The organism is Zarconia sp., from assembly GCF_057467645.1.
In genome coordinates, this window is record NZ_JBRJXU010000147.1 from 1 (window position 1) to 115343 (window position 115343).

Annotated in this window: 65 protein-coding genes and 1 tRNA gene (1 of these 66 running past the window's edge); 36 read left to right on the top strand and 30 right to left on the bottom strand. The window is 50.9% G+C overall.

The genetic code is table 11. The annotated features are described in order from the left end of the window. Window positions 1-15 precede the first annotated feature (15 nt). From AC2215_RS22225 to gpmI, 3 genes are all read right to left on the bottom strand, one after another. Entirely contained in the window at window positions 16-978 is a 963-nt protein-coding gene (locus AC2215_RS22225) for a hypothetical protein (RefSeq protein ID WP_486812202.1), read from the bottom strand. After that, the gene (gene secG / locus AC2215_RS22230; protein ID WP_486812203.1) at window positions 966-1196 is read right to left on the bottom strand and encodes a preprotein translocase subunit SecG; all 231 of its coding nucleotides are present in this window, start codon (window positions 1194-1196) and stop codon (window positions 966-968) included. The genes AC2215_RS22225 and secG overlap by 13 nt, the downstream gene beginning before the upstream one ends. Before the next feature lie 127 nt (window positions 1197-1323). Beyond that, entirely contained in the window at window positions 1324-2922 is a 1599-nt protein-coding gene (gpmI, locus tag AC2215_RS22235; protein WP_486812204.1) for a 2,3-bisphosphoglycerate-independent phosphoglycerate mutase, read from the bottom strand. Between the two features lie 349 nt (window positions 2923-3271). Here gpmI and thyX point away from each other — a divergent pair, with 349 nt between their 5' ends. After that, entirely contained in the window at window positions 3272-3991 is a 720-nt protein-coding gene (gene thyX, locus AC2215_RS22240) for an FAD-dependent thymidylate synthase (protein ID WP_486812205.1), read from the top strand. Between the two features lie 133 nt (window positions 3992-4124). On the opposite strand, the gene dcd is transcribed toward thyX, so the two are convergent. After that, a complete protein-coding gene (gene dcd / locus AC2215_RS22245) occupies window positions 4125-4709 on the bottom strand; it encodes a dCTP deaminase (protein ID WP_486812206.1) in 585 nt (194 codons plus the stop codon). A 59-nt stretch (window positions 4710-4768) separates the two neighbouring features. On the opposite strand from dcd, the gene AC2215_RS22250 reads away from it, so the two are divergent. After that, entirely contained in the window at window positions 4769-5815 is a 1047-nt protein-coding gene (locus AC2215_RS22250) for a leucine-rich repeat domain-containing protein (RefSeq protein WP_486812207.1), read from the top strand. Between the two features lie 279 nt (window positions 5816-6094). Continuing rightward, window positions 6095-6811, top strand: coding sequence for a biliverdin-producing heme oxygenase (locus AC2215_RS22255; protein ID WP_486812208.1), 717 nt, complete (start codon window positions 6095-6097; stop codon window positions 6809-6811). Window positions 6812-7264: 453 nt separating this feature from the next. Here AC2215_RS22255 and AC2215_RS22260 read toward each other — a convergent pair whose 3' ends face one another. Continuing rightward, window positions 7265-7594 carry a low molecular weight protein tyrosine phosphatase family protein gene (locus tag AC2215_RS22260; protein ID WP_486812209.1) on the bottom strand — a complete coding sequence of 110 codons (330 nt, stop codon included), beginning with the start codon at window positions 7592-7594 and terminating at the stop codon, window positions 7265-7267. Window positions 7595-7843: 249 nt separating this feature from the next. Between AC2215_RS22260 and AC2215_RS22265 the strand changes: the two genes are divergently transcribed. Then, complete coding sequence (locus tag AC2215_RS22265) at window positions 7844-8893, top strand: hypothetical protein (protein WP_486812210.1); 1050 nt, start codon at window positions 7844-7846, stop codon at window positions 8891-8893. Window positions 8894-9112: 219 nt separating this feature from the next. Here AC2215_RS22265 and AC2215_RS22270 read toward each other — a convergent pair whose 3' ends face one another. From AC2215_RS22270 to AC2215_RS22280, 3 genes are all read right to left on the bottom strand, one after another. Further along, window positions 9113-10171: a class I SAM-dependent methyltransferase gene (locus AC2215_RS22270; protein WP_486812211.1), complete on the bottom strand. Its 1059-nt coding sequence runs from the start codon at window positions 10169-10171 to the stop codon at window positions 9113-9115. A gap of 156 nt (window positions 10172-10327) precedes the next feature. Then, the gene (locus tag AC2215_RS22275; protein WP_486812212.1) at window positions 10328-13264 is read right to left on the bottom strand and encodes a PEP/pyruvate-binding domain-containing protein; all 2937 of its coding nucleotides are present in this window, start codon (window positions 13262-13264) and stop codon (window positions 10328-10330) included. Between the two features lie 211 nt (window positions 13265-13475). Further along, window positions 13476-13931 carry an ATP-binding protein gene (locus AC2215_RS22280; protein WP_486812213.1) on the bottom strand — a complete coding sequence of 152 codons (456 nt, stop codon included), beginning with the start codon at window positions 13929-13931 and terminating at the stop codon, window positions 13476-13478. A gap of 1904 nt (window positions 13932-15835) precedes the next feature. Between AC2215_RS22280 and AC2215_RS22285 the strand changes: the two genes are divergently transcribed. After that, the gene (locus tag AC2215_RS22285; RefSeq protein ID WP_486812214.1) at window positions 15836-16765 is read left to right on the top strand and encodes a calcium-binding protein; all 930 of its coding nucleotides are present in this window, start codon (window positions 15836-15838) and stop codon (window positions 16763-16765) included. Between the two features lie 451 nt (window positions 16766-17216). Continuing rightward, window positions 17217-19946, top strand: coding sequence for a tetratricopeptide repeat protein (locus AC2215_RS22290; RefSeq protein ID WP_486812215.1), 2730 nt, complete (start codon window positions 17217-17219; stop codon window positions 19944-19946). 10 nt (window positions 19947-19956) lie between these two features. On the opposite strand, the gene AC2215_RS22295 is transcribed toward AC2215_RS22290, so the two are convergent. From AC2215_RS22295 to AC2215_RS22305, 3 genes are all read right to left on the bottom strand, one after another. Further along, window positions 19957-20961: an SDR family NAD(P)-dependent oxidoreductase gene (locus tag AC2215_RS22295; protein ID WP_486812216.1), complete on the bottom strand. Its 1005-nt coding sequence runs from the start codon at window positions 20959-20961 to the stop codon at window positions 19957-19959. Between the two features lie 102 nt (window positions 20962-21063). Then, the gene (locus tag AC2215_RS22300) at window positions 21064-21879 is read right to left on the bottom strand and encodes an SDR family oxidoreductase (RefSeq protein WP_486812217.1); all 816 of its coding nucleotides are present in this window, start codon (window positions 21877-21879) and stop codon (window positions 21064-21066) included. Window positions 21880-21898: 19 nt separating this feature from the next. Further along, window positions 21899-22657 (bottom strand): SDR family NAD(P)-dependent oxidoreductase, encoded by a 759-nt coding sequence (locus AC2215_RS22305; protein ID WP_486812218.1) that lies wholly within the window; start codon window positions 22655-22657, stop codon window positions 21899-21901. Between the two features lie 162 nt (window positions 22658-22819). Between AC2215_RS22305 and AC2215_RS22310 the strand changes: the two genes are divergently transcribed. The 3 genes from AC2215_RS22310 (at window position 22820) to AC2215_RS22320 (ending at window position 30411) form a co-directional block, all read left to right on the top strand. Then, a complete protein-coding gene (locus tag AC2215_RS22310) occupies window positions 22820-23719 on the top strand; it encodes an AraC family transcriptional regulator (RefSeq protein WP_486812219.1) in 900 nt (299 codons plus the stop codon). Between the two features lie 399 nt (window positions 23720-24118). After that, window positions 24119-25063 (top strand): alpha/beta hydrolase fold domain-containing protein, encoded by a 945-nt coding sequence (locus tag AC2215_RS22315; protein ID WP_486812220.1) that lies wholly within the window; start codon window positions 24119-24121, stop codon window positions 25061-25063. Between the two features lie 206 nt (window positions 25064-25269). Next, window positions 25270-30411 (top strand): tetratricopeptide repeat protein, encoded by a 5142-nt coding sequence (locus AC2215_RS22320; protein ID WP_486812221.1) that lies wholly within the window; start codon window positions 25270-25272, stop codon window positions 30409-30411. Window positions 30412-30691: 280 nt separating this feature from the next. Here the strand turns inward: AC2215_RS22320 and AC2215_RS22325 are convergent, their stop codons facing one another. The 7 genes from AC2215_RS22325 to AC2215_RS22355 form a co-directional block, all read right to left on the bottom strand. Next, entirely contained in the window at window positions 30692-32158 is a 1467-nt protein-coding gene (locus tag AC2215_RS22325; protein WP_486812222.1) for a sulfotransferase family protein, read from the bottom strand. 121 nt (window positions 32159-32279) lie between these two features. Beyond that, the gene (locus AC2215_RS22330; protein ID WP_486812223.1) at window positions 32280-33875 is read right to left on the bottom strand and encodes a hypothetical protein; all 1596 of its coding nucleotides are present in this window, start codon (window positions 33873-33875) and stop codon (window positions 32280-32282) included. A gap of 21 nt (window positions 33876-33896) precedes the next feature. Then, window positions 33897-34541 (bottom strand): DUF2617 family protein, encoded by a 645-nt coding sequence (locus AC2215_RS22335; RefSeq protein WP_486812224.1) that lies wholly within the window; start codon window positions 34539-34541, stop codon window positions 33897-33899. Window positions 34542-34798: 257 nt separating this feature from the next. Further along, window positions 34799-36511 carry a polyamine aminopropyltransferase gene (locus AC2215_RS22340; protein ID WP_486812225.1) on the bottom strand — a complete coding sequence of 571 codons (1713 nt, stop codon included), beginning with the start codon at window positions 36509-36511 and terminating at the stop codon, window positions 34799-34801. A 159-nt stretch (window positions 36512-36670) separates the two neighbouring features. Next, on the bottom strand, window positions 36671-37711 hold the full coding sequence (locus tag AC2215_RS22345; RefSeq protein ID WP_486812226.1) for a glycosyltransferase family 2 protein: 1041 nt from the start codon (window positions 37709-37711) through the stop codon (window positions 36671-36673). Between the two features lie 869 nt (window positions 37712-38580). Next, complete coding sequence (gene purN / locus AC2215_RS22350) at window positions 38581-39231, bottom strand: phosphoribosylglycinamide formyltransferase (protein WP_486812227.1); 651 nt, start codon at window positions 39229-39231, stop codon at window positions 38581-38583. Beyond that, the gene (locus tag AC2215_RS22355; RefSeq protein WP_486812228.1) at window positions 39224-39958 is read right to left on the bottom strand and encodes a hypothetical protein; all 735 of its coding nucleotides are present in this window, start codon (window positions 39956-39958) and stop codon (window positions 39224-39226) included. Before AC2215_RS22355 ends, purN begins: the two co-directional genes overlap by 8 nt. A gap of 196 nt (window positions 39959-40154) precedes the next feature. Here AC2215_RS22355 and AC2215_RS22360 point away from each other — a divergent pair, with 196 nt between their 5' ends. The 5 genes from AC2215_RS22360 (at window position 40155) to AC2215_RS22380 (ending at window position 55163) form a co-directional block, all read left to right on the top strand. Continuing rightward, window positions 40155-42836 carry a two-partner secretion domain-containing protein gene (locus tag AC2215_RS22360; protein ID WP_486812229.1) on the top strand — a complete coding sequence of 894 codons (2682 nt, stop codon included), beginning with the start codon at window positions 40155-40157 and terminating at the stop codon, window positions 42834-42836. A gap of 216 nt (window positions 42837-43052) precedes the next feature. Then, the gene (locus tag AC2215_RS22365) at window positions 43053-45455 is read left to right on the top strand and encodes a two-partner secretion domain-containing protein (RefSeq protein WP_486812230.1); all 2403 of its coding nucleotides are present in this window, start codon (window positions 43053-43055) and stop codon (window positions 45453-45455) included. Window positions 45456-45668: 213 nt separating this feature from the next. Continuing rightward, window positions 45669-48485, top strand: a complete 2817-nt coding sequence (locus tag AC2215_RS22370; protein WP_486812231.1) for a two-partner secretion domain-containing protein — start codon at window positions 45669-45671, stop codon at window positions 48483-48485. Between the two features lie 369 nt (window positions 48486-48854). Then, window positions 48855-52187 carry a two-partner secretion domain-containing protein gene (locus tag AC2215_RS22375; protein ID WP_486812232.1) on the top strand — a complete coding sequence of 1111 codons (3333 nt, stop codon included), beginning with the start codon at window positions 48855-48857 and terminating at the stop codon, window positions 52185-52187. Further along, window positions 52188-55163, top strand: a complete 2976-nt coding sequence (locus tag AC2215_RS22380) for a CHAT domain-containing protein (RefSeq protein ID WP_486812233.1) — start codon at window positions 52188-52190, stop codon at window positions 55161-55163. A 490-nt stretch (window positions 55164-55653) separates the two neighbouring features. Here AC2215_RS22380 and AC2215_RS22385 read toward each other — a convergent pair whose 3' ends face one another. After that, entirely contained in the window at window positions 55654-56094 is a 441-nt protein-coding gene (locus AC2215_RS22385; protein WP_486812317.1) for a DNA-binding protein, read from the bottom strand. 435 nt (window positions 56095-56529) lie between these two features. Between AC2215_RS22385 and AC2215_RS22390 the strand changes: the two genes are divergently transcribed. After that, window positions 56530-56925 (top strand): IS630 transposase-related protein, encoded by a 396-nt coding sequence (locus AC2215_RS22390; RefSeq protein ID WP_486812234.1) that lies wholly within the window; start codon window positions 56530-56532, stop codon window positions 56923-56925. Between the two features lie 222 nt (window positions 56926-57147). Here AC2215_RS22390 and AC2215_RS22395 read toward each other — a convergent pair whose 3' ends face one another. The 3 genes from AC2215_RS22395 to AC2215_RS22405 form a co-directional block, all read right to left on the bottom strand. Further along, window positions 57148-62787 carry a CHAT domain-containing protein gene (locus AC2215_RS22395; protein ID WP_486812235.1) on the bottom strand — a complete coding sequence of 1880 codons (5640 nt, stop codon included), beginning with the start codon at window positions 62785-62787 and terminating at the stop codon, window positions 57148-57150. Between the two features lie 295 nt (window positions 62788-63082). Then, window positions 63083-63823: a DUF928 domain-containing protein gene (locus AC2215_RS22400; RefSeq protein ID WP_486812236.1), complete on the bottom strand. Its 741-nt coding sequence runs from the start codon at window positions 63821-63823 to the stop codon at window positions 63083-63085. Between the two features lie 395 nt (window positions 63824-64218). After that, the gene (locus tag AC2215_RS22405; RefSeq protein ID WP_486812237.1) at window positions 64219-64857 is read right to left on the bottom strand and encodes a histidine phosphatase family protein; all 639 of its coding nucleotides are present in this window, start codon (window positions 64855-64857) and stop codon (window positions 64219-64221) included. A gap of 825 nt (window positions 64858-65682) precedes the next feature. Between AC2215_RS22405 and AC2215_RS22410 the strand changes: the two genes are divergently transcribed. From AC2215_RS22410 to AC2215_RS22450, 9 genes are all read left to right on the top strand, one after another. After that, a complete protein-coding gene (locus AC2215_RS22410; RefSeq protein WP_486812238.1) occupies window positions 65683-65814 on the top strand; it encodes a hypothetical protein in 132 nt (43 codons plus the stop codon). Continuing rightward, window positions 65811-66092 carry a hypothetical protein gene (locus AC2215_RS22415; RefSeq protein WP_486812239.1) on the top strand — a complete coding sequence of 94 codons (282 nt, stop codon included), beginning with the start codon at window positions 65811-65813 and terminating at the stop codon, window positions 66090-66092. The genes AC2215_RS22410 and AC2215_RS22415 overlap by 4 nt, the downstream gene beginning before the upstream one ends. A 159-nt stretch (window positions 66093-66251) precedes the next feature. Next, window positions 66252-68312 (top strand): adenylate/guanylate cyclase domain-containing protein, encoded by a 2061-nt coding sequence (locus AC2215_RS22420; protein WP_486812240.1) that lies wholly within the window; start codon window positions 66252-66254, stop codon window positions 68310-68312. 449 nt (window positions 68313-68761) lie between these two features. Next, on the top strand, window positions 68762-68914 hold the full coding sequence (locus tag AC2215_RS22425) for a hypothetical protein (RefSeq protein ID WP_486812241.1): 153 nt from the start codon (window positions 68762-68764) through the stop codon (window positions 68912-68914). A 740-nt stretch (window positions 68915-69654) separates the two neighbouring features. Next, entirely contained in the window at window positions 69655-72399 is a 2745-nt protein-coding gene (locus AC2215_RS22430; RefSeq protein WP_486812242.1) for a hypothetical protein, read from the top strand. A 324-nt stretch (window positions 72400-72723) separates the two neighbouring features. Continuing rightward, window positions 72724-76494, top strand: a complete 3771-nt coding sequence (locus tag AC2215_RS22435; RefSeq protein ID WP_486812243.1) for a two-partner secretion domain-containing protein — start codon at window positions 72724-72726, stop codon at window positions 76492-76494. A 357-nt stretch (window positions 76495-76851) separates the two neighbouring features. Further along, window positions 76852-79377 carry a CHAT domain-containing protein gene (locus tag AC2215_RS22440; RefSeq protein WP_486812244.1) on the top strand — a complete coding sequence of 842 codons (2526 nt, stop codon included), beginning with the start codon at window positions 76852-76854 and terminating at the stop codon, window positions 79375-79377. Window positions 79378-80222: 845 nt separating this feature from the next. Further along, window positions 80223-81077, top strand: coding sequence for a DUF928 domain-containing protein (locus tag AC2215_RS22445; RefSeq protein ID WP_486812245.1), 855 nt, complete (start codon window positions 80223-80225; stop codon window positions 81075-81077). A 313-nt stretch (window positions 81078-81390) separates the two neighbouring features. Next, on the top strand, window positions 81391-84717 hold the full coding sequence (locus tag AC2215_RS22450) for a CHASE2 domain-containing protein (protein WP_486812246.1): 3327 nt from the start codon (window positions 81391-81393) through the stop codon (window positions 84715-84717). A 492-nt stretch (window positions 84718-85209) separates the two neighbouring features. Here AC2215_RS22450 and pyrC read toward each other — a convergent pair whose 3' ends face one another. Further along, on the bottom strand, window positions 85210-86250 hold the full coding sequence (gene pyrC / locus AC2215_RS22455; RefSeq protein WP_486812247.1) for a dihydroorotase: 1041 nt from the start codon (window positions 86248-86250) through the stop codon (window positions 85210-85212). Between the two features lie 350 nt (window positions 86251-86600). Here pyrC and AC2215_RS22460 point away from each other — a divergent pair, with 350 nt between their 5' ends. Then, entirely contained in the window at window positions 86601-89024 is a 2424-nt protein-coding gene (locus AC2215_RS22460) for a CHAT domain-containing protein (protein WP_486812248.1), read from the top strand. Between the two features lie 200 nt (window positions 89025-89224). On the opposite strand, the gene AC2215_RS22465 is transcribed toward AC2215_RS22460, so the two are convergent. Then, window positions 89225-90421, bottom strand: coding sequence for a DUF4351 domain-containing protein (locus AC2215_RS22465; RefSeq protein ID WP_486812249.1), 1197 nt, complete (start codon window positions 90419-90421; stop codon window positions 89225-89227). A gap of 281 nt (window positions 90422-90702) precedes the next feature. Between AC2215_RS22465 and AC2215_RS22470 the strand changes: the two genes are divergently transcribed. The 5 genes from AC2215_RS22470 (at window position 90703) to AC2215_RS22490 (ending at window position 97844) form a co-directional block, all read left to right on the top strand. Continuing rightward, window positions 90703-91296 (top strand): Uma2 family endonuclease, encoded by a 594-nt coding sequence (locus AC2215_RS22470; protein WP_486812250.1) that lies wholly within the window; start codon window positions 90703-90705, stop codon window positions 91294-91296. 429 nt (window positions 91297-91725) lie between these two features. Beyond that, window positions 91726-92826 carry a 4-hydroxyphenylpyruvate dioxygenase gene (gene hppD, locus AC2215_RS22475; protein WP_486812251.1) on the top strand — a complete coding sequence of 367 codons (1101 nt, stop codon included), beginning with the start codon at window positions 91726-91728 and terminating at the stop codon, window positions 92824-92826. Window positions 92827-93603: 777 nt separating this feature from the next. Continuing rightward, complete coding sequence (gene cbiD / locus AC2215_RS22480) at window positions 93604-94755, top strand: cobalt-precorrin-5B (C(1))-methyltransferase CbiD (protein ID WP_486812252.1); 1152 nt, start codon at window positions 93604-93606, stop codon at window positions 94753-94755. Window positions 94756-95046: 291 nt separating this feature from the next. Next, window positions 95047-96678 (top strand): glutamine-hydrolyzing GMP synthase, encoded by a 1632-nt coding sequence (gene guaA / locus AC2215_RS22485; protein ID WP_486812253.1) that lies wholly within the window; start codon window positions 95047-95049, stop codon window positions 96676-96678. 353 nt (window positions 96679-97031) lie between these two features. Then, entirely contained in the window at window positions 97032-97844 is an 813-nt protein-coding gene (locus AC2215_RS22490; RefSeq protein ID WP_486812254.1) for an alpha/beta fold hydrolase, read from the top strand. A gap of 625 nt (window positions 97845-98469) precedes the next feature. Here the strand turns inward: AC2215_RS22490 and AC2215_RS22495 are convergent. Then, window positions 98470-103599: a choice-of-anchor I family protein gene (locus AC2215_RS22495; protein WP_486812255.1), complete on the bottom strand. Its 5130-nt coding sequence runs from the start codon at window positions 103597-103599 to the stop codon at window positions 98470-98472. Window positions 103600-103995: 396 nt separating this feature from the next. On the opposite strand from AC2215_RS22495, the gene AC2215_RS22500 reads away from it, so the two are divergent. Together AC2215_RS22500 and AC2215_RS22505 are read left to right on the top strand one after the other, a co-directional pair. Further along, a complete protein-coding gene (locus tag AC2215_RS22500; protein WP_486812256.1) occupies window positions 103996-104166 on the top strand; it encodes a hypothetical protein in 171 nt (56 codons plus the stop codon). After that, window positions 104147-105784 (top strand): tetratricopeptide repeat protein, encoded by a 1638-nt coding sequence (locus tag AC2215_RS22505; RefSeq protein ID WP_486812257.1) that lies wholly within the window; start codon window positions 104147-104149, stop codon window positions 105782-105784. Before AC2215_RS22500 ends, AC2215_RS22505 begins: the two co-directional genes overlap by 20 nt. A gap of 97 nt (window positions 105785-105881) precedes the next feature. Here the strand turns inward: AC2215_RS22505 and AC2215_RS22510 are convergent, their stop codons facing one another. Beyond that, a complete protein-coding gene (locus AC2215_RS22510) occupies window positions 105882-106655 on the bottom strand; it encodes a Uma2 family endonuclease (RefSeq protein WP_486812258.1) in 774 nt (257 codons plus the stop codon). A gap of 178 nt (window positions 106656-106833) precedes the next feature. On the opposite strand from AC2215_RS22510, the gene AC2215_RS22515 reads away from it, so the two are divergent. Beyond that, window positions 106834-108006, top strand: coding sequence for a pyridoxal phosphate-dependent aminotransferase (locus AC2215_RS22515; RefSeq protein ID WP_486812318.1), 1173 nt, complete (start codon window positions 106834-106836; stop codon window positions 108004-108006). 181 nt (window positions 108007-108187) lie between these two features. Here AC2215_RS22515 and AC2215_RS22520 read toward each other — a convergent pair whose 3' ends face one another. Continuing rightward, window positions 108188-111109: a protein kinase domain-containing protein gene (locus AC2215_RS22520; protein WP_486812259.1), complete on the bottom strand. Its 2922-nt coding sequence runs from the start codon at window positions 111107-111109 to the stop codon at window positions 108188-108190. A gap of 18 nt (window positions 111110-111127) precedes the next feature. Next, window positions 111128-111715 (bottom strand): SH3 domain-containing protein, encoded by a 588-nt coding sequence (locus AC2215_RS22525; RefSeq protein ID WP_486812260.1) that lies wholly within the window; start codon window positions 111713-111715, stop codon window positions 111128-111130. A gap of 121 nt (window positions 111716-111836) precedes the next feature. Between AC2215_RS22525 and AC2215_RS22530 the strand changes: the two genes are divergently transcribed. The 3 genes from AC2215_RS22530 to AC2215_RS22540 all read left to right on the top strand — a co-directional run bounded on the left by AC2215_RS22530 (window position 111837) and on the right by AC2215_RS22540 (window position 113387). Next, a tRNA-Arg gene (locus tag AC2215_RS22530) sits at window positions 111837-111909 on the top strand. A 127-nt stretch (window positions 111910-112036) separates the two neighbouring features. Continuing rightward, window positions 112037-112363 carry a hypothetical protein gene (locus AC2215_RS22535; RefSeq protein WP_486812261.1) on the top strand — a complete coding sequence of 109 codons (327 nt, stop codon included), beginning with the start codon at window positions 112037-112039 and terminating at the stop codon, window positions 112361-112363. A 289-nt stretch (window positions 112364-112652) separates the two neighbouring features. Continuing rightward, entirely contained in the window at window positions 112653-113387 is a 735-nt protein-coding gene (locus AC2215_RS22540) for a hypothetical protein (RefSeq protein WP_486812262.1), read from the top strand. An 83-nt stretch (window positions 113388-113470) separates the two neighbouring features. On the opposite strand, the gene AC2215_RS22545 is transcribed toward AC2215_RS22540, so the two are convergent. Beyond that, a complete protein-coding gene (locus AC2215_RS22545; RefSeq protein WP_486812263.1) occupies window positions 113471-113947 on the bottom strand; it encodes a TspO/MBR family protein in 477 nt (158 codons plus the stop codon). Between the two features lie 1088 nt (window positions 113948-115035). Then, window positions 115036-115343 carry the end of a diguanylate cyclase domain-containing protein gene (locus AC2215_RS22550; protein WP_486812264.1) on the bottom strand. The gene runs 718 nt beyond the window's last position, so only the last 308 of its 1026 coding nucleotides appear in the window; the start codon falls outside the window, past its right edge; the stop codon is at window positions 115036-115038.

The window sequence follows — 115343 nt, forward strand, 5'->3', positions numbered from 1 at the left end:
TCTAAAATCTAAAATCTAAAATTCGATCGAAACCCACCATCCCAGGCGCGTCGGTTGTTCGTAAATTCGTTTGAGGGTGTTGAGATCGCGCTCGGAAATCGGTGGGGGCGTACGGGTTTGAGAGAAGTAGAGGGCATCGGTTTCTTGGGGGGAGTGACCCCAAATCCCTAAGGCATGACCGAGTTCGTGACGGACGGCCCCGCGCAGGTAGTCTCCGGATTGGGTGGGATTGATAGTAATTTGAAATTGATGGCGGAGCATTGCCCGCGCGTTTTCTGGGTCCGATCGCACGAAGAGTTGATACTCCACGAGGGCCGATCGAGCGCGAAAGTCACCATCGGGCAGGCGTTGGGGGGGCGGACGTTTGCGTTCTATGGTAATGTCGGCGTCTTCTGGGCGATCGACAATTTCGATCGGGAAATAAGCAGCCCAATCCGCAACGGCTTCAGCGACGGTATTTTCCCAAGTTTGCGAGGATGGGGAAGATGGGGCGCGGGCAGTGATGTAAACGCGAACCGGAAACTCCGACCACGCTAAGACTCCGACGGGGGTGGATTCAATCCGATCGAAATAGTCCTCACTGCCGTTTGGAGTTGCTTCCAAGATGGGGGGTAGGGGATGGGCTTGGAGAGGGGCAATTGCGAGGAGTTCGTCGGGCTGTAAGTCTCGAATTGAAACGCGCTCGTGTAACCCGGTCTGTGCTGTGGCGGGAAATATCTCAGCCCCCCCAAAAATCGAGATGGCGATCGCGATCGCCACTCCGAGAATCAGAAGAACGCCAATTCGATCGCGGAATGGATGTGGGAAGTACGCCTGTGGCGATTTCCCAGACCAATCACACCGATCGAAAACATTCTTCAACCGTCGGAATTTGGGAACGTATTTCTCGATCGGAAAAACCAAAAACAGAGACGATCGAAAACCGATCGCCCCAAACAGTTTTCTGGGTTCTGTTGGATGAGATTTTAACCGACCCATCCGGCGCTCAAAATGACCGTAATTCCCATAAAGATGAGAGTCAGCGTCCAGGTAATCCGGTTGAGGGTGACTTCCGCGCTTTTGGTACTGGTGAACAGTTGGGCTTGTCCGCCGATGGCACCAATTCCATCCCCTTTGGGACTGTGGAGCATAATCAAAATAATTAAACCCGTGGCGGAAACAACCCAGAGAATTTGCAGGAGACTAAGAACGGTCATTGGAATTTTAGAGATGAGATTGAAAGGTTAGATGTGAGAGTTGGGCGATATTTGCCGGTCGATCGAATCTGGCGGTTAGATTGGCACGGTGGTCACAGCGGCTATCGCCAGTTCAAAGCCGATCGACCTACAAACGCAGACCCACTGGGGTGCGGTTGGGACGGGCTTCTTCTTTAACGGGAACGATAATCGATTCACCCGTCATTTCCGGTGGCTGGGGAAGCTGCAAAATCTCCAAAATCGTCGGGGCGATATCGGCGAGGCGACTATTGTCGCGCAGTTGCACTTCCGTACCGTAGCCGGGGATTTTCGCGCCTTCCCCTTCTATTAGAATAAATGGAACGGGGTTCGTGGTGTGAGCCGTCCAGGGATTGCCGTTTTCGTCGCGCATATATTCGGCGTTCCCGTGATCGGCGGTGATCAGCGTCGTTCCGCCCACCCGGCTGACGGCTGCGAGCAAGCGACCCAAACAACCATCGACGGTTTCGATCGCCTCGACAGCCGCATCAATGACCCCCGTATGACCCACCATATCGGGGTTCGCGTAGTTAATCACCACCATAGAGTAGATGCCCTTTTCAATGGCTGCCGTTGCCACGTCGGTCACCTTTTCGGCAGACATGGCGGGGGCCTTATCGTAAGTCGCCACCATCGGACTCATCACCAGTTCTCGATCTTCCCCCTCAAAGGGTTCTTCGAGACCGCCATTAAAGAAGTAGGTGACGTGGGCGTATTTTTCCGTTTCGGCGGTGCGAAATTGCTTCAATCCTCGATTGGAGATGACTTCACCGAGAATATTGCTCAAGTTTTGAGGTTCAAAGGCGACCAACACCGGTAAGGTGGGATCGTATTGGGTGAAGGTCACGAAACTCAGAGGGGAGATCCGTTGGCGATCGAATCCCTCAAACACCTCGTCTACAAAAGCATGAGCGAGTTGCCGGGCCCGGTCGGGACGGAAGTTGAAGAAAATCACTCCATCTCCGGGTTCGATCGCACCGGAAGCGATCCGTACCGGTTCGATAAATTCGTCGAATACCTCTTTTTCGTAGGAATCCTTTAAGATTTCTAGGGCCGAGCGCTCGTCGATGTTCTCGTCTTGGGTCATCACATCGTAAGCTTTTTGAACTCGATCCCAGCGGCGATCGCGATCCATTGCGTAGTATCGACCGCTGAGGGTAACGATTTCGCCGACGCCAATGCGCTCGATATAATCTTGTAACTTGCCAATCGCCTGAATTCCATCCGTGGGCTTGGTATCGCGACCGTCGGTGATGGCATGAACGCACACGCGATCGAAACCTCTGGCTTTGGCTAGATCCAGCAATCCAAACAGGTGATTCAGGTGAGAATGCACTCCTCCTTCCGAACACAGACCGATGAAGTGCAGCTTACCTCCGGAGGTCTGGAGTTCCCCGCAGAGTTTATCGATAGCTAGGTTGCCTCGGATCGAGCCATCTTCCACGGCGTCAGAAATGCGCACTAATTCTTGAGGGACGACGCGACCGGCACCAATATTCAAATGTCCGACTTCCGAGTTTCCCATCTGACCCGCAGGCAGACCGACATCCTTCCCGGAGGTTCGCATCAACGTTCTGGGGTAGGTTTCCCAGAGACTATTCATGACCGGCGTTTTGGCAGTCGCAATGGAGTTAGCGTCCGTTTCTTCGCGGTAGCCCCAGCCGTCCAGAATCACCAATACCACTGGAGAAACAGATGATGACCTCATACTCTCGCTCTATCTCGTTCTGTCGTTTCACGGTCATCATACCATTGCCCTTTCCATTCTTTGGGCAGGGGATATCGAGTCTAAGTTGGAATGTCAGTTCTTTTTGGAGGAGATCGCTCAACTTAAACGTCAAAAATTCCTTGAAAATGGGCGTTTTTTGTTTTAATTACATTTTTGGGATCGAAAATAGACACTAAGCATTTGTATCTAGTTTTCGGTCAATTCTGTTTTTTTTTTCATATTATCTTAATATTTTTTCGGGGCATCTTTACCAGTTTCGATCGATTCTCATCTGCAAAACTTCGATCAAATGGTAGTATCGATCGGTTGTCTCGGTACAGAGTTTTTCATGGATCGATTTCGAGTGGAAACGATCGCCCAAACCCCCAACCCCCAACAAACCATCTATCTTGCTCTGCATCAAGATTACAGCGAGGATTTCGTGTTCGATGGTCGCGACTCTTGTCCGACGGAAACCGAATGCGGCGAAATCGCGGTTCAGCGCCTGCTACTGGGGGGACGAGGTCATTACGGACCCCTCGAACACCCGCAAATCGTGTTCAACTGCGGCTATTTTCCCCACAGCGTCATGCAACAGGCAAGAACCCATCGCATCGCCTCCTTCGACGTTCAATCCCTACGGTACACGGGGAAGCGATTTCTGGATCTGGTTGAGGGGAAGCGAGACATCGAGGAAGTGTTTTATTTGCGACCGGTGGGAGATTATGAAGATCGTCAGGGTAAGAAGTATCATTACTCGCAAGCCCAACGGGACGCCGATTTAGCCTGGTGCTTGGAGGCGGCCAAGCGATACCGCCTCGATCTCAAAGCGGGAATGTCCGAGGAACACGCGCGGGGTAAACTGCCCTTCGACTACCGACAGCATTTTATCGTCAGCTTTAATTTGCGATCGCTGATGCACTTCCTCGATTTGAGAAATAAGAAAAACGCCCAACTTGAAATTCAAAAATTGTGCGATTTGATGTGGGTTCATTTTGAAAAATGGACGCCGGAAATTGCCCAGTGGTATGCAAAAAATCGCTTAGGTAAAGCTAAACTTTCACCTTAAGATTAGCTTTCAGCCGTCAGCATTCAGCCGTCAGTTCTAAACTAGCCTAAATCGCTTAATTTTTTACTAACTTGGGTTAAAAAACGATGAATGGGTGAGAGTTGAATGCTGACCTTAATATGACTCAATGCTTTTAAACTTTCGCTAAAGTAACCACTTCTGACTGGTCTTGATATTTCCCGCGTCGCGTTTCGTAGCTAATTTCGCAGGGATCGCCTTCAAAGAAGAGGAGTTGTACGACCCCTTCATTCGCATAGATTCTTGCGTCGGCGGGGGAGGAATTTGAAAATTCGAGGGTGAGATGTCCGCGCCACGATGCTTCGGCGGGGGAGAGATTGGCAATAATTCCGCAACGACAGTAAGTGCTTTTGCCAATGCACAAAATGGTAATATTCTCGGGAACATTTAGATGTTCGAGGGCGACTCCTAAACCGTAGCTATGACCGGGGAGAATGAAGTATTCTCCATCTTCGTCGCGATGTAACTCGGCGAGTTCTAAGTTATCTGGGTTAAACCGTTTGGGATTGACGATCGAGCCGGGAATGTGGCGAAATGTCCGGAAATCTTTGGGAGAGAGACGAATGTCGTAACCAAAGGAACTCAAACCGTAGGAGATGACTTGCAAATTGTCAACTTGACGGATTAAACTCGGCTCGAAAGGAGAAATCATTCCTTGTTTGGCTCGCTCGCTAATCCATTTATCGTTTTTAATGGTCACAGCTCGTTTATAACACTCGATTTAAAGACAAATCAGATCGTATAACATTACCATTAACGATGGTGTTAAAAAATTTGTTCGTGCGGCATCAATTTCAAACTAGCGCGATCGCCCTGTGCGCGGTGTTTGCTCCCCTGTTGACTCCATTCTCAAGTGGCCGCGTTGCCATCGCCTCATTGCCGAGTTTCGGTCAGTGGTGCGCCGATACGGGTTTGAGTCCGGAGGCGCGACATACCGTCGAGATGCTACTGGAGGTGGCCCAAACGGAAGATTGCGGCCAGGCGAGTGAAATCTTGAGCGAATTGACCGATATCAATCTCAGCGCTAAAGAAATTGTCGATCTCCAACCGCTGACGTCTCTGGGAAGTCTCGCACGTCTCGATTTGAGTATCAATCAAATTTCCGATGTTAGTCCCCTGGCCTCTTTAAGCAATCTCGAACAACTCTATTTGAGTAAAAATCAAATTTCCGATATCAGTCCTCTGGTGGGGCTAAATTTGCTTAAGCTTAATGTCGATCGAAATCAAATTACCGAAATTTCCCACCTGGCCCAGATAAAGAGTTTGAGGGATCTTTCTTTTCGCGATAATCAAGTTGAAAATATCGATTCGATCGCCAAACTGGAAAACTTATATACCCTCTTTGCCGATATCAATCAGATTTCCGATATTTCGCCGCTGGCTGCCCTCAAAAATCTGAGTGGTGCCGATTTGAGCGACAATCAAATTGCCGATATTTCGCCATTGAGTTCGATGCCCCAACTCGAATGGATTGTTTTGCGTAACAATCAAATTTCTGAAATCGAACCCCTAACCTCTTTGACGGGTTTGGTGGAACTCGATTTAAGTGGCAATCAAATTGCGACGGTGGATGCGATCGCGACTCTTGGAAATATGAGCGAACTCTTTTTAGATAACAATCAAATTTCCGATGTTTCGCCGCTTTCAGAGTTAACAAGGCTGAGCGCTTTGTTTATCCGGAACAATCAAATTCGCGATATTAGTTCTTTAGAAACGCTAACTCGTTTATCTCGACTTTCCGTGAGTGAAAACCCCATTACCGAACCCGTTTGTCCCGTGCAACCGGAACGAGTTTGTCAGTTTTAAGTACGGTTGAAGTACTTCGTTTTGTCTCGGCGTCAGGTGGCGATCGCCCTCAAAGACTTTGGGGGTGGCTGTTCGGGTCACCCAATTTCTCGATGTTCTTTCCCCATGTGCCGTAAATCCGGTGCTGGAAACCCCCGGGCTTCGGACACTTCAGAATTCTTAACAGAAATTCTCATCAGATCGGTTTATGCTTACCAATCAGGTGGTTTTTCAGATTTTCTGTAATTATCGATACGCTCTGTAAAATCTTCAGCAACAGTTCAGCAATCGTTATTTAGCATGAGTATTAATCTAGCAACAAAATTGCGTGAGGGAACGAAAACCTCTCACTCGATGGCAGAAAATGTTGGTTTTGTCAAGTGTTTTCTAAAAGGTGTTGTTGAGAAAGCCTCTTATCGGAAATTAGTGGCCAATCTCTACTTCGTCTACTCCGCGATCGAAGAAGAGATGCAGCAACTGCGCAACCATCCGATCGTCTCGAAGATTTACTTCCCCGAGTTGGATCGCAAAGCCAGTTTAGAGCGCGATTTAACTTACTACTACGGTCTCGATTGGCGCGAGAAGATCGCCCCTTCCCCCGCCGCACAAGAATACGTCCAGCGGATTCGGGATATCTCTGCGAATAACCCCGAACTGCTCGCCGCTCACTCCTACACCCGCTACCTGGGAGATCTCTCCGGCGGACAAATCCTCAAAGGCATTGCTCAACGGGGAATGAACCTCACCGATGGCAACGGTACGGCGTTCTACGAGTTTGAGACGATTTCCGACGAGAAAGCCTTCAAAACCAAATACCGTCAATCCTTAGATGAGTTTCCCGTGGATGAAGCGACCGCCGATCGCATCGTCGATGAAGCCAACCATGCTTTTGGTTTGAACATGAAACTGTTCCAAGAACTCGAAGGCAACTTGGTCAAAGCCATCGGTCGGATGTTGTTCAATACCCTCACCCGCCGTCGCACTCGGGGTAGTACGGAACTGGCAACTGCTGAATAAGTTTGGCGTTGTCGTCGGGTTCTCGAACCGAGTTGTTCTGTGCATCTGTAAAGTCAAATAAAGTGCGATCGCCCAATAAGTATTGCTCGTTCGATATTCGCTGAGTATTACCTGTTGAGTCTCGCTCGTTGAGTTGGGATTATTTCCCTGTATTTGCCCCTCGCAGGTAAATATGGTGAAAGAATCCCAACTATTGTTTGGAGGTACAGATTCAGTAACCAGAGATATAGCGCTACGCAAATGTGTTAGGACATCTACAAAATCTACAAGCTATAAATAGCAAGGTTTTGACTGATGGCTGAATGCTTACTGCGATAACATCAGTTTTGGTTGTCGCACTTCGTCATCAGTTTATTTACACCATCAAAGACATCGATTTTTTCCATTCCCCATTCCCCGTTCCCCATTCCCCGTTCCCCAACCTCACCAGATACTTATTATCCAAAACTGACATTAGAGATAGGGTTCGAGTTTTTCTTGCAAGAGTTGGATGAGTTCGGGATCCATGTATCGATATCGATCGCTAATATGTAAACAAATCGGGTTTTTCCCCCGTAGTGCCTCGGGAAACTTGCGCCGCAGACTTTCGGCATGGCGTTTTTCCATCACGAAAATGCGATCGGCCCAACCGAGCAATCCGGCAGTGACGCGCACTCTCGACCCCTTTTGAGTTCCCGCCGATTTCGCCGCGTAATCGGGTAAATCATCGAACAACCGTTCCGCCGTCGGACTCCGCCACTGGTTGCGACTACAAATAAAGAGGAGTTTGACTGGTGGATTCATCGGAACGAGACCTCTACGCAGAATTAAAAATGCGTCTTGAAAAGTTGAACGGGATTCAAACCGACACCGCTCGCGATGCACGCAAAATTTAAAATGCAAAATGCCCAGTCTACATAGCTTTCCCCCATCGAGAGCGGGTCATTGATTTTTGCCGTGCTGTACTCGGGGCGAAAATAGCGCTCGAAACGTGAATGCTAGATTGGATTTAGACTAGGACGTCGATGGGAATGGGGCGAGCGATCGCATCTCATGTTAACCGATTCGAGTGCCCGCCATCCCGAAGGGCGATCGCGCAAATCTAAATTTCCATCGCAAGGCTCGATCGTCCGCACATCCTCCACCAGTTACTTTTCCGATCTACAGATTCCTAAACAACACCCAATGTATAATTACACCGCCTACGGTCTGGGGATTCGCTCGGACTTCAAACTGCCGGGATTAATGGTCGCCCAGAGTGCCGGAAAAAGTGCTGCGGACGCTGTTATCCGACGGGGTGAGGTCGATTCTACCCCATCCCTAACTCAGGTCTCAGAAGACTTGTTAGTGCGCGTCAATCCCACAGAAGTCTGTTACGGCAGCCCCAATTTGGGTGCCGTTTCGGTGCGTGATGGTCGAGAAATTATTGTCGATGCTCGCCCAGATATTCAAGAGCAGGCTTTAAGTCAGTTTATCGTCGGGTTACCCCTACCGATGCTGTTGCACCAACGCAAGTTACTGGTTCTCCACGCCAGTGCGGTTTCGATTGGGGGAAGTGCGATCGCCTTTTTGGGGAAATCCGGTCAGGGAAAATCCACCACAGCCGCAACGTTACACCAGCGCAACCATCCCCTGGTGACCGATGACGCTTTGGTCATCGAGCTAGATGACATAGATGACACATCAGATGCCGTCGTCTTCCCCAGCTATCCGCAACTGCGACTCTGGCCGCAATCGGTGACCTCGTTGGGGGAAACTCCCGAAAATTTGCCGACGGTTTTCCCAGATACAGATAAGCGAGCGCGTTCCGTTGAGGGTGGATTTTGCGATCGGTCTTTACCCCTGAAGCGAATTTATGTTTTAAATGTGGGAGATCGGACTGCGATCGAACCCCTCGAACCCACCGAAGCCTTTCAAGCTGTGATGGGGCAATCCTATCCCAATACGGAAATCTCAAAAGCGATGGGATTGGCCCAGGAAAAGTTCCGGCAGTGTATCGAACTGATTCGTCGCGTGGGTGTGTATCGGTTAACTCGAACCCAAGATTTATCAGCACTGTCGGAATTGGCAAAGGCGATCGAGGATGATGTAGCGGCTGTGTAGTATGGTAACCGCAATCACCCATCGTTCCGGTGATTGCGAGCTTCGGGGGCAAGAGAGAGCATCCGATCTCGAATGGTTTTGAACTTTTGGGTGGATTTGACCTGGGGGAGTCGGGAACGCGGGGGACAAGAAGATCGTTGCAACTGACCCATTGTCCATTCACTCTCCCTGTGCCCCCGAAGCTCCCTTCGCTCCCAAAGCTCCGAATCCGAACTCGACTTAATCGGGTTTGCGGGCAATCCAGTATTTACTCGCGAAGTGGTTTTCCGTGCGAATATCGGTAAACCCGGCACGTTCGAGGCGATCGCTCAAATCGTCAGTGATATAGTGACGGTAGTAGGGTTCGTGGAACATACGATCGAAGTTTTCCATCATCGGCTTCAGTTTCGGAGAGTCGATGCTCTGGATAGAATCGCAAATGACAAAAACACCACCGGGTTGGGTGACGCGATAGCACTGGTCGATGACGTTTTGGCGAGCCTCGGGGGGTAACTCGTGGAAGGTAAACACGCAAGTTACGCCATGGAAATAGTTATCGAGGTAGGGTAAATCCTCAGCATTGGCTTGGCACAACTGGGGGAGTTCTCCAGGTAACTGAGACAGGAGTTGATTGGCCTTGCGCAGGTATGCCGGCGACAAATCGGTACCAAATAGCGAGGCTTGCGGTAACATGGCGCGAATCAGGCGCAGGGTGCGTCCAGTTCCGGTAGCAACATCCAAAACGCGAAGCTGCCGGGGAGAAATACCCTCGAATGCGGCTAAACCTTGCTTGAGGGGAGGGAGAATGCGACGGCGCATGGCATCGGTTGCGCCACTAAAGAGGATATCGACCTGTAAATCGTAGAGATTGGCGGAAAAATCGCTCAGATAGCCGTCGGTTTGATGGTGAAAGTTTTGGACGTAGTAGCTGGGGTAGCCCTCGGTTTCGATCTTGTCGGAAAATTGCTGATATTGCTTGTCAGTGGAGCGTTTCCAGACTTGGGGTAAATCGAACCAAACACTGGGGTAGTAACGCAAGAAATCATCCCAAGGATTGTCGAAGAGCGCACTGGTGGGATAGATTCCCCGTTCGGCATCGTCCCAGTCGAGTTCCAGTAGCTTCTCCAATTTCTGTTGCATTTCGAGTAAGATTTCGGGAGGAAGCCCTTTGGAACGCTTGTTGACTTCGGGGGCAAAAACCTCTGCGAATCGGTTACTGGCCATTTTATGAGCCACGCTAAAGTAGCTTTTACCCTGTTGGAAGGTTTGATAGGCCAATTTAGTAAGCGTATCTGTCATGAGATGTATGTATGATGGGGGTGAGAGCCGATCGAGCTGGCGCGATTGCTCGATCGATCGTTGAATGAATATTAATTAATGTAACGCAGACGATCGACTGCGAAAAGGGGTAACGAGAGCAGAGGAGGCAGCAGTCGAACCCCGCGTCCTCCCCATCTATCCCTCTAGAATCGTCACGATTCCTCGGGTACCATCGAGCTGTACTTGCTGTCCGTCCCGCAATCGACGGGTAGCTCCATCGATATCGATCGCGACTGGAATACCATATTCTCGGGCGACGATCGCACCGTGGGAAAGTTGTCCCCCGGTTTGCGCGATCAGACCGCCAGCTCTAGCAAAGAGGTGCGTCAAACTGGGATCGAGATAGGGGAGAACCCAAATCGTGTCTCGATCGATTCGGGTAATCGATTGCCAACCGCGCAGCACTTGCACCCGTCCCCGAGCAAATCCCGGACTTACTCCAATTCCTGGTACAGTCGTCGTCAGGTTGTTTGTGCGCTCGTCACTCCAAATTACCGTCGGAGTCGCATTGCCATAGATAACATCGGGCACGGTGGCAAGCTGGCAATCTTGTTGAAATTGCGATCGGCGTCCGGCAATAAGCTGGGGCACCAAACGCCTCAAAGCAATATTTTCTCGGGTCATCAGACCGCGGACTTCATAAATGGTTAGAAAAAAAATATCTCCCGGTCTGGCGAGCAAACCTTCAGCTAACCAATATCGTTCTAAGGTGAGAAAATTCCAGCGCAATTGGGCGAATAACTGATGGTAAAGCTTGCGTTCTTTGCTATGAATGTTGATGAGTTTTTGGACTTGTTCTGCTCGCCATCGCTTCGGTGCCATGGGTTTGATTGGGGGCTTTCTTGGGATGGGGAAATTCCAAACCAACTGGGCAAATAATTCGCGAGCTTCGTGAGGGTTTTCTTGCCAAGTCGGCTTGGCTAAATCGATACCGGATTCGTTCCAATAGCCATAGAGAGCGAGCAATCGATCGAATTCTTCTAAAAGATTCCGTCCTTCGTCATTTTCTGAAAGTCCGGCAAACAGCGCGGGGAGATCGCATTCTCCATCAAGTGGTGTATTGAGATCGAGGTCTGGAAGTAGATGTCGCGTAGCAATCGCCAGTTGCAAGATTGCCGCCTTCACCTGCATGTCTGGCATTCGCCTCCGATCGAGTTCTCGGTCTTGAATCCCGAGGCGTTTTTGCCACTTTTGAATGCTGAGAGTAATAAAAAGATGATGACGATAAACTATTTTAAAGCGACTTAAAATATTATCTATATCTTCTTCAATCTCAGAAATCGATCGCAGATCGCCATCCAACCCTCGAAAATCAGGGGGTTGAGATTTCTCGAGCGATCGCCCCAAGACTTTTTTAGAGATTTGAGTAAAGCTATCGTATAAATCGACTCGATATTTTAACCAGTTAAACTCAATCGATAGTTGTCTGATGAGATTGATGATTTGAAAAAAAGGGCGAGATTTTCGAGCTCGAAAATTTCCTGGAGTGTTTTTTGGTCTCCCACCAAGTTGTTGGACGATAAATGCATTAAAATAGACGCGAGAATCGTGCAAACAGGCAATTTCATTAAAGTTAAATTCAGCAGCACGATCGCCCACAAACAGCGAGCTAACCTGCTCCCATGCCTCCACCAAGAGGGGACGATGAACGGACCAGGATAGAGGATGAAGCGTTCCTCGAAACCATTCGAGAGCCATGTCTTGCGTCCAAATGGGTCGCAAGGTAGAAATCGGATAGCACTGCAACACCCACAATCTCCGACCGTCGTAACTCCATTCAATGCTTTGGGGAATCTGTTGGTAGCGCACTTCGAGATGGCGAACTAACCAAGCCACTTGGCGCAATAAGGCCGGTGGTACATCCCCAGCCGACCCCTGGATTTCGGCTTCCATTTCTAATGGAGGAGGGTCGCACATTCCCGGTACGACAGTACTGGTTCGATCGTCGAGAGTTTTGAGAGACGTTTCGATCGCCTCTGGGGGAACGAACACTCGATATCGTTCTGGCGTCACTTCCCCGGAGGTCACTCGTCGCAGTTCTCCCGGTTGCGTTTCCACGATCGCCGCATCCCCATGACGTTGGATGGGATCGCGGCTGAACGCCACCCCCGAGAAAACCTCCCGGACTTGTTCGAGTACGAGAACCGCCATGGCATCTTCTTCGATTTCCAGTTCTTGGCGGTACTCGATCGCACTGGGGCGATCGTAGGATGCCAGGCATTGAGAAATCCCGGCTTCGAGGGCCTCTCGGCTGGTAATTCCCGCGATGGTCGAATATTGTCCCGCAGCAGATGCGTATTCGAGATCGTGACCCAAAGGAGATGCACGCACCATCGAGGGGTTGTCTTGGGACGGGTTTAACGCATCGAGCAGCGGTTCCGGGTCATCTCCCGGTCGCAGAACCCAGCCTGGGGGGACGGGATACCCCCAGCGTTTCAGTTGGGATAGGGTGGCGGCATTTTGCCCCACTCGATCGACCTTGAGGGGTTGTTCCAACGAGACGAGGGATTTATCCGGTCGAAAGAAACCGAACAAGGTGCTCGAATTGACGGGTTCGTCTTCGGGGGGAAGCTGATGATACAACCACAAAAGCAAACCACTTAAGGTGGCCGCTGCCATCCCTCGCGCGCCGTCGCCGTGCAGTAGCCACACCATAACAGGGAATAAAATGAGAATTCCCAACCGTCCTTGCTGGCGTTCGCGCAAGATCGTCAGACCGATCGTACCGACGATAAAGACCAGTGCGGCGACCAGCCAATCGTGAACGACGATCGCGCCGACAACGCCCATGGTGTTGACCCGCCGACGTCCCCAGTAGTTGCCCATCACCAGCGACATCGCTGCGATAATTTCCCACTCCGGTTGGGTGGGGAAAAACTGCCGGGCCAGTAAAACCGCGATCGCCCCTCGAGAGGCTTCGAGGGCAATTTCCACAACCGGCAAGCATCGTTGGGAGGTCTCGGGGTCGAGGAATGCCAAAATTTTCTTCACCCACCGCACGACGGGTAGGGCACCCAACATCGGACAGAGGATAAAAACGAGTAACGAACCAAAAACTTGTGTCAGTGTCATCCTGGGCCCAAACCTGCGGGACTGACGAACTGCTTTATAGATTATCGGTTTTTGGGGGGTTCGAGAAAGATTGCCTTAGATTGCTTTGACATCTTGGAGTCGGAACCGATCTCTATCGCAACCACCAGACGAATTAGGACATTCGTGAAGGTGGGCTTCGCAAGGGGCGACGCGAGCTATAGCGACGACGATACGTCGGTACGAAGGGGTATTAGACGGCTAAATCCCGATCGCGAGACGACTCAAACCGATTTCGATGTCGATGCACGATGAGAATATTGCGATTTCTACCGCGATCGCGTTCGTATTTCAACTCGTCGACCCCCCACAGCGCTAGATGGACTCCCCATCCTCCCACTTGGCGTTCCCCCAGGGGCAGATCTCGCTCGACGCAATCGGTTTTTTCGGTGGGATCGTATGCCACTCCCGTATCTTCGATCGATAGTCTCAAAGCATCTTCATCAATGTTCGCATGCACAGAAATGTGACCTTGCCGTTGAGCTTCCATATAGCCGTGGGTAATGATATTGGTGACAATTTCATCGACGGCTAAACGAAGTTTATAAGTTGCTTTTGGATTCAACCCGGCTGTTTCTGAGACCTGAAGAACATATTGGGCAATGTCCTTTAAAGAAGCGAGCTGGCTAAATACCGTTAGAGATTCCATAGGTCGCTATTCTTCGCATCTACACGTTTGCGCTCTCACATTGCACCCTGATGACTCTCTATCTTTCGGTTTGATGACAATCGAGTCATGAATTTGCCCTCGGCACCCATCGCATTTTTTTCGCTTCGTTTTCGATCGCGAATTCTTGCCTGGCTATTGAGAATCCAGTCGTTTATTGAAGGAGTTTACGGGGTTGCCGTCATCCGCTTGCCTCGATCGGCTGCGGTTGCTATAAAATCTTACCGGACAAAAAACATCAATTCATTTCCAAATACAGACACAATCATCGCGATCGTACAAAAGAGCTCGGTCTGTCCGATCCAAAAATCGATCGAGCTTTTTTGGTCAACTCAATTCCCTGAAGAAGTTAGATGGTAGATGCATTGAGCGGTTCTATCTGGGGAGAGCCAAAGAGACGTTCTCTCCAGTTCGGATTCAGCTCGAGCTGAACTCGAGGAACAATTGACTCGTCTATTTATTCGTACGATTTTCTGAAAGTAGGTTTTGAACGATTGGGATGCTTGTTAGCAAGACGCGAAGGGGTTGAATCGCGCTCTTTCCCATGATGCTCTGGAGTGCCCACTGTCAAAAACATGGATATTGAGTTTGCGATCGCACTCGAGTTGTTTGAGGCTGACAGACTTGGACTTTACTTCTTATTAAACCACAACATTTTAGAGTATTAAATTTTAACTCATATCATCGGTTAATATTTTATATTTTTTAGAGATATATTTCAATAGATATATTTTTTAAATCACTTTTTTTATTGAATTCAAAAAAACAATTTATCCAACAAACTACATTCCAAATGTATTAATTTATAAGATTTTGCACCGATCTTAAATTCTAAAAAACTGTTGACAAGCCTGTGGTCATGGAGGTGACGATCGGGGTGAAGAGTCTCCCTCGAGAGATCCAAATTTACGATCGACCTGGAAGGAAAGGGTTAAAGGTTAAGAGGCAATGGGAGAAGAAAGTCATGGCTGAACCATAGAAACGATCTGAATTTTTGATTTCGACTAGATGTTTATTGCCTCTGGGATGGAGACCGTTGCAATGGAATCGACCGGAATCTCATAAATTCCGGGTTTTCGACCCAATATTGCCGTCTTGACAACGCCGACGCTGACTTTAACCATTGGTAACCGGTTAAGCTTGTATGCCACTGGTCAAAGGGAACGGAGAATCAGGCATGGCAACAGTACGCGGGTTGGGTGGTTTCGGAGGTGGAGTTTCAGTCTGCGATCGGCCAAAGTCTAGATCGAGACAAGGATCGGGTCGACTCAATCTGGGACCAGACAAACCAGAAACTTCCTTAACCTTTCACCCATATCTGAGGGTCGCAAAAGCGATTACAGCCACCGTTCATCAGTGGGTCAGGCTGTTTTAACGTGAAGCGTAGATTGAGCAGAAGACGGGTAATACCCACAAGACTTGACGTCCAGGCTGATTCGGGTCAGTTGGGGGTCGCTCAGATTTGAGAGTGACCCGAGACGAGATGGGTTAATGTGTCTGAACCGGCACCGGTGCTAAATCTCTACGGGTGGTGACTGGGACATTCATTTCCCGTTCCTTACCCTCACCGGAAACTGTCCGATATCGAACTCAGGTTATCTGTAGTATTAAAGATAAATTATAGATTTTTTTTCGTGCAATCTCGCCCTTCTTTCGGTAAACTACTCCTTAAGTTAAAAAACTCATTTGTCTATTCAATTTCCAACGAGTCAGGGTTGTGTATCCTTTGATACATGTAACGGCTTGTTGATGGTAATAGCATTGGCTTTCGCAAGTGAAAGCCGATTGAGTCAATATATATAAAAAAGTTCGACTTTTCTTGCGAGATCGTCACAACTTTGAGGGCGATCGGTTAGAATAAAACCTTTTACGAGGAGTGCGTCAACATGTCTCAAGTTTTAGACCCAACTACACCGGTCAGTTCGACACCTAACCCGGAAGGCGGTTTGGATATTCAAGGTTCCCAGGGGATCGACAACCGACTGAATGGAAGTGCAAGTGACGATCTGATCTCGACAGCGACACTAGAAGAAGTGCTTGCGGGAGTAGCTGCTGGAACGCTACCTGGTGCTTTGGGCACGAATGATGTCATCGATGCTGGAGAAGGCGACGATCTCGTCTTCGGACTCGGTGGCAATGATTCTATCCTGGGTAGCCAAGGTAACGACCTGATTTTGAGCAACCAAGGAGACGACACCGTTGATGGCGGAGAGGGCAGTGATTCTCTCTTTGCCGGTCAAGGAGACGATGTCATTGATGGTGGTGAGGATAACGATCTAATTTCTGGCGATTTGGGTAACGATATCGTTTCCGGTGGTAGCGGCGACGATGTCATATATGGGGGTGAAGGAAATGACAACCTGGCTGGTGGCGAAGGTAACGATCTGATATTGGGCGGTCAAGGCGATGATTTTATCAGCGGAGACGCGGGTAATGACGTGATGGCCGGCGATCGCGGAGACGATACCCTCACTGGTGGTGAAGGGTCCGATCGATTTGTCTTCGGCGGTGTCTTCAATGCAACCGTCGTCGAACTCGGTGTCGATTCGATTACCGATTTCAGCGTCGGCGAAGATAAAATTTCCTTGAGTCAATTTACCTTTACCGAGATCGGCGACTCGCTGACCGCCGCGGAATTCTCGACAACCACTGCATTTGATAGCAATGCGGATGGGGCGAGTGCGGCCAAAATTATCTACGATTCCACAACGGGTTTAATTTACTACAACCCCACAGAAACCGTAGGAGATGAGGTGGCTTTCGCTCAAGTCGATCCGAATTTGGCACTGGATACGGATAGTTTTGAAGTGTTTTAACTGCAGCAAGTTGTTGCTGTTGATGCATCGGGCAATCCAAGTGGGTTTGCCCGTCTTGTTTTGGAGCCTCGGAGTTCGAGGGAGTTGGGTGATGTAACGTCAGTTTTGCGACCGCGACGTCGACGGGATGCCGACTCTGGGTGAGATTCGGGCGGTTGGCAAGCCTCTTGATGAGCGAAGCGATCGCACTGGCTACATCTGTTTGCTGGGGAGCAAAGTACTTCATCCCTATTCCCCGTTCTCCCTTCCCTCTTCTGAACTCCGAACTCCGAACTCCGAATTCCGAATTCCCCTTTGGCTGTGCAAATCTATTCGACATAGGCGCGAAAATAAAAAATCCGATCGATATCTATGGTTCAGTCATGAATTTCTTCCCCCTTTCCCCCTTAACCCTTAACCCTTTTCCACCAGAGGTCTATTTGAGATCCTGACCGCTATTGTGAAAATTGATGTGAGTGGATTCCTTCAAGAGGCTCGATCGCATTTGAGTCGGGGCGAGTCGGCACGGGCAGTTGAGTTGTGTCGGCAAGTGTTGCGGCAGTTGCCGAATTCGGGGGCGGCGTACCAGGTTTTGGGAATGGCACTCGAAGCGGATGGAGATGCCGATGGGGCGATGTTTGCCTACGGGCAAGCGGTGCAGCTTCAGCCGGAGTTGGGAGGATCGTGGGCGTATTTGGGACAGCTGTGCGACGATCGCCAGTGGTGGGATGAAGCAACCCGGTATTACCGGCAGGCATTGCGGTTGCAGCCGGAGTGGGGCGCGCTGCGGGAGAATTTGGCGCGGGTATTGGAAGAAGGGGGAGATTTGGCGGGGGCCGCCGAGTTGTATCGTCAGGGAGTCGATCGAAAACCCCAGGATGCGGTATCTCGCTACAACTTGGGGGTGGTTCTGGCACGGCAAAATCGGTCCGATGAGGCGATCGAGTGTTACGAAGGGGCGATCGCGTTGCGTGCGGGTTATTTGCGAGCGTATAGCAATTTGGGCTGTTTGTGGGTGGGGCGAGAGGAACCGGAACGGGCGATCGCACTCTACGAACGGGGGATTGCGGGGGGGTCGGATTCGGCGACGAATGAGGATCGATCGGCGCTTTACAATAACTTAGGTCAGGCTTGGATGACCCTGGGGAAGCAGCAGGAACGGCAACGCACTCGGGCACGGGCGAAAGCGATCGAATGTTACGAGCAAGCGATCGCCCTCCAGGACGATCGGGTGTTGGCTCACTATAATTTGGGCAAGGTTTGGCAGCAGCAACGGCAGTACGATCGGGCGATCGCCTGTTTCGATCGAGTCATTGCCCTCGATGGCGAGCATCTGGGGGCTTACAGCGATGCGGGAATGGTGCTGATGGCGCGGGGAAGGCTAGAAGAGGCGATGGTGTATTTCCATCGGGCACTGCGGTACGAGAGAGAATTTGTCGAGGCGTATTGTCGGTTGCATCGCCCGTTAAATCGCTCATTACATCCCCAGGAAGGGGAGACAGCACTCGAGCTGGCCCAAGAGGCGTGCGTGCGGTTTTTACAGGGGTTGCTGCAACAGCCCGATGCACCGGAAGTTTTGGAGTATTTGGCCGATACCTACACGCATCTGGGGAAGGTGCTGTGGGAGTACGGGGGATTCGATCGCGCGGGGGATTACTTTCAACGGGCGCTACAAATTCGCGATCGGATTTCGGTCTATCTAGCGCTGGGACGCTGTTTGCTGCGGCAGAAGCGAGTTGATGCGGCACTGGCGGTTTACCATTTAGCCCTGGGGAAATGCGAGGAGGTGGGCGATCGAGTTGCGGTGTGGCGCGCGTTGGGGCAATTGCACGAAGGGCGCGGAGATTGGCAGCGGGCGAGCGATTATTACGAGCGGGTTTTGGGGGGATTGGAGACGGATACTCGGGTATTGCCGGAGTTGTTGGTTTCGGAGGAAGCCTCGAACAACGAACCTGCGACTTTGCCCGATCGCATTTATGCCACGATTTGGGATTGGGTTGCGACGACAAGGGTTGAGGGGTGCGATTACCAGCAGGTTAGTGGTGAGCATTCTGCGGTTCAACCCCCGTTTTCTCCGGCATCTTCTGAGTCTTCTGGAGATTGCGGCGGGCTGACGTGCGGGATGTGTTTGCGGCGGTTGTGCGAGGCGTTTTCCCCGGTTCATTTGGGGTTGGGAGTGTATCGGTGCGAACCGCCGGAGGTGTTGCCGGTGGATGTGCCGCCTCAGTTTGTGGTGACGATTCCCGAGGGGCGGGCTTGGATCGTGCCGCAACGCAATGACTGGCTGGTGTGCAAGGCGATCGCGATCGTCACGCCAGATGGGGGATTGTTGGGAGATGTGTCGCGGGATTTCCCTTGGTATTTACCGGGTTGCCAAAATCGCGATATTGCTAGCCATCAGATATTTGAGGTGGAGGGTTTGCCCCCGGAGGAATACATCGATGGGACGGTGGCAGTGCTGTCGAGTTTGTCGGGGCATATCTACTATCATTGGACGATCGACCTGTTGCCGCGCATCGAGATTTTACGGCAGGGGGGTATCGATTTGGATGCCATCGATGGGTTTTTGGTTAATAATTTGCGGCATCGGTTTCAACGAGAAATGCTGCAACAGCTGGGAATTCCCGAAGCCAAAATTATCGAGAGCGATCGCCATCCTCACGTTCGAGCTAAACGTTTAATCGTCCCCTCTTTTCCCGGACATTTGGATTGGATTCCCCCCTCCACGATCGAGTTTTTGCGGCGAGAATTTTTGCCTCTCGCGAAACAGTACGGGAAATCGCCGGAACGGATTTACATTAGTCGATCGAATGCCAAACATCGCCGGGTGCTAAATGAGGAGGCGGTGGTGGAATTGCTCAGTTCTTTTGGGTTTGTGTCGGTGTGTTTGGAGGAAGTATCGTTGGGGGAGCAGGTAGCTTTGTTCGCTGGGGCAAAGGTAATTATTTCTGCGCACGGTAGCGCTTGGACGAATGCCGTTTTTTGTTCGCCTGAAACTATCATTATTGAACTTTTCTCTCCTAATTATATCCGACCCGATTATTGGATGGTCAGTTCTTATTTAAGACTGAAACATTTCTACATTATTTGCGATAGTTTGTCTTGTTATCCCCTGCGGCAACTGATGTATCAAAATCCATTAACAGAGGATATTTGGGTGAATTTAGATTCGCTGAAGAAAGCCATGGATAATTTAATTTAAAGTCGTATCATCAGGCGTTGAACCGTGCGTTTTGGCCCTGCGAGATGTCAAAAACTTCTCCAGTAATCATCGCCGTAGCTTGACCACAAAACATCTTGACTACTCGTGCAATATCAACAGGTTCGTAAGCTCCCATGGGTAAAGGATGGTAGCTTGCTTCGGCTGCTGCTTCCACAGCATCAAAGTTTGGATTTTCTGGGGACACAGCGTTGAGCATATAATCGTTGTCCGCCAGTTTTGTCCGCACCCATCCTGGGCACACCACATTACACGTCACATTATGTTTGGCCATCGCGAGAGCCGTGCTCTTAGCAAAACCAATTAATCCCCATTTCGTCGAGGCATAGACTGAAAAGTTCTCGTTGCCAAGCCGTCCCAAGATCGAGGAAATCATCACGATGCGGCCAGCGTTCTGCCTACGCACGATCGGTAGTGCTGCCTGAGTGGTTTTGACGGCTCCAGTGAGGTTGATATCGATGACCGTTTGGACCTCTTCGTCAGGAAACTCATCGAGCACGCCAACTTGTGTGACACCCGCATTGACGACTAGTATGTCCAGACGACCGAATTCTCTAACTGTACGTGCAACACTCTCTTTCAGCTTCACGCTGTCGCGAACATCGCCTTTAATCGCGATGCATTTGACGCCAAGGGCTTCGATATTCGATTTTGCCGTTGCCAAGTTTTGCTCGGTTGCCAGTGGATAGTTGACGGTATCGATATTGCCTGCGATGTCGTAGAGAACAATATTTGCACCTGCTTTGGCGAGTTCTTCGGCACAGGCATAGCCGATGCCTCGAGCTCCGCCTGTTATAAAAGCGCACTGACCAGTAAACTCACCACTTCGTTCTGGTGATACTTGTGTGGTCACGTTTGCAGTAGTGTTCTGCGCGGTGGCAGGTGCGCCAAAAACAGCAGCAGTAGTAGCGGCTGCTACCCCAATGGCACCAGTCGAGAGCAGTTTGCGACGGGTTGGATTTGAAGGCGCAGAAGAATGGTGTCGATCGCGAGACATAATTAATTCTCCGTTGTATGTATTATCGACTTTCTGAAAAGCTGATAATTTTGTCTAAACTTCAGTTAGGTGATTAATGCAGAAAAGGATACGTGCTGAAACTTACAGCCCTATCTGTTTTTTCATATTGCCGATAAAGAATTCATCGTCCTGGGCTTTGCGGTTATCCAGCAATTCGACAGCATCGCTGCCAGCCCGATAGCGCAGTGTACTGGTACCGTCGGTCACGGCAGTCCAAATCACCTTTGCCACGACACTGGGATCGGATGCTCTTTCACCCACGCTATTCAAGTGGGCGAAGAGCTTTTGCACGGTATCCTGGTATTCTTCTATCGTTTCGTCATTGACAACATCAAAAGAACGACCGCCAAAATCTGTGCGAATCATGCCGGGCTCGACAATCTTTACCTTTACGCCAAAGGGTTCTAGCTCATAATGCAACGCTTCGGAAAGACCCTCGACCGCAAATTTGGTGCCGTGATAGAGCGTACCTAGGGGAAACGTCATCTGCCCACCAATTGAGCTGACGTTCACAATAGTCCCAGCCTTGTTTGCGCGGAAATGGGGCAGAATAGCTTTTGTAGTTTCCAGGAGGCCAATCACGTTGGTGTTAAACTGGCGGCGGATGTTCTCCATTGGGAAGGCTTCAAGGGGACCATAGGCACCATATCCTGCATTATTCACAAGTACGTCGATGCGTCCGAATTTCTGGATATCCTCGGCCACGGACGCATTGATTGAGCTGCTGTCAGTCACGTCCAAACGAGTAATCAGAATGTTGTCTAGCTGAGTCAACTCTTCTTCCTTTCCCGGTGTGCGCATGGTGGCGATTACGTTCCAGCCTTTAGCCTGGAAGAACTTTGCCGTTTCCTTACCGATACCGCTGGAGGCTCCAGTAATTAAAATTGTCTTGCTCATGTTTTAGCTGCTTCTATCGTTAAAGGTTCATGCCGCCGGAAACTTCGATGCGCTGCGCGGTCATCCACTGATTGTCACCGACCAATAGGCTGGCGATCGCACCACCAATATCATCGGGGAGGCCCACTCTTCCCATTGCTGTGGAAGCGGCCACAAACTGGTTTACCTGGGGATTGTCACGCACCATGCCCCCGCCAAAATCCGTCTCGATCGCGCCTGGTGCGATTGCATTCACTGCAATGCCTCGCGGACCGAGTTCCTGGGCCATATAGCGAGTCAGAACCTCTACTGCACCCTTCATCGTTCCATAGGCGGCGTATCCAGGCAGCGAGAATCGGGCGAGACCGGAGGAGAGATTCACGATCCGGCCGCCATCTTCGAGCAGCGGTAAAAGTCGCTGTGTAAGGAAGAAGACCCCTTTCAAGTGAATATTCATTAGCGTGTCAAATTCGTCTTCTGTGGTCTCGGCAAAGGATGCATTAATGCCGATGCCGGCGTTGTTAACAAGATAGTCGAACGACTGGCGTCCCCATACACGATCGAGAGTATTGGCAAAGCGATCTGTGAAAGACTCAAATTGTGCTGTGTCACCTGTATTGAGCTGGAGTGCAACAGCGCGACCACCGAGGTTTTCAATCTTGGCCACGACCGAATTGGCCTCGTCCGAACGGCTCAGGTAGGTCAGCACTACGCCAACCCCTTTCTCGGCCAGATACAGGGCACTGCTACGGCCCAGACCGCGGCTACCGCCAGTGACAAGAGCGATTTTGTCAGTCATCGTCATTCCTAAACTGGTCATGTTCTAAATTTAGGGTTAATCCATCCAGACTACCTGCCGCATCCTCCGAAAGTTCTGCCTAATCCTCCGATATCTTGGTATTTTTACGAGCCGCGTGCATATCTTGGTCTATGTGACCGATGGACGGAAAAGGAGGCGTTTATGCAGAACCAAGATCTCATTGCCCGTGTTTGTGCTTATGCAGACCGGCACGCAGATAGCCAACAGGCCGACATGGAGTCGTATGCCACTGGCCTTGCCGGACTGACAATTTTGCGAAGCCGCAAGCCCACAGCGTTGGAGGCGGTTCTTTACAATCCCCTGCTCTGCCTAATTCTCCAGGGACGCAAGGAAACCCATTTGGGTATGCGTCGAGTAAGTTTTTCGGCGGGCGAGTCTCTGATTGTCAGCCATCAACTGCCGGTCATCTCGCGGGTGATAGAGGCAACTGAGATGACGCCTTACGTGGCGCTTGTATTGGAACTGGACATGGGTATAGTGCGCAGTCTCTACGACGAGGTGAGCGAAGTTGAGATTGAAGAGGAGCAGGCTCGGGCGCTCAACGTTGGCAAGACAGATGAGGCGCTAATCGATGCGATGGGGCGGCTCGTCGATTTGCTCGATCGACCTTTAGAGGCAAAGGTTATGCTCCCACTTATCCTGCGCGAAATCCATTTCCGACTGCTCCTAGCACGGCACGGCGGTACGCTGCGCCAGCTGCTTCGGCGTGGGAGCCATGCTGACCGCATCGCTCAGGCGATCGCCCACATTAAGCAGAACTACGCCACGCCCCTCACTGTGGCAGAGCTGGCCAGTGTTGCGGGGCTAAGTCCGTCGTCCTTTCACGAGCATTTCAAGGCGCTTACAGCTACGACGCCACTGCAATATCAGAAGGAGCTTAGGCTCCTCGAAGCCCGCCGATTGTTGATGAATGGTACACATAGCGTTTCCAGTGCTGCGTTTGAAGTCGGTTATGAAAGCCCCACACAGTTCAGTCGCGAGTATTCCCGCAAGTTCGGCAACTCACCGCGCAAAGACTTGGCCAAACATACGAGAGGGTAGTGTTGCATCAGATTTCAAAGCCCTCTGCCTATGCGATTGAACAACCTGCTGATGTCGATATCAATGAAATCGTATTTTTAGCGATCGTAGCAGTAATGATTCAGGTGTAGACTAGTCTAATCAGAATTCAATTTAAGACTACTCAAAATATCCAAGAGCAAATTGAGGCAAACTCGAACCCGTTCAACGCTCTCAATAATGGGTTGTAAGTCTCATTAAAAAAAATAAAAAACAGAGAGTAAAATACTCGAATTATAACGACTCCAGCTCAGCCAGTAATTGAAGCAAAAAAAATAAAAATAACGATCGAACGACATAATTTAAAAATCTAAAATTAAATCAAATTTTTCATATCAAAAAACGATATTATTTTCTTTGTAAATACATAGAACTTAAAATATGTTTAATCGCATTAAAATATCTTTAAAGTTTGTATTTCCTCTAATTTCATCTTTGCTCATAAATGACTCGGCGATCGCGCAGCTTTCAGATACAGCCAGATGGACGTCCACTGTCAATATGGATTACAGTATCACTCCAAATATTACTTACCTGAAGGCGAATAATGTGGAATTAAAGCTTGATGTATACGCACCACATAATATTGAAGAACCCGTTCCAACATTAATTTACTTTCATGGTGGTGGTTGGACCGGTCATGTCAAAGAAGATGCCGTCTTATTTCTGTTACCTTATTTAGAAATGGGTTGGGCTGTGGTTAATGTCGAATACCGACTCGCGAATATTTCTCGCGCACCGGCTGCCGTCGAGGATTGCCTTTGTGCTCTTCGATGGGTCATCCAAAACGCACAGCAGTATGGTTTCGATGCGAATAAACTGGTTGTCTCGGGTCATTCGGCTGGTGGTCATCTTGCTTTGACCACAGGAATGCTACCAGCAAGTGCAGGTCTTGACCGTCAATGTCCGGGTAATGAGGAACTTAATGTTGCAGCAATTGTGAATTGGTATGGTATCACTGATGTTGGAGATTTACTTGAAGGAGAAAATCAACAAACCTATGCAATAGAGTGGCTCGGTAGTACGACAGACCGCATGGAAATTGCCGAACGAGTTTCTCCCCTTAATTATGTGCGAAGTGATTTACCACCCATAATTACCATACACGGCGATCCCGATCCTAAAGTTCCATACAGTCATGCCCTTCAGCTTCACCAGGCGCTAGAACGGGCAGGAGTTGCGAACGAACTCATTACCATCCCGGGTGGTGGCCATGGTGATTTTTCGAGGAATGAAATATTGCACATCTACGGCACTATTCAAGAATTTCTCAATACCCATGTAGGGTTCGATCCAGCAGGGGGAAACCAGATAAATTCCCCTTAAATGTCCGAGCATCTGAAGTCAATACTATCTTTAATTATTGTATTTTTTTAGTTTTTTCATAAAGTTTAGAAATTTAAGGAGAATTTATTAAATACTAATTATTTCCAATAAATATATTTTTTTCAATCGGATAGATGATTCATCTATTTTATTTCAAGTATACGAGATTATTATAAAATAAAGAAACAGATCGCACCCTTGATATTATGACAAATGCAATTGATAAAACTCCAGAGCAGAAAATTATCAGACAGTCAGAACTTGAAATATCTAAGGGTAAATTCGATCGAGCCATCGAACGGTGCAAAGTCGCTTTAGAAGCCTACCCACAGTCGGCACAAATTTGTAAAATCTTGGGGAAAGCTTGGCAGGGTAAGCGAAATTTTGAGGAAGCACGACGCTGGTACGTGCGGGCGTTAAAACTGAAGCCCGATTTTGCCGAAGCCTATGCCAATTTGGGAAGCTTGGCGGCGATCGAAAAAGATTGGCAAGGGGCGATCGCCTTCTTTCAAAAAGCCATTGCCATCAATCCAGAATTTGCCGGGGCATATCGAAATTTAGCCAAAGCTTGGGAGAAGTTTGGCAACCCAGTTGCGGCGGCAGATTGTTGGTACGAAGCATTGCGATTACAGCCAGAAACTGGAAATGCCCAACGGTATTTAAAATTAGGTCAGACGTTATTTGAATCGGGGCAGGTTACCCAGGCAATTGATTGTTACCAACAGGCGATTTCTAGGGATGAAACGCTATTAGATGCCTATCAAAATTTGGGAGTTTCCCTGAAAGCCCAAGGAAGATTTGAGGAAGCGACACAATATTTAAAACAGGCGATCGGAGTGCATCTGGAGATGAACGGAAACGGGGCAAAGAAAGATATTGGGGAAACGCAAAATGTAACGCTTGCCGACAATAAAGGGATGTCGACACAAGAGCGATCGCACATATATATAGTAGAAGCCGAAACCGCGATCGAACATCGAAATTGGCAAGGGGCGATCGCCGCGAGTCGGGAAGCGTTGAAAATTCAGCCTCAAGATGCCAAGGCGTGCAAACTGTTGGGCAATGCCTTACAGCGATCGAATCAACTCAAAGAAGCACGGCATTGGTATCTCAAAGCCCTCGAAATCGAGCCAAATTTTGCCGAAGTGCGAGCAAATTTGGGGAGTGTGGCAGCGAGTGGGCAGAATTGGGAAGAGGCGATCGAATATTACCAACAAGCGATCGCCCTCAATCCCAAATTTGCCGGGGCGTATCGGAATTTGGCACGGATTTGGGAACGACGGGGGGATGCTGCCAAAGGGACTCGATGTTGGTATCGGGCGCATACCCTCGAACCCGATGCCGTCACTGCCGAGGATTGGGTGAATTTGGGCAATCGCTTGCTGGGGCAGGGTTGTGTCGAAGAGGCGATCGCCTCCTACCGACAGGCATTGCAGCGAAATGAGAGGTTAGCGGGGGCGTATCGGAATTTGGGGGTTGCCCTCAAGGGGCAGGGGAAGCTAGAAGAGGCGGCGATCTGTTTTGGCAAGTTTGCGAAACTGACGGGGGAGGGGGATACGTTGGCGGTGGTGGAAAATCCGATCGCCCATCCCTCGGATATCTTGCAACCCCAGAAACCATCCCCACAAGAGGATATTGATACCCTCAAACGTCGCGCCCAAAATTCTGGAGATCGAAAACAGTGGGAAAATGCGATCGCCCTTTACCGAGAAATCCTGCAAACCCAGCCGGATGGGGAAACCTACAAACGGTTGGGTAACGCCCTCGAAGCCACGGGGCAGGGAACCGAAGCCAAAACCTGCTACCAAAATGCCATTGCTTGCACCTACGAGGATTTGGGGAATCTTTGTGCTGCCCGGGAAGAGTGGGCGGGGGCGATCGAATATTACCGACAGGCGATCGCGATTCAGCCAAAATTGGCCGCAGTCTACCGGAATTTGGGAATGGCGTTGAAGGCGCAGGGGAAACCAGAAGAAGCGGCTGAGTGTTTTGGCAAGTTTCGGGGGTTAACGGGGGTGGATACCCTCGCGGTAGTGGAAAATTATCCTCCTCAGCCAGCAGAGGTGTTGTTACCCTCCGAGGATATCGATACCCTGAAAATTCTGGCAAATGCCTACTGCACTCAGGAGAAATGGGAAAAAGCGATCGCCACTTGCCAAAAAATCCTGCAAATCCAGCCGGATGCAGAGACTTACAAACTGTTGGGAAATGCCCTGAAAGCGACGGGGAAACTGACAGGGGCGGCAAAATGCTACCAAAACGCGATCTCGCTTCATCCCCAGTTTGCCGAAGCTTATGCCAATTTGGGTAGCTTGGCAGCAAGCCGCAAGCAGTGGCAAGGGGCGATCGAATATTTGCAAAAAGCGATCGAACTGAAGCCCGAATTTGCCGGGGCGTACCGGAATCTGGCGCGGGTGTGGGAAGAAACGGGGAACGAAGCCTTCGCAATCCAGGCGTGGGAAAAGGCGCTGGCATTGGAAGCCGATTGGGCAACCCCTGCCGAACACCTCACTCTGGGCAATCGGCTGGTGGCATCGGGCAAATTGGAAGCGGCGCGAGATTGCTACCGTTGGGTGGTGGCGGTGGAGGCAGACAATGCCCAAGCTTGGCACAATTTGGGGGAAGTGTTGGGGGCACTTGAAGCGTGGGAGGAAGCCGCAGCGGCATACGAACGGGAAATTGCCCTCAACCCTGACAATGCCGGGGCGCATCGGAGTTTGGGGAAAGCGCGGGTGCAGTTGCAAGACTGGGATGGGGCGATTGCAGCGTACCGCGACGCTTGCGAATTGCAATCGGAAAATGGGTTCGGATGGAAGCATCTCGCAGACGTACTGAAAGAAAGAGAAATTTGGGCAGAGGCAGAGGAAGCCTACGAAAAAGCGATCGCACTTTGCCCCGAGGAATTTTGGGCGCACAATAATTTAGGAGAAGTACGGCTGAAGCTGGAAAATTGGCAAGGGGCGATGGCAGCCTACGAAAAGGCGATCGCATTGAACCCGGAATTTTCCTGGGCACACCACAATTTAGGGGATGCGCGGCTGAGGCTAGCAGACTGGGATGGGGCTGCCGAGGCGTATCGAAAGGCGATCGAACTGAACCCGGAATTTGCCTGGAGTTACTACAATCTGGGGGAAGTGCGGATGCAGCAGCAACAGTGGGAGGCGGCGGTGGCGGCGTTGCAACGGGTTGCCCAACTCCAGCCGGAAACCCCCTGGCTGGCGCGAAAACTGGCGGTGGCGCTGCGGGAGAAGGCGCGGGAGGATTTAACAGAAGCCGTGAAATGGTATCGGCTGGCGATTGCCGAGGAACCGGATAATTTGGAACATTACCATCGGGCGCTGGAGTTGCAACCGAACGATACCCAGTTATATCGGGGGTTGGGGGATGCCCTGACGCGCCAGGGCAATACTGCCGGGGCGATCGCGTTTTATCAAATGGGGTTGCAACTCGAACCGGAAAATTCAGCGTTGCAGTTGGGCTTAGGTAACTGTTTGCTGAAAAAAAAAAGAGTCATAACCCCTAAAAGTTCCCCTCAAAATCCTCTTCAAAATCCCCCTCAAAACTTCCTGCAATATCGCATTGCCATCAAAACCTCCGTTCCCAATTTAGAGGTTGCCCGAGAATGGGGAGATTTTCACTTTGCCCATGCCCTGAAACGTGCTTTTGAAAAACGCGGGCATCGGGTGCGAGTGGATTGCCAGGATGCGTGGGAAAATCCAGAATCCGATCGAGATGAAGTGGCGATCGTTCTCCGGGGCAGACACGGCTACCAACCCCAACCCCACTGTCTCAATTTATTATGGCTCATCAGCCATCCCGATCGAGTTTCTCATTCAGAATTAAATCAATTCGATGCCGTTTTCGTCGCGTCAAACCCCTATACCCAGAAGTTATCCTCTCAATTACAAGTGCCGGTGTATTGTTTGCATCAATGTACCGATCCGGCAATCTTTTATCCCGATGCTTCTGGGGAAGATGCCAGACAGCATGATGTCTTATTTGTCGGCAACTCCCGCAATATTTTTCGCCCGATCGTTCGCGATGCCTTAGCTGGGGGAATTGAGGTAGCAGTGTACGGTTCTCGCTGGGAACAATTTATCCCAAAATCAACGATTCGAGGAGAATATATTCCCAACGATTCCTTACATCAAGCGTACTCGAATTGTCAAATTCTCCTTAACGATTCCTGGGAAACCATGCGGAATGAAGGGTTCCTTTCCAACCGCCTATTTGACGCGAGTGCCTGCGAAACGTTTATCATTAGCGATCGCGTGACAGGATGGACGGAGATTTTTGGAGAGGCCATCGAAACTTACACCACCGTAGAGGAGTTGCAAGAGAAAATTAACTATTATTTAACCCATGAAGCGGAACGTCAGAAAAAGGCACGAAAAGCTAAAGAAATTGTTTTAGCCAACCATACCTTCGAGGGACGAGTTGAGTTTATTTTGGAGGTGATGGATCGGCTCAGGAGCAAAGCAAAGCACGAGCCGATCTATCCGGAAAACCCGATATCTCTATACTATCAAAAAGTCGAGCTATTGTGCGATCGAGATGGGAATTTAAAACCTTTTAGAGAAAAATTGGCACGATCGGAAGCCGGATTGAAAACCCTGGCAACTCCAACGAACCCGCCACTGGTTTCGATTATCATGCCGACGTTCAACCGCCGCTACATCATCCCGGAAGCGATTCAAAGTACGATCGAACAAACCTACCCCAACTGGGAACTGTTAATCTGCGATGATGGTAGTACCGATGGGACTCACGACGCCGTTGAAAAGTTTCGCGATACTCGAATTCGGTATTTAAAACTGTCCAAAGCGAACGGTTCCGTTGCCCGAAATACGGGCTTGAAGCGAGCAAATGGGGAATACATTGCCTATCTCGACTCCGATAACATTTGGCATCCCCAACACCTGCAAGTTTGTGTCACTTCGCTGATCGACGAACCTCAATTTAAATGTGCCTATACCTGGGCGATCGATTCAGAATTTGAAGCAGAAAACTGGCACCTGAAAGGGACATATTGTCAACCTTTCAACTACGAAAAACTCATCGAACGAAATTACATCGATCTCAATAGTTTTTGCCACCATAGAAGTGTCTACGAAACCTGTGGTGGATTTGACGAGAATTTACTGCGGTTGCAAGATTGGGATTTAGTACTGCGATACCTGTTTGCCTATGCACCTAAGGCGATTGAATATTTTACGGTGTTCTATCGTCGCAATCTGGCTTGGAAACAGGTTACTAAATTATACGAAAAGACGAATATGCGCGAGATTGTTCGGAAGAAGACAATCGCGAATTTTGGGAAAAATTTCATGGATAAAACCAGACCTTAAAATGGGGTAAAATTGTCAGATGAAAATACGTCAATCAAGTTAAATTTGGCTTAAATTTTAATACTGAAACAAAAAATAACTCAACTTACCCAATAATGCAAAAAATTAATACCGATGAAAGAGAAAAGAAAAGATGAATGACTTAAATTTAGAAACTATCGAACAAGAATTAGCCCGAACTCAATCGACGTTCGAGCGCGCTCAAATCTTTCTAAAATCTAGACAACAGGTCGAACGCAATATATTAATTACGCCAACGCCGAACATTAATAAAAATCGATTAGTTAACCTTCATCAATTCGAGCAATCGCTGCCAGGATTCGGACGAAACGAGGGATTCGACATCAAATGATGTTCCGGCTTCCCGTGCAAAGTCAGTAAAACATTCCAACCAATTTAAAATAAGTTCAGATCGCGAAATCTCAGAATACTCCATAGACTTTTGCAAGCACCGTACCATTTCCTCAAAATTGCGATCGCCGTAGGCATGCCAAGCATCCCAGACCAAAATGCGATATTCAGTTTGGTCGAAATCGTGAGTTTCAAGGGCGATTTTCTCTCTTCGTTCCCATCTTTGTAACGCGAGTGCTTGGTGTTCGATTTTTTCGTGCTTGCGTTTAATTTCGGCTTCGGTATGGGTAATAACGGTCTGCATTTCTTCAAGAACCGTTTCTAGCTTCTGGATTTGCGTTTGAGACTGTTGCAGTAATATCTCCGTTCGATCGAGCTTTTCTTCCGTTGTTTCAAGCGTCTCTTCCAGATTTTGTAAAGTCGCTCTCGACTCGTCCAATTCTCGATCGATTTGTACTTCTCGTGCTTGGGTTTCGGCTAACTCTTTTTCGAGCTGTTTAATTTTGAGCTTTAATTCATGGCGATGCGATCGAAACTGAGTATTTTCAAATTCCAATCCGCGATTCTCCGCCCAGTCTTGTAATGCCCATACTCGGTAGGGTGTCGCTAGCAATTGCTCTTCCCAAACCCGTGGTGGCGCATTTTCGGGATACCATGCTCTCGCGTCGAGTTCTCGATACAGTTGAATCGCTTCGGGGAAATAATGGTTAACAATTGATGCCCGATATTCTGCGGCACTTTGAATCGAGAGTAAACTAGCCTCGTAAAGATTGGTATTAGGCGGATTTAAATTTCGATCGAACTTTTGATTAATCCCCTCGACGTACTCGGATGGATTGCCAGTAATCCCATAAATACTCGCCAGCCAACAGCGTTGGGGAAACCGATTGTAAAAACTGAGAATGAGGCGATTGTAATGCAGCCACAGCTTAATCGCTAAATCGGGATTGCGCTGAAATGGCTTATCTTCCCGCCGACGATAGAGAGAGTCGATCGCTTCCCAAGGCGCGCGATAGATAAACAGAAATTGAGCCTTCGGTAGCAGGTTTCCCCAAAAGTCTAAAAAGAGCGTCGTTCGCGGTTCCTTCCATCCCCAATTTGGGGCAATTGCATTGCGTTCGACAATTTCCTTGGCCACCTCCACAAATCGATCGTCCACCTCGATCGATTCTTGCAACGTCCATCCCTTATCGGTAATTTCATGCGATCGCAATACCGCTTTGTGGAAGTCGAGAAAATCCAAATTCTCGAAATACCCTTTCACGTTACTTTGATTGCCCGCCATCAACTGCCGCCCGACGTGCAACCCCGCACTTTGGAGGAGGGAAGCCGTCAGAGAACTTCCCGATCGATGCATACTGGTAATAATTAAGGGCGAAAAATGTTCGAGTTCCATCGATTCTATGTCGTACAGTTCGTGGGATTGAAAATTCGAGCGGTGACTTGAAACCGCACGCCCGGTCACTCCATACCCCACACCCTACACTCACCCGACACAGTTTTATCCAGAACTGACGTTACTTACCAGACTGAGGGCCATCTTCTCGGGCGGCAATCCCAGCTTTGCGTAAAGAATTGGTCACTCTCTGAATCCCTCCAGACTTACCCAGATGCGACTCGGCAAAAGCATTGCTCGTCAGCACGTTCCTCGACTGGCTGCCATAGGCATAGTTTCCCGCGCTATCCTTGCCTCCGTAATACGCCTTTCCGGATGTGCGATGAGAGCTGTAGTCCGCATACTCCGTTCTGCCGTACCCATAAAAATCACTACCGTAGTATCGGTACCAGTAGTTGTAACGGGGATAGAACCGCCAGTAATAAGACCCACTCGAGTTCTCCTCCCACTCCCCGTAATTGCCATCGTCCACGTAAGCCATGCCCGCCGGAGTCGGTTCTTCAAACCGATCCTCCGCAAAGACACCAAAAGGCTTCGATTCAAGCGTCATGTGGAGATTGGGTAGATTCTCGACATAGAAATCTTCGTCCACTTCTTCCCAGTCCGTCGTGGTAATGTTGCCGTTACGTTCCTCATCATAGCGATGGTAGTACCGGATATTCCAATCGGCGATGTAGTACTCGATTTGGTTACTGCCACTCGACTTATGAAAAACTGCACTCTTCGGTGAGATTCCCAGTTCCTCCAGAACCCGAGCGTCGGCTTGCGCACTCATGCTACAAGCGCCATAACCGCTGCATTTGGCAATGCGATCGTCACCCATCTCCAACGCCTCAAGAAAGACCGCCTCAGACACCTCCACCAGCCCTCCACGACCGGTTTGCTCCCTAGAGTCGGAGTTATCATCCCACTCACTCCAACTTATGGCAACAAAGTATCTGAGCTTCATATCAACCAGGACGCGGGTGTAACTTTCATCGAGAGACTTCAACGCGGTAGCGACGCCCAACTCCTTTGCCTGCCCTTGGGCGTTGAGGGTCTTGAGTTTGTTAAAAGCATCGAGGAGTTGGGCGTAGTCTGCATCTCCCCCATTGTCGTGCTTTTGCAGTTGCGCCTCCAGGGTATTGCGCTGAGTTTGAGCCTCCGTCGCCGCCTTCTGCATGGGGGCAACGCGAGAGGCAATATCTTCGGCGCGTTGGGGATGATTCTCCCGCGCGCGACTGGCCAGGGCGGAAATCTCGTTATTTCGGCCGACGATCGCATCGTAATATTGCCCGTAGGTCGAACCGATGTCCTGCGCCTGCTGGCGAGCCGCAACGATCGCCCGACCGCGAAGAATGGGTTGTGTTGCGGCTGAAGTCGCCACGTTGAGGGTGCGTTGGACGATGGCGATTTCAACGCTGAGAGATTCCGTTGCATTGCGATCGTTCTTTTTCAGCAGCGGTTTCACCGTCTCGTCGTATTGAGTTCTTGCCTGTTCGATCCCCTCGCGGGCAACGGTAAATTGATTCGACCATTGCTCCCGTACTGCAATCGGCTTCAGCCACGGTTCCTCCTGAAGCAGAGTCTCGTATATCTCTTTAGCTTTGTCGACATTCGGCAGCTCGGTTTTTATCTGTTCCTCAAGCTGGCCGGCACGTTGACGGGTCTCGTGGGGGATGCCGCAACCGGTCGCAAGCATCACCATAAAGCCGCAGGCTAGGATAAATTTCTTCATGTTGTCAACCTCAAAACCTTCTCAAAACCGTTCGTACGAACTATGACTGAAGACCACTCTCCCTTCGTTGGGGTAACTGTGAACGGTCTTCAATTCAAATGCTTCCGGGGAGGAGTTCCGAATCCTCAGGAGAACCAACGTGACCGGCTGGCGATCGAGTTGTCTGTCCCCTTCGCTCGCCGGGAACTCAAATGCAAGACCGGCCTCTGTGTTGCCATTGGCTTGTTGAATTTGTGCGGCTAAACGTTCTACTGTCTCCTGGCATCCCATCTCATCCCAATCTTGGCACCAGACTTGGAAACGATAGGTGCCTCGAGCCAATTTTTGGGATACCCGAGTCAAAGAGCCGCTCAAATCGAGAGATCTCAGTCGAGCGAGGGCATCGGCCTCTGGTAACTCCAGGCAAGCGAGCACTTCCGCGATCGCTCGATCGTCGGGAAACCGAATACTCATAAAGTGGCTGGCTCCCAAAATGCCAATGGTCAAACACATAGGTTGACCTTTCGTGGGGACGACCAAATCGATCGTCGAGATCGGTTGGAGCACATCCAAATCTGGAGTTCCACATAGAAGCGAATAACACAATCGGGTCGATGAAACATCTTGGTACGGTATACCAATCTGGGTTGCCGTCTCCATTTTTAGAGTAGTTCGCACCGGTATCATGACAAATTTTCAGTTTTGGGGAATGGGGAATGGGGAATGGGGAATGGAAAAAACCTATTTCTTCAATTCGTATAAATAAACCAGTTTGCATTGCAAATTAATACCCTGAATTCATGAAAAGTCAGTCCTTCCTCGATTGATTCGATCTCGAATCGAGGTAAACACTTATTCGTCGAAAAAGAGGTTACTTTTCCTTTTTTTTAATCTTTATGAATTCCAATCTCACCCAGTCGAGAGCGTATTGTATCGACAACAAACTACTCGACCTTCCATGCAGACTTTAAATACTGCACGATCAGGGTTGGATTGGAGATGGTATTCACCGCCGCCTTATCGGACTCCAGCCCACCTTTCCCAAAGGTCATTGAGGCCCGAAACAGGTCGGGATGAATAAACTCTGTCGAGATTGAGTATTCTTCGATATTAGCAATTTTCTCTTTGATATCTCGGGCGTAGTTTTCATTAGAGCGAGTACACAGGTGCCACCCCCACTCTCCGAAACTGGGAACGTTTTGATGATAGGGTATCGTATCGAAGCCGGAGGCATTGAGGGTTTTTCCAATGGATAAAAAGACGTCTTTCGCGTGAACGGGACTGGTAGATTGAATCGACATCACGCCAAACGGAGCCAGCCGTTCCCGAACTCGATCGAATACCATCGTGCTATACAGCCGAGCCAAGTCAGCCGATGACGGATCGGGAAAATCGATGATAATCACATCAAAGATTTCTTCCACATTTTGTAAGAATTTGCTCGCATCAACGTGCAACACATCAACATGTGCGACTCTCTCAATTTTCGGCTTACCATTCGATCCAAGCTCTTCAGATTCAAATAGAACCGGTGTCGTCGAGAACTTCTCCCGATATACGCTGGGATTGTCGGCGATGGTAATCCGAGCATCCTCAAAAGCACCTTCATTGAGTTTCTTTAAATGGGGATTCTTTTTCGCAAACTCGACAATGGCTGGATCGATATCCACCAACACAATCTTCTTGACACCCGGATATTTTCTCACCTCGCGAAGAGCTAAACCATCCCCTCCACCTAATATCAATACCTTTTCATGTCGCGGTGCCATTTCCATGGCTGGATATACTAAAAACTCGTGATAAATTTTCTCATCGTAGGATGAAAACTGCTTGTGACCGTTGAGCCATAACTCGACAATTCCAGAACTAGAATCTTCCGTCAAGACGATGTGCTGGTACTGGGTCGTCTGTGAGTACACAATCGGGTCGTCGAAAAACTTCTGTTCTAAATGAGTTGCAATTCCCCGGTTCGCACTCATCCCAAGCGAGAGGAGAGAGGCGGTTAGGAGTAATAAAGCACCGGCGGCGATCGACTTGACCTGTTTGCGAAGCGTAAAGTAGATAAACGTAATAAATGCGACCGCCAGATTGACAAATGCGACGAGAAAAGAAAGCTCGGTCAGCGGTCTTCCCGAAGGCATCAAAAATTTAATCCAAACAATCGCTCCTAGAAAGCTGCCGATGTAATCTAAGGAAAATATCCAAGCGGTATTACTGGCTAAATTGGGAACAAATTCCTCGTTAATGCGCATCACCAATGGAATTTCAAACCCGATTAAAAGTCCTAAAAGACCCACTAACAAAATACTCAGAGTCGGGAAGAAATCTCTCAGATGGGCAAACACGGCAAAGAGAGCTAACGGTGCGTAAGAACCGATAATCGCTAACAGGACTTCAACCACAACAAACTTGACAATCAAATTTTTGTTGTTGAACTTGGCTTGGACGATTCCCCCGAGTCCCATGGTGAAAATCATAATTCCCACCGTCAGCTTCAGTTGTACGTGGGTACCTCCGAGGAGGCTGCCGATGGTGGTTCCCATGGCATACTCGGTGACTAACCCCGAAAAGCCGGTGAAAAACATCGATGCCGCCAGAAAAAAGACCGGCCACGAGAATGTTGATTTGTTGGTTGATTGTTTTAAAGTCTCAGTCACGATCGATCGACTCAAACCCAGCACTCTACCAAGCTAACTGTTCTGGGTTGAGAATTGATACCCAAATTCAGATCGAAGCCTGATGCCACGAAGCGTTTCAGAATTTCGACGATCGTTGCTGAACCTGTCAGGAATGGCCGATCGCCGATCGCTAAATGCTTAGGTTCGATCGAGTGGCAAAGGCGGTACGAAAACCTGCCGCACCGTCATCGTTAACTGTTGCCACTGGGGTAAACTCGTCAGGGCGATCGCATCTAAAGATTTTCCGTATTCCGCACCGTATGCCCCCAATCTTTGCACCCAATCCAAAATCGTTTCGCTCATGCCGTGGGGGGAATGGGGTAGGGATTTCTCCAAGCATCGCACCATCCCCGCAGCATCCCCCAAGCTGTAAAACCGCGCCGCACTCCACACCCAACTCTGGTAGCGACTGATTCCCTCCAAGGCGATGATTTCTGGGGGGAGGTGAGGACGGCGAAAAAAGCGATCGAGTACCCCTTGCATCTCCCGCGCCTGTTCCTCGGCATTGCGCGATTCGTTGCGAGCGTGCTGGCGATAGCGTACCGTCGGCTGGCGCACCCACATCCCCCCACAGCCAATCGCCGCCAATCGCAGCACCAAATCCACATCGGAGGTTTGCTGCAAGCCGGTATCGAAACCCCCCGCCTGCGCCAGCCACCGGCGATCGAATAGCATCGCCCCCAGAAATACGGGTTTCTGGCACACCCAACTCGCTAGCGTCAACTCGGGAATCCCCAGCCACGGCGACACTTCTCCCAACACCGTACCGCCATCGCCGGCAATCTGCCAGCCGCTATGAACGATGCCCACATCCGTCTCTTCCGGCAGATTCTGCACCGCAGCCATCTGAGTGGCGAGTTTGTCGGGAAGGAACTCGTCATCTTGATCGAGGAAAGCAACCCACCTGCCGCGACTGAGGGCAATCCCCCGATTTCGCGCGGCGGCAACCCCTTGATTTTCTTGATAGACGTAGCGGATTTTATCCCAATGGGGTTGCAACACCTGGCGGGTGCGATCGGTGGAACCGTCATCGACAACAATCACTTCCGAGTCGGTGAAGGTTTGCTGCAATACGCTCGAAATCGCTCGATCGAGATAGCGATCGCCCTGGTAGGCGGGAACGATAACGCTGACTTGCGGTCTTTGAGAATGGGTTCTCCCAGGTTGATATTCCGGCACGCCTTTTTTTCGTCGGGTTTTGTTAATGACTTTAATGGTATATGTATAAGACTATTCTGGCTGAATTTTTTGGACCCCAGTTGGTTCGATATCTATTGAAGATCCAAAGGTCTGATTGAATTCGGAAAAAATCTTATTGAATGATTGGATATCTAACGATGCCAACCCGTTTGTCCAGTTCTTGTAATTTTTCGTGCGTTCGACGCGCTGATATTTTTCAAAAACGGCAATTCATGAGTTGATTTGAATGTCTAAATAGTCTTAAAATGAAGCAATTCGATTCTCGAAACACTCTTTATATTTAACCGTTAATAAATTTTTGCTTCGATTGAGTTCGATATAAAAAATGATGACACAACAATTCGATCTAAAAACTAAGCAAAAAATTGGTGATTACTGGTCTCAAAAAACCGCACAGATCGCAGATTGGAACTTGCCAGTCAGGTGAGAAAAGGATTTCTCTAAAAGTATTTAGTTCACCCCAGTTCTTCTCCCCAAAAAACTGTACTGGTCGATACTCAATGCCAACGAACCGATCGCGCAAAAGTCATTGCCAAAGACCCTTCAGAAACCGCAGACGCGGAGAATATTTTACCTGCAATCGAGCATATTTTTCCTCAGGCAGAAGTGACTCGAACTGGCGGCATCGTATACTTGATTGCCTTACCTCCGCTTTATGCTAATTTCGATCGCGACAACGAGCTTGACAATACTTTTTTAGATCGCTGTCTTTTTATCGATGAATTATACACGCATCTCTACCCGAACGAAACATTATATGCCACGGCGCTCGCCATCAAAAGCTAACATCCGTTCTCTTACGCGATCGTCTCTAAAAATAGAGCGTTCGAGCAAGACAATCGCGACTTTTATTTTTTTGAATTTTGCATTGCTGCTAATGCAATGGCGCGGGGGAAAATCTTGTGTTCTTGAATTTGAATGCGAGCGTGAAGAGTTTCGGAGGTATCATCGGGTAAAATCGGGACGGCGGCTTGCATGAGTATCGGACCGCTATCGACTTCTAAACAAACAAAATGTACGGTACAGCCGGTAATTTTGACTTTGGCATCCAGAGCCTGTTCGATGGCACGAATGCCGGGAAAACTGGGAAGCAAGCTAGGATGAATGTTAATGATTTTATTCGGAAATGCATCGAGTAAAGCTTCAGTGACTCGACGCATCCAACCGGCCATAATCACCCATTCGACGCCATATTGATGCAGAGTTTGAGCCACTTGAAAATCGAAAGCCGCTCGACTTTGGAAATCGCGATGATTGAGGAGAACGGCAGGGATTCCCCAGCGCTGAGCGCGGGCGGCAACGGCAGCGCCGGGGTTATTATAGATGACGACGGGGACTTCTGCTTTGAGTTCTCCATTGGCGATCGCTTGAATTAACGCTTCAAAGTTCGTGCCGTTTCCCGAAGCGAGAACGCCTAATTTTAGTAAAGGATACTCAACAATTGAGCGATCGGAAATTTCAGGAGAAATAAAGCTAGGTGTCGAGAGGGGATTATTCATCAAGAGGCAGCAGAGAGAATTCTGACGATCGAGCGCTCTGTTCGTCCTTCATTTTCAATTTTTTAGCTCCAAAAAGCAAGACCCCATACAAAATAAAGTTTTCCCCCAGCAGTTCGGCAAACTCTTCAAAGGCAATTTTGGCACTCCCCACGAGTAAAATGAGGGAATCGCTGGGTGCCGATAAGGTTGCCAATATCGGTTTGAGAACGAACTGATTTAAAATATCCGCACCGAACCCACCAAGAATGAAAATTAGCATTCCCAGCAACCCCCAAAATGTTTCGCGACGATATCCCTTCCACAGGGCAATAAAATCTCGAAAAAAGATAACGGGAAGACTCGCCACAATCCCAAAATAAATCCCAAACCAATCTCCTTTCTCTAAGGGTAAGAAAAGATGTAATTTGAGATGAATTTTAAACATCTCATCAATGGAACCGAAAATCAGGAGAAGGCCGATTGTCAACATAAATTGACGAGACGGTCGGGCAGAACTTCGCGGCTCCAAGCAAAACATTACTAAGGCGATCGCACCGATCGCAAACAGATGTAAGGCTTGCAAACAGGAAGAAACTGTCATTTGACCGTTCATGTCAAAGGGAGCCAATGGAATTCCCGAAAAGATAATACTACCGAGATAGATCGCCACGATCGCAATTTCAAAAAAAATTAAGCCCTGAAAAATGCGATTTGTCGTCTTTTCGAGCCGATTTGCGTTGATTTTCATCAAAACAGTTTTAAAAACTTCTACTCAAAACTACTCCTTGCTATTGATAGATTCCGCACAAAACTTGAAGTTTATTGAAGGATTCTAAAATTACTTAAAAAATCCAAAAATCTTTAACACATTCCTATAAAATCCACCGTGTTGCCGATCGCAGCTCGCACGATTTACAGATAAACTTTTTGGAGGTTGCCAGCGGATGAAACCAGCTCACTCATTTTGGAGCGCTGTCAGTCTCTCCTTCATCGGCATGGGGATTGCACCGTCAGCGATCGCCCAAATCATTCCCGATGGCAGCCTTCCGAGCAATTCAACCGTGACTCCCAACGGTAATACCCTCACCATCGACGGGGGAACCGCAGCCGGGGGCAACCTCTTCCACAGTTTTCAAGATTTTAACGTTCCCACCAACGGTACTGCCCATTTCAACAACGGTCTGACTATCGACAACATTATTACCCGCGTCACTGGCGGGAACGTATCTAATATCGACGGACTCATCCGTGCGAATGGGACGGCGAACCTGTTCGTGCTCAATCCAGCGGGTCTGATGTTCGGACCCAATGCCAGTTTAAATATCGGCGGTTCCTTTGTGGGGAGTACAGCAGAAGCGTTGCAGTTTGAAGATGGTAGTTTGTACAGTGCGGTGGATGTGGATGCGCCGCCATTACTGACGGTTAGCGTCCCCGTTGGCTTGCAGTTTGGGACCGAACCTGGTGAGATCGAAGTCAAAGGTGGGGGGCATAATGTCACATTGACTCCTAGAACGGGGGAATTAGCCTTCGACGATCGACCCCCAGGACTGGAAGTGGACTTCGATCGGACATTAGCATTAGTGGGAGGAGAGGTAAACCTCATTGGAGGTCGATTAAAAGCACCACAAGGACGGATCGAGTTGGGAAGCGTTGCGGGTAATAGTACGATCGCCCTAACTCCCATTGAAGCCGGTTGGCAGTTGGGATATGAGGGCGTTGAGCAGTTTGGAGATATCAGTTTATCGGGCGCTGCATCCATCGATACCAGTGGTCCGGGATCGGGGGCAGTGCAAGTGCAAGGGCGATCGCTTTCTCTGACCGGTGGCAGTGCGATCGTTGCCACAACATTAGGGAATGAAGACGGAGAGGGTGTCACGATTCGCACGACGGATTCAATAGAATTTATTGGCACGACTCCCAACGGCGAAATTCAGAGCGGTATCATGGCAGATGTAGAATCGGGCGCGACCGGTCGCGGAAGCCCAGTCAGTATTGAAACAGAACGCTTCCTTGCAGAAGACGGAGGATTAGTTTCAGTGTCAACCCGAGGCGGGGGCCATGCCGGAGATTTGGTACTAGTTGCTGCGGATGTCACCTTAACGGGACGGCGAGTTACAAAGTTGCCCGATGGGATGGATATAGATGCAAGTGCCTTGTTATCTGAAGTTTTGTCAGGTAGCACTGGGAATAGCGGAAATATCGAAATTCGGACAGAACGGTTTCTGATCGATGAGGGAGCAAGAATGTCTACTGGAACCTTCGCTTTCGGAGATGCAGGTAGCATCACGATCCACGCGACCGAATCCGTTGAAATTTTAACCCCACAGTCCGAAGAACCGACTCCTCCATCCACCATACGAGCAGTAACAGGTGAAGTGTCTAGCGGACGTGGCGGTAATGTGATGATTCACACCGATCTCTTGCGCGCGACCAACGGTTCGGAGATTGCTGCGACTACACAAGGAGCGGGAAATGCAGGGAATTTAACGGTCATAGCCCGAGAGATCGAGCTAGAGGGGACTCGACTCAATGACGAGCCAAAGATTGTTCCCAGCCGATTGGAAACTCAAGTTAATCGAACTGGCACTGGAAATGGCGGCACGTTAACCATAGACGCCGATCTCTTGGTCCTACGAGATGGTGCGAGGATATCCGCTGTAACCTTTAGTTCGGGGAATGCGGGGGATGTGAAAATTACCGCAACTCACATCGAACTGAGTGGGGGGCGAGAATTGGCAATGGCCATGAGACCGGGGAAAGAATTTATCGATCCATTACCCAGCGGTGTAGTCGCGGGTGTGTTTGGAGAGGAAGAGGGTACGGGAAATGGAGGCACGTTGACCGTAGAAGCCGATCGACTAACGGTCAGGGATGGCATGCAATTAAGTGTCCGCAGTGAGGGTATGGGGGCAACAGGCGACCTGAATATTAATGCTTCGGAACTCTTTCTCGATGGGGGAATTCTCAATGCCACCACCACACAAGGCATCAAAGGCAATATTACCCTCAATGCTAACGATGTGCGGTTGCGAAATGGGAGTGAGATTACTGCCGAAGCTAGGAATAATTCTGATGGAGGAAATATCGAGATCGATACGCAAATCCTGGTGTTAGACGATAGCCTGATTAATGCCAACGCTGTTGAAGGCCGGGGGGGCAACGTTCAAATTACTGCCCAGAACATTTTTACCGATCGCAACAGCAGCATCACCGCTAGTTCCCAACTCGGCATCGACGGCACGATTATTCTCAATACCCCCGATGTCGATCCGGGCAGTGAGTTACTCGTACGCTCCGTCAACCCCATCAACATCAATGCCCTCATCGATCGAAATCCCTGTAGATACGGGCAAGGGAGCAACTTTGGGTATACCGGACGGGGTGGATTGCCTCCGTCTCTTCAGGAATCTCTGCGAGGAGAAGAGGGATTTGTGGAGTTAGTGAAAGTCGATCGCCCAGACGATCGCCCCGCCAGTGACGCGATACCCCCATCCCAACCCACGCGCCTCGTGGAAGCCCAAGGTTGGATTATCGGCGACAACGGTCAAGTGATTCTGACGGAAAATCCCCCCAATGTCACCCCCCAGGGAAAAAGTTCGGTAGCCCCGAACCTGACTTGCCAATAACACCACGTGCGACTCAATTATTCAAAACCTGACAACAGGGGGTGAAAGGGGAAAGGTGAAGGGTGAAGGGGGAAAGCCAGAAAAAATTCATGACTGAACCATAGAGATCGATTGGCGACAAGAATTTCTAGCAAATGTCTAAATCATTAGAAGCACATTGAATCGAGAGACATCGAAGGCAAGATGCTCGAACGTACGTTTAGTGAGGAGATGCATATGAAACAAGCAACCTATCGTTTGTCGATCGTGGCGTGTTTAAGCTTGGGCTATTTAGCAGGGAGTCGAGAGGCGATCGCTCAAATTGTCCCCGATGGAACTTTACCCATCAATTCAACGATCGAATCAACGGTTACTCCCGATGGCAATACTCTCACCATCGACGGGGGAACCGCAACCGGAGGTAACCTTTTCCACAGTTTTCAAGACTTTAACGTTCCCATCGACGACATTGCCCATTTCAACAACGCCCTCACCATCGACAACATTATTACCCGCGTCACTGGAGGCAATATCTCCAATATCGACGGACTCATCCGTGCCAACGGAACGGCCAACCTATTTGTGATCAATCCAGTCGGGTTGGTATTTGGAGAAAATGCCAGTTTGGATCTCGGCGGTTCCTTTGTGGGGAGTACGGCCGAGGCGTTGCAATTTGAAGATGGCAGTTTTTATAGTGCGGTGGATGTGGATGCGCCGCCATTACTGACGATTAGCGTTCCCGTGGGCTTGCAATTTGGGGCCCAACCCGGTGGTATTCGAGTTGAAGGTGGCGGGCATAACTTACGATTTGTGACCCTTCCATTTGCACTCGAAGATAGCCCAGATGTCCTCTTGAGAAGAGAGCGACCCCCAGGACTTCAAGTGTCAGCCGATCGAACATTAGCATTGGTGGGCGGCGAGATAAATATGATGGGGGGCAATCTCACGGCAGAAAGCGGACGGATCGAATTGGGGAGTGTTGCTGGTAATGGTACCGTCACCCTTGACCCCATTGCATCGGGTTGGCAGTTGGGATACAACGGTGTCGAGCAGTTTGGAGACATCCGTTTGTCCGATGCCTCGTCACTCGATACTAGCGGCCCAGGGTCGGGGGCCGTGCAAATACAGGGGCGATCGCTTTCTCTAAGGGATGGTAGCGCGATCGTTGCCACGACATTCGGGGATAAAGCTGGAGAAGATGTCACGATCCGCACTACGGAGTCGATCGAATTTATTGGAACGACTCCTGATGTTGAGATGGAGAGTGGTATTCGCGCAGAAGTCGAATTCGAGGCAACAGGAAGTGGGGGAAACGTCAGAATTCAAACGGAACACTTTCTTGCCCAGGATGGAGCCGCCGTTTCGGTTTCGACGCGAGGTGGGACAAGACCGGGGGAAGGAAATGCAGGCAATTTGAGACTGGAGGCCACCGATGTGACCCTCAGTGGAATTCGGCGGCGGATGAGGGATGGGGGGCGAAAGACCGCTGGCTTATTCTCCGACGTTTTAGTCGGTAGTACTGGGGAGAGCGGCAATATCAACATTGAAACGGAGCATTTGAGAGTGACAGAGCGGGCGAGCATCTCTGCATCCACCCTCAGTCAGGGTGACGCAGGCAACATCACCATTCGGGCAGGCGAATTCATTGAAGTCTCAAACGTGGCAAACCTGCGAAGCGTTGTGGGAGCAAACGCCCAAGGAGAGGGTGGAGATTTAAGCCTGGAGACCGATGGTTTGCTCGTGTCAGACGGAGCCAATATTGCAACAACCACTTTGGGAGCGGGCAATGCGGGGGACTTGGAGGTGAATGCGGTAGATATCCTTTTGAGTGGCGAACGTGTTGTCATCACAAGACGCGGGAATATGTTAAGTCTTCCCAGTCGCTTGGAAGCCGCAGTAGGTCCATATGCAATCGGAAATGCCGGCAATCTAACCGTTCGAACGGAGCGCCTGTCGATTGTTAATGGGGCGAGAATGTCCATCACTTTGAGTGGCAGTGGTAATTTCGGCAATATTACCCTCAATGCTACCGATGTGCAGTTGCGAAATGGGAGTGAGATTACTGCCGAAGCTAGGAATAATTCTGATGGAGGAAATATCGAGATCGATACGCAAACCCTGGTGTTAGACGATAGCCTGATTAATGCCAACGCCTTTGAAGGCCGGGGGGGCAACGTTCAAATTACTGCCCAGAACATTTTTACCGATCGCAACAGCACCATCACCGCCAGTTCCCAACTCGGCATTGACGGCACGATTACTCTCAATACCCCCGATATCGATCCTGGCAGTGAGTTACTCATGGGCTCCGTTACCCCCATCGACATTCATTCCCTCATCGGAAGAAATCCCTGTAGAGATGGGCAAGAGAGTCAATTTATCAATTCCGGATGGGGTGGATTGCCTCCGTCTGTGAGGGAATCCCTACGGGAGGAAGAGGGATTTGTGGAGTTGGTAAAACTCGATCGCCCAGACGATCGCCCCGCCAGTGACGCGATACCCCCATCCCAACCCACGCGCCTCGTGGAAGCCCAAGGTTGGATTATCGGTGACAACGACCAAGTGATTCTGACGGCGAATCCTCCCAATATCACCCCCCAGGGAAAAAGTTCGGTAGCCCCGAACCGGATTTGCCAATAACGCCACGTGCGACTCAATTATTCAAAACCTGACAACAGGGGGGCAGGGGAAAGGTGAAGGGTGAAGGGGGAAAGCCAGAAAAAATTCATGACTTTGGCATAGAGATCGATTGGCAACAAGGATTTCTAGCAAATGTCCGATCGTGACAAGCACATTAAATCGAGAGACATCGAAGGCAAGACGCTCGAACGTACGTTTAGTGAGGAGATGCATATGAAACAAGCAACCTATCATTTGTGGATCGTGACGAGTCTGGTCCTAGGCTATTTCGGAGGGAGTCGAGAGGCGATCGCTCAAATTGTCCCCGATGGAACTTTACCCATCAATTCGACGATCGAATCAACGGTTACTCCCGATGGCAATACCCTCACCATTAACGGAGGCACTGCAAGCGGAGGTAACCTTTTCCACAGTTTTCAAGACTTTAACGTTCCCATCGACGACATTGCCCATTTCAACAACGCCCTCACCATCGACAACATTATTACCCGCGTCACTGGAGGCAATATCTCTAATATCGACGGACTCATCCGCGCCAACGGGACGGCGAACCTATTTCTGATCAATCCAGCCGGGTTGGTATTTGGAGAAAATGCCAGCTTGGATCTCGGCGGTTCCTTTGTGGGGAGTACGGCCGAGGTGTTGCAGTTTGAAGATGGCAGTTTTTATAGTGCGGTGGATGTGGATGCGCCGCCATTGCTGACGATTAGCGTTCCCGTGGGCTTGCAATTTGGGCCCGAACCTGGTGACATTGTCGTTCGAGGCCACAGACATAAATTGCGCTTTCAAGAGATCGAGTTGCTATCGGGTCAAGAACAAAAGAGACTCGCGAGAGAACGTCGACCTTCAGGACTCGAAGTCCTGTCAGACCAAACTTTAGCATTAGTCGGAGGAGAGATAAGCCTCATTGAGGGGAATCTCACCGCTGAAGGAGGGCGGATCGAACTCGGCAGCGTTGCGGGTAATAGTACTGTCACCCTTGCCCCGATCGCATCGGGTTGGCAGATCGGATATGAGGGCGTCGAGCAGTTTGGAGACATCAGTTTGTCCGATGCCTCATCACTCGATACCAGCGGCCCAGGAGCGGGATCGGTGCAAGTGCAAGGGCGATCGCTTTTTTTGAGAGATGGTAGCGCGATCGTTGCCACGACTTTAGGCCATGAAAATGGAGAATATATTACGATCCGCACGACGGATTCAGTAGAGTTTGTGGGAAAGACTCGCGGGCGGACCCTTCGGAGCGGTATTCTGGCAGATGTTGAATTAGGAGCCAATGGCAATGGTTCGACCGTTAATATTGAAACCGACCACCTACAGCTGATCGACGGTGCTCGCGTCTCCGTCTCAACGCGAGGTCGAGGAAGAGGTGGAGATTTAAACATTACGGCAACGGAATCGGTCGATTTGATGAGTGCCTTAAACGACACAAACCGGTTGCTCGCGGAAGTGGGTGCGGAAGCCACCGGAAATGGCGGCAACATCACCATCACAAGCCCCCGCGTCAGGGTTCGCGATGAAGCTCGAATTTCCACCCAAACTCAAGGTGTCGGTCGGGGCGGGAACCTAAGAATCGATGCCGCAGACTCCGTTGAAGTTGGCAATCGCGCAACCCTCCAAACTGCAACGAGCGGCCGCCAGTCTAGGGGTAACGCCGGCGATTTAATTATCGAAACCGATCGATTGATACTCTTTGAGAGAGGGAGTATCGGCACCGCGACAGAAGGGCATGGAGACGCTGGCAATCTCACCATCGAGGCAACAGAATCGATCGAATTGACCGACCGATCGAAAATCGAAGCGACCACTGGCGGGACGAGCAGTGGAGATGGGGGAACGATCGCCGTGGCAACCGATCTCTTGACCTTGCGGCGTGGCGCGAGAATTGCCAGTACGACAATCGGAGAAGGCGATGCCGGAGATTTGAGGGTGAGTGCCGGGACGATAGATATCCAGGGTGTTGGGTTGGATGGCAAGGGACGGACGGTTCCCAGCCGATTCGAAGCTCAAGTCAACCCGCGAGCCACTGGAAATGCTGGAGATTTAACCGTACGAGCCGATCGTTTAACAGTGCGAGATGGTGGGAGGATATCTGCGGCAACGTTTAATTCGGGGAATGCAGGAACCTTGGATATTACCGCCTCCCAAATCGAACTGAGTGGGGGGCAAGACTTCTTCGATGGGTTACCCGCTGGGTTGGTGGTGGGTGTGACCGAAAATGGAAGCGGAGATGCCGGAAACTTGATAATACGAGCCGATCGACTCACGGTCAGCGATGGTATGGAAGTCAGCGTCAGGAGTCGGGGTCAGGGGTCGGCCGGGAGTCTGACAATTGACGCCTCGGAACTCTTTCTCGACAGGGGAATTCTCAACGCCGGGACAACACTGGGAAATGAAGGCAATATTACACTCAATAATGTCGTCGATGTCCGGTTGCGAAACGGAAGTGAGATTACCGCCGAAGCTGGGAATCATTCTGATGGAGGAAATATCGCTCTCAATTCGCGAACCCTAGTTTTAGACGACAGCCGCATCAACGCCAATGCCTTTGAAGGCAGGGGGGGCAACGTGACAATCACCGCCCAGGGTATTTTTACCCATACCAATAGTTCCATTGATGCCAGTTCCCAACTCGGCATCGACGGCACGATTATTCTCAATACTCCCGATGTCGATCCCAGTAGCGGGTTGCTCGAACTTCCCGATACCCCGATCGATGTCACTGCCCTCATCGGACGCGATCCGTGTCGCCATGGGGATGGAAGCGAATTTGTCAATACCGGGCGGGGAGGATTGCCGACACCGCCTCGGGAGTCCTTCCGAGGGGAATCTGGATGGGTGCAATTGGTCACCCTCGATACCTCAGCCGATCGCACCGCTAGTGACGCGATACCCCAAACCCAACCCACGCGCCTCATCGAAGCCCAAGGTTGGATTATCGGCGAAAATGGCGAAGTGATTCTGACGGCGAATCCTCCGACGGTCACCCCCCAGGGACAAAGTTCGGTAGCCCTCAACCTGACTTGCCAATAATATCGAGTTCGGTTGAATACTTATAATGACCGTTGTGGTGAGAATCGGGTGCAACGGGAGCATCGGGAACGCCGACCGAGAGACTTCAAGAAGAGATGGCTCGGGTTGCGCTTAATTGTCATGAATTCTCCAAACTGGATATATAGCAACTGCCAGGGCGGGTGCGGACAACACCTGATAATTGTGTCATTTTGCCGAGGTCTTTCCCCCGAAGCCTACAGTCAATCGTGACCTAACCGATATGGCGACTGCTATAACGCCACGTGCGACTCAATTATCTAAAACCTGACAACGCGGGGTAAAAGGGAAAAGCCAGAATAAATTCATGACTTTGGTATCGAAATTGATTTGAGTTTTGATTTCTAGCAAATGTCCGATCGTGAGAAGCACATTGAATCGGGGGACATCGGAGGCAAGACGATCGAACGTCCGTTTAGCGAGCAAATGCAGATGAAACAAGAAACCTATAATTTGTGGATGATGGCGTGTCTCAGCCTGGGCTATTTGGGAGGATGTCGGGAGGCGATCGCTCAAATTACTCCCGATGGAACGTTACCCATCAATTCAACGATCGATGCGATCGTCGCACCGAATGGTCATACCATTCTCACCATCGACGGAGGCACTGCAACCGGAGGTAACCTCTTCCACAGCTTTCAAGACTTTAACGTTCCGAGCAACGACATTGCCCATTTCAACAACGCCCTCACTATCGACAACATTATTACCCGCGTCACTGGAGGGAATATTTCCAACATTGATGGCATTATCCGCGCCAACGGGATGGCGAATCTGTTTCTCATCAATCCAGCCGGGTTGGTATTCAGAGAAAATGCCAGTTTAGATATCGGTGGTTCCTTTGTGGGGAGTACGGCCCAGGCGTTGCAGTTTGAAGATGGCAGTCTGTATAGTGCGGTGGATGTGGATGCGCCGCCATTGCTGACGATTAACGTTCCCGTCGGCTTGCAATTTGGACCCCAACCCGGTGGTATCGAAGTGGCAGGTGGGGGGCATAACTTGCGATTTGCGAAACTACTGCAACCCGCCCATCCAAACGTTGAGATCCTTTTTCGAGAAGAGCGACCCCAAGGACTCCAAGTACAGCCCGATCGAACTTTAGCATTAGTGGGAGGAAACATAAACTTTGACGGAGGGCATCTCACTGCTGAAAGCGGACGGATCGAATTGGGCAGCGTTGCGGGCAATAGCACCGTTACCCTAAACCCAATCGAAGCGGGTTGGCAGTTGGGATACGAGGGCGTTGGAGAGTTTGGAGACCTTCGTTTATCTGGAGCTGCATCCATCGATACCAGCGGTCCGGGTGCGGGGGCAGTACAAGTGCAAGGGCGATCGCTTTCTCTGGAGGATGGTAGCGCGATCGTTGCTACCACTTTAGGAGATGAAGCCGGAGAAGCTGTTACGATCCGCACCACGAATTCCGTGACGTTTGAGGGAGTGAGTTCCGATGGTGAAATTCGGAGCGGCATTCTGGCCGATGTCGAGTGGCAAGCCACCGGAAATGGTCCGACGGTGAATATCGAAACCGGAAGCTTACAGCTCATCGATGGCACTCGCATCTCGGCATCCACGCGCGGTCAAGGAAGGGGTGGAGACTTGAGGATCGATGCCGCAGAAGCCGTCGACATCAGAAATCGCGGGATTGTCCGAACGGCCAGCGAACGCGAGTCTAGTGGAGATGCCGGTCACTTCACCTTAGAAACCGATCGCCTGACGGTATTGGAGGGATCGGGCATTGAAACCACCACGAAAGGGCAAGGAGATGCCGGCAATGTCAATATCGTTGCCTCCCACGTTGAAGTCAGGGGCGAAGAGATTGGTGGTGGGCGCGTCAGCCGCATCGAAGCAGCAACAACGGGACGGAGTGGGGGCAATGCGGGTGATGTCACCCTCCGCGCCGAGAGCTTACGGGTGCTTGGTGGGGCGATCGTCTCTTCAACGGCTTTGGGAGGAGAGAATGGGGGAAATCTGACCGTTGTTGCCCCAGACATCGAAGTGAGTGGCGAAACAATGAATGGAAGGACGAGTCGATTGATTGCGGAGATGGGCAATAATGCCACGGGGAACGGGGGCATGTTAAACGTGCAAACCGATCGCCTTATCGTGTCGGGTGGCGGTGTCATCTCCGTTGCTGCCCCACAAGGAGAAGCTGGCATTTTGAGCATCATTGCCAGAAATATTGAAGTAATGGGAACCTCCCTGAATGGAGCAAAACCCAGTAGCCTCATTGCCGATACCTTCTCGCAAAATACTGGCGAAAGCGGTACTTTAAGCATTCGCACCGAGCGTTTAGCCGTTCGAGAAGGAGGCTCAATTCAAGCTTCAACTTTGCGAGATGGTTTTGGTGGCAATCTCACCATTGAGGCCACTGAATCCATCGAATTGACCAATAGTGCCAGTATTGAAACCACGACAGGGAACAGAAGTAATGGTCGTGGGGGGAATATCACCATCGGAACGGGTCTGTTGACCTTATTAAATGGTGGAAGGATTGCCACCACAACCAAAGGCGGGGGGGATGCAGGAAATTTGACCGTCGTTGCCGGGGAAATAGATATTGCCGGTGTTGGGGAGGATGGTCAGGGGCGAATGGTTCCCAGTCGATTGGAAGGTCAAGTGAATGAGAATGCCGGTGGCAATGGCGGACTCTTGAGTGTAGAAGCCGATCGCTTGACCCTACGAGATGGAGGGAGGATATCCGCAGGTAGTTTTAGTTCGGGGAATGCTGGAACCTTGGATATTATCGCCTCCCAAATCGAACTGAGTGGGGGGCAAGACTTCTTCGATGGGTTACCTGCCGGTTTGGTGGTGGGTGTGACCGAAAATGGAAGCGGAGATGCAGGTAGTTTGACAATACAAGCCGATCGACTCATTGTGAGTGATGGTATGCAAGTGAGCGTCAGCAGCCAGGGCGAGGGAGCCGCCGGGAACCTCCAAATTCATGCCTCGGAACTCTTTCTCGATCGGGGAATTCTTAATGCCGAAACGGCTCGGGGAAATATAGGAGATATTACGCTCAATACCTCCGAGCTGCAGTTGCGACATCAGAGTCAGGTGACGACTAATGCAATGGGAGCCTCAACAGGAGGTAACATTACGATTTTGACAGATACTCTCACAGCCCTGGAAAACAGCGACATCACTGCCAATGCCGATGCCTCTTTGGGAGGGCGCGTGAATATTACTGCCCAGGGTATCTTTGGGACTCAGTTTCGAGAGGAAGCGACTCCAGGGAGTGACATTACGGCAACTTCGGAACTCGGTCCCCAGTTTAACGGTACGGTGAATATTCAAACCCCCGATGTCGATCCCAGTAGCGGGTTGCTCGAACTCCCCGACACCCCGATCGATGCCACCGCTCTCATCGGACAAGATCCGTGTCGGCATGGGGATCGGAGTGAATTTGTCAATATCGGACGAGGAGGAGTGCCGCCCACTCCTCGGGGGGAACTGCGAGGGGAATCTGGATGGGCGCAATTGGTAACCCTCGATGCCTCAGCCGATCGCAATGCTAGTGACGCGATACCCCAATCCCAATCCACGCGCCTCATCGAAGCCCAAGGTTGGACGATCGCAGAAAATGGCGAAGTGATTCTGACGGCGAATCCCCCGACGGTTAACCCCCAGGGTACGGGGCAGTTTCGCATCACCTGCCAATCCTCTGAGTTCGGGGAGGAAGGTTAGATGAAACGCATTTTTTCTCGAATTCGGTTCGCAATTTTAGGATTTTGCTTGGTCTTGGGGATGCAGGTTATCCCCGACATCTCATCCGGAGTGCAGGCCACTCCGGTTCGATCGACTCCGGCACCGAACTTCGCAAGTCCCCTTTCTTCCCCTTTTTCTCCCTTGGTCGAACTGAGGATGGCTCGCAACCCTCACAATACAGCCACCGGCAAGTTAGTTAAGACATCGGGAGATCGTGCCGATTTACATGCCGATTTACAACGCGAGCAAGATGTGTGTGCGACGCACGCGCTTCGCGAAGGCATTGATTGTTCCGATCGACCGGGGGCGTACAATACCAGCCTTCAAAACAACACTCTCGACCTCGAAACCCAGGGGCGAAACCTTTACGGGGCAGGAAATTTTGCCGAAGCCGCGCGGATTTGGCAGCAAATCGCCGAAGCCGAAACCGACCCTTGGCGACGATCGATGGCCTTGAGCAATCTTTCCCTATGCTGGCAAAAACTGGGACGGTGGGACGAGGCCGAAACGGCAATTGCCCAAAGCTTGCAACTGCTCGATTCTCCCGACGGCGAGGGGGCAGCATCGAGCCTTTTCGCCCAAACCCTGCATATTCGCGGCAACCTGGAATTCGAGCGAGGACGGTACGATCGTGCTCTAGAAGATTGGGAAAGTGCTACGGAACTCTACGATCGCGCCGGAGACGAACGTGGGGCGATCCGCAGCCAGCTCGATCTCCTGCGTGCCCTACAGGCATTGGGCTTATATCGTCGCGCTGAAAGCACCCTAGAAGCCCTAGAACAGACCTTAGCCGCCCAACCCGACTCCCCCCTCAAAGCAGCGGGTTTTCGCAGCCAGGGCAACGTTTTGCGGGTGCTGGGGAAGTTTGGTAATTTAGGCTATCTCAACGATCGCACCTGCGAGTTGCGATCGTTGCCGGAGGATGTCGGGTCAGATGCACCCCAAACCGATCCTCCTAGAACGGCAGGGGGAGCGTTGCGCCAAAGCCTGGAAATTGCCACCCGACTCCAATCCCCCACCGATATTGGGAGAGTTCAGTTTAGCCTGGGAAATACAGCCCGTGCCATCTACGAGCGAGAGTGGGAGTTAAAGGACGACGAAGCCACTAAAGCAGCCAACGCCTCTGCCCGCCTCGCCCTCACCTGTTACAAGCGAGCTGCAGCCAACGCCGATCGCACCACCCAGATTCAAGCCCAACTCGATGCCCTCAGCTTAATGGTGGAATGGGAGGGGCGATCGGGTCAAAATTTTTTCCCACTCGACACTCCAATTGTCCGCTGGTCGGAGATCGAGGACAATATCGATCGGTTGCCCGTCGGTCGCCAAACCATCTACGCCCGCACCGATCTCGCCCGCAGTTTAATGTCACGGGGTGCGGGTTTAGCTGTGGCGGGTGTGACGGGTTTGCCGGGGACGAATGTTGCTCTCAATACCGATGCCGAACGGCTGTTCCTCACCGCAACGCACCAAGCGCAGGATTTAGCAGACCCCCGCGCCCAGTCCTATACCCTGGGGTATTTAGGTCAGTTCTACGAAGGGACGGGGCGATTGGAAAAAGCAAAAATCTATACCCAAAATGCCCTGTTGCTCGCCCAGTCGATGCAAGCCCAGGATATTGCCTATCAGTGGCAGTGGCAGTGGGGGCGGATTTTAAAAAAACAGCTCCAACCCGATCGAGCTGGGGCGATCGCCGCCTACACCGAAGCGGTGAAAACCCTACAGTCCTTGCGGCAAGATTTGGTTGCCATTTCCCAGGACGTACAGTTCGATTTTCGCGATCGAGTCGAACCGGTGTATCGGGAGTTGGTAGATTTGCTCTTAGCGCCGGAAATCCCCTCCCAGGAAAACCTCCAGCAAGCCCGAGAGGCGATCGAACTCCTGGGATTGGCAGAATTAGATAACTTTTTTCGCGATGCTTGCGTCGATGCCGAACCTCAAGCCATCGATCGCCTCGATCCCCAGTCAGTGGCGATTTACGGGATTATCTTAGCCGATCGGTTAGAATTCATCGCGCGATTGCCGGGAAAATCTGAATTATCGCACTACCGTACCTTAATCCCCCAATCCGACCTCGTCGAGACTCTCACAGACCTGCGCGAAGCGTTGGAAAAGCCCTACGCCATCCGGGAAATCGAGCGACTATCTCACCAAGTCTACCAATGGTCGATCGCGCCGATTGCCTCTCAACTCACCGAGAATCAAACTTTAGTTTTCGTCCTCGATGGGGCATTGCGCAACATTCCCATGGCCGCCCTCTACGACGGCGAAAAATACTTGATCGAAAAACATCCGATCGCTACCGAACCGGGTTTGTATCTCCTAGACGCGCAACCGCTAGCTGGGGAGTTGACGGTTTTGGCGGCTGGTTTGAGCGAACCTCCTCCTGATTGCGAGTGTTCGCCTCTTCCCCACGTCCCAGAAGAGTTAGAACTCATTGAAGATGTTGTATCTAATACCGAACAGTTACTCAATGAAGAGTTCGATCGAAGCAATCTCGAAAACCAAATCCAGTCCCAGGATTTCCAAGTGGTGCATATCGCCACCCACGGTCAGTTTAGTTCCCAAGCCGAAAATACATATATTCTCGCCGCTGACGGTCCGATCGAGATTCGCGAGTTCGATCGCCTCTTCCGACCTCAAAATCCCGATCGCGCCAAAGCCATCGATTTACTCGTTCTGAGTGCTTGCGAAACCGCACCGGGGGATACGCGAGCCGTCTTGGGACTCGCCGGAGTTGCAGTTCGATCGGGAGCCCGCAGTACGGTTGCCTCCCTGTGGAGTCTCCAAGATGACTTGGCTGTGGAGTTTGCGGGACATTTCTACCAATCCCTCGTTGCCGGTGCGAATCGTGCCGAAGCTCTGCGCAGCGCCCAACTGGCATTTTTGCACGGGGATAGCAGTCACAATGCGCCCCTATACTGGGCACCCTACCTCTTGGTCGGAGATTGGCGGTGAACCTCGTGTGACACACTGGTGGGTCGATCGACGTCGGTTCGGGTTAAGCCACAGGCGGTAATATCAAGTTCGGTTAAACACTTACAATTCCGGTTTGAGTGAGCTTCGGGGGCTTCGGGGGCATGGGGGGCTTCGGGAGCGGTCGGACCCCGCGTCGGCGGCAAGAGGTCGGACCCCGCGTCGGCGAAAGACGCAAGGGAACGCCGACCTAGCAAGGGAACGCCGACCTAGCAAGGGAACGCTGACCTAGCAAGGGAACGCTGACCAATGGGGGGAGACTTATAGCGGTTTTCATAATGGTAGACCCCAGGCACTTGAAACGGGGTCGGCACGGAGGCATGACCCCTACATCACCGATGTCTGTTCGCATTTTTTGAGTGAACTCGCGTTCGGGGTCAATATTTTTGAAAACCGCTGTAAGCAAGATCGCACAATTGTCTGGTGTTGTCCGCGCCCAATGTGGCGACTGCTATAGATCGCCCCGGAGAGGCTAGCCCGAACCGATGGCTGCTGGCAAACCTAGGACTTTGACATCGTAAAAGGTTTCGATCCAGACTTTCGCCCCACAGAACGGTTTGTCGGGACGATACACGATGCGACATCCTCCGGGTATTTCCACCTCATATCCATAGATGTTCGAGCGACCTTTTTTGACGGTGATGACGGGCTCTCGCGTTTGATTTTTGCAATTTTGTTGAATTTTTCGGGAGTTGACGTGGACGATGGTTTTGGCTGGGACTCTGCCATGGCGCCAACGGGGAGCGGGACCTCTCGAACCTCTCGAGACGATCGGTTTGCCGCCAAAGAGGGGGATCAACCACATTTTTCCGGTTTTGTACGCACCTTTGACTCGACCGGCAATTAACAGGATTCTCAGTCGAGGGGTGGAGATTTTTAAAATTTGTGCGGCTTGTGTGGTTCCAACAATCATCACGCTAAAACACGATCGTAATAGTTTAAATTCTACATCCATCGGAGATTTGGGTCTAGCCTAGTACTCCACCACAGAAATTATGACGGGTAATTTTGTCAGGGCGGAACGTAGTGGAGGGAAACCCCCCGCGTATAGCCTGCGGCATGGCTAACGCTAACGCGAAGCGTCTCCTTCAGAGAATCGCCCCGCATGAAGGAGGCACAGTGGCACTACCCCTACCTGTCAAAATCATTGTGGCAAAGTACTAGTGCCGCGAGGCGGAATTAAAAATGCAAAATGCAAAATGCTTACTGTACATAACTTTCAGCGGTTGAAAGCTGGTCAGTTATTTCTGCCGCGCTGCACTAGGTCAACGTCAGTTTTGGATAATATAGCTATGGTCAGGAGTGTTAGGACATAGAATAGAATTCTTCTTTAGAGACGAACAGATAGATGGCAAAAGCTTATAGTTACGACCTACGGCAAAAGGTAGTCAATGCCATTCAACTCGACGGTATGCCCAAAAGCCAAGCGGCTCAAGTGTTTGGGTTAAGCCGTAATACCATCAACCTATGGCTCAAGCGGCAAGCACAAACGGGTGACTACCGGGCGTTGTCAAACCGTCCCCATCGAACGAGCCGTAAAATCAGTGATTGGGAAGGATTTACCCAATTTGCCCGCGACCATGGGGACAAAACCCAAGCTCAAATGGCTCAACTGTGGGAAGTGCCAGTGAGCACTCGGACGATATCACGTGCATTGAAGACCATTGGTTGGTCGCGCAAAAAAAAACATATGGCTACCGCGAACGAGATGAAGGTAAACGAAGGGCATACCTTGAACAATTAGCTCAGATATAGCAATACGCACATACGTTAGGACACTGTTATCTCCGTCTTCCCCTCTGGGTAATGGACCATTTTTCTGAACGTCCTAACCTAAGCGCGTAGCGCTATATAGCTTATAGATTTTGTAGATTTCCTAACACATTTGCGTAGCGCTATACCAATAAGCTCGCATTAGAGATCGGCTCTGAGCACTCGAGTGCGAGAGCAGTATTGCTTTGCTCTCCTACCAGGGGTTGCCAATGGTGGTAAAACTCGACCAATAATAAGGATGAGAGAGCGATCGACGACCCGATCGCACTAAATTCTCCGGCAACACCAACCCCTCATTGGCTTGAGAGAAATACAACTTATCTTGACTCAGGTAAACCCGCTCCCGAATCATGGCAATTTGTGCCTGTCGCAGAGCCTCGGTTTTCACTTTTACTCGGTCTAAATGGCTGTAAAACTCCGACATCAACGCCAGAGTGCCATCATCGCTAACGTACCACAAACTCGCCAAAGCCGATTGCGCTCCAGCCCGCACCGCCAATCCCGCAAACCCCAACTCGGCGCGGGTATCTCCGAATGCCGTCCGGCAAGCACTCAACACCAACAACTCAAAGGAGGATTTCTCCAATCCCAAATCCGAAAAGCGATCGAGAGGTAAAGATTCATCCCAAAATTGGATATAGGAATTCTCCGGTTGCCCCGGTTGAAACTGGGCGTGGGTGGCGAGGTGCAAAATGCCAAAGGGCTGCTGCTGGCTTTGAGTTTGCAAGGTATCGAGGGTGAAACGGTTGTTGAGGAACGCTCGCCCGTTTCTCAAACCCGATGCAAATGTGGAATTGGCTTTCTCTTTCGTCGTTGCATTCCCCTGCAAAATCTCTAAATCTCCAGTAATGAGCGAGAGTTCTGCGGGAACGGCCGGCAGGGGTGACTGACTGGCAAACTCCGAAGCCCCCATCGCCAGCACTTGAGCGTTTTGCAAGTTGATATAGTTCAAATCCAGCAGTCCGAGACTGGGAATAATGCTCAAGCCATATTTCTCCACCAAAAACTGTTCCGTATCGTGGAGGGCGGCAATGGGTAGCAAGCGCAATCCTTCATCCATGCAAAAGATTAGCGTATCGACCCCTAAAGCTTGCAACTGGTCTTCCACGGGACTCACCAGCCATTGATGTAACTGCCCGGCCGGTTTGAGATAGGATGTGCTTTGCAAGCGAGTGCGATCGGTCACTTCCCGACGCAACGCCGCCACCGTATCGAGGAGGGTTTGCCGATCGACCCCTTCGATGGTGCGATGAATGGGAGGGCTTCCTACGGCCACTAAAATTAGCTCCAAGCGATCGTCCCGCACCATGGTGTAAATCACGCCGGTTTTGGTCTCCGTTTCTCGATCGATCTGACCCAATTTCGCTTGAATTTCAAACACCGTCGGTTGCGCGGTACTGAAGTTTTCCCGGAAGTGGTCTTCGTATTCTTGAGTGTAGAGGCGATCGAGTAATCCCAACCCTTCCACCAGATTGCCCACATCCAGAGAGGCTTCCGTCTGGTTCCTTAATGCTGGCAATACCGACACATCAGCGGTTGGAGACGCCACTGCGGCGACCGTTTCCATCACGAGTACCTCAGCAGACTCCCCGGTAGTTCCTTGCCCATCGGTCTGCAGCACATTTGTATCAAATTGCCCTAAATCGTGGGTGTCGAGATTGGTTTCCAGAGTCGATGTTGTGCTTTGCTCAACGGGTTCGACGGTTAAATCCGCTGCCAGTTCTAGATGTGAGGTCGTCTCCGAGGCGATCGCCCCTGAATCGGCGATATCTGTCTGACTCGCATCAAGATCTTCAACCGTCTCAACATTCACATCCCTAAGAACCGGCAAGATTTCCGGCGCGTCAATCCGCACCACCCCCGTATCCGTTTGCACTTCCCCGGTTTCGATCGCCCCAACTTGGCTGGTGAGGATAATATCGCCACTCCCCTGGGCCCCAGTCGAGGTCACATCTCCCGTCTCGATATCCCCGGCTGCAGTTACCGTAATATCTCCGGAGGTTCCCGTTTGGGCGCTGCTGGCGATATCCCCGGTGTCGATGTTGCCCTCCCGACTGGTGAGGGTGATGTCGCCGCTATTACCACCGCCCGTCGATCGAACCTCCCCCGTGGTAATATTCCCTTGCGCATCAACCTCAATCTCCCCACTATCCCCATGTCGGGCTTCGGTTTCGATGTCACCGGTTTCGATACTGCCCTCGCCGCTACTGAGGCGAACATCGCCACTCTCTTCGTCTCCAGCGGAGGTCACATCTCCCGTGGCGATCTCTCCTCCGGCATCCACATCAATATCCCCGCTATTCCCGCGCCCGGAACTCGTCGTCACGTCACCCGTCATCGTATCGCCGCCAGAGGTGGTATCGATATCGCCACTATCTCCGGTATTTGTAGTGGTGGAAATGGTTTGGGTGGTGATGCCATCGGCGGCGATAATTTCGATATCCCCCGACCCTGTCGTGCCAATGGATTGTACGTTCGCCGTTTCAACGTTCGTGCCGTTAATGGTAATATTGCCACTCACCCCAACCGTGGTTTCGGTGGTAATATTTCCCGCACTCAAATCGCCACTGTCGAGGATTTCTAGGGTAATATCCCCACTATCGAGTCGGCCGAAGGTTTGGATGTCATTGGCTTGGATGTTGCTATAAGCGGTGACGTTAATCGCACCAGCAGTTCCGTTATTCGATCGGGTGCTAATATTTCCCGTCGTCACAGAACTGGTCGCGGTCGTATTGCTAGCGAGGTCGATCTGCCCTCCCGCACCGTTGCCGTTGGTGAAAGTGTTCAGGTTGCCGGTGGCGATGTTGCCCTGGGTACTGCGGAGGCTGAGGTGACCGCCATCCCCAGTTTGAGAACTCGATGCAATATTGGCCGTGGTAATATTACCGCGACTTTCGAGGGTGACGTCTCCCGCATTGCCATTTTCCGACAACGTGCCCAAATCTCCCCCACTGGTATTGATTCCCCCGTTGGTGCTGGTGATGTGGAGGTTGCCCCCGCGCAATGGGGCACTAGAGGCGATCGTCTGGCTGGTGACGCTGCCATTGGCGTTGAGGGTGACGTTCCCAGCCGTTCCATAGGTCGATTGAGTGACGAGGGTTCCCGCACGGGTATCGATGCTGCCATTGCGACTGGTGACTTGAATTTCACCCCCTTGAATACCGGCTTGGGAGTTAATCGTACTCGTTAAGACATCTCCACCAGAGGCGATCGTTACGTTACCCGCCCGCGCGTCAACCCCGACATCGTCAATGGCAAACGTACTCAGAAATCCATTCCGAGTATCGATCGTGCCGTCATCGCTCGTGCTGGCGAGGGTAATATCTCCCCCAACCTCAGAACCATTCACGTCAATGTGGGCATTGACGGTAATATTATCGCGAGCCTCAAGATTGACATTACCCCCAGAACCACTGCCACTGGCTTGGGCTTGGATATTATCTCGAATTTCGATCGAACCGTTCCGACTGGTAACGTTAATATTGCCCGCGACGATCGGGTTGAAACCAAAAGCATCTTCGGTGGAGACATCTAAACCGTTGGCGATAATATCGTTTTCGGCAATCAGAGTAATATTTCCTCCCGTTGCCAAACCCCCTAACGACAGGGCCGACGAAGAAATGTTATTGCCACTCGTCGTCTCGATCGAACCACCGCTTTCGATGGTAATCGTGCCTCCCCTGGTTCCCGCACCGTCAAAATCGAAACTTCCCGCATCGATATCACCGACGATGATATCTCCAGTCGCTGAGACGGTGACAGCGCCCCCATTCCCCCCATTGGCAAAGGTTTGAACGATGATGGCAGATGCGTCGATCGAGCCATTGGTACTTTCAACGGTAATCTTGCCAGCGTCGGCGAAATCACTCAGAGAAAATAAACCCGCATCAATAGCGCTGACATCCCCATCCGCCCTTAAGAGTATCTCTCCCCCGGCAGAGGTTTCGATAAAATTCCCAGAAGCATCGAGGGTTCCCCCTGCGCTCAGGGAAATATTTCCCCCAGCAGAGGTTTGAATCACACTAAAATCTGTATTGAGGTTGCCGACTGCACTCAGGGTAATGTTTCCCCCTTCTGAGGTGAACAGATGACTATCTAGGGCATTGAGGTCGCCACTGCTATTGAGGAAAATATTGCCACCCCCCATGCCGATATCCGAGGTATCGATCGACCCCACGGTAATCCCGGCCCCGGAAATCTCCAAATTGCGCCCCAGAGCCGTAATACTATCGGCGGGACTCATGGAAAAGGCCCCTTCACCATCGCGATCGGAGTCGGCTGTAAACGTTACCGAACCGGAACCCGGTGCTAAAAACAGCGATACGCCATCCTCTAAAGTAATATCGTTGCTCGCTTCGAGGACGATATCCGTATCCCCTGAGAGACCTTCCAACTCCGACTGGTAAATGGTAGTGGGGGCAGTATCGGCAGCTTCAACTTGCCCCACCGTTCCCGAGGGGTTGCCAGCAAAGGTATCATCTCCATCCGTTGCCCCATCTCCCGTACCGGCAGCAATGGTAATATCCACCGGATCGAGCAATAACATTCCCAACAACCCTTGGGGGGCGCGAGTATCAACGTCTCCTCGGAAAATCAGCGTGTCTTTCCCCGAGACTTCCACAAATCCACCATTGCCACCATCGCTTCCCCCACGGGCGCTAATCTTGCCCCAAAATGCGGTGGTATCGTCAGCCCAGAGGATAATTTCCCCGCCATCTCCGAATGCGATCGCATCCGCAAAAATTGACGAGTTACCATCAACCAAGGTGACCCGCGCATTCGGAAGATCGCCTTCCCCTCGAAAATCTCCCCCGAGGAAAATATTCCCACCTCCCCCAACGCCGGAAGCATCGAGGTGCGCATCGAACAGTCCCACGCGAGTTCCCAATACTTGAATGCTGGGTAATGACAATTCCTCATGACTCGAGTTGCCGCGTACCGACACCGACCCCGAAACGATCGCATCTCCCGGCGCGATATCGACTTCAGACCCCACCAAACTCACCGTCCCATCGCCATTGACGACAAGCTGACTGGCATTGCCCGAAAATGCGCCACCCGTTAGCAATTGCGGTAAAGATAGTGGGGTCGCCGAATCCGAGAACTCTGTAATTTCTAGATTCAGCACGTTGCCGGCCGCACTCAAACGAACGAGACTTTCTCCAGGAACTGCGGTCACAGTAATATTGCCATTTGGAGCGCTTAAATTCCCGGTATTGACAACCGTTCCCCCGAACAAGCTCAGATTCTGTCCGGTAGAAACCGCTAAATTGCTTTCATTGACGATCGCTCCGGGTTCGGAGGTTGCAAAGCTAAAGGCATTTGGACTTCCCAGCAATGCCGACCAGTGATTGTCTCCAAAAGCGTTGAACCAGTTGTCGCCCAATCCAATTCCCGTCGCTGTGGTTGCGGTAAAATCAGCCGGGACGTTCAAAGCCGCATCGGGTCCGAACACCATCCCGGCGGGGTTCATCAAAAAGAGATTGGCATCCCCCCCACTCACTTGAATCAAACCGTTGATATAGGACGCATGACCCCCCGTCACCCGCCCCAAAATATTTTCCAGATGGGGGTTGGCAATAAAGTTAGCGATTTGCCCTTCGCTTAAGCCGAATTCCTCGAAGCTGTGGAAGAGGTTCGCGTCGTCGCCGGAGAGTTGCCCCCCTTCGATATTGAATCGATCGCCCTCAGGCGTAACAATCGTTCCCGTACCATCGGTTGCCGGGACGATGGATTGGGAAAATACTGCCCTCGGTACGATTCCCAGAACCCAGGAAATACCGAGAACAAAGATGACTTTACCCCGAGTTGCTTGCATGAAGAGTTTTGTCATGAGTCGAAAACTTTGACGGACATTGGTGAAAGAGGTATTGGGTATGGGGCATTGGTGAAGGGTTGAGGAAATTTCTCGTTTGTCAAGCCCCATATTTAGTGTTGTCCCTCGATTGACTCTTCAGGTCTCAACGGTTTCCGATGGTCGAGCAATGTCGATCTCCCATTCCCCTTGACAGGTGGCACGTCCGCTTAACCTTTCACCAATGGGTATGGGATGTTGCAACTGACCCATTGTTCATTCTCCATTCACTCTCCCCCCACTCCTCAAATCCGTCCCCAATTGCCCAGCCAGACTATTGCAACGGAACCTCTGCAAGACTGTCCAAACCCACTGATTGCAGTAGATCTTGCCAACTCGAAGTGACTTCCGAGTTATTCGGTTGAGTGCGGCGCAAGTGGGCTAAAGTTTCGAGCGTTTCGTACCAAATTCCCGCTTCGGCGTACAACGCAGGATGGGTTTCCTCTGCTGCCTGGGCGAGCTTTTGTCCGAGGGTGGAGTCATCGATGCGCTTCACCCAACCATCGACGATCGCATTTCCAGAGCGATCGGTATCGCTGCACAGAATGCTGGCATACCAATGGTAATCTTTGCCGACTTGTAACGCTGGCAGATCCGATTCGTCGAGGGTGTAACTGACAATTCCCGGTTGTTCTGGCATTGCCACGGTTTTTCGCAAGATTTCGGTGCCATCTTCGTGGCTGAAGACGAGTTCGACGGCATTGGCAGATGTTGCCGGAACGTACAGCCAAATCGTGGGATGGGTATTGAGGGTCAATCCTAAATTGCTTGGTGGCATTAACGCAATGAAATTATCGTTGGGTTCGGTAATACAAATCCCCCAGCCGCGACTGGCCCCCCCAACGGTAGAGCCTGGAGCATCTTGATTCGGAGGAGAAAAATTTACTTTAGCCCCCGGACTGCTAAAGGCGGTGCGAGCGTAGCTTGCCCCCCTCAAACCGGTCGTGGGTGCTAAGAAAATCAGACTCATTAAACCCGTTGCTAAAACAGAATTGCCGATCGGTTTAAAATTCATTTTTTTAGACTGAGAATCGAAGTAACACCGATACACCACTGAATCTGGGAAAGACGTGAATTTACTTTCAAACTAGCATTTTTAATCGATTGCTGGCGATATTTGGTCTCGAACGTGAAATGATTTCAATCTTCGAACGAACGGATTGAAGGAACTGTAAAGAGTCAGAATATCTCTTTTGATTTCGATGAGATGAGGTTAATCGATCGATGCCAACTAATCGAGATTGTCAACGATCGGGTTGTGCGTCAAGATCGCATTCAGTCAGTGGAGCGAAGGTTGAAAAAGTCAGAAAATCGTGAAGCGCAACCCTGAAATTTCCTCACGAAAAACTGCTGCCCCGATCGAACATCGATCGGCGTTTGAGCGATTTCAATCGCGATCGCCCAACCTCTCTAATTAAATCGAATCTTTGTCTGAGGCTGACTTAAATGGGAGGTATCGCCGTTGAGTTCCATCACCCATCGAGTATCCCGGCGCGCGAGCTTGACAATACAGCAAAGAGATGCATTAATTTCTCGGTATTCTCCCAAAAGTCCGACTGCCGTACCGGCAACCGACGCTCCATGTCCGATCCACAATAAGTCGGTGGAATATCGCTCCACCAGGCACTTTGCCGTCTCTGCCGTGCGCTGCCAGCAGAGTTCGTCGGTTTCGGGGTACTGAGGCTGCACCAGAGAGCGATAACTCAAATCGATGCGAGGAAAATGGGTTTTCAAGGCTTCTGGGGGTAGGGTTTCGGGCATCTTGTTCATCCACTCCCGATTGAGCCATTCGCACAAACCCCATTCTAATTTGATGGGTAAATCGAGTGCCTCGGCAACGTAATTTGCAGTCTGCACCGTGCGTAAAAAGGGAGAGGCAAAAATATGCGCGATCCCTTCACCTTGGAGGCGCGTACCTAATTCTCGGGCTTGAACTTCGCCATCGGGGGATAGATGGGGATCGTAACGGCGCTTGGCGGTGTTAAACCACTCGGGACGAACGAAGTCAATCCGATTTCCGTGTCGGGCGATCCAAATTGTTTGAGTCATTGTCGATATCGTTTCCTTGATTGCGATCGAACCACAAAACTCTCTGCCTTTTTCTGCGATCGGGCTTACATTTGCGTTACGTATTTATTGACAAAAAAACATTTCTATGTGTTAAATTTTTAGCGAGATTAAGTAATCCGTTGAATTCGATCGGATTTAGCTCTAGAACCGTTGACTTTTTCTCGATAGACTATCACTTTACTGGTATTGATGGATTTGTATTTAGAAGTAATTAAGGCGGCGTGCAACTTGAAGCAAAGCTATATCGCGATCGAGCCGACCCGATCCCCCTTTCCCTTTAAGCCGGTGCTGTTAGGTTTGGGATAATTAAGTTGCACGTGGCATCACGAACATCCTGACACGATCGAAGTGGGGATATAAGATGAAAGTATCAGGATTTGGGAAAACCGTCATTTCTCCTCAATAAAATTTCTCGGCTAGATGGTTTGGGGTTACGTCAAAGGGTACGGCTCGAGAATCTGTGGATGGCCATAGAACGCCGTGCCCGGTACAGTCTATAGGTGCTGAAATCCGAACTCCTTCGTGTTGAGCGATCTCAAGTTCGGATAATTCGTGAGAATTGGGCGCAAATGCTTAATCTCTTCTCAAATTCTCTCCCCCAGCGATTGCCTGCTCGTTTCACGGTGAATTATAAGTATTCAACCGAACTGGATATGAGTGAGTGTAACCGAGCAGCTTCTGTTGTTGCGTCAAACTCGTGATATCAGAGGAAAACATCTGGAATCGAGTTGTCATCTATTCATCATTTTCTATCGTTATGACTCTTAGTCCCCTCGAACAAGCATCCACTCTCAGATCGCCACCGTGCGCGTCCCACCTCATCCCAGCTTGACAACAGCAGAAGTCGAGCCAACAGTAAATATTTTCAACGAACGGGAAGGAAACACCATTCGTGCCCTGTACGATCGAAGACAGGTGGCGGTAATGGGACCGTGACCGATGCCTCCGAAGCCCAACAGGTCACCCAAGCCTTCGAGAAGATTCCCGGAGTTGAGTCGGTGACCAATACCGTCGGCACGCAGCCGTTGAAAATCGATACCCGAATCTACTTCAAACCCGGTTCTGCGGAACTTGAATCGATCGACTTGGAGACCAAAGTCACTCGGGTCAAACCCTTGCTCGACGAAAATCCCGCAATGCGCATCGAGATTATCGGCTACAGCAATGAATTCAGTCCGATCGAACCCAAACCCTTTGAGGATTTGTCACACTAGGATCGATCGGAAGCATATTCAGTTCCGTCGAGCCCTCGCAATTGAACTCAAAACTGGGCATGAGAGGAGTACGGGAGAACACGGGAGATATTGTCAGACGATCTCTTGCCACGGGAACAAACGAGCCAAACTGGAGATAACACCCGAAAACAAGCATCTATGATGAGTTCTTCAAATCCAGAAACCTTCGTGCCGCCGCACGTTGAATACATTATTCTCAACTGTGCCTTGAGAATTGTGCGCGTGTCTGAGGGAAGTGCTCGATTTGTTGACAACCCGACTGACCTCGATGTCGATGTCGAAATCGCCATGGGATTTCCAGAACTGTGTGGCATGGAGGAGATTTTCGCAGAGATTTTGCAAGGGGAGCGCCAAGAATTTGTCTTGAGAGGTATCCTTCGCCATTTTCAGCCCGACGCCCCCAGCTATCTCGATCTTTACGCCATCGCCCACCCGCAACAGAACGATCGATTCGTTCTCTTTTTAGAAGATGTGACCGATCGGATGACTTTGGAGCAAACCCTGGTGCAGGCTTCCAATGAGATGATGCTCCTGGTCGATCGGTTATCGGTCTCCGAATCCTATACCCAAAATATCGTCACTTCCATGGCCGATGCTTTGATGGTGACAGATCTGTCGGGGACGATCCAAAAAATCAATCCCGCCACCGTTGCCCTCCTCGGCTACGAATCCTCGGAACTGGTGGGGCAGCACATCTTAAGGGTTCTCGACGATCCCAACTTCGATATTGCAGAAATTCAACGATATCTACTGGCTGAAGACGGGGAAATCCTCAGAAATATCGAACTGATTTGCCGGTGTAAAAATGGCGAAAACGTAACGGTTGCCTTTTCCTGTTCGGTGATTCCCAACGAAGGGCAAAACTGGCAAGAACTCATCTATGTCGGTCGCGACGTCACCAAACAGCTTCGCGCCCAACAACGGACGATCGCCCAGTCGATCGTCACTCAAACCCTGTCCGAGGCGATCGCCATTGAAGATGCCATCCCCAAAGTGTTACAAGGCATTTGCGAACACCTCCGCTGGGATTTGGGGGAGTTGTGGCTGCCGAATACCGAACCCGATCGACCCCGAGACGAATCCCACCTCAACCTGCAATTGAGTTGTGTTGCGGCGTGGTCGGACCCCTCGGTGGACTTGTCTCGATGGATGATAGCGGCCCGACAGAAAGCGTTTGCCTCCGGCGAAGGCATTCCCGGTCAAATTTGGCAGACGGGAAAGTCGGAGTGGATTCCCGATTGGGTTCGCGATCGTCGTTTTAAAAGCAGCACTTCTGTTACCACCCAATCTCTGCGCTGTGCCTTCGGCTTCCCCATTCAAATTGGCAACGAGACGATCGCGGTGATGACGTTATTTTCGCGGGAGGTGCGATCGCCCGATCGAGATATGATGCGCATGATGCGTTTGGTGGGGGGGCAACTGGGTCAATTCGTCCAGCGCAAACGCACGGAAGCGGCCCTACGTCAGCAACGAGAACAGACCGAACGCCTGCTGCTGAATATTTTGCCCGAAGCGATCGCGGAGCGTCTCAAACGGGAACAGGGTATCATCGCCGAAGATTTTGAGGACGTGACGGTTTTGTTTGCCGATATCGTCGGGTTTACGGAACTATCCGCGCAAATTTCCGCCACGGAGTTGGTGCGCTTGCTCAATCAGGTCTTTTCCGAGTTCGATAAACTCAGCGACAAGCACGGTCTCGAAAAGATTAAAACCATTGGCGATGCTTACATGGTGGTGGGCGGACTGCCCAAACCGATGGAAGATAGCGCTGTTGCCGTCGCCCAAATGGCTTTGGAAATGCAACAAGAGATCGCTCACTTTAACACCCGCAACCATCAAACCTTAAGCTTGCGCATTGGCATCCATACGGGTCCGGTAGTGGCCGGTGTCATCGGAATTAAAAAGTTTAATTATGATTTGTGGGGAGATACGGTGAATACGGCCAGCCGCATGGAATCCCACGGCGTTCCAGGGAAAATACAGGTTTCCCCAGCGACCTACGAACAAATTCGACATCAGTTCGTCTTGGAAAAACGGGGTCCGATCTTGATTAAAGGTAAGGGGAATATGACCACTTATTTTCTCGACGATCGCCGGGACGATCGCCCGCACTCACCGGCAAAATCGCAGCAATCTTCGCGATCGAGAAGGGAAAATCAACCCGATCGATTTGGGTTTTCCGTTCGGGTTTCGGTTTAGATTTATTGTTTTGATGAACGCGACATATCATCTAAAATCCGGGTATACACTGACTATATAGAATTGGTCAAAAAATCTCTTTTCCGATGGCTGAGTCTTCGTTTACTGGTAACGGTCAGCCTCAATTTAAAAGTAGTAATTCATCCGGATTTGATAGATAGCTCGTCGCACTGGTTGACTTAAATAATGGACGGAATAGGTTTTTTCTATTCCCGATTCTCCGTTCCCCATTTCCCATGACTGACAATGTGTAATGGTACCAGCACGAACTGCTAGATATCGCAGTCGTCAGGACCGTTAAGACGTTCTATCTCACATCAGTATCTCTGTGCCCCAGAAACGCCTGCTTCAGATCGATCGCCTTCACCAGTGTCCGTACCTAACAGGGTAGTTGCGATAGCAGTTGCTATTTGAGTTCATGTCAGTTTTGCTTAAGCTGCCTCGCCGGGATGCCGACTCTCGATCGCGTTCGGGCGGTCGGCAAGCCTCCTGAAAGTCAGGCTGTAACACTGGGTACATCTGGTCTCTGGGGGGGAAAGTACTCCATTCCCCGTTCCGGAGTTCCCCTCACCGGAAACAGTCCGATCCAAAACGGACGTTAACTCATTGAATTTGTTCTGTTTCGATCGAGGGAGTAGAGCAGATCGAGCTTTACCGAAACTTTTTATTCAATCAATTTATTTCTCTAAGAATCCCTGAAAATGGTATCGATTTGATGTATCTACATTCCGTATTTGTACAGATATTTTAAAGTTTTTGATTTTGACTTGCCCGAACATAATTTATCTGTAACAATACAATTGTTCAAAAAATATGAACTTAACATATTAAAAGCATCATGTCAAAACTATAAGAATATTTGACACCTATATTCACTCGCGAGTCAATCTTAATCAATTGATTGTCAAATATCTCATGCTTGTAATTTTTTTTAAATCTACATGCCGATATTAACAAAAAATAAAATTTTATAAAAACAGTAAAAATAAAGTTAGAAACAAAAAATATTTAATTTTCTCAAAAAAAATCTAATTTTATGCAAGTTTTTGATTGAGTTCGCTTGGTTTATTCGAGATACTTATTCGATTAAATAAAAAATTAAGACTTGGAGGAAAAATATTTACTTTAGAGTGTGAGTGGGTGCATTGAGATGATATTAAATCCGGATTAAAACTTACTGTATCAGGTGGGGAACCGTCATTTCTTTTCCTGGGATTGAGCCTAAGCTGACGGGGGGCGATCGAGCAGAGTTTTACAGTAACGATTTAAGCGGATTTCAGACGAAGGGGTTGGGGAAGTATCTACCGTGCAAACACCTACACAAATTCACGAAGGTTCAAACATGTCTAGCAATTTAGAATTAATCGGCACCGGCGAACTCAACGGTATCCTTTTTTCCTCCACGGATGTTTCCGGCGAAAATGCCACTTCATTTCTTCGCATTAGAAATGTCAGCAATCAAGATACTGGGGAAGGATATAACACCGACGGCACCAAAGAATTTGAAACCAAACGCAATGGAACCCGATCGATCCAACTCTCCGATCTACCCACCCTCACCATTGACGAGAGAGAATACGTCGAGGTGCGTCTGAGACTCAATGAAGGGCGCAACGCTTCCACTATCGATTTAAACGAGTTACGACTCTACACCTCAGATGTCGGCAACTTAAGCGGCTACGACCCATCCACGCTGCAACTGGCGGGACTCGACCCAATTCTCGATCTCGATAGCAACGGAGACAATACCGTCAGGTTAGATGATTCCTTCAGTCCGGCAGTGGATTCTGGAGATGCACTGATTTACTTCCCCAAAGAAGAATTCGGGGAAGGGGACCCATATGTTTACCTCTATTCCAAATTCAAATGGGCCAACGCGCGTTTTGAAGAATGGTCCTTCGGCAGCCAAGCCTTGGGAGAACTCGCAGACCTGTCCCTCGACCAAACCATCTCGTCGACCTCCGCTGCTGTGGGAGAGGATGTTACCTTTACCCTCACCGTTGCCAACGATGGGTCTGCCGATGCCACTGGGATTCAAGTGGAAGACTTGTTGCCGGAGGGCTTCGAGTTCGTCAGTGCCACCCCCGATCTCGGTACTTACGACCCCCTAACGGGAATTTGGGATGTAGGTTCTTTAGATTCGGGAGAGACAACCGACCTCGATATTACCGCCACCGTCGTCGAAGAAGCCGACCCGCAAGCTTATACCAACATTGCCGAAATCGTCGCTGCCAACCAGTTCGATCCCGATTCGGCTGTCAATAACGGCGATGCGACCGAAGACGACTTCGCCAGTGCCACCGTTACTGTTGCCGACCCCGTCGAACTCGAACTCACCAAAGAAATTACCCAAGTCGAGAGCGAAGTCGATACCGATGGAGATGGTACGCCCGATCGCTTTATCGCCTCTCCCGGCGATGACGTGACCTTCACCATTACCGTGGACAACACCGGTACGACAGACGCGACGGATGTGGTGGTGTTCGACGACCTCAGCCAAGTCTTACCCATCGGTTTGGAGGTCGTGAGTCTCGATACCGATGGAGGCAGCGAACTCGACACCGACGGGAACTCGCGCACCCTCGAAGTTGAATTCGACAGCATTGCCGCCGGTGAGAGTAAAACCATTACCGTCAACGCGCGGGTCAGTACCGAGTCCCTAGTCTCCGTCGATATCCAGGGTACATTAGGGTCGGACGCGGCACTTCCCGAGTATGCGGGGGTGAGTTTTGACGGGACGCTCTACTTCCATGCCGATCTCCAAAAGAGTGCTGGGGATGAAATCGTCAATTTCAAGTTCCTCGATTTCACCAACGAAGCTCAAGTCATTTCCATCGGCGGCGACAGCATCGACCCCACCTTATTTGCCGACAGTGCCACCCTGGATATTTCCACCCTGGATATAGAAGGGTTACTTAACAACGGCGAATTCCTCAATCTCCAAAGCATTGGTTCCCCCGACTCCCCCGACGAAACCTACGCTTTCAATCCCGATCCCCTCTACCGTGCCAGCGGTCGAGTCAGGAACTCATCGCAGTTTTTACCCCCCGGTCAAGAGGGTTCATTTGGCTTGAACGTGCTGTGGCGCAAACTCGACGATCCGGCATTAGATGCGGCCTTGGCGGAGTGGAAAGACATGAGTTCCGACGGGGACTTGAGCGATCCAACAGACGAACTAGCAGCGCTCGATGCCCTAGAGTCATTTATTGCCGATGGGGTAACTCGTGCCGACCTGTTTGAAAGCGGGGATTTAAACTTAGATAATGGTTCGGAAAGTGCCGGAGTGGGCGTTGATGAAATCGGACTGTCCCCGGCATTAGAGGAAACCGTGACTGTTGCCATCAACGATAGTGGTGCAACGGTGAACGGTCAAACCTTTAACAACCTGCAAAATGCCCTCAATTCCCTGAATTTTTCCAACCCCACGGGGGTCAACATCGAAATTGAAGATAGCAACGGGAACGGCGTGGTTGAAACCCGATTGAGAGAACTGGGCGGTTTCAACTTCGATCGCAACTGGGGCATTGAAGAAATTACCATCGATGGCAATGTCGATGAAGTTATCTTCACCGGTGGTAACAACAAGACCGATCTCGATTTCGCTTCCCAAACCATCGTTGCCAACCCCGGAACGGAGATTTCCATTTTCGGGGGTCGGGCCGATGCGATCGCCGGTACTGCATTAGACGATTTTATTTTTGGCGGTCGCGGTCGAGATACCCTCTCGGGAGAAGCCGGAGACGACGAACTGTTTGGCGACCGGGGAAAAGACGTACTAATCGGCGGTCAAGGTAGCGATATTTTAAGCGGCGGTTTCGGTCAAGATGAATTTGTGATCGGCTTTGAGTTCGACAGCAATGCTGTCGATATTATTACTGATTTCCAACGTCGAGAAACTATCGATCTGACGGAATTGGGTCTCGATGCGAGCGATCTCGATAGTTCGGGGAATGGCTTCGTCGATGCGAGCGATACCCACGTCAGTTTTGCGGGGGGGAGTCTGGAAATCGACCTCACCGACTTCCTCGGCGGTACCCTGCAATTGCAAGGGGTGAGTTCCGTAAACGTTTCGGCATTCGCGCTGTAAGAGAACGGCAACGTTGAAAAATGAGGGGATGTAGGTTAACATCTCCTCCTAAGTGGGGTTAAACCCCCCTTTGACTCGATCGCAAGATCGACAAAGTTCTAACAACTGCTTTTTCAGGCAGTCGTATCGGAAACATCGGTATCGGAAAAACGCGGTCGTACCGTCATACGGTGAAAAATAATCGGGGTGTTTGTCGCAGTATTGATGGATGAGTTTTCACGTCGATGTGTCGCGTTGTGCAAAGTCCAACTTTGAATACTGCAATCGCGCGGTGCCCGATCGAGATCGCAACTCGATTGCGGCGATCGTTACTACTTTTGGGATATGTCTATCGTAGATCTATGGTCGATCGCGATCGCGAGTTTGGCGATCGTGCCAGTTTCGGGTTTAAGTTCGTCGGTTTTCGCTCAGGTTCTGCCCGATAATAGCCTTGGGGTCGAAAGCTCGATCGTTACCCCCAATGTTCCCCTCGAGGGAGGAGTAACCGATCGCATCGACGGAGGTGCGATTCGCCAGAACAACCTCTTTCACTCCTTTCAAGAATTCAACGTCGGCAACGGCGGACAAGTTCATTTTGTCAACCCCATCGGGATTGAGAATATCCTGGGACGGGTGACGGGAAGTAATATCTCGGAAATTTTGGGAACCCTGGGGGTTCTCGGCGATGCCAACCTCTTTTTAGTCAATCCCAACGGCATTGTCTTTGGTCCGAACGCCCAACTCGATATCGGCGGGTCTTTTTTTGCCAGTACCCAGAACGGGTTGGTGTTTGAGAACGGTTATGAGTTTAGCGCCATCGACTCCGACGCGCCGCCGCTATTGACCCTTAATATTACCCCCGGTTTGCAATACGGGGCGAGTGCTTCCGCTACGATTTCCAATGCCGGAGCTTTATCCACCGGAGAAGACCTGACTCTGGTGGGTAGCAACTTAAACTTAACCGGTTCGTTGCAATCGGGCGGAAATTTAACCCTGCAAGCCACCAATACTCTAAATGCTACCGATAGCGCGACTCAACCCTTCGTAGCAGCGGCTGGAGGGCAACTGCGACTGAGCGGAGATCGACTCATACGCCTCGATATTTTAGACCGTCCCGAGAGCGGTTTAGTCTCCGGTGGCGATACCATTTTGCGATCGGCAAATCCGGTTTTGGGAGATGCGCGCTACACCACCGGCGGCAGTTTCCGCATCGAACAACTCGACGGCACGACGGGCAATTTATTGAGCGATGGCGACCCCATCGTGCTGGCAGTGGGTGACGTGCGCATCGGCGACTATTCCGGCGCATCTCTCCACGTGTTGGCCGGGGGTCGCGTCGAGTTGGGGAACGTGACCATCGACAGTACCGGCGCGACAGATACCACCATCAATAGCAGCAATACCACCCTGATTCCGGACACGACAACTCCCTACAGCGCCCTGAGTGCCGTTCCCCTCTCCAATGGCACGACCTTAGATATTAATGGCAACACTCAAGCCTCTTTGGACGTGCGGGCGGGCATCGATTGGACGCAATATCCTTTTACCGGAGTTCCACTCGTCGGAACCGATGTGCTGCCAGGAACTGTTCCCTTGTCTAGCCTCACCGACGGGGGCATCGAAGCCGGGGACATCGTTATCGCCGAACCGGGGGGTCTGGTCTTTTTGAGTAACCAATATCGACCCAATGCGGCTTTGGGTGGAGATATTGCTTTCAATTCCATTAATACTGCCAACCTCGATGGAGGCGGTTCTGTCATCATCGATTCTAGAGGGGGAACCACCCTCAGTCTCATCGATGTATCCGGCGGAGACAGCATCAACTTTGAATTCAGTGGGGATGGGGGCGATGTCACCTTGCTTGCCGATGGCGAGATATTTCTGCCTTTTCCTTCCTTCATCCTATCCTACGGGTTAGTGGGGGGTGAGATTACCCTGGCGAGTCAAACGGCGATCGTTCAAGAAAACGGACCTCCCGAAACCGATCCCTTTGACTTAAGTAATATTGAAAGCCTGACGGCAGGGGTTGCCACGGGGAGAGATGTGACGTTGAGCGCCCCTACTATCTCCCTCGGGGGGAACGTGCAGAATAATTTAGATCTTTTTGGAGAAGGACGCGGTGGCAATTTGACCGTCACCGCCAATTCCCTCGCAACCAACCAGGCGACTGTCGCGACGGCAACCTTTGGTTTCGGCGATGCGGGAAATATTACGATCGATGCCGAAACGATCGCCCTCAATGAATCCTTCGTAGGTAGCGCCGCTGCTAGCGACGTGGGGGGTAATGCCGGAAATACCGAGGTTCGCGCGAGTTCGATTTCGGTCACTGAAGGCGGTCAAATCTTTTCGCTCTCCCAGGGGATCGGCAATACCGGAAACGTCACTGTGGTAGCAAATTCGATCGAATTAACGGGAACCGATGCCCTCGGATCGCCCAGCGGGATTGGGAGTAGCGTCTTGTCCACAGGAATCGGCAATGGCGGCATTGTCAATATCCAAACCAATACTCTGTCCCTGCGAAATGGAGGGCTAATCAGCGCTAGTACAGAGGGCATGGGAGATGGCGGGGCGATCGCCATTCGAGCGGAAGAAATTACTATCGACGGTGGGGCATTGCTAACCGATGAATTCGGAGAGTTTGTGATTCCGAGCGCCATTGTCAGTGAAGTTGTTGGGGGAGAGGGTCGCGGTAACACGATTGAGATTACGACCCGTCAGCTCTCAGTTACCAATGGGGGGGTTATCAGCGCCAGTAGTAGTTTGGGTGGGGTTGGAGATGCCGGGGATATTACCATTACGGCCACTGAGTCGGTTTCTTTTGATGGGAATCCCGGCGAACCTTTCTTCCCTAGTGGAGCTTTCGTTGGAACGATCGAAGATGCTATCGGACAAGGTGGAACGCTGACAATCGTTACGCCATCTCTGTCGGTGACCAATGGCGCTCAATTGGAAGCGGTGACGGAAACCGGCAGCGATGCGGGCAACATTGATATTGATGCAAGGGATTCGGTCTTTATCTCTGGGGTGGAAACGGGCTTATTTTCCAATGCCGCTGAGGGGTCTACAGGCAATGGCGGTGCAATTGTTGTCAATACTTCGGATCTTACTCTGACGAACGCCGCTGAGGTGAGCACCCGCACGGAAGGAGAAGGCAATAGCGGTCAAGTGACGATCGATGCCGAGCGACTGTTGGTGGAAAATGATGCTCTCTTGGTGGCCGATTCTCCCGGTTCGGGAGATGCCGGGACGATTCTTTTGCGAGGCGATCGGTTGAGGGTTCGACAGGGCGGACAAATCACGGTCACCAGCGAAAATTCCGGCGCGGCTGGAAACTTAGAGATCGTTGTCCCAGAGATTCAGCTGGAACAGGGCATCCTCGGGGCAGAAACTGTAGAAGGCGATCGGGCAAATATTGTCCTCGATACCTCCGATCTTCAGTTGCGAGAGCAAAGCCTGATTACCACCAATGCCACTGGGACGGCAACGGGGGGCAATATCAACATCGATACCACCACCCTCGTCGCCTTAGAAAACAGCGATATTACGGCCAACGCCGAGGAAAGCTTTGGGGGACAGGTGACGATCGCCGCCCAAGGTATTTTCGGCACTGAGTTTCGCGATCGCCTCACCCCCGAAAGCGATATCACCGCCACCTCCGAACTGGGGGCAGAATTTAGCGGCACGGTGACGATTCTCACGCCTGATATCGATGCGGCAGCGGGTTTGGTGGAACTGAGCAGCAATACCACCGATCCGGCAGATCGAGTGGTTGCCGGTTGCGCGGCAGCCAGCGGCAGCTCCTTTACAGCCACCGGACGGGGCGGGTTACCCGAAGACCCCACAGCCACCATCCGAGGTCAGACCTTCTGGGAAGACGTACGGACAGTGGTTCCCCAAACCCCTGGGGAAATATCCGAAGTGCGATCGACTCCCATGCCAGCACTCGTCGCCGGAGAAACTTCAGGGGCGATCGTCGAAGCGACAAGTTGGATCGTTCGCGAAGATGGCATCGTCGAACTGGTAGCCGATCGATCTCACACTGGTGACGTGAGATCGAATCTGCACTGTCAAGATTTGCAAGCCCACCCAACGTCTACAACGAGGGATGGAAAGTGATTGGCGAGCTTCGCCCCCGAAGCCTTCCCTGCCCCTTTCGCCTTCAAACCCCCATCCCCATTCCGGATATCTAAATCTATGTCATCTGAGCATCGAAACCCCCACAGAGCATTTCCTTCCCATCTAGGAAACGTTTTGAAATATTTGAGGTGGGTATTTGAGTTCCGTGTCTTTCGGGTCCGCCGAAGATGCTCTACCCCATTGTGTCGAAGTGATTGCCGTCGGTCGTTTGGGTCGGTGGTTCTGGGATGGCGTCGCTCTTTACCCACCCCATGGCCTCGAGGGTGGAGAAAATGGGTCTCGTTTGTTGTCAGCTTCATCCTCGCACTACTTGTCGCTAGCGTTGCGATCCCGGCAATGGCGCGCCAACCGTTGCCCCTAGCCCCGTTGGAAGGAGAAATATCCGTCGAACCGATCGCCCAAAACCCGTCGCAACTGCTGCAACAAGGTAAAACCTTCTACGGGGCCGGTCAATTTGCCGACGCGGCGCGGGTGTGGGAGCAAGCCGTGCAAATCTATCGCGCCCAACAGCAAATCCAGTGGCAGGCGCAAACCCTCAATCACCTGTCCCTGGTTTATCGTCAGTTGGGAGAATTGACCCAGGCTAGAGATGCGATCGCCACCAGTCTAGAACTCATCGGGTCGATGGTCCAGAGCGAATCCAGTCGCGACGCACTTTTGGCACAGGCACTCAATAGCCGAGGGCGGTTGGAACTGACCCAAGGACAAACTGAAGCCGCTCTTGAAAGTTGGAAACAAGCCCAAGCCGCATACGATCGTGCCGATGACGCGACCGGTCGCCTCGGCAGCCAACTCGGTCAAGCCCAAGCCCTACAAACCTTGGGACAATACCGACGAGCGCGATCGCTTCTGGTGCAAATTAACGAGGAACTTCAATCTCAACCGGATACCCTTCTCAAAGCCAGCGGCTTGCGAAGTTTGGGTATTGCCTTGCAAACCATCGGGGATTCGATCGAATCCAAGCAAGTTCTCGAACAAAGTTGGGCGATTTCCGACGCACTCAACGCACCCGCCCAAACCAGCTCGACCCTGTTGAGTATCGGCAATATTGCCAAAGATGTCCGCAATTACGACGTTGCCCTTCGCTATTACCAAGAAGCCATCCGCCTCTCCCCCGATCCCCTAACGCAAGTTCAAGCCCAACTCAATCAATTGAGAGTCTGGGTGGAGTTGTGTCGGGCGACGGATGGACCCTGTTCGAGCGACGAAATTCCCGCCTTAGCCCGGGAGATTCAGTCTAAATTGAGGAATTTAGGACCGGGGCGAGGCTCTATCTACGCTCGGGTGAATTTTGCCAATAGCGCGATCGAGCTGAAAAAAGAAGGGATCGCGGTTGCCACGCCTTCAGAACTGGCTGCCGCTCTCGGACGAGCTCTCCGAGATGCGCGAGAATTGGGCGATCGCCGCGCCGAAGCCTACGCCCTCTCCTACTTAGCTAAACTCTACGACGAAAACGGACGAGCCACCGAAGCGAGTACCCTCACCGAACAAGCCCTGCAAATTTCTCAGAATATCGATGCGGCTGATATTACCGCGCGAGCTGCGGGTCAACTCGGTCGCCTCCTCAAGCAACAGGGCAAAATTCCCGAGGCCACCGCAGCCTATCAAAGTGCGTTTGATATCCTCCAAACCCTGCGAGGTGACTTAGTCGCCATCAATTCCGACGTCCAGTTCGAGTTCAAAGAAAGTGTCGAACCCATCTACCGGGAACTGGCCGGTCTTTTGTTGCAGCCGGGAGCCACCCAAGCCGATCTCAAACAGGCACGGGAAGTTTTGGAAGCGTTGCAATTGGTCGAACTCGATAACTTTTTCGGCGATTCCTGCCTCGAAACCCAAACCGTGGTTCTCGATCGCATCGATCCCGAAGCGGTCGTCATTTATCCGATGATTTTAAGCGATCGCCTCGAAACCGTCTGGTCTCTCCCCAACGGCACGTTCAACCACCATGCCACTTTCCTCACCGCATCGGAGGTAGAAGCGGTTCTCCAACAACTTTACTCCTCTCTGTACCCGGTGTATCCCCGAGACGATCGCTTGCGACTCTCCGAGCAAGTCTACGATTGGTTGGTTCGACCGGTCCAGGAGGATTTGGAACGCAACGGTATTAAAACTCTGGTCTTCGTTCCCGATGGGTTCTTGCGCAACTTACCGATGTCGGCACTCTACGACGGTCGGCAGTATCTCGTCGAAAAGTATAATGTGGCCGTGTCTCCGGGATTGCAACTCTTTCCCGAAGGACTCGGACAAGAGCGGGGAAAAGCATTGGCGGTGGGGTTAACGGAAGCTCGCCAAGGGTTTAATGCCTTGCCGGGGGTGAATGCAGAGATGCAAGAAATTGCCAAAGAGCTAGAATCGACGCGAATTCTCCTCGATCGAGAATTTACCCGAGATCGCTTTGAAACCACTCTCAATGCCCAATCCTTCCCGATCGTCCACATGGCCACCCACGGTCAGTTTAGCTCCAACCCCAACGAAACCTTTTTGCTAACTTGGAGCGATCGCATTGGCATTGGCGATTTCAATCGGATTTTTGAAAACAGCCGGTTTGGCATTTCCGATCCGATCGAATTGTTGGTGATGAGTGCCTGTCAGACGGCCACTGGCGATAACCGAGCGACCCTGGGACTGGCCGGATTTGCATTGCGATCGGGCGCCCGCAGTACCCTCGCCAGCTTGTGGTCTGTCAGCGATGTGGCAACTTCCAATTTGATGCGCGAGTTTTACGATCGCCTCGCCGATGGAGAGCGAACGGTAACCAAAGCTGAAGCACTCCGCCAAGCTCAACTGGCATTGCTGCGCGATCCCTTATACGAACATCCCTATTTTTGGGCGGCATTCGTATTAGTTGGAAACTGGTTGTAGTCGCAGATGGGGGACAAAGGGACAAGGGGACAAGGGGATAAGGGAGATAAGGGATAGGGGGAAGAGCGTTGCTACTGACTCATTGTCAATTGTCCATTATCGACTGGCACTGAATTAAGCCAAACTCAGTGTCTGCAACCCTTGATGCTCCGTACTCGTAAAGTCGAAACTCACTCTAAATTCAGTGCCATTCACCCATTGTCAATTGTCCATTGTCCATTTACTCTTCCTCGCTCCCGAAACCCCCGAATCTTGCAACAGTCCGAGCAAAAACTGATGTTAAAAAATTGGCGATCGCCCTTGCAAGAATCAACTTCAAAAATCCGCAATTCTACCCGCATAAAACCCATAAATTTTGAGTTTTCTCGATAAAACTCCGCGATCGGACTCACATCGATCGAGGATCTCACTCACCCTAACTCCGTATTTTTATCTCTAGAATATAATAGAGACCCTTACAAATTATTTATATTTCTGTCGCCTTGCACGACCTCAACTCAAGCCCAAAAAGGAGAAAGATTAAGAGTTATGAATGGTAACGAAGGCTCCGGTGTAACTTGATGCCAAGTTCGGCGATCGCAAAAAGGATGAATTCCCCCTTCCCTTTTTCCCGCAAGGTTTCAGGGTCGGGCTCGTTAAGTTGCACGGGGCGTTAAGACAGACTTATGTCGATATCGGTAAAGGTAATATCTATGATCCCTCACTCACAATTCTCCAAATCTCTTACAGCTTTATCGGTAACATTAACTGGAGCCGTTATTCTAGGTCCTGGATTCACTCTCCCCGCTCGGGCAAGTTCGACTTTTGATGGAGACTCAACTCGACTTAAAAACCCCTTAATTAGCGTGGAGTTTCAATCCTCCGGACAAGCCGCTCCGAGGTCGAGTCTTGGGGGCGGCGTACGAGGAAGCGTCCGGTTTGCGGCTCCCGGAAGTGCCGCACCTCGTAGCAGCGTATCGGGTGGCATACGCGGTGATGTGACCTTTGAAGCTCCCGGAAGTGCCGCACCTCGTAGCAGCGCATCGGGGGGGGTACGCGGTAACGTCGCCTTTGAAGCTCCCGGAAGTGCCGCACCTCGTAACAGTGCATCGGGGGGCGTGCGCGGTGATGTGACCTTTGAAGCTCCCGGAAGTGCCGCACCTCGTGACAGCGCATCGGGGGGCGTGCGCGGTGACGAGTCCGCGACCCTAACAGCACTGCTTCCCCCTACTCAGCACGGACAAACTCAATCGGCACGCCCGACATTTTACGTCTACGTACCGCCGACGGCTTCTACCGAGATCTTTTTCAGCATTCAAGATGAGAGCGGCCATCCTCTGTACCACACCGTGCTTGATATTTCTGGAGAAGGCGGTACCCTGGGGGTGAAGCTACCCGAGAGCGCCCCCGAACTCGAAGTGGGAACCAACTACTTGTGGGCGTTTGCCCCCATCGAACCCAACGGTATTCTCCGTCCGGATAACTTTAGCGTTGTCGGATGGGTACAGCGCATCGAAGTCTCTGTTTTCCCCGAAAATACCTCTAATCCCGTGGAACTGGCAACGGCTTACGGAGCCTCAGGTCTTTGGTACGATACCTTAGAAGTCTTAGCCAACGCCCAGCTCGAGCGTCCGGGAGATGAGACCTTCTCCAATGAGTGGAAAGATCTCTTAGAGCAAGTTGGGTTAGAATCCGTCGCAACTCAACCGATTGTGAAGTAACGACGCTCGACCATTTCACATCGAGGTTATCGGTTGAAATGGGTTTGAATTTGACGCAATCGTAGCGCAACAAATGCTTGAATCTGAGGTCGATCGCCATCGAAGCCTCATCGTCAGGAATACCAGCTCGATCGAGATCGAGACGTGTGACAACGCGCGATCGTCACATATCATCAGGGGCACAATTGTAAAAATTCGGACAAACTGGAATCGGAGCGATCGGTTGACAAGATTACCCAACGATCTATTCCGACTCCCAACATCCCCATACCGAAAACCCAAAATATAGCAAATTCTAAATTCAGCAACTCTGATGTGGCAAACCTTGAGACAGCACCTCAAGCCTTGGCGAAGTACTTTGATTATTGCACCGAGTATCGCCGGACTGGTGATTGCAGGAAGTGTCAGCGGTGCGTTTAGCTTACTCGAATGGGACGTTCTCGATCGCTTTTTTCTCCTACGTCCGACCGAACCCATCGACGATCGAATAGTCATCGTCACCATTGATGAAGACGACATCGAATACGTAAAACAATGGCCGATGAACGATCGGGTGATGGCGCAGTTGATTCGCAACATTCACACTCACAAACCCAGAGCCATTGGTCTCGATATCTATCGCGATTTAGCCGTCGAACCGGGACATGAGGAATTAGTGAAGGTGTTCGAGTCGACCCCGGAACTGATCGGCATCGAGAAAGTGGCCCCAGCGACTATCGCCCCACCGCCGGTTCTGGCAGAGTTAGGTCAAGTTGCCGCTAACGATTACTTGCTCGATTCCGATGGCAAAATCCGGCGAGGATTAGTGCTGGTGGGTTCTCGGGTCGGACTTGGGGTCCAACTGGCCATGATGTACCTCAAACCCGAAGGCATCGAACTCGAACTCCGCGACAAAGAGCGCAATATCTACGGCTTAGGTCAAGCGACCTTTACCCCCCTGACGAAAAACGATGGAGAGTACACCGACAAAGATATGGGGGGCTACCAAATTTTGGTTAACTATCGCGGTAGCACCGATAAATTCCCGACAATTTCGCTACAGGATGTCTTAGAGGATCGGATTCCCCCCGATTTGATGAACGATCGAGTCGTACTCATTGGTGCGGTAGCCCCCAGTCTCAACGACTCCTGGCAAACACCTCATCGTCGCTCCCTCTTCGGTTCGCTCGAACTGATGCCAGGGGTGACCATTCATGCAAATGTCATCAGCCAAGTGTTAAGTGCGGCCGTCGACGGACGAGTGATGTTGCGCGCCACCCCCAAACCTCTTAATTGGTCGTGGATTGTCGTTTGGTCGGGGTACAGTGCCGCATTAGGGGCGATTTCCCTGCGCCGTCGATGGGCGGGAGGGGCGATCGTTTTGGGAGGCATTGTCATTATTTCCACCTCCTATCTGGCGTTTCTCGGAGGTTGGATCGTGCCGGCGTTCACGCCCGGTTTGGCGCTGGTGGGGTCTGCCGTCGTCAGTATCGGCTACACCCTCTGGAACAACCTCCGACGGTCTTACCGACAACTGGCCGAATACGCCCAAACCCTAGAAGTCAAAAATGAGGAATTGAAACGCCTCGACGAACTCAAAGACGAGTTTCTCGCCAATACCTCCCACGAACTGCGTACCCCCCTCAACGGGACCATCGGCATTGTCGAATCCATGCTCGACGGGGCGACGGGACAACTGACCTCCCTACAGGAGAAAAATCTGTGGATGGTGGTTCAAAGTTCTCACCGCCTCTCGAACTTGGTCAACGATATCCTCGATTTTTCCAAACTCAAAAACCACGGTCTGGAATTGCAGCAGAAGTCGATCGATCTGTGGGGTATGGCGAATACAATTCTCGCTTTTAATCAGGTATTGGTGACTCGCAAGGACTTACAACTGGTCAACCAGATCTCGAAAAGCCTTTCCCCTGCTTATGCCGACGAGAATCGCTTGCAACAAATCCTCCACAATCTAGTGGGGAATGCCATTAAGTTTACTGACAGCGGTTCGGTGGAAGTGTCGGCAAAGACGATCGACGATCGGCAACTGGCGATTACCGTCTCCGATACGGGGGTTGGCATTCGGGAAGATCGCCTCGATCGCATCTTCGAGTCTTTCGAGCAAGGAGATGGTTCCACCGCTCGCCAATATGGGGGGACGGGATTGGGACTGGCGGTGACTCAGCAATTGGTGGAACTCCACGGGGGCAAACTTTGGGTGCACTCGGAAGTGGGGGTGGGGTCTCAGTTTACCTTTACCCTTCCCATCGCTGACGAACCGGCCGAAGAGATGTCGAGCGCGCCAACCACCATTCGCCGTCCGGTTCCCAACAACTCGACTGCACCGAATTCGCTCCCCTCGGCTGCGGTGGACTCTGAGGGGGCGATCGCCCCGGCACTCAGCAACGAAGCGGATGGCAACTTCCATATCTTAATCGTGGACGACGAACCGATTAACATTCAGGTGCTGCAAAATCACCTCAGCGTCCAGAACTATCGCGTTACCGAGGCTCTCAATGGGGCAGAAGCGCTAGCAGCACTAGAGAATGAAGAAAACTTCGATTTGGTGTTGCTCGACGTGATGATGCCCCAAATGTCGGGCTATGAAGTCTGCGCCAAAATTCGAGAAAAATATCCCCCTCAAGAGTTACCCATCGTCATGTTGACGGCGAAGAATCAAATCTCGGATTTGGTAACGGGTTTTCAATACGGGGCGAACGATTACCTCACCAAGCCTTTTGTCAAAGATGAGCTTCTCACCCGCATCAAAACTCACATTAAACTGGCGAATATTAGTAATGCTTACGGTCGTTTCGTCCCTCACGAGTACCTATATTTCCTGAGTCGGGAAAGTATTCTCGATGTTAAATTGGGCGACCACATCAGCAAAGAAATGGCGGTCATGTTTAGCGATATTCGCTCCTTTACTACCCTTGCTGAAAGTATGACTCCCCAGGAAAGCTTTAACTTTGTCAATGCCTACCTGCGGGAAGTGTCTCCCGAAATTCGCAAAAATCATGGTTTGGTGGTCAAATATCTCGGAGATGGGGTAATGGCGGTATTTCCCGATCGCGCCGACGATGCGGTGGCGGCTGGGATTGCCAAACTCAATAAAGTCCGCGAATACAATCAGCGACGGCTCAAATCCGGCTACCAACCAATTAAAATCGGCATCGGCATTCACATCGGAAACGTAATGGTTGGCATTGTGGGCGAATCGGGTCGGATGGAAGGGGATGCCCTCTCCGATAACGTGAATTTGACCGCTCGTTTGGAAGGGTTGACGAAGTTTTACGGCGTTTCTTTGTTGATTTCCGAACAGGTGGTGAACAAGATGCACGAGCCGGAAAAGTACCAATTGCGATTCCTCGATCGAGCGATTGTGAAAGGTCGCAGCGAACCGATTTCCGTCTACGAAGTCCTAGAGGGAGAAACGGAAGAAACCCGCAAATTAAAGTTAACAACCCAACGGGATTTCGAGCGCGGCGTGGAGTTTTATCGTCGAGGGGAATTGGAACCAGCTAAAGAGTTTTTCGATCGCGTCTTGCAGGTTAATTCTCTAGATAAAACCGCTCAGCTTTATCTAGAGCGAATCGAACGTTTGGAAAAGTTCGGGCTACCGGAACAGTGGAATGGCACTTGGCGATTTACGGAGAAGTAGTTCAATAATGAACAATGAACAATTACCTCTCCTTGAAAAAAAGAGGATTGATTCAAAGGAAAAATTTTTCTTTTTTCTCCTTAAAAGGAGAGGCTTTAAACCTTAATTCTTCGGTAAGCATTCAGCTTTTAGCGATCGGCTATAGCAGTCGCCATGTTGGTTATAGCGGTTATCACTCTAGTCAAGTACGCACGATCCCCCTAAATCCCCCTTAAAAAGGGGGACTTGAAGAGTGAAAGTGTACCTCACGCGCTTGAGAAAGGCTATAGGATACCAGAAATACTGACGTGCATTTTTTCCCTTCCTCCTCTGCCCCCTCTGCCCCTTCACCGATGTCCGCGCTTAATCTCAAGTTCGGATAATTCGTTACAATTAGGGGCAATTGCTAAACTTTGGTTCTAACTCTCTCCCCAAGCCCCCAAAGCCCCCGAAGCCCCCGAAGCCCCCGAAGCTCGCTCAAACCGGAATTGTAAGTGTTTAATCGAACTCGATCTAACATGGCGATCGCGTCATTTGCCAGGTGATGTTTTCACCGGCGCGTAACGGCACGAGTCCAGCATCGGTAAATGGCACTTCATCGGGAATCCGCCACGTTGTTTTGGTTAAAGTAATCTGACCCGTATTGCGCGGCAGTTGATAAAAGTCGGGACCGTGAAAGCTAGCGAATGCTTCGAGTTTATCGATCGCATCCACACTCTCAAACGCTTCCGCATACAACTCCAGCGCGTGCAAAGCCGAATAGCACCCCGCACAACCGCAGGAGGTTTCTTTGCGATCGCGGGTATGGGGCGCACTATCCGTCCCGAGAAAAAACTTCGGATTGCCAGATGTCGCCGCTTGCAAGAGTGCTTGGCGATGCACCTCCCGCTTCAAAATAGGCAGGCAATAAAAATGGGGACGAATCCCCCCTTGGAAGATACTATTACGATTGAGTAAAAGATGTTGTGGCGTAATTGTTGCGGCGATGTTGTCCGCAGACAGAACAAACTTCACTGCGTCTGACGTGGTAATGTGCTCGAGTACGACTCGCAGCTTGGGAAATCGCGCTCGCAGCGGAATCAAATATTGTTCGATAAACACCTTCTCGCGATCGAACACATCAACGGTTTTATCGGTCACCTCTCCGTGCAGCAATAACGGCAAATCCACCTCCTGCATCGCCGCAAAAACGCGATCGCACTTCCGAATGTCCGTCACGCCAAAGTCCGAATTCGTCGTCGCACCTGCCGGATAATACTTGACGGCTTTCACAAACTCCGATGCCTTAGCGGCGATAATGTCTTCCGGGCTGGTGTTATCGGTGAGGTAAAGCGTCATCAGTGGCTCAAACTGCTGGCCGGTGGGAATGGCAGCCAGAATGCGATCGCGATAAGCCGCCGCATCGGCAACCGAACGGACTGGAGGCTTCAAATTCGGCATGACGATCGCACGGGCAAACTGACGGACGGTATGGGGGAGAACCGCTTTGAGGGCTGCACCGTCCCGTAGATGTAGATGCCAATCGTCGGGTTGGGTGAGGGTAAGATTTTCCATCCGCTAATTATAGAGCAACCCAGAGGAGGCTGTAGGGGCAAAGCATTTGAGCGATAAATTCTGGGGAAAACTGCCATGAAAAATCTAAATGCTATAGCCCTCACGCATGGCGCGCGCTAACGCCCTCCTCGGAGGTAGGGGAGGCAAAACACTGTTTCGTTCAACCTAAAGGAGCGATCGCATTTGGGACATCATCCATCATTTCGATCGAACCGAGAAAACTGCATAAGTTCTCCATTGCCAGACATACGTATCGATCGATTGTGCCAACTCGGTTTCTGTGAAAATCGATCGCATATATCGTACTTCTTCTCCCCCCGCTTCCCCAGCTGCCCCAGCTCTCTTCCCTCATGCCTCTCAACTCCTCCAAATTCCTACTTCTCCTTGCCACACCGCTGATACTCGGTAGCCCCACAACCCTTGCGACTGAAAGCATTTCTCCCATGGCTAATCCTCCCGTACTTGCGCAAACGACGGAGGAACGAAGAGCAGAGGCAAAGCGCCTTTTAGAGCAAGCCTATCAACAGTATCAGGCGAGTCAATTTCAAGCAGCAATCCAGTCATTGGAACAAGCACTGGCAATCTTCCGGGAAATTGGCAATCTAGCGGGGGAAGCTTCTTCCCTCAATAATTTGGGTATTGTTTACGGTTTTCTGGGGCAATACGAATCGGCGATCGAGTTTCACGAGCAATCTTTAGCCATCTTCCGGGAAATCGGTAATGTCGTGGAGGAAGCGAACGCCCTCAATAATTTGGGTATTGTTTACCATTCCCTGGGGCAATACGAACGATCGCTCGATTTTTACGAGCAATCTTTAGCCATCTTCCGGGAAATTGGCGATGTGTCAGGGGAAGCGGACTCCCTGGTCAGTTTGGGTATTGTTTACCATTCCCTGGGGCAATACGAGAGGGCGCTCGAGTTTGACGAGCAATCTTTAGCCATCTTCCGGGAAATTGGTGATGTGGCCGGAGTTGCCAAATCCCTGATGGCTTTGGGTAATGCTTACCGTTCCCTGGAGCAATACGAGAGAGCCATCGATTTTTACGAGCAATCTTTAGTTCTGTCTCGGGAAATTGGTGATGTAGCAGGGGAAGCGAACGCCCAGGGCAATTTGGGTAATGCTTACTTTTCCCTGGGTCAAGATGAGAAGGCAATCGAGTTTTACGAGCAATCTTTAGCCATCTCTCGGGAGATTAGTAATGTCGTGGAGGAAGCGAGCGCCCTGGTCAATGTGGGTTCTGCTTACTTTTCCCTGGGCCAAGACGAGAAGGCAATCGCGTTTTACGAGCAGTCTTTAGCCATCTTCCGGGAAATTGATGATGTGGCTGGAGTGGCCACCTCCCTCAGCAATTTGGGTCTTGCATTTCTGCTAACCGAGAACTTTGCTGCAGCGGAACAAAACCTATTCGCAGCCATTGAACTTTGGGAAAGCCTCCGAACCAATTTGACAAACGACGAAGATAAAATCTCCATCTTTGAAACCCAAACAGCCTCCTATCGCCTCTTGCAACGCACCCTCATCGCCCAAAACAAAACCGAAACCGCCCTGGAAATCTCCGAACGGGGACGCACCCGCGCTTTCGTCGAACTGATGGCACAACGCTCCCACGGTGACACTGCTGAAGCATTCGTTCCCCCCGCACCGCCTAACTTCGCCGACATTCAACAAGTCGCCCGCACTCAAAATACGACCCTGGTCGAATATTCTGTCGTTTCTGATGAATCTCTCTATATCTGGGTCGTTCAACCCACGGGAGATATTGCCTTCCGCCAAGTGGACTTAGACTCCCTCGATACTCCCCTCGCCCAACTCGTCACCCAGTCTCGCGCCACCATCGGAGTCCGCAATCCCGCCATTGTTGCCACCTACCCATCCCCAGAAGAAACCGCCGCACGGCAAACCCGCCATTTGCAACAACTCCACCAACTCCTCATCGAACCCATCGCCGACTTACTCCCCGCCAACCCAGAATCTCCCGTTGTCTTCATCCCTCACAGTTCCCTGTTCCTGGTTCCCTTCCCCGCCCTCATCAACGCCGACGGCGAGTACCTGATCCAAAACCACACTATCTTGACTGCACCGTCGGTTCAGGTGTTGGAACTGACGGGGAGACGGGGGGACGGGGGGACGGGGAGACGGGGAGAGGTGTTAGTCGTGGGGAATCCGACGATGCCAAGTATTTGGAATCCCGAGACAGAGGAAACCCAGCCCCTCTCGAACCTGCCCGGTGCCCAATCCGAAGCGGTTGCCATTGCGGAACTCTTCGATACCCAACCCCTCCTCGGGGACAATGCCACGGAAACTTCCATCACCGAACGAATGTCCACCGCCCAAATTATCCACCTGGCCACCCACGGACTCCTCGACTACGGCATCCCGGAAGAAACGGGGGTACGAGACTTTCCGGGGGCAATTGCTCTCGCTCAAGGCAACGGCGAAGATGGCTTGCTCACTTCTGCCGAACTCCTGGAAATGAACCTGAATGCAGAACTGGTGGTGCTGAGTGCTTGCGATACCGGGCGGGGCAAACTCAGCAGCGATGGGGTCATCGGCTTATCTCGCGCCCTGATTGGGGCTGGGGTCGAAAGCGTGATGGTCTCCCTGTGGGCGGTTCCCGATGCCCCAACTGCCGATTTGATGGTGGAGTTTTACCAACAGTGGCAAGCGACGGGGAATAAAGCCCAAGCCTTACGCCAAGCGATGCTGACGACGATCGAAACTCATCCGGAACCTCGAAATTGGGCGGCGTTTACCCTGATGGGTCAGCTGTGACTGATGTGCAGTGAAAGTCGGATAAGCGAATGTGCAGTTAAGTTGGGTATACGATCGACTTGTTTGAGAGCGAGCAATCCCTCTCCCCGTCCCCCCGTCCCCCCGTCTCCCCCTCAGACCACATATACAATTAAAATGCGTGACAGCTTACATCGGTCGTTTTTGGAGAACGAAGATTCTGCCATCGCGCCGAACGATCGCTAATTATCGGAACTCGATATTAAACTCCGTTCGCTCTTCTTGTCAGCGGTTAACCAATCCATTAAGCGATCGGAACTTTCAATTTCAAAGATGGCTTTTCCCAAATGTTCGAGTTGGTCGATCGGTAAGTTTTGAATTTGCTCTTCAATGGATGGATCGAGGTTCCCAAATCGATATTGAATTTGACTGATGAGCAACCGTTCTAAGCCCTGACGAAATCCCGCTTGAAACAGCCATTTTTCTAAATCCGTTTCACTTTCAAAATCTAATAAAGCTTCGCTGAGAACTTCTAATTGCTCTAAAGATAAATCGCGAACTTGTTTTTCAATATTAGGACTGAGGGAACTAAAACGATGCTTGAGCTGTCGAAGAACCGTTACCATAATCCCCAAGCCGATACCTTGCTCGATACCGCGTTCGATTCCCTGCTGAATTCCTCGATCGATACCCTGTTCGATCCCTTTTTCCATCCAACTCGTGACAATATCCATAATCCCCTCCCGTTCTAGCAATTGCATTCGATCGAGTTCTGAGTCAAAGATTTGCTCTTCAATGGCATTTAACGGTAAATAAGTATCAATAAATCCTGAAATAAGATGGGTGCGATCGAGATCTAAATCCAATAACGCCAGCTGGCGCAAACATTCGGCTTTTACCCTCGGGCGTTCCTCGATTGTCATCTGCATTTTCGCCATCAATGCCGCCGCGACGGGATTTTGCTGTTGGCGAAATTCTTGCCAGTGCAACCGAGGTAAAGAAATCGAGACAAAGCTGAACTCCAACACTTGGCGATCGGGAAACGTCACTCGATATCCGTTGGTTTCCCCAACTCTATCGCCCTCATCTAAAAATACGACAATTGGGTAAATTGGGATAGAGTAGTGTCGATCGAGTTCGACGACATCGTGTAACATCCGCCTCGCCAAACCGGTGCGATCGCCCGGGCGATGTTCGATCCGAATGAGGACGCAAGCCGGGCGATCTCGAAATTGGACTCGCGCGATAAAATCCGTTTCCTCGACTTCGGTGACACGGGGACGACGGAACTCCTCCGGTTCGACAAATACCACCGACTCGCGATCGATCTCCCTCGCTAAGTGGGGTAAGAACAAGGCGATAAAGTCCCAAAAAAAAGTAGATAGCAACTCATTAAATAAGCGATCGACCGCGATCGCTCGTTCCTGACGTTGATTCAATCGATCTCTCCTTAGAGGCGGATATTCAACCCCATCTGCAGGTCGCCTGAGTTTGCCAGCCAAACTTGCAGGTGCGTAAGCTAACACTCAAGCATAGCATCGACCGTTGTAGTTCCAGCGGTAGCGAAGATTGCATTTTCTCACTCTTGTCTGACTCGGAACACTCGGCAAAGTCCGTTCGTTGACACTCCCCGAATGTCGCGATCGCATCGAAAAAGAGGTTGAAACTATTTTGACAATTCGATCGATACAATAACAATATCGAAATCGCCTCCCATCCCATGATTGCAACGCCCTCTGGATTTAGCCCTCAAGATTACCTAATTCTCGAAGAAGAAAATACCATCCGGCACGAATACCGATATGGTTCGGTGTACGCTATGGCAGGGGGTAGTGATGACCACGACGAACTCTCCCTCAATCTCATCGAACTTTTGCGCCAGAAACTTCGAGATCGCAGTTGTTCGGTACGATCGGGAAATGTCAAAGTCAGCTACGCCGATGCATTTTTCTACTATCCCGATGCGTTTGTTACCTGCGATCCGCGAGATCGAGCCGATCGCTACGTAAAGCGCTATCCTAAATTCATCGCCGAAGTCTTATCTCCTTCTACCGAAAAATTCGATTCTCTTTCAGAGACGCTACGCGAACGGGGCGAAAAGTTTTCCGATTACCAACAGCTTGAATCCTTGGAAGAATACGTTCTCATTGCCCAGGATGCGATGCGGGTGGAGTGTCGTCGTCGGGTGCGTGATGAGGGTGGAGAGCGTTGGGAAACCGAAATTTATGAGAAAGGCGATCGCATTGTATTTTCCAGCATCGAACTCGAAGTGGCGATCGAAGAATTATATCGCGGTATGAGTTGGGGAACTTAACTATCCATAACCGTCAATTTACCCAAAGATAGATGTCTGTTCGTTTTTTTGGGGATAGATTTGCTAGGATACGTGACATACTCCAGATGCTTAGCTTTGCTAGAGTTCTGGCTTCTTACCAACTCCACCCAACGGTTCGGATACTCGGTAAGCTTTAGTAACGATACGGGATGCCCCTCCGCACCGGTTCTTTCCTTTTAATTTGCTTGAGTTAACAGGCGGCAGTTAGCACTTAGTTTGGTTTTACCTGCTGTAACTATTATACGTGACCGGCTATTACCACGCGACGCTCACTTGTCGGACGGCACAATTCAAGATTGCTTACGGTCAGCACAAGTGCGCGAGGCGGAGTATCGCAGAGGGTTCTGACAGGATACCTAACGGTTTGCCAACCCACTCACCGAGGTTTGCCAACAATGAGGACGCTTCATGGGTGACTTTTGCCCCATCCAAGGATTCGACCATCTGGAATTGTACGTCGGCAATGCCAGACAAGCTGCACTCTTTTACGCTAAGGGATTGGGCTTTACCCAGACCGCCTACCGAGGGCTGAAAACCGGCGATCGCAAAGTCGCTTCCTACGTCATGGAACAAGGGAAAATTCGTCTGGTGTTGAGTACCGCCTTGAGTCCGGAACATCCCATTTCCCGCAGCGTCCTCCAACACGGAGATGCGATCGCCACCATCGCCTTGAGAGTTCCCGACGTGGTACGCGCCTACCGAGAAACCACCGCCAGAGGCGCTGTGGGGGCGATTCCACCGACGGAAGAAGAGGACGCGGGGGGTATCCTTCGTTACGCCGCCATCCGCATTTACGGCGATACCCAAATCAAATTTATCGATCGCCGCGATTATACCGGCATGTTTGCCCCCGGTTTCGAGGCAACCCATTCTTCACCTCATCTTCCTCCCCATCCCGGTATGGGATTGCACGCGATCGACCATATCGTAGGGAATGTCGAACGCGGCACGATGGATCGCTGGATGCAGTTTTTCGCCGAAACCCTGGGATTCGAGCTGTTAGCGCATTTTGACGATCGAATCGTCTCGACGGCATACTCGGCACTGATGTCGAAAGTGATGGTCGATGGTACGGGTCGAATTAAGCTGCCAGTGAACGAACCCGCACCGGGCAAACGCCGATCGCAAATTGAAGAGTATCTCACCTACAACGGCGGCCCCGGCGTGCAACACGTTGCTTTTGCCACCCATAACATCATCGAAACGGTTTCTCAACTCCAAGCCTCGGGAATTGAATTCTTGAGTGTTCCTCGATCGTATTACCAGGATTTGGAGTCGCGGGTGGGAAGCCTGGATGTTCCCATCGAGAAGCTGGCTGAGTTGGGGATTTTAGTCGATCGCGATCGAGAGGGATACTTATTCCAAATTTTTACCCAACCGATCGTCGATCGACCGACGCTGTTTTTTGAAGTCATCGAACGCCACGGTTCCCAGGGGTTTGGGGAAGGGAATTTCAAAGCGTTGTTTGAATCGATCGAACGGGAACAAGCTTTGAGAGGGAATTTATAAGTTGGGTGGGGAATGGGGAACAGGGAATGAGGAACGGGGAATAGAAAATAGAATTTAGGTCAACCTCACAACTCCGATAATGACTATAAATAAAATTGTATAAAAATATCTTTTTATCTCACTACATTTAGTAAGGGTACGGATAATCCTATCGTCACCAAAATACTTTTGCCAAAGCCCTTCGGTGAATTAATAATTGTTCAATTGTTCCCGAACCGCCAAGACATTTTCTATATTTATAGCACTTCACTCTGGTTTATTTCCATGATTGAATATTTTTTTTATTCCCGACTTCCCATTACTTAAAATGTCTAACAATACCGACAATAAATACTATAAATATTTACGATTGTATTAAATAAAAACAAAAAAAAGCACCCTGGCGGGTGTTTTGGGCAGAATAGAAGGAGGATGATAATGAGGGCAGAATTGGTGCTTAACATGACATCGAATCACACAAAACACTCAACCAACACGAGAAACCGTATACCGAGTCGCGCGCCAATTCCGCTTAACCTCATACTCTTATTTAAGCTTGATTCGATCGCCTCTGGCATCAGTGCAAGCCCGGATTTTTAATTCAGCAATTGTACGGTTGCGGTGATTTTAAGTATTCGGTAAAGCCAATAGAGATTGCCGATTTCAAATGCGATCGCATTTCACAGTACAATGCAAAATTGTCAAAGCATCCTCCTTCGTTGAGGAATCAAAAACAAACGCTCAAGACCACTCTCCCCATCACCGCGTCACCGCTCCCGCCGCATCACCCCATCTGCTGTGTCATCCCAATCTCCCCGTCCCGGTTACACCCTCCCCGTTTTTGCCTGTGCCGCCGCCGTCGCCGCATTGCGCCACCTCCAGCCAAATGAAACGCAGCAAGATAAGGGAACTCCACTGAGTGTTGCGATCGATTTACTCGAACCGCCTCAAACCGCAGAGATTCCCATCGAACAGGTGGCAATCCTCAAGCCGAGAATGGCCCTGGCGGTGACTCGCAGCGATCCGGGGGAGAACCTGGATTTAACGCGGGATACGCCGATTTGGGCGCTGGTGGAAATCGATGCCGACACCGATGCGGAAAACCCAGGAGAATCGATCGAAATTTTGGGGGGAGAGGGATTGGGACGCAACGCCCGCACTGGGGAAGCCGCGGTTTATGCCTACGCGCGTCAATTGCTGCGATCGAACTTGGAACGAAATCTGCGATCGGGGCAGCACATCCGCGTCACCATCATTTTACCCGAAGGGCGATCGCTGGCCGAACGCACCTCTAATTCCGCCTTTGGCATCGTGGAAGGACTCTCGCTACTGGGAACCACCGGCATTTCCCAACCCCTCAGCGCGCCGGGACAATTGGAAATTTACCGACAGGAACTGCAAGCCAAATCTCGTACCTTTGACGAACTCGTATTCTGCATAGGAGAAAATGGTCTGGATTTAGCGGTTGAAATGGGTATTTCAACTCACCGACTAATTAAAGTGGCCAACTGGATCGGTCCGCTTTTCGTCGAAGCTGGGTTACAAAATCTCCAATCTATCTTATTATTTGGCTATCACGGTAAAGCCATCAAGCTAGCCGGTGGGATTTTTCACACGCACCATCACCTAGCAGACGGTCGCGCGGAAATTCTAACTGCCCATTGCGCGAGTCTTGGAGTCCCTGCAGACGTTGTGGAGGAAGTTTTTGCCAGTGCGACGACCCAAGAGGCATTAGAGCATTTGCGAGCGCTAGATGCAAAGACAAACGGAAATTGGGTAGAGAGGGTGTACGACCAAGTTGCAGCTACTATCGATCGACGCGCGCGAACTTATATTCAAAAACACAGCAATACTCAGGTAGAAGTGGGTTCGATTTTATTCGATCGCCAGCGTCAAATTCTCGTTAAAAGCGAGACGGGATCGGCAATTTTCGATCGTATTTGTTCTTAAGTCCAAATCGCTCTAAACTGATACTTTAAACAGCCTCGTCTGTAGTTTCCCGGACGTACCTTGAGGTTATCGTTCCCACTGGCGAATGGTTCGATCCAGAACGTTGCCTGTCTTGCTACAATCCACGATCGTCTCCACAGATGGATCGGTGTCAGTCTCTTCAATCTCCCAGTGGGTGAGGGATCGCTCCAGATTCTGTTTCAGACGTTATCTGGCCAGACGCGGGAGGGATATAACTCGATTCGGGCCCCAAGGTTCTCGTAACATCTAAACCCAAAATCTACACATCTCATGACAGCACGAACTCATACTCCCCAAACCCTCCCCGATACTCCCTCCAACCCCCTCGAACCGACCCTTCAAACTCACCGCCAACTGATTGTTATTTTGGACTTTGGTTCCCAATATTCGGAACTGATCGCCCGTCGAATTCGCGAAACCCAAGTCTACTCGGAAGTCCTGTCCTATCGCACCACTGCCGAACAACTGCGCCAACTCGAACCCAAAGGGATTATTCTCTCGGGCGGACCCAACTCCGTGTACGATAAGGGCGCGCCCCATTGCGATCCGGAAATTTGGGAACTGGGAATTCCGATTCTGGGGGTTTGCTACGGAATGCAACTGATGGTGCAGCAACTGGGCGGCACGGTAGAACGGGCCGAACGCGGGGAGTACGGTAAAGCCGCACTGCACATCGACGATCCCACGGATTTACTCACCAATGTCGAAGACGACACCACCATGTGGATGAGCCACGGGGATTCGGTGATGCAACTCCCTGACGGCTTCGAGATTCTCGCCCATACCGATAATACCCCCAACGCCGCGATCGCCGACCACGATCGCCAACTCTACGGCGTCCAGTTCCATCCGGAGGTGGTGCATTCCATTGGTGGATTGGCGATGATTCGCAACTTCGTCTACCACGTTTGCGATTGCGACCCCACCTGGACGACGGAAGCGTTTGTGGAGGAATCCATCCGGGAAATTCGGGCGAAAGTCGGGGAAAAACGAGTGCTGCTGGCACTGTCGGGAGGAGTCGATTCTTCGACGCTGGCGTTTTTGCTTCACCGGGCGATCGGCGATCGGGTCACCTGTATGTTCATCGATCAGGGGTTCATGCGCAAGTACGAACCGGAACGATTGGTGAAGCTGTTTTCCGAGAAGTTCCATATTAACGTCGAATACATCAATGCCCGCGAGCGCTTCCTGAAACAACTCGATGGCATCACCGACCCCGAGGAAAAACGCCGCCGCATCGGTCACGAGTTTATTCGGGTGTTCGAGGAAGAATCCAAGCGCCTCGGACCTTTCGACTATCTGGCCCAAGGAACCCTCTATCCCGACGTAATCGAATCGGCCGATACCAACGTCGATCCCAAAACCGGCGAACGGGTAGCGGTGAAAATCAAGAGTCACCACAACGTTGGCGGATTGCCCAAAGACCTGCGGTTCAAACTGGTCGAACCCCTGCGCAAACTCTTCAAAGATGAAGTGCGCAAAGTCGGTCGCGCCATCGGCTTACCCGAAGAAATCGTTCGCCGCCATCCCTTCCCCGGTCCTGGATTGGCGATTCGGATCGTGGGGGAAGTCACGGCAGAACGGTTGAATATTCTCCGAGATGCGGATTTAATCGTGCGTCAGGAAATCAACCGCCACGATATCTACCACGATTTCTGGCAGGCTTTTGCGGTGTTGCTTCCGGTGCGCAGTGTGGGTGTGATGGGCGATCGTCGTACTTATGCCTATCCGATCGTTCTGCGGTTCATTTCCAGCGAAGATGGGATGACGGCCGATTGGTCTCGGGTTCCCTACGATTTGCTCGAACTGATTTCCAACCGGATCGTCAATGAGGTGGATGGGGTGAATCGGGTGGTGTACGACATTACCTCTAAGCCGCCTGGAACCATCGAATGGGAGTGAGACTTTAGAATTCAGAATTCGGAATTCGGAATTCGGAGTTCAGAATTCCGATAATTTGGAGCTGTAGGAGTAGTAGGGTGGGTCGTTTCAGATCGAAGTTAGCTTTAATTTCAGATGGAATAACTGCCTACCCTAGGCATTCTTGGGGGAAGTTTCTGGCTGTTGCGTGGGCGATCGCAATTTGAACGAACATAAACCTTGAAGGTTCGATAATCGATTGCATTTCGCGATATCTCAGAGTTATAGCAGTTCGCGCTCTTTACGTTACATATTTTCCGTCATGGGGAATGGAAAATACCTATTTCTTCGATTAGTGTCAATAAACGGATGACGAAACGCTATAAATACTGACAATGAGTCAAAGTATTAAAAGAGCATTTTTAGATACGGAAGATGGTCAGATTCTTTATCGAATTGGCGGTCACGGTCCAAGTCTGCTGTTACTACATATGACACCTCGTAGCAGTGATGAATTCCGAGAAATCATGCCAATTTTGATGCGACAGCGACAAGTCGTTGCGATGGATTTAATGGGATTAGGTGATTCCGATAAACCTCCCAGAACCTATTCCGTTGCGGATTATGCCAATACGGTTATTGAACTGTGGGATCGTTTAGGCATCCAAAAAAGTAGTCTTTTCGGGAGTCTCACCGGTGGTTATATCGCCGCAGAAGTCGCTGCCGCTTACCCAGAGCGAGTTGAAAAACTAATTCTCGGTAATGTTTTTAGATTCGATATTGAAGAGATTCGAAAGATTTTCAATAAAAATGCGATGGGGTTTAATCTTAAAGAGGATGGCTCTCACTTAACCTCAAGATGGTTCGCACGTTATAAGGCTGTGGGTGGAAGTGAGTTAAATAATCGTTGTATCCTTGATGATTTGAAGTGTGTGGGTTCTCCACTCTATCCGGGAATTGCTGTTGCCAACTATTTACATTCTGTGGAGGAAAGATTTCGTTCGATTGAGTGTCAGACTCTGATTTTGTCTGGAGAAAAGGGTTTAGAACAATTACAAGAACTCGGGTTAGCAAAAGGAGAAAATCAACATTTGGTTTTGCAAGCCATTCCCCAGAGCCAAGAGATTAAAATAAAAGAGGGAACACTTTGGATGAACAATCAAATACCCGAAAAAATTGCAAATTTTATTCTTGAATTTCTCGATTAAATTGATGATTGTATTTTTGAAATATAAAAATTAAAAAATTATTTAAAAACCAGTAGATATTTTGTCAGCTTTTAGGTCAACTTCTGGTTAAATTTCCAATAGTAATAACTTTCCACTTGGTCCGATCGATACAGCGTATCACTTCACTCAAGTTAGGAGTTGGAACACAGTAGGGTGGGCAGTTTCAGTATGAAGTCCGCTTAAATCAGAGATAATAATGACTGCCCACCTTATTTCCAGCTCGATGCAGTGTGGCAGATATCGCACTATTATAGCGGTTTTCATTAAGGTTGAACCGCTCTTGGGGTTGGTGGGCAGTTCAATGGCAAATTCACAATACAACCCCGGTGAGGAAAACTGCCCACCCTACAAATTTATTCGAGGGGGTCAATGTTTTTGAAAACCGCTGTAATCAGGTTAAGGTGGGGAGTGGGAGGATCGATGTAAAAGTTCAATTACAGCGGGAAAACTGCCCACCCTACATCTAGGTGACCCACGTTTTGGTGACAACTCGAATTCTCATGACTGCCGCAAAAGAATTGAGTGTTTACCCATTTCTCGGCGACGATCGCATTAGAATTCGAGTCGATCCAAAACGAGTATTCCAACGATTGCGAATCGAGGGTTAGAGCATCACGAAATTGTCGCTGCTCAAATCATCCTCGACCCCAACTAACGTCGCCAGGGTAACGCCGCCCAAGGAGACGATCGTATTACCATCGATTTGCTCGACGCTCACCTCAAACAACTGGAGGCTGCGAATTCCGATCGCATCTTCAGACACATCAAAATCCACGATCGTATCGGCGTCGTGGGTGGGGGCTAAGACGAAGATATCTCCTCCCTCGCCACCACTCAGGAGATCGTTTCCTTTCCAACCGATGAGGAGATCGTCGCCATCGTTGCCTTGAAGGAAGTCGTTACCGCCTTCTCCCAAGAGTCGATCGTTGCCTGCACCACCGATGAGGACGTCATCGCTGCGTTCGCCAGTCAGGACATCGTCGCCGTCGCCGCCGGAGATTGCATCCTCTAGATTGTCGTTTATATCGTCGCTGTCGCCGCCGGAGACCGTATCCTCTGGATTGTCGCTGTCGCCACTATCGAGTTCCGGAGGGATGACAGAGGCGAGAACGCTATCCTGGCGGAAGTCCAAATTTTGAATCCGTTCGTCGAATTCCGGGGCAACATCTTCGGTATTGAAGGGCGTTTCCGTCGGGAAGGTGGTGGCGAGGTACTCTGCCAGGGCATCCTGTTCCGAACCGTCGGCGGCGAAGGTGGCAACCCCAGTTCGGGTATCGGGGGTGGGATTGTCTTCGTCTTCGGTGACTAAATCGACGCGATCGCGATCGGGGAAGGGAAAATCGTCGCCGCCGTTGGCAAGGAAACCTAGCGTCACCAGTCGGAAAGTGCGATCGCCATCTCCGGCAAGTTCGCCATTTTCCACCACCACATCGAGGATATCCCCGTTTTCATCTTGAATCGCCAGGGATTGAATGCGATCGCCTGCGGGTAAGTCGTCGTCGAAGCTGAAGGCAACTCCCGAAACTTGGGGGAACCGTCCTGGCGTCGCCCCCTCTTCCGTTTCGGCAACGCCGTGTTCGAGAATTTCCACCAGTTCCGATGCCGTCACCGTCAGCAGTGTTAAGCCGTTGTTGAATCGGAGGGTGTTGCTGATGTCGAGTTGGGAAATATCCCCTTCTTCCTTCCCAGCCAGGTCGTTGGCTTGGGGGGGAACTCGGAGGAAATCGTCGGGACTGGTTGCACCGGCCGGGACGATAATCTCGCCGATGTCGTCGCGGATACCACCCCCATTTTTGATGGAAATCACCACATCCGAATCCACCTGTTTGGCCGCAGCCAGGTTGGCATCGGCGGTGAGGTTGCCCAGGTTGGTTTCCTGAGTCCGGACATCGCCTCGGGTTCCGTTGAGGAAGACCTCGGTGTTACCGAAGGTATTGCCTTCCTGAGTGGCGATCGCATCTTCCAAGGCATCGGTAATTTCTACCACATCCGGGTCTGGCGTTCCCCCGACAGCGGCAACCCCTTCATCGTCGGTGGCATAAGCCCCGCTGACGTCGGCATCGATACTTTCGGGGATAATGACGCCGTCGGCATCGAAGTCTACCACCAAGCGACCGACATATTTATAGTTACCGTCGGTATTGACCACTGCGACGAGGTTGCCATCGGCAGCAGTTTTGAGGATCGGGTAGGGGCCATCGGCGGTATCACCGGCCCGCAGGCGATCGGTTTCGTCGGCCAGCAGGTTGTTGCCGCCACCAGCGACGATGATATCCACATCGGAGAGTAACTCCGCCAGTTGTTCCTCAATAGCGATTTGCTGCATGTGGGCCAGCAATATCACCTTATTCATATCCGGATTCGCCGTCAGGAGGGAATCGACGGAAGTTTGAATTTCCAGGGCGAGGTCGGCAATATCGTCGGGGTCGGTAGAGTCAAATTCGATCGGGCTGATTCCCACGTCACCGGGGGAGGAGATACTCGCCAGGGTGGGGGTAGTTGCCCCGACAATGCCAATTTCTTCACCGCTGACGGTAATGACGGTGTTACCGGCAATTTGACCGGGAATATCGCTGGCTTCTTGTTCGTCGGCTGTCGCTAAGGGGGCGAGGTCTTCGTCGAGGGTAACGTCGAGATTGGCACTTAGGTAGGGGAAATCTGCACCGGGATATCCCGTTTCTGCATCTGGTGGCAGCAGGTCGGCGACTAATCCCGTTCCCCGATCGAATTCGTGGTTCCCCAGGGCAATGGCTTGAAAGCCTAACTCGTTTTGGATGAGGATATCTCCCCGTCCCGAACCGCCGAAGGTCGCATCCCCGGCAGAAAAGAACGGACCGGGAATGTAGGCATCGCCAGAGGAAAGTACCAGGGTATTGCGATAGTCGCGGTTGCCGTCGCCGTCGGCATCTTCGTTTTTCAGGGCGTTGAGAACGGCACTAAATCGGGGTGCATCATCTAATGCGGGGATGCCACCTTCCTGGTCTGCCGCGTGGAGGAGTTGGAGGGTGAAGGTCTCTGGGGTTTCAATTTCGTAAATGGTAGCGGTTCCGCTAACTTCGTTGGTAACAGCAAGCAGAGGCGTACCTTCGGGACTATCTTCGGCGGAGATAAAGGTTAATCCTTCCGGGGCGATATCTCCCTCGAATCGGGCGTATTGAAGGAATTCCGGGTCTCTGGGATTGCTGACATCGTAGACGAGAACGCCGCCGCCAGCCCGTTCTAAACCTATGAAGGCGAGGGTTTTGCCATCGACCACGCCAACGGTGACGCCTTCGGGTTCTGCCCCTTTGTCGTCGGAACGATTATCGAACTCTTCGGGGTCGCCATCGTTGGCGTTAAACAGGTCGGGGGTGAGTTCGGCGGTAATTTGGGCGATCGCATCGCCACTGTCGAAGACGAGATTGCCGCGACTATCCCAAATGGAGAAGGAACGACCGCCGTAGGTAAATAATCGATCGTAATCCCCATCGCCATCAATGTCGCCGTCGATGGTGGAAACGTTCAATCGACCCAGATTTTCTTCGAGTTGCAACTCGGCGGCATCGGGAAATGCCGTCTCATCCAGGGTCAATTCAGCAACCCGTTCGTCTTCGTCGCGGGCATCTCCTTCGTTGGCGGTGATGTAGAAGGTTTCGCCATCAGCTTCAAACGCGGCGATCGCATCCGGTTGGTACAATCCCAACACGGGATGGTTTTGCAAGTTAATCTCGCCATCTTCGTTGCTGGCATCGAATTGGTTGGAACGGTTAAACTCGATAATCCCCAATACCGTTTGGGTGGGGTCGGGGTTGAAGGGAACGGAACCGTCGATGGGAATATCCTCATCCAGCAAGCCGAAGTCGTTATCGTTAATCACGGCCAAAGAACCATCCGGTAGCAGGGCTAATCCTTCCGGCTTATCTCCTGCTTGATATCCCACGGAGGGTAGGTTGAGGACTTTGGTTTTGGTAACGGGTTGAACCCCCATCGCCGCCAAGTCGTCGGCGGTCATTTGTTCGAGGGCGTTTTCATCTGTTGCCTCAGAAAGAGGGGTTCCCAGGATATTCGTCGCCGCAGTTAAATCCACCTCGAAGATGAATTTTTTCGAGTCGGCATCCGTCCCCGAATCCCGTTCGATGACGAGGAATTTTCCATCTCCCTGGTATACCGCATCGCCAATTTTATCGACGCCGCTAGACCCTTCGAGGAAGTAGACGTATTCTCCCCTGGGGTTGCCGGTGGCGGGGTCAACTTCGAGGATTCGCAACACTTGGGAATTGCGGGAGTTGAAGTCGCTTCGTTCCCCGGCGGCAGAGGCTTCGGCGTTGGAGACGTCGGGATTATCGATCGGGCTTTGAATCCAGGCGAATAGATTCCCGCTGTCGGTATCGAGGGCCATGCCTTCAAATCCCCGGTTGCCGCGACGCTGGGCGTAGACGGGGGGCAGGGTTTCCGTTCCGAAGCTTCCGGCGGCTTCCCCGGCGGCATCGGCAGTTCCCTGGGGAATGAAGCGATCGATTAAAACCCCAGTTGCGTCGAAGTGGTAGATGGCGGGGCGATACTCGTCGGACATCCAGAACGTCCCGTCGGGGGCGACGACGATCGACTCCATATCTGCCCCGAAGGCATCGTTGGCCAGGGGATTGCCGAACAAATCCACCGGTTCTTCATCGGTGTAGGCCGTTCCCGGTTCCCCCGCTTGCAGGTTGGGCAATCCTGTCAGCGGCGTTCCATCTTCGCGGGTGAGGAGAATCTTTTCGGTAATCTCGATGTCCCCGGAACGGCGATCGAGACTGAAGCGAATCAGTTGGGGTTGGTAGTCCGGTAAGGGGAAAGGCCGTTCGTTGATGCCGTCGCCATCCACATCGGTGGGGTCGCCATTGGGGCCGCGATCGGGGGTGGCGATGAAATTCAGCGTCCCATCTTCGCCGATACTCTCGAAAAACAGACCGGACATTCCCCCCAAGAGAATCTCCTGTCCCGCCGGAGTGGTTCCGAGGACTTCCCCACTCAAATCCCAGGAATACTGCGTTAGTTGGGGTAAGCCTTGACTCCAATCTTTGACGCCGAGGGGTTGAATTTCACTAATTTCTCCCGCTTCGATGTCGAGGACGGCAACGGCATTGTTCTCCTGTAGCGTGATAAATGCCTCGGTACCGTCGGGGGAAACGGCGATGTATTCCGGTTCAAAATCTTCGGCTGCCGTTTTATCGGGGAAAATGCGAACGCCGCGACCCCGCAGTTCTTCTTCTTTGCCGTTAAAAGCGGTAAAATCAGCGGTGGAGACGGTGGCACTTCCCACGCCTCCGGATATGTCGATAATACTCACCGAACCCTCGGGATCGACATCGTCTCCCGGTTCCCCTTCGTTGGCAACCAGCACTTTGCTGCCATCGGGAGTAAAAGTGACCATATCCGGTACAACCCCTACCGTGACGGAGTTGAGGGGGTTGCCAGCGGTATCGAAAAAGACAACAGTACCCGGTTGAGTGGAATCTTCCGGTTCGATGGCGGCAGCGAGGATGCCATCTTTAATAGCGATGCTGTTAATTCCATCCCCGAAAGCACTAATATCAATTTCAGAAACTCTAATGGGATTTTGAGGATCGCTAAGGTCTAAAACCTCAATATTTTTGTTAAATCCGTTAATAACAAAAAGTTGGTTATTTTCCGAATCGTAAGCGGAAATTTCTGCCGCCCCTTCGTCAAAAATTCCCGTTTCGTATTGTCCGATCGGTGTGAGCTGGATGTTCATAGTTGATGCGTTTTTCTATGTTCGATAAACTGCGATGTTGAACAAGCCCCAAAATTTTCCCCAACCGAGATGCACGCCGTTAGTTTTTTTTGCCTCAAAGTTATACCCAATCGTTTTTTGCAAACGAGATTGGCTCGATTTGGTAAATAAATCGAAGATTCAATACTGTATTTAGACAACTGTTAATGTTGCCAATTATCGAGATAAAATGAGATCGAACTTTACAGACTCGTTTCGAGCGAATGTGTTACCCAAATGAACCTTAGTCAATTTATAAAAAAAACATAGATCTGGGGTTAAGTCGGGGTTAACACTTCTTTAAAACTTCACGAATTTACTCGAGGTTTATATTTTTTTATATATCTTTACTCAAAAAACATTGTTATTGAGTCGAGATTGTGCGTAGATGTCGCACTTTTCGGGGCGAGTTTAGCGGAAAATTTTGCCCTGACAGAGATTTACGATCGAAATCCGCCCTCACCGGATGTACTCTGCGCGTTGACAATAACAATGACAAAGGTGCGGGCGATCGATTGCCAGTTGGCTGGTGGCGAAGGCGAAGGATGACGGGGAAACGGCCGAGATTTATCGGTTGCAACGGGATGACGTGACGCTGTTGCGGGAGATCGCCGCAGCCCATCGCGGGGATGCAGAGGCGACGGTGGGGAAAGTGTTGGATGCGAGTTTCGATCGATTGAAGGAAGAGTGGCAATTGCTACTGGTTCGATCGAGTGTCCTGCGGGGAGGGGTGACGGTGGTGGCTGCACAGGCTATGGTTGCGGAGGTGACGTTGCCGGATTTGCGGGAGTTGGCGCGGCGCAGTTTTTGGCAGGAACAGCGGCAGGGGGAAGACTGGGTTTTTGAGTTTTTGCCCCTGATTCGGCGATATTTGGGGTTAAAGGCGGGGGAGATGGGGCAGGTGGAGGTGGCTCATCAGAAGGCGATCGAGTATTTCCAAGGGGCGAGCGTCCCTTGGGATGGAACGCTCGCAAGCTGCGAGGCCAAGTTTGAATTGTGCCACCACCTCTGCGAATTGGGGCAGTTTGGGGCAGCATATGCTGTGATAAATACCCGTCTTCAAGTGTTAGAACGACAGGGCTATTATCGGGAATTGGTGACCGTCTACGAACAGCTGACGCGGGAGTGGGAAGCGCAAACGTCGGAGGAAGAGAAAAACTTGGGTTGGGGATGGACGCGATTGGGGTGTTTGTATTGGAATTTAGGGAAATATTCATCTGCCATTGCTGCCCACCAACAGGCACAAAGAATTTTCCGCACCCTCGACAATCAAGAAGGTATTGCTGCATCCTTAGGAAATCAGGGACTTGTATACCAATTTTTAGGGGAGTACCAAAGAGCAATCGACTTTCTCCAGCCATCCCTGAAAATTTACCGCGAAATCGGCGTTCGAAATGGGGAAGCGGCATCCTTGGGCAATTTCGGTAATACTTACCATTTATTGGGGCAATACGAAAGGGCGCTCGACTTTCATCGGCAACACTATGAAATTGCACGCCAAATTGGCTACCGAAATGGGGAAGGGATCTCCTTGATGAATCTGGGAAATGCTTACCATTCATTGGGACAATACCAGAGGGCGATCGACTTTCTCCAGAAATCCCTAGAAATTGACCGCGAAATCGGTTACCGAGGAGGAGAAGCCAATTCCTTGGGCAATCTCGGCACTGTCTACCAATCTTTAGAGCAATACGAAAGGGCGATCGACTTTCACCTGCAATCTCTCGAAATTAAGCGCGAAATCAGCGATCGAAATGGAGAAGGGATTTCCTTGGGTAATCTCGGCATTGCCTACCGTTCATTGGGGCAATATCAAAAGGCGCTCAACTTTTACGAGCAATCCCTCGAAATTAAGCGCGAAATCGGTTACCGCAGAGGGGAAGCCCAGTCTCTTCAATCTCTAGCTGTGCTCTATCACAAATGCGGCAGAATTCAAGAAGGATTTGCCGCATCTCAGGCTGCCACAGAAATCTTTATGGAGTTAGAACTCCCTCTGGATGCTTGGGCAATTCCCACATGGCAGAAGAATATCGCTAAATTCGCCCAGCGAGGGAAATGGCACTTCGTTTTGTGTTTTATTGCCGGTGTCTTTGCGTTTCCGTTTTTCCTGATGTTTATCGTTTCGATTACTCTGTGGCGGCTGATTTTGGGTCGCTTTCATCGCTGAAATTGGGGGGGATGGGTTGAATCTGAATCGGATAATGCTCCTGCGACGGATTGTTGCACTCTGGCAGGAAATCCCATGGTTGCCGTAATCGCGCATCCTACGATAGGCGATCGGGATCGATACCCATTTCTTGGAGGCGATCGCGTAATTGAGCTAATTCCGACTCCGCCCGTTCGGCGCGTTCCCGTTCTTGCTCAGCGCGTTCCCGTTCTTGCTCGGCTAACTCCTGGGATAACAAAATGATATTCCCATCGCGATCGAAAAAGCGCAGCCAATCGGCTTTTTCCTTCGTCAGAGTTCCCTGCCAAATTCCCAACCACAACCCCAAACTCTCGCACCACAACCAACCGCGATCGTCCGGCACGATTTCTTCATAGCATAAATTGCTACTTAAATACCAACCTTGCAACGAATGTTGATCGAAGGGATCGTAAACAAAATAATCGCGAGTTTTGAAGGTTTGTTCGTATAAATCTTTCTTTTTTCCCGTATCTTGTTTTGCCGTCGAAGGTGACATCAACTCGACGATCGCATCCGGATAGCGTCCGGCTTCTTCCCAAACCACCCAACCTTGACGTTCTTTAGTTCCATCCACATTTAAAGTGACAAAAAAATCAGGACCTTTAAACTCTCGATTGCGAACCTGCTCGCTACTGTAATACACGAACATATTCCCTGCGCTAAAGTAATCATCCCGTCCTCGATAGGCTTGATGAATCCCTTCAATCAGGACGTTCATAGCAATGCGATGGCGATTACTTTCCAAGGGTTCTCCGTCATCAAAAATCAAATCCGTTGGCGGCAGGGGGGGAATCCATTCCTCTTCGAGATTTGGCGGTGCGGATTCGCGGGTCAATTCGACGTTAGACATGGCGGGATTCCCCAAGCTCTCAGATTATTGTACCTGATTAGTGTGGAGAGCAGGGAGACTTCGGAGGCCGGGGGAGAAGACTCTGACCCTTGCAGAAAAGGAAATCGCCGAGTCTCTTGGTTGGGGGTCGGTCGGTCAGCTAAAATTTCACTAATAAACTCATCCCCAACCATAAATGATGAAGCTGGCAGCACGAGTGGGTCAAGTTTCGCCCTCCCTCACATTGGCGATCGCCGCGAAGGCAAAAGCAATGAAAGCTGATGGCCTGGACGTGTGTAGTTTTAGTACCGGAGAACCGGACTTCGCCACCCCCGCCCATATCGTCGCCGCCGCTCAAAACGCCCTGGATGAGGGGAAAACCCGCTACGGCGCGGCTGCGGGGGAACTGGCACTGCGAAATGCGATCGCCCGCAAACTCACAGCCGAGAACGGTTTGGACTACGGACCGGAAAATATTATCGTCACCAATGGGGGCAAACAGTCGCTGTTTAACCTGATGCTCGCGGCGATCGAACCGGGGGATGAAGTGATTATCCCCGCGCCCTATTGGCTGAGCTATCCGGAAATGGTGGTGCTGGCTGGAGGGACGCCGGTTATCGTGCCGACAACGGCGGCTACGAGCTACAAAATGACCCCGCAACAGCTACAAGGGGCGATTACCCCCAAAACCAAGCTCTTCATTCTCAACTCCCCCTCCAACCCCACGGGAATCGTTTACGCACCGGAGGAAATTCGCGCCCTCGCCGAAGTCGTTGTCGAACGGGATATTTGGGTTGTCTCGGACGAGATTTACGAAAAACTGCTCTACGATGGGGCGCAACATCTGAGTATCGGGGCAACCAGTCCCGAAGCATTCGATCGCACCCTCATCAGTGGGGGATTTGCCAAAGCCTATTCGATGACGGGTTGGCGAGTGGGTTACCTTGCCGGACCGGTGGATGTCGTTAAAGCAACGATTGCGGTTCAGGGTCACAGTACCTCCAACGTCTGTACCTTCGCCCAATACGGTGCGATCGCCGCCCTCGAATCCCCCGAATCTCCCCCTTGCATCGAACAGATGCGTCAAGCCTTCGATAAGCGCCGCCACTACATCTTCGATCGTGTCAATGCCATTCCCGGATTGAGGGCCCCCAAACCCAACGGCGCGTTCTATCTCTATGTCAATATTGCCAGTACCGGCATGAAGTCCTTGGATTTCTGCAATACTCTCCTGGATGACTATCAAGTGGCGGCAATTCCGGGCATTGCGTTTGGTACGGATGATTGCATTCGCCTGTCTTATGCGACGGATATGACTTCGATCGAAAAGGGCGTCGATCGCTTGGAGAAGTTCGTGAGTGCGCTGGGGTAGTGCCGCTATGGGGAATTAAAAATTAAAAATTAAAAATGTTTAAGTTCTAGTGCAGCACGGGGTGGGGGAGATTTGAGCGGCCAATAAAAATCTCTGCCGTCGAGAGGCAGAGACGTCGTACAAGTATTAAGGTGCGTCTTGTCTTGTTTCTATACCCACCATAGCCACTGTAAATCGGCAATTACCTCATCCGATCGGGTGAATTTAAATCTACCGAGTTAGAGGATGTATTTTGGCTCGTTGTTGGGTTCATTGCGGCAAAATGTTCGAGCAACAAACGATGGATGAAAATATATCCGCCGCCGACTTTCTGCAAAAAAATACGATCGGTGGCGTAATCTAAAAACCGGGCGTAATTCCAGGGTATCGAACCGCTAGCGGCTAAAATCGATCGCAGAATTAGGTGTTTGGCACAAGCTGCCCCGCCGCCAATTGCCATACCGAAACAAGCACCAAACGTTCCCCAAAAAAAGGGTCGCCATTGCAAGGGAATCGCCGCTAAACTCAAGACGGTAAACCCGATACCCGCAAAAATAAGAGCATTTTTGCCCGACTGCCACATCCCTTGATTCGGTCGCGTCACTTTGGCGATCGCCGGTCCCGTCATGCCCCGAGTCAGACCAAATAGCGTCCCCATACTCAAACCAAAAACTGCCCCCCGCAGCAGGGCATAACTGGGAAAATTCGCCCAAGAAATTAGAATTTGCCAGTGGAGGGGATGGAAGATAATTTCATAGATAATTTTCAAGAAGAATAACGAAGACGTACCGATGCCGATGCCGAGGGTGAGGGATTTTCTCGCTTTTGTCCACGACCACTTTAACGTTTCCACCGGTTCGATGCGATCGAACCCAAAAATCAGCCAAAACATCACCGCACTAAACGGCAAAATCACGATTAATCGGCGCAGGGATAACACCAAAGAACCCACCGAAAATCCGCAGAGAAAAAATAGGGCGATTCCTGCGAAACCATACACCCATTTTTGCCAGGAACGGGCGAACCAACTCGGCTGCATCCGTTCGATTAAAAAGATGGTTTGCGATCGCGCCGACATCGATTTCGCCAGCCAAATCAGCCAGTGCAGCGCCCGTTCCTTCCCGTAGCGGTGACGGTGTGGGCTGCGGCGATCGAACATGCGCCGAATATAGGTATCGAACAAATGCTGGCGTTGGGCTTCGAGGGTGGGAATTTTGGGCAAGCTATCGGGAGACATACCCCGGTAAGCCAACGTCATAATACTCAAAATCAGGGGAGATTTCGCCAGTTCTTGAAGGGCGACTTCCTGTTGCAGCAAACGGCGCACCCCCGCCAGTTCCGCACCGGCATTGGCGAGATATGCCTGAATTTGGCGAACGGTTAGCGGTTGCAAGCATACCGCCGCTTGTAGGGTGAGGCGAGATTGGAGGACTTGGTAATCGCGAATGCGGCTGCAAACGATAATTTCCGTGGTTCCGTAGGACTGGCTAAATCGATTCAGGGCAACGATACAGTTCTCCCGCAAGTTGGCGCGCACTTCATCTAACCCATCGAGTAGCAGCAGCAATTTCCCCGCTTCCACCCAGTTACGGCCGATTTCCCGCGATACTTGATATTGCCGGTTGAGTTCGGCCACCAACCAAGGGGCGATCGCCATTTTTCCCTGCCACGAGGAGAGATTAAAAATCACCGGCAGGGGTCGATCGGCATCAATTTCGGCCATCGCAAGTAAATCCCGCGCCACTTCCAGGAGGGTGGTGGTTTTCCCCGAACCCGGTTCCCCGAGAATCAACAGCGATCGCCCATCTCCCATTTCCCGAAACTTATCGCTGACTCGCACCCCCGACGGTAGCGCCTGGGCAACAGCATCGGCACTTTGCCAAACCAATCCCCAAGGGCGATCGACCAAATCGTTGCGTTCTTCCAACCCCAGTTCGATGGCAGCGCGATCGTGGAGGGAAGTTTCGAGAACCCCTTTAATCCAGTAGTTTCTCACTTTGTTCAGTAAGATTTGCCGATAGCGGAATTCGGAATTCGGAGTTTGAAAGCTTGAAGGAGATGGGGGCAACCGTAGGGGCAAAGCATTTGGGCGATTAATGATGAATGAAACCCAGCCTGGAACTTCCAAATGCTTCGCCCTCTTCCGGGAATGGGGGGGATGGGGAGACGCGGAGATAGGGCGATCGATTTGTGTGGATTGTGGTTGAGTCAGTTGCCCTTGTGTCGATGGAAATTGCGTGGGGGGTAGTCCGGTGAGATCGACTTCAGCTTCTTCCGTCTCCACCTTTGCATCAACCCCCAAACCCGCAAGCTCATCCAATACATCTATTGCGCTAGAGTAGCGATCGCGTGCATCGCGACATACCAACTTTGTGAGAATATCGAGAAACGCTGCCGAGAAACCATCCTCCGGGAGGCGATCGCGCCACAGAACCTCCCCGGTGCGGTTATCCTCGGGCAGTTGGTGGGGAGAGACGCCGGTAATACCTTGGATGGCGACCATTCCCAAAGCGTACAAATCGCTATTCGATCGAGGTTTGCCAGCGGCTTGTTCTGCGGGCATGTACCCAGAAGTCCCCACGGCAACGGTCAAATTTTCCGGATCGAGGTGAGTACCCAGTTGTTTGCCCAATTCTTTGACAGCCCCAAAATCGATGAGAACTAACGCCCCATCCGATGCGCGGCGAATGATATTACTGGGTTTGATGTCGCGATGAACGATGTCCTGCTGGTGGACGAACGCTAAAATCCGCAGCATTTCTTGCAAAAAGGCGATCGCGTCCGATTCTTCCCATAACCTTCCCCGTCGCAATTCCAGCTTCAGATCGTCCCCGCGAATCAACTGCTGCACCAAATAAAATTCCCCCCCCACTTCAAAGTGGGCGAGGAGTTGGGGGATGCGATCGTGGCTGCCCAAACGGTACAGGGTTTGAGCTTCCGTATCGAACAGCCGTCGCGCGGTTTGCAATACAGATGGGGAATCCGACTGAGGTTGCAAGCGTTTGACGACGCATTCCGGCTGTCCGGGCAAATCGCGATCGCGGGCGAGGTAGGTTTCGCCGAACCCACCCCGCCCCAGAAAACGAACGATTTCATAGCGATCGCGCAGAACGGTTCCCAGCATGGAGGAACGAATCGATCGCTATTCGGGACAGAGGATTAAACCCACACCCAAAACGTAACCGTTGACGGGGGCTGAAATGGGAACCCAGCCATCGTCGCCGCGATTGACGATGGTGACTTGCTGTCCGTCCACCACGGTACCCAGGAATCCAGCGTTCAAAGACGGGCTTTGATAGACTTCCAATCCGTCCGTCGCCGCAACTTGGCGGCAGCTACTGGTTACCTCGGGTTCGGTTTCGACGATCGGGGTGTTGCATTGAGTGAGATAGTCGCCGTAGACGTAACCGTTGTAAGGCGAGGAAATCTGCACCCAGCCTTGTTCGTTCCGTTCCACCATCGTCACTAAATCGAGATCGGACAAAGTCCCGACGACTTTGCCCCCCGGAGTCAGACGCACGTTGAGATAGCTGTCATCGCTGATATTCACCCGGCGACAGCTATCGGGTTGGGTGGTGGCTTCGGGGGCGGCCGGGGCGGCCGGGGCTTCCGTGGCTTCGGGGGCAGGAATGGGTTTGGGATTTTGAGCCATTGCCGGGGCGATCGAACTCAGGGAAAAGGCGGCGGCAAGGGCGATCGAAATCGAGCGGCGATCGTAGTTTTTTATCATCTTTAAATAACTCCTTTTTATCGAAGCAGGTCTCGGGAACTGCCAGGGCGCGACAATTCTGAGCTCTGCAACACCACACTATGCAATCGGAGGCGATCGATGTTATACTATCGTACCGTAAGGGCATGTAGCTCAGTGGATAGAGCACCAGATTCCGGTTCTGGGTGTCGGGGGTTCAACTCCCTCCATGCTCGTTAAGTGAAAGATCGTCAATTGTCGATCGAGATCCTGTCATCTCGATCGAATCTTCGATGTGCGATCGCCTGGGTCTGAATGTTCGCTTTCAACCTTTGATTGAATTCATCGTTAAATAGACATTCAATGTTAGATTTTTATGCGGTGGATGTTGTTACACAGACTCCATCTCTCGATCGCACTTATTTAGGGGGTTTAGAAATGGATGAATTCAATGACCTAATTCGATTAAATATTGTATCTAATCATCCTAGCGCGTTTAACTATTTTTCTTATTTTGAAGATAGATATTTATCAAAATATATTGTCAAAAAACTGCTGATTTTAGCTGAGAATAAATTTAAAATAGCACAGAAAACACCTGGCTATCGAAGTTATGGTGTTGAAAATTTTATTTCTTTTTGTCGCGCGGCAATTCAGTCAAAATCCGACATTCAAACGCTTTGCGATTAGTTTGATTTTTTCGATCGATCGTGATAATCGAGATTGTCACAATCAGTTGCTCTCCAATTTTGGTAACCGAGGGATGTGGAGCGTTTAGATTGACTCAATTTTATCGCTTGTCTAAACTTGAGATCGTGTCGGAGATCGAAGCTTCGATCGTACAGTACGATTGCCAGCTAAGACGATCGCAGACCCACTTTTTAGAATCGCAAAAGTCGAACGGGCGAAAAAATTTTCCCGAAGGGGGTGCAACTTGCCCGAAATTAGTGAAGATTAGAGGTGTTTGAGGAAATTGGCGATGAAATTGTTTAAGTGGTTTCTCCTGTTGGGGGCGATCGTGTTTTCGATCGCCGGTGTGTCCCTCCGTGCTTGGGGAACGAGTCCGGCTATCCCAGTCATCGACTCGCGAGTTCCATTTTCTCTCGAAAAAATTGCATTTCAAGATGAGTCTTCTGGCTGTTTTCTCGATTCGAAAATAGACGACGATCGCCTTCTCGAAATCGAGTTTACCCAAACTTGCTTGAATGAAAAAATGGAGTTGCCCCAACTCTTAGATCGAACGGAAAAACGCATCAACGACAACGAGCAATTTCCCCTCAAGGTCAGAAATACTCAATACTCCCTCATTGACGATGGCATTAAAGTCAAATCGGAGATGTCAATTGATTATCCCGTAATCGGTCTAGTCACTCTCGCCCTCGATCAAGATATTTTTATTAATTTGACCGAAGGCAAAATCGACTTGCAAGCTGGAGAAACCCAGCTCAATCTCAATGTTTCGAGTATCCCCATCGAAAACTTTAGCAGTCTGATCGACCAAGTTGTCGATAGTCAGTTAGTCGTTTACGATGGCAAGACCGTGAGCGAGTTTTTAGCCCAAACAGGTTTAGACCTCAAACTGGCCGAAGATATTGGCATCGATCCAAAAGCCATCAAATTTACCGTACGGGCGATCGAATCTCACATCAGTGCCAAAATTGATGAAGAAGAACTGACCATTGCCATCGACTTTGGCGAACCCGCTTCAGAATGATGGATGGGTGGAAAGACAGGGCGATCGAGACAAAACAACTCACAAATTGTTCATTGTCCATTGTCCATTGATTCTCCCCACCCTCATCGTTCGAAAGGATTGAGGCGCAGCATCTCCCAAGTCACGTAAGTACCGATGGGACTCCAAAGAATGTAGGGCAGCAGTAGCAGCGAGGCTCCCATTGAAATCGATCGCACCATCAATGCCAGTAGAACGCTCGACACCACGCATAGACTACCGATGATGACACCGACTCGCAGACTTCTGAGTTTACACATGACAACGGTATAAGCCAGTGTCACCCCTTCCAACCACAAATAGAACCCCATCAGCGCCCAACTTTTCCCCGTACCGGGGTTAGCCTCCCACACCCAATAGGCAGACCATGCCGCGCAGATAAAAATCACCGTCCAAATCAGTGGAATAGCCCTCTCGAATACCAGCCAATCAGGCCGTCTCAAACGAAAGAACCACCGATTATCTCGCGCGGAGAGTAACCGACCGCTTAAGAAACCCATCAGGAGCGTAACGGCCCCGATAACCATCCAAGATTTAATCACAATTTGACGTTACCTCTTGAACTCTCCCTGGCTGAAAAGACCAGGGATTCTAGGTTAAGTGGCTTCCGCACACGCTTTGTGATGCGGTCTGCCACACCACGGCACAATCGTGTCAAGTCACTGTACGCGCTATACCGTTTTGGGAAGTTCAATGCTCCCTTAGACACCTTGGCAAGGGTAATCCCAAGCTGTGTGCTTACTTTTGCGATGATGTTGGCTGCACCATTGCACTCAGCATTCACCATTTGACCGTTAGAAGCTCGGTACACTAGACCGCCAGAGGTGCGATAACCCGGAAGGTTGGGGTGTCGTTCGATTGTTCCGTTGAAATAAGCTTTTCGCAATCCGTTATACGAGTTGACCCGCTCAACAACAGACTTAATTGCTTGCTGCGCTTGCTGACCACCCAACAGCGAGTAGTCCGAATCGGTCTTGAATTGCTTCCACAACTTCGGGTACGAAACCCCTGTTATCGCTTTAGACTTCCGGTACATCCGGGGTTGGTCATCACGACCGGGGGCGAGGTAAAAGTCCTGATTCTTCTCAAAGTAGTTCCGTCGAATTGAGTACAAGACGGTGTTCTCGAATCGATTAGCAGTCTCGCAAAGAAACTGAAGAACCGAACGTGTCATTTCGTCTCTGGTAAATTTAACTTGCCGAGTGTGGTATATCACGAGTTCGACTTGTTACATTTTCACGTTATTTTTATTATAGGAAACCATAATAATTTTGTCAAAAAAGATACGGACGTGAAAGAAGAAACTAGAGGCGCTCCAAGGCGATATGACGACCCCAAGAAAAAGCACGGAATCTGGCTTACAGACCAGGCATGGATTTGGTTAAAGCTGGCCGCGAAAGACGAAGGGATAAGTGTAGGGGAGTATATAGAGCGTTGGGTGCGAAGTGAAATCGAAAGAGATACAGGAGGTTAAAACCTCCCGTGTCGTCTTTTATCCATGGGCTAAAGCCACATGGTTATCATTCTCCCGGACTACACTTATATCAAATCCGGTTGAATAATCATAATTCTGGTGTTGTCCGCGCTCTTTGTGGCGACTGCTATATAAAATCCAAAATCTAAAACGAAATTAGAACAACCGTTCCAGGGGGGGTTCCATCGAGCGCACGACATCGAGACAATAGCCATTGCGTCCGTACTGTTTGGCTTGATACAGTTGCTTGTCGGCAAGAGCAATCACCATCGACGATCGAATATCTGCGGTTGGCAGCAAGCTGATGCCCCCCAAACTAATTGTGATTCGATCGCTCACGTTAGATCTCGGATGAGGGATTTTAAGTTCTTCGATTCGACGTTGAATGGTGCGGGCAATGTGAAGCCCACCGGCGGCATCGGTATTGGGCAACACGATCGCGAACTCCTCCCCACCGTAGCGAG

Coding starts and splice junctions, on each gene's coding strand:
- AC2215_RS22225 (WP_486812202.1), bottom strand. CDS start 978: ATGGGTCGGTTAAAATCTCATCCAACAGAACCCAGAAAACTGTTTGGG.
- secG (WP_486812203.1), bottom strand. CDS start 1,196: ATGACCGTTCTTAGTCTCCTGCAAATTCTCTGGGTTGTTTCCGCCACG.
- gpmI (WP_486812204.1), bottom strand. CDS start 2,922: ATGAGGTCATCATCTGTTTCTCCAGTGGTATTGGTGATTCTGGACGGC.
- thyX (WP_486812205.1), top strand. CDS start 3,272: ATGGATCGATTTCGAGTGGAAACGATCGCCCAAACCCCCAACCCCCAA.
- AC2215_RS22250 (WP_486812207.1), top strand. CDS start 4,769: ATGGTGTTAAAAAATTTGTTCGTGCGGCATCAATTTCAAACTAGCGCG.
- AC2215_RS22255 (WP_486812208.1), top strand. CDS start 6,095: ATGAGTATTAATCTAGCAACAAAATTGCGTGAGGGAACGAAAACCTCT.
- AC2215_RS22260 (WP_486812209.1), bottom strand. CDS start 7,594: ATGAATCCACCAGTCAAACTCCTCTTTATTTGTAGTCGCAACCAGTGG.
- AC2215_RS22265 (WP_486812210.1), top strand. CDS start 7,844: ATGTTAACCGATTCGAGTGCCCGCCATCCCGAAGGGCGATCGCGCAAA.
- AC2215_RS22270 (WP_486812211.1), bottom strand. CDS start 10,171: ATGACAGATACGCTTACTAAATTGGCCTATCAAACCTTCCAACAGGGT.
- AC2215_RS22275 (WP_486812212.1), bottom strand. CDS start 13,264: ATGACACTGACACAAGTTTTTGGTTCGTTACTCGTTTTTATCCTCTGT.
- AC2215_RS22280 (WP_486812213.1), bottom strand. CDS start 13,931: ATGGAATCTCTAACGGTATTTAGCCAGCTCGCTTCTTTAAAGGACATT.
- AC2215_RS22285 (WP_486812214.1), top strand. CDS start 15,836: ATGTCTCAAGTTTTAGACCCAACTACACCGGTCAGTTCGACACCTAAC.
- AC2215_RS22295 (WP_486812216.1), bottom strand. CDS start 20,961: ATGTCTCGCGATCGACACCATTCTTCTGCGCCTTCAAATCCAACCCGT.
- AC2215_RS22300 (WP_486812217.1), bottom strand. CDS start 21,879: ATGAGCAAGACAATTTTAATTACTGGAGCCTCCAGCGGTATCGGTAAG.
- AC2215_RS22305 (WP_486812218.1), bottom strand. CDS start 22,657: ATGACTGACAAAATCGCTCTTGTCACTGGCGGTAGCCGCGGTCTGGGC.
- AC2215_RS22310 (WP_486812219.1), top strand. CDS start 22,820: ATGCAGAACCAAGATCTCATTGCCCGTGTTTGTGCTTATGCAGACCGG.
- AC2215_RS22315 (WP_486812220.1), top strand. CDS start 24,119: ATGTTTAATCGCATTAAAATATCTTTAAAGTTTGTATTTCCTCTAATT.
- AC2215_RS22320 (WP_486812221.1), top strand. CDS start 25,270: ATGACAAATGCAATTGATAAAACTCCAGAGCAGAAAATTATCAGACAG.
- AC2215_RS22325 (WP_486812222.1), bottom strand. CDS start 32,158: ATGGAACTCGAACATTTTTCGCCCTTAATTATTACCAGTATGCATCGA.
- AC2215_RS22330 (WP_486812223.1), bottom strand. CDS start 33,875: ATGAAGAAATTTATCCTAGCCTGCGGCTTTATGGTGATGCTTGCGACC.
- AC2215_RS22335 (WP_486812224.1), bottom strand. CDS start 34,541: ATGATACCGGTGCGAACTACTCTAAAAATGGAGACGGCAACCCAGATT.
- purN (WP_486812227.1), bottom strand. CDS start 39,231: ATGAATAATCCCCTCTCGACACCTAGCTTTATTTCTCCTGAAATTTCC.
- AC2215_RS22355 (WP_486812228.1), bottom strand. CDS start 39,958: ATGAAAATCAACGCAAATCGGCTCGAAAAGACGACAAATCGCATTTTT.
- AC2215_RS22360 (WP_486812229.1), top strand. CDS start 40,155: ATGAAACCAGCTCACTCATTTTGGAGCGCTGTCAGTCTCTCCTTCATC.
- AC2215_RS22365 (WP_486812230.1), top strand. CDS start 43,053: ATGAAACAAGCAACCTATCGTTTGTCGATCGTGGCGTGTTTAAGCTTG.
- AC2215_RS22370 (WP_486812231.1), top strand. CDS start 45,669: ATGAAACAAGCAACCTATCATTTGTGGATCGTGACGAGTCTGGTCCTA.
- AC2215_RS22375 (WP_486812232.1), top strand. CDS start 48,855: ATGTCCGATCGTGAGAAGCACATTGAATCGGGGGACATCGGAGGCAAG.
- AC2215_RS22380 (WP_486812233.1), top strand. CDS start 52,188: ATGAAACGCATTTTTTCTCGAATTCGGTTCGCAATTTTAGGATTTTGC.
- AC2215_RS22385 (WP_486812317.1), bottom strand. CDS start 56,094: ATGATTGTTGGAACCACACAAGCCGCACAAATTTTAAAAATCTCCACC.
- AC2215_RS22390 (WP_486812234.1), top strand. CDS start 56,530: ATGGCAAAAGCTTATAGTTACGACCTACGGCAAAAGGTAGTCAATGCC.
- AC2215_RS22395 (WP_486812235.1), bottom strand. CDS start 62,787: ATGACAAAACTCTTCATGCAAGCAACTCGGGGTAAAGTCATCTTTGTT.
- AC2215_RS22400 (WP_486812236.1), bottom strand. CDS start 63,823: ATGAATTTTAAACCGATCGGCAATTCTGTTTTAGCAACGGGTTTAATG.
- AC2215_RS22405 (WP_486812237.1), bottom strand. CDS start 64,857: ATGACTCAAACAATTTGGATCGCCCGACACGGAAATCGGATTGACTTC.
- AC2215_RS22420 (WP_486812240.1), top strand. CDS start 66,252: ATGATGAGTTCTTCAAATCCAGAAACCTTCGTGCCGCCGCACGTTGAA.
- AC2215_RS22425 (WP_486812241.1), top strand. CDS start 68,762: ATGCCGACTCTCGATCGCGTTCGGGCGGTCGGCAAGCCTCCTGAAAGT.
- AC2215_RS22430 (WP_486812242.1), top strand. CDS start 69,655: ATGTCTAGCAATTTAGAATTAATCGGCACCGGCGAACTCAACGGTATC.
- AC2215_RS22435 (WP_486812243.1), top strand. CDS start 72,724: ATGTCTATCGTAGATCTATGGTCGATCGCGATCGCGAGTTTGGCGATC.
- AC2215_RS22440 (WP_486812244.1), top strand. CDS start 76,852: ATGGCGCGCCAACCGTTGCCCCTAGCCCCGTTGGAAGGAGAAATATCC.
- AC2215_RS22450 (WP_486812246.1), top strand. CDS start 81,391: ATGTGGCAAACCTTGAGACAGCACCTCAAGCCTTGGCGAAGTACTTTG.
- pyrC (WP_486812247.1), bottom strand. CDS start 86,250: ATGGAAAATCTTACCCTCACCCAACCCGACGATTGGCATCTACATCTA.
- AC2215_RS22460 (WP_486812248.1), top strand. CDS start 86,601: ATGCCTCTCAACTCCTCCAAATTCCTACTTCTCCTTGCCACACCGCTG.
- AC2215_RS22470 (WP_486812250.1), top strand. CDS start 90,703: ATGATTGCAACGCCCTCTGGATTTAGCCCTCAAGATTACCTAATTCTC.
- hppD (WP_486812251.1), top strand. CDS start 91,726: ATGGGTGACTTTTGCCCCATCCAAGGATTCGACCATCTGGAATTGTAC.
- guaA (WP_486812253.1), top strand. CDS start 95,047: ATGACAGCACGAACTCATACTCCCCAAACCCTCCCCGATACTCCCTCC.
- AC2215_RS22490 (WP_486812254.1), top strand. CDS start 97,032: ATGAGTCAAAGTATTAAAAGAGCATTTTTAGATACGGAAGATGGTCAG.
- AC2215_RS22495 (WP_486812255.1), bottom strand. CDS start 103,599: ATGAACATCCAGCTCACACCGATCGGACAATACGAAACGGGAATTTTT.
- AC2215_RS22510 (WP_486812258.1), bottom strand. CDS start 106,655: ATGTCTAACGTCGAATTGACCCGCGAATCCGCACCGCCAAATCTCGAA.
- AC2215_RS22515 (WP_486812318.1), top strand. CDS start 106,834: ATGAAGCTGGCAGCACGAGTGGGTCAAGTTTCGCCCTCCCTCACATTG.
- AC2215_RS22520 (WP_486812259.1), bottom strand. CDS start 111,109: ATGCTGGGAACCGTTCTGCGCGATCGCTATGAAATCGTTCGTTTTCTG.
- AC2215_RS22525 (WP_486812260.1), bottom strand. CDS start 111,715: ATGATAAAAAACTACGATCGCCGCTCGATTTCGATCGCCCTTGCCGCC.
- AC2215_RS22535 (WP_486812261.1), top strand. CDS start 112,037: ATGTTAGATTTTTATGCGGTGGATGTTGTTACACAGACTCCATCTCTC.
- AC2215_RS22540 (WP_486812262.1), top strand. CDS start 112,653: ATGAAATTGTTTAAGTGGTTTCTCCTGTTGGGGGCGATCGTGTTTTCG.